104 protein-coding genes, 2 tRNA genes, 1 rRNA gene, 1 pseudogene and 1 riboswitch (1 of these 109 only partly in view) are annotated in these 108,959 nt (G+C 57.9%); of the genes and pseudogenes, 48 read left to right on the top strand and 60 right to left on the bottom strand.

Annotation, left to right across the window (positions count from 1 at the left end; translation table 11 throughout):
* Positions 1–227: 227 nt before the first annotated feature.
* The 21 genes from rrf (at position 228) to ABRP86_RS02270 (ending at position 20,244) form a co-directional block, all read left to right on the top strand.
* Positions 228–345: ribosomal RNA gene (gene rrf / locus ABRP86_RS02370) — 5S ribosomal RNA — on the top strand.
* 419 nt (positions 346–764) lie between these two features.
* Positions 765–1,586 (top strand): tetratricopeptide repeat protein, encoded by an 822-nt coding sequence (locus ABRP86_RS02365; protein WP_349853012.1) that lies wholly within the window; start codon positions 765–767, stop codon positions 1,584–1,586.
* The gene (locus ABRP86_RS02360) at positions 1,586–2,569 is read left to right on the top strand and encodes an HAD-IIA family hydrolase (RefSeq protein ID WP_349862274.1); all 984 of its coding nucleotides are present in this window, start codon (positions 1,586–1,588) and stop codon (positions 2,567–2,569) included. The genes ABRP86_RS02365 and ABRP86_RS02360 overlap by 1 nt, the downstream gene beginning before the upstream one ends.
* The gene (locus ABRP86_RS02355; protein WP_005282788.1) at positions 2,560–2,721 is read left to right on the top strand and encodes a hypothetical protein; all 162 of its coding nucleotides are present in this window, start codon (positions 2,560–2,562) and stop codon (positions 2,719–2,721) included. Before ABRP86_RS02360 ends, ABRP86_RS02355 begins: the two co-directional genes overlap by 10 nt.
* Positions 2,721–3,527, top strand: a complete 807-nt coding sequence (locus ABRP86_RS02350) for a TlyA family RNA methyltransferase (protein WP_349853014.1) — start codon at positions 2,721–2,723, stop codon at positions 3,525–3,527. The genes ABRP86_RS02355 and ABRP86_RS02350 overlap by 1 nt, the downstream gene beginning before the upstream one ends.
* Positions 3,527–4,408, top strand: coding sequence for an NAD kinase (locus ABRP86_RS02345; RefSeq protein ID WP_349862272.1), 882 nt, complete (start codon positions 3,527–3,529; stop codon positions 4,406–4,408). Before ABRP86_RS02350 ends, ABRP86_RS02345 begins: the two co-directional genes overlap by 1 nt.
* Positions 4,408–6,078, top strand: a complete 1,671-nt coding sequence (gene recN, locus ABRP86_RS02340; protein WP_349853016.1) for a DNA repair protein RecN — start codon at positions 4,408–4,410, stop codon at positions 6,076–6,078. Before ABRP86_RS02345 ends, recN begins: the two co-directional genes overlap by 1 nt.
* Before the next feature lie 10 nt (positions 6,079–6,088).
* Entirely contained in the window at positions 6,089–7,249 is a 1,161-nt protein-coding gene (steA, locus tag ABRP86_RS02335; RefSeq protein WP_349853017.1) for a putative cytokinetic ring protein SteA, read from the top strand.
* 15 nt (positions 7,250–7,264) lie between these two features.
* On the top strand, positions 7,265–8,173 hold the full coding sequence (locus ABRP86_RS02330) for a copper transporter (RefSeq protein WP_349853018.1): 909 nt from the start codon (positions 7,265–7,267) through the stop codon (positions 8,171–8,173).
* 2 nt (positions 8,174–8,175) lie between these two features.
* A complete protein-coding gene (locus ABRP86_RS02325) occupies positions 8,176–8,814 on the top strand; it encodes an NUDIX domain-containing protein (RefSeq protein ID WP_349853019.1) in 639 nt (212 codons plus the stop codon).
* On the top strand, positions 8,811–9,701 hold the full coding sequence (gene xerD / locus ABRP86_RS02320; RefSeq protein WP_284782885.1) for a site-specific tyrosine recombinase XerD: 891 nt from the start codon (positions 8,811–8,813) through the stop codon (positions 9,699–9,701). Before ABRP86_RS02325 ends, xerD begins: the two co-directional genes overlap by 4 nt.
* A 164-nt stretch (positions 9,702–9,865) precedes the next feature.
* Positions 9,866–10,738, top strand: coding sequence for a ParA family protein (locus ABRP86_RS02315; protein WP_023022236.1), 873 nt, complete (start codon positions 9,866–9,868; stop codon positions 10,736–10,738).
* 6 nt (positions 10,739–10,744) lie between these two features.
* Positions 10,745–11,542, top strand: a complete 798-nt coding sequence (locus ABRP86_RS02310; RefSeq protein ID WP_023017549.1) for a segregation and condensation protein A — start codon at positions 10,745–10,747, stop codon at positions 11,540–11,542.
* A 37-nt stretch (positions 11,543–11,579) separates the two neighbouring features.
* Positions 11,580–12,134 carry an SMC-Scp complex subunit ScpB gene (gene scpB / locus ABRP86_RS02305; RefSeq protein ID WP_023017548.1) on the top strand — a complete coding sequence of 185 codons (555 nt, stop codon included), beginning with the start codon at positions 11,580–11,582 and terminating at the stop codon, positions 12,132–12,134.
* A gap of 55 nt (positions 12,135–12,189) precedes the next feature.
* Positions 12,190–13,101: a pseudouridine synthase gene (locus ABRP86_RS02300; RefSeq protein ID WP_005279286.1), complete on the top strand. Its 912-nt coding sequence runs from the start codon at positions 12,190–12,192 to the stop codon at positions 13,099–13,101.
* Positions 13,101–13,793: a (d)CMP kinase gene (gene cmk, locus ABRP86_RS02295; protein WP_284628883.1), complete on the top strand. Its 693-nt coding sequence runs from the start codon at positions 13,101–13,103 to the stop codon at positions 13,791–13,793. The genes ABRP86_RS02300 and cmk overlap by 1 nt, the downstream gene beginning before the upstream one ends.
* Entirely contained in the window at positions 13,790–15,373 is a 1,584-nt protein-coding gene (gene der / locus ABRP86_RS02290) for a ribosome biogenesis GTPase Der (protein ID WP_349862269.1), read from the top strand. Before cmk ends, der begins: the two co-directional genes overlap by 4 nt.
* 182 nt (positions 15,374–15,555) lie before the next feature.
* Positions 15,556–17,004: an FAD/NAD(P)-binding protein gene (locus ABRP86_RS02285; RefSeq protein ID WP_349862268.1), complete on the top strand. Its 1,449-nt coding sequence runs from the start codon at positions 15,556–15,558 to the stop codon at positions 17,002–17,004.
* Positions 17,005–17,010: 6 nt separating this feature from the next.
* Positions 17,011–17,625, top strand: coding sequence for a GNAT family N-acetyltransferase (locus tag ABRP86_RS02280; RefSeq protein WP_239268035.1), 615 nt, complete (start codon positions 17,011–17,013; stop codon positions 17,623–17,625).
* Positions 17,618–19,066: a lyase family protein gene (locus ABRP86_RS02275; RefSeq protein ID WP_239268037.1), complete on the top strand. Its 1,449-nt coding sequence runs from the start codon at positions 17,618–17,620 to the stop codon at positions 19,064–19,066. The genes ABRP86_RS02280 and ABRP86_RS02275 overlap by 8 nt, the downstream gene beginning before the upstream one ends.
* A 23-nt stretch (positions 19,067–19,089) precedes the next feature.
* On the top strand, positions 19,090–20,244 hold the full coding sequence (locus ABRP86_RS02270; RefSeq protein ID WP_349862265.1) for an MFS transporter: 1,155 nt from the start codon (positions 19,090–19,092) through the stop codon (positions 20,242–20,244).
* Here the strand turns inward: ABRP86_RS02270 and ABRP86_RS02265 are convergent.
* A complete protein-coding gene (locus ABRP86_RS02265; protein WP_239268040.1) occupies positions 20,237–21,055 on the bottom strand; it encodes a class I SAM-dependent methyltransferase in 819 nt (272 codons plus the stop codon). The genes ABRP86_RS02270 and ABRP86_RS02265 overlap by 8 nt on opposite strands.
* A 37-nt stretch (positions 21,056–21,092) precedes the next feature.
* On the opposite strand from ABRP86_RS02265, the gene ABRP86_RS02260 reads away from it, so the two are divergent.
* The 3 genes from ABRP86_RS02260 to ABRP86_RS02250 are packed head-to-tail and all read left to right on the top strand — an operon-like array spanning position 21,093 to position 25,245.
* Positions 21,093–22,526: an ABC transporter transmembrane domain-containing protein gene (locus ABRP86_RS02260; protein WP_349862262.1), complete on the top strand. Its 1,434-nt coding sequence runs from the start codon at positions 21,093–21,095 to the stop codon at positions 22,524–22,526.
* Complete coding sequence (locus ABRP86_RS02255) at positions 22,526–24,268, top strand: ABC transporter ATP-binding protein (RefSeq protein ID WP_239268043.1); 1,743 nt, start codon at positions 22,526–22,528, stop codon at positions 24,266–24,268. Before ABRP86_RS02260 ends, ABRP86_RS02255 begins: the two co-directional genes overlap by 1 nt.
* A gap of 20 nt (positions 24,269–24,288) precedes the next feature.
* Entirely contained in the window at positions 24,289–25,245 is a 957-nt protein-coding gene (locus tag ABRP86_RS02250; protein WP_239268045.1) for a CE1 family esterase, read from the top strand.
* Here the strand turns inward: ABRP86_RS02250 and ABRP86_RS02245 are convergent.
* Positions 25,242–26,492, bottom strand: a complete 1,251-nt coding sequence (locus ABRP86_RS02245) for a site-specific DNA-methyltransferase (RefSeq protein ID WP_239268047.1) — start codon at positions 26,490–26,492, stop codon at positions 25,242–25,244. The two genes, ABRP86_RS02250 and ABRP86_RS02245, sit on opposite strands and share 4 nt — an antisense overlap.
* 161 nt (positions 26,493–26,653) lie before the next feature.
* Between ABRP86_RS02245 and ABRP86_RS02240 the strand changes: the two genes are divergently transcribed.
* Positions 26,654–26,851 (top strand): antitoxin, encoded by a 198-nt coding sequence (locus ABRP86_RS02240; protein WP_239268049.1) that lies wholly within the window; start codon positions 26,654–26,656, stop codon positions 26,849–26,851.
* Between the two features lie 88 nt (positions 26,852–26,939).
* Here the strand turns inward: ABRP86_RS02240 and ABRP86_RS02235 are convergent, their stop codons facing one another.
* The 4 genes from ABRP86_RS02235 to ABRP86_RS02220 all read right to left on the bottom strand — a co-directional run bounded on the left by ABRP86_RS02235 (position 26,940) and on the right by ABRP86_RS02220 (position 30,451).
* The gene (locus ABRP86_RS02235; RefSeq protein ID WP_239268051.1) at positions 26,940–27,557 is read right to left on the bottom strand and encodes a response regulator; all 618 of its coding nucleotides are present in this window, start codon (positions 27,555–27,557) and stop codon (positions 26,940–26,942) included.
* Positions 27,550–28,686, bottom strand: coding sequence for a sensor histidine kinase (locus ABRP86_RS02230; RefSeq protein ID WP_349862283.1), 1,137 nt, complete (start codon positions 28,684–28,686; stop codon positions 27,550–27,552). The genes ABRP86_RS02235 and ABRP86_RS02230 overlap by 8 nt, the downstream gene beginning before the upstream one ends.
* The gene (locus ABRP86_RS02225; protein WP_239275251.1) at positions 28,686–29,441 is read right to left on the bottom strand and encodes an ABC transporter permease; all 756 of its coding nucleotides are present in this window, start codon (positions 29,439–29,441) and stop codon (positions 28,686–28,688) included. Before ABRP86_RS02225 ends, ABRP86_RS02230 begins: the two co-directional genes overlap by 1 nt.
* Before the next feature lie 83 nt (positions 29,442–29,524).
* Positions 29,525–30,451 (bottom strand): ABC transporter ATP-binding protein, encoded by a 927-nt coding sequence (locus tag ABRP86_RS02220; RefSeq protein WP_035108509.1) that lies wholly within the window; start codon positions 30,449–30,451, stop codon positions 29,525–29,527.
* Positions 30,452–30,547: 96 nt separating this feature from the next.
* On the opposite strand from ABRP86_RS02220, the gene ABRP86_RS02215 reads away from it, so the two are divergent.
* Positions 30,548–31,117: a cadmium resistance transporter gene (locus tag ABRP86_RS02215; protein ID WP_005279264.1), complete on the top strand. Its 570-nt coding sequence runs from the start codon at positions 30,548–30,550 to the stop codon at positions 31,115–31,117.
* 59 nt (positions 31,118–31,176) lie between these two features.
* Here ABRP86_RS02215 and ABRP86_RS02210 read toward each other — a convergent pair.
* The 3 genes from ABRP86_RS02210 to ABRP86_RS02200 form a co-directional block, all read right to left on the bottom strand.
* Positions 31,177–31,250 (bottom strand) — tRNA-Pro (locus ABRP86_RS02210).
* Positions 31,251–31,326: 76 nt separating this feature from the next.
* The gene (locus ABRP86_RS02205) at positions 31,327–31,725 is read right to left on the bottom strand and encodes a YchJ family protein (RefSeq protein ID WP_239268056.1); all 399 of its coding nucleotides are present in this window, start codon (positions 31,723–31,725) and stop codon (positions 31,327–31,329) included.
* Complete coding sequence (locus ABRP86_RS02200; protein WP_005279261.1) at positions 31,725–32,885, bottom strand: bifunctional alpha/beta hydrolase/OsmC family protein; 1,161 nt, start codon at positions 32,883–32,885, stop codon at positions 31,725–31,727. Before ABRP86_RS02200 ends, ABRP86_RS02205 begins: the two co-directional genes overlap by 1 nt.
* 87 nt (positions 32,886–32,972) lie before the next feature.
* Between ABRP86_RS02200 and secA2 the strand changes: the two genes are divergently transcribed.
* From secA2 to ABRP86_RS02175, 5 genes are all read left to right on the top strand, one after another.
* Positions 32,973–35,264 carry an accessory Sec system translocase SecA2 gene (secA2, locus tag ABRP86_RS02195; RefSeq protein WP_239268060.1) on the top strand — a complete coding sequence of 764 codons (2,292 nt, stop codon included), beginning with the start codon at positions 32,973–32,975 and terminating at the stop codon, positions 35,262–35,264.
* 85 nt (positions 35,265–35,349) lie between these two features.
* Positions 35,350–35,784: an oxoglutarate dehydrogenase inhibitor Odhl gene (gene odhI, locus ABRP86_RS02190; protein WP_005279257.1), complete on the top strand. Its 435-nt coding sequence runs from the start codon at positions 35,350–35,352 to the stop codon at positions 35,782–35,784.
* 100 nt (positions 35,785–35,884) lie between these two features.
* Positions 35,885–36,631, top strand: a complete 747-nt coding sequence (ftsR, locus tag ABRP86_RS02185) for a transcriptional regulator FtsR (protein WP_023030770.1) — start codon at positions 35,885–35,887, stop codon at positions 36,629–36,631.
* A gap of 38 nt (positions 36,632–36,669) precedes the next feature.
* Positions 36,670–37,263 (top strand): bifunctional nuclease family protein, encoded by a 594-nt coding sequence (locus tag ABRP86_RS02180; RefSeq protein WP_239268062.1) that lies wholly within the window; start codon positions 36,670–36,672, stop codon positions 37,261–37,263.
* Positions 37,264–37,409: 146 nt separating this feature from the next.
* Positions 37,410–37,973 carry a MerR family transcriptional regulator gene (locus ABRP86_RS02175; protein ID WP_005282882.1) on the top strand — a complete coding sequence of 188 codons (564 nt, stop codon included), beginning with the start codon at positions 37,410–37,412 and terminating at the stop codon, positions 37,971–37,973.
* A 61-nt stretch (positions 37,974–38,034) separates the two neighbouring features.
* Here ABRP86_RS02175 and ABRP86_RS02170 read toward each other — a convergent pair whose 3' ends face one another.
* The 3 genes from ABRP86_RS02170 to ABRP86_RS02160 all read right to left on the bottom strand — a co-directional run bounded on the left by ABRP86_RS02170 (position 38,035) and on the right by ABRP86_RS02160 (position 41,068).
* Positions 38,035–38,832, bottom strand: coding sequence for a vWA domain-containing protein (locus tag ABRP86_RS02170; protein ID WP_239268064.1), 798 nt, complete (start codon positions 38,830–38,832; stop codon positions 38,035–38,037).
* Positions 38,833–38,880: 48 nt separating this feature from the next.
* Positions 38,881–39,693 (bottom strand): 3-methyladenine DNA glycosylase, encoded by an 813-nt coding sequence (locus tag ABRP86_RS02165; protein ID WP_255716742.1) that lies wholly within the window; start codon positions 39,691–39,693, stop codon positions 38,881–38,883.
* Positions 39,694–39,760: 67 nt separating this feature from the next.
* Positions 39,761–41,068 carry a DEAD/DEAH box helicase gene (locus tag ABRP86_RS02160; RefSeq protein WP_349862256.1) on the bottom strand — a complete coding sequence of 436 codons (1,308 nt, stop codon included), beginning with the start codon at positions 41,066–41,068 and terminating at the stop codon, positions 39,761–39,763.
* 225 nt (positions 41,069–41,293) lie between these two features.
* Here ABRP86_RS02160 and ABRP86_RS02155 point away from each other — a divergent pair, with 225 nt between their 5' ends.
* Positions 41,294–42,823, top strand: coding sequence for an SLC13 family permease (locus tag ABRP86_RS02155; RefSeq protein ID WP_023022292.1), 1,530 nt, complete (start codon positions 41,294–41,296; stop codon positions 42,821–42,823).
* A gap of 63 nt (positions 42,824–42,886) precedes the next feature.
* On the opposite strand, the gene gnd is transcribed toward ABRP86_RS02155, so the two are convergent.
* A complete protein-coding gene (gene gnd, locus ABRP86_RS02150) occupies positions 42,887–44,338 on the bottom strand; it encodes an NADP-dependent phosphogluconate dehydrogenase (RefSeq protein WP_349862254.1) in 1,452 nt (483 codons plus the stop codon).
* A 59-nt stretch (positions 44,339–44,397) separates the two neighbouring features.
* Here gnd and ABRP86_RS02145 point away from each other — a divergent pair, with 59 nt between their 5' ends.
* Entirely contained in the window at positions 44,398–44,853 is a 456-nt protein-coding gene (locus ABRP86_RS02145; RefSeq protein WP_239268073.1) for a PaaI family thioesterase, read from the top strand.
* 2 nt (positions 44,854–44,855) lie between these two features.
* On the opposite strand, the gene corA is transcribed toward ABRP86_RS02145, so the two are convergent.
* The gene (gene corA / locus ABRP86_RS02140) at positions 44,856–45,929 is read right to left on the bottom strand and encodes a magnesium/cobalt transporter CorA (protein WP_349862252.1); all 1,074 of its coding nucleotides are present in this window, start codon (positions 45,927–45,929) and stop codon (positions 44,856–44,858) included.
* A 116-nt stretch (positions 45,930–46,045) separates the two neighbouring features.
* Between corA and ABRP86_RS02135 the strand changes: the two genes are divergently transcribed.
* Positions 46,046–46,648: a class I SAM-dependent methyltransferase gene (locus ABRP86_RS02135; RefSeq protein WP_239268077.1), complete on the top strand. Its 603-nt coding sequence runs from the start codon at positions 46,046–46,048 to the stop codon at positions 46,646–46,648.
* A 4-nt stretch (positions 46,649–46,652) separates the two neighbouring features.
* Here ABRP86_RS02135 and ABRP86_RS02130 read toward each other — a convergent pair whose 3' ends face one another.
* The 4 genes from ABRP86_RS02130 to ABRP86_RS02115 all read right to left on the bottom strand — a co-directional run bounded on the left by ABRP86_RS02130 (position 46,653) and on the right by ABRP86_RS02115 (position 51,172).
* Complete coding sequence (locus ABRP86_RS02130) at positions 46,653–48,188, bottom strand: bifunctional hydroxymethylpyrimidine kinase/phosphomethylpyrimidine kinase (protein WP_239268079.1); 1,536 nt, start codon at positions 48,186–48,188, stop codon at positions 46,653–46,655.
* Positions 48,181–48,810 (bottom strand): thiamine phosphate synthase, encoded by a 630-nt coding sequence (gene thiE / locus ABRP86_RS02125; protein ID WP_349853039.1) that lies wholly within the window; start codon positions 48,808–48,810, stop codon positions 48,181–48,183. The genes ABRP86_RS02130 and thiE overlap by 8 nt, the downstream gene beginning before the upstream one ends.
* Positions 48,807–49,631: a hydroxyethylthiazole kinase gene (thiM, locus tag ABRP86_RS02120; RefSeq protein ID WP_239268083.1), complete on the bottom strand. Its 825-nt coding sequence runs from the start codon at positions 49,629–49,631 to the stop codon at positions 48,807–48,809. The genes thiE and thiM overlap by 4 nt, the downstream gene beginning before the upstream one ends.
* Positions 49,619–49,714: riboswitch (TPP riboswitch) on the bottom strand. It overlaps the preceding gene by 13 nt.
* A 102-nt stretch (positions 49,715–49,816) precedes the next feature.
* A complete protein-coding gene (locus ABRP86_RS02115) occupies positions 49,817–51,172 on the bottom strand; it encodes an NAD(P)/FAD-dependent oxidoreductase (RefSeq protein WP_239268085.1) in 1,356 nt (451 codons plus the stop codon).
* 204 nt (positions 51,173–51,376) lie between these two features.
* Between ABRP86_RS02115 and ABRP86_RS02110 the strand changes: the two genes are divergently transcribed.
* On the top strand, positions 51,377–52,690 hold the full coding sequence (locus ABRP86_RS02110) for a class I SAM-dependent methyltransferase (RefSeq protein WP_349862249.1): 1,314 nt from the start codon (positions 51,377–51,379) through the stop codon (positions 52,688–52,690).
* A gap of 5 nt (positions 52,691–52,695) precedes the next feature.
* Here the strand turns inward: ABRP86_RS02110 and ABRP86_RS02105 are convergent, their stop codons facing one another.
* The 4 genes from ABRP86_RS02105 to ABRP86_RS02090 form a co-directional block, all read right to left on the bottom strand.
* The gene (locus tag ABRP86_RS02105; RefSeq protein WP_349862247.1) at positions 52,696–53,601 is read right to left on the bottom strand and encodes a Dyp-type peroxidase; all 906 of its coding nucleotides are present in this window, start codon (positions 53,599–53,601) and stop codon (positions 52,696–52,698) included.
* Positions 53,602–54,260: 659 nt separating this feature from the next.
* Entirely contained in the window at positions 54,261–54,425 is a 165-nt protein-coding gene (locus ABRP86_RS02100) for a hypothetical protein (RefSeq protein ID WP_284853931.1), read from the bottom strand.
* Positions 54,426–54,428: 3 nt separating this feature from the next.
* Positions 54,429–55,130: a YceI family protein gene (locus ABRP86_RS02095; protein WP_349862245.1), complete on the bottom strand. Its 702-nt coding sequence runs from the start codon at positions 55,128–55,130 to the stop codon at positions 54,429–54,431.
* Between the two features lie 3 nt (positions 55,131–55,133).
* A complete protein-coding gene (locus ABRP86_RS02090) occupies positions 55,134–55,475 on the bottom strand; it encodes a hypothetical protein (RefSeq protein ID WP_284853929.1) in 342 nt (113 codons plus the stop codon).
* Between the two features lie 127 nt (positions 55,476–55,602).
* On the opposite strand from ABRP86_RS02090, the gene ABRP86_RS02085 reads away from it, so the two are divergent.
* Positions 55,603–55,980 (top strand): RNA polymerase-binding protein RbpA, encoded by a 378-nt coding sequence (locus ABRP86_RS02085; protein ID WP_005279221.1) that lies wholly within the window; start codon positions 55,603–55,605, stop codon positions 55,978–55,980.
* Between the two features lie 78 nt (positions 55,981–56,058).
* Here ABRP86_RS02085 and ABRP86_RS02080 read toward each other — a convergent pair whose 3' ends face one another.
* Genes ABRP86_RS02080 through ABRP86_RS02070 form a run of 3 tightly spaced genes read right to left on the bottom strand, consistent with a single transcriptional unit; the run spans position 56,059 to position 59,090 of the window.
* The gene (locus tag ABRP86_RS02080) at positions 56,059–56,958 is read right to left on the bottom strand and encodes a polyprenol monophosphomannose synthase (protein WP_284771869.1); all 900 of its coding nucleotides are present in this window, start codon (positions 56,956–56,958) and stop codon (positions 56,059–56,061) included.
* 14 nt (positions 56,959–56,972) lie between these two features.
* Positions 56,973–58,490, bottom strand: coding sequence for an apolipoprotein N-acyltransferase (gene lnt, locus ABRP86_RS02075; protein WP_349862243.1), 1,518 nt, complete (start codon positions 58,488–58,490; stop codon positions 56,973–56,975).
* A complete protein-coding gene (locus tag ABRP86_RS02070; protein ID WP_023022319.1) occupies positions 58,491–59,090 on the bottom strand; it encodes an FxsA family protein in 600 nt (199 codons plus the stop codon).
* Between the two features lie 87 nt (positions 59,091–59,177).
* Between ABRP86_RS02070 and ABRP86_RS02065 the strand changes: the two genes are divergently transcribed.
* A complete protein-coding gene (locus tag ABRP86_RS02065; protein WP_349862240.1) occupies positions 59,178–59,987 on the top strand; it encodes a precorrin-3B synthase in 810 nt (269 codons plus the stop codon).
* Here the strand turns inward: ABRP86_RS02065 and ABRP86_RS02060 are convergent.
* From ABRP86_RS02060 to ABRP86_RS02000, 13 genes are all read right to left on the bottom strand, one after another.
* The gene (locus ABRP86_RS02060; protein ID WP_349862238.1) at positions 59,984–60,730 is read right to left on the bottom strand and encodes an SDR family oxidoreductase; all 747 of its coding nucleotides are present in this window, start codon (positions 60,728–60,730) and stop codon (positions 59,984–59,986) included. The genes ABRP86_RS02065 and ABRP86_RS02060 overlap by 4 nt on opposite strands.
* The gene (locus ABRP86_RS02055; RefSeq protein ID WP_349862236.1) at positions 60,731–61,852 is read right to left on the bottom strand and encodes a M24 family metallopeptidase; all 1,122 of its coding nucleotides are present in this window, start codon (positions 61,850–61,852) and stop codon (positions 60,731–60,733) included.
* 35 nt (positions 61,853–61,887) lie between these two features.
* Positions 61,888–64,704: a DEAD/DEAH box helicase gene (locus tag ABRP86_RS02050; RefSeq protein ID WP_349862234.1), complete on the bottom strand. Its 2,817-nt coding sequence runs from the start codon at positions 64,702–64,704 to the stop codon at positions 61,888–61,890.
* Between the two features lie 21 nt (positions 64,705–64,725).
* Positions 64,726–65,835 (bottom strand): twin-arginine translocase subunit TatC, encoded by a 1,110-nt coding sequence (gene tatC / locus ABRP86_RS02045; protein ID WP_232208515.1) that lies wholly within the window; start codon positions 65,833–65,835, stop codon positions 64,726–64,728.
* A 127-nt stretch (positions 65,836–65,962) separates the two neighbouring features.
* Positions 65,963–66,232 carry a Sec-independent protein translocase subunit TatA gene (gene tatA, locus ABRP86_RS02040; RefSeq protein WP_023022332.1) on the bottom strand — a complete coding sequence of 90 codons (270 nt, stop codon included), beginning with the start codon at positions 66,230–66,232 and terminating at the stop codon, positions 65,963–65,965.
* A 114-nt stretch (positions 66,233–66,346) separates the two neighbouring features.
* Positions 66,347–67,300 carry a helix-turn-helix transcriptional regulator gene (locus ABRP86_RS02035; RefSeq protein ID WP_239268111.1) on the bottom strand — a complete coding sequence of 318 codons (954 nt, stop codon included), beginning with the start codon at positions 67,298–67,300 and terminating at the stop codon, positions 66,347–66,349.
* A 4-nt stretch (positions 67,301–67,304) separates the two neighbouring features.
* Positions 67,305–68,291 carry a helix-turn-helix transcriptional regulator gene (locus ABRP86_RS02030; protein WP_239268113.1) on the bottom strand — a complete coding sequence of 329 codons (987 nt, stop codon included), beginning with the start codon at positions 68,289–68,291 and terminating at the stop codon, positions 67,305–67,307.
* Positions 68,292–68,326: 35 nt separating this feature from the next.
* Positions 68,327–69,706 (bottom strand): Pup--protein ligase, encoded by a 1,380-nt coding sequence (gene pafA, locus ABRP86_RS02025; RefSeq protein WP_349862280.1) that lies wholly within the window; start codon positions 69,704–69,706, stop codon positions 68,327–68,329.
* 38 nt (positions 69,707–69,744) lie between these two features.
* Positions 69,745–69,936, bottom strand: a complete 192-nt coding sequence (locus ABRP86_RS02020) for a ubiquitin-like protein Pup (RefSeq protein ID WP_005279201.1) — start codon at positions 69,934–69,936, stop codon at positions 69,745–69,747.
* A 31-nt stretch (positions 69,937–69,967) separates the two neighbouring features.
* The gene (gene dop / locus ABRP86_RS02015) at positions 69,968–71,512 is read right to left on the bottom strand and encodes a depupylase/deamidase Dop (protein WP_239268116.1); all 1,545 of its coding nucleotides are present in this window, start codon (positions 71,510–71,512) and stop codon (positions 69,968–69,970) included.
* Complete coding sequence (arc, locus tag ABRP86_RS02010; protein WP_349862230.1) at positions 71,497–73,077, bottom strand: proteasome ATPase; 1,581 nt, start codon at positions 73,075–73,077, stop codon at positions 71,497–71,499. The genes dop and arc overlap by 16 nt, the downstream gene beginning before the upstream one ends.
* Positions 73,078–73,159: 82 nt before the next feature.
* On the bottom strand, positions 73,160–73,996 hold the full coding sequence (locus ABRP86_RS02005) for a tRNA (adenine-N1)-methyltransferase (RefSeq protein WP_239268120.1): 837 nt from the start codon (positions 73,994–73,996) through the stop codon (positions 73,160–73,162).
* A gap of 28 nt (positions 73,997–74,024) precedes the next feature.
* Positions 74,025–75,278: a M18 family aminopeptidase gene (locus ABRP86_RS02000; protein WP_239268122.1), complete on the bottom strand. Its 1,254-nt coding sequence runs from the start codon at positions 75,276–75,278 to the stop codon at positions 74,025–74,027.
* 46 nt (positions 75,279–75,324) lie between these two features.
* Between ABRP86_RS02000 and ABRP86_RS01995 the strand changes: the two genes are divergently transcribed.
* On the top strand, positions 75,325–76,152 hold the full coding sequence (locus ABRP86_RS01995) for a RecB family exonuclease (RefSeq protein ID WP_023022351.1): 828 nt from the start codon (positions 75,325–75,327) through the stop codon (positions 76,150–76,152).
* A 6-nt stretch (positions 76,153–76,158) separates the two neighbouring features.
* Here the strand turns inward: ABRP86_RS01995 and ABRP86_RS01990 are convergent.
* The 9 genes and pseudogenes from ABRP86_RS01990 to ABRP86_RS01950 all read right to left on the bottom strand — a co-directional run bounded on the left by ABRP86_RS01990 (position 76,159) and on the right by ABRP86_RS01950 (position 85,893).
* Positions 76,159–77,827, bottom strand: a pseudogene (locus ABRP86_RS01990) (formate--tetrahydrofolate ligase).
* 149 nt (positions 77,828–77,976) lie between these two features.
* Positions 77,977–79,284 (bottom strand): anaerobic C4-dicarboxylate transporter, encoded by a 1,308-nt coding sequence (locus tag ABRP86_RS01985; protein ID WP_239268126.1) that lies wholly within the window; start codon positions 79,282–79,284, stop codon positions 77,977–77,979.
* A 360-nt stretch (positions 79,285–79,644) separates the two neighbouring features.
* The gene (gene aspA, locus ABRP86_RS01980) at positions 79,645–81,204 is read right to left on the bottom strand and encodes an aspartate ammonia-lyase (RefSeq protein ID WP_023022356.1); all 1,560 of its coding nucleotides are present in this window, start codon (positions 81,202–81,204) and stop codon (positions 79,645–79,647) included.
* A gap of 111 nt (positions 81,205–81,315) precedes the next feature.
* Positions 81,316–82,161: an ATP phosphoribosyltransferase gene (hisG, locus tag ABRP86_RS01975; RefSeq protein ID WP_023022358.1), complete on the bottom strand. Its 846-nt coding sequence runs from the start codon at positions 82,159–82,161 to the stop codon at positions 81,316–81,318.
* 43 nt (positions 82,162–82,204) lie between these two features.
* Positions 82,205–82,468, bottom strand: coding sequence for a phosphoribosyl-ATP diphosphatase (locus ABRP86_RS01970; protein ID WP_023022360.1), 264 nt, complete (start codon positions 82,466–82,468; stop codon positions 82,205–82,207).
* 43 nt (positions 82,469–82,511) lie between these two features.
* Positions 82,512–83,234, bottom strand: coding sequence for an HAD family hydrolase (locus ABRP86_RS01965; protein WP_349862228.1), 723 nt, complete (start codon positions 83,232–83,234; stop codon positions 82,512–82,514).
* 124 nt (positions 83,235–83,358) lie between these two features.
* The gene (locus ABRP86_RS01960; protein WP_023022364.1) at positions 83,359–83,742 is read right to left on the bottom strand and encodes a hypothetical protein; all 384 of its coding nucleotides are present in this window, start codon (positions 83,740–83,742) and stop codon (positions 83,359–83,361) included.
* A 24-nt stretch (positions 83,743–83,766) separates the two neighbouring features.
* Positions 83,767–85,005 carry a cysteine--1-D-myo-inosityl 2-amino-2-deoxy-alpha-D-glucopyranoside ligase gene (gene mshC / locus ABRP86_RS01955; RefSeq protein WP_349862227.1) on the bottom strand — a complete coding sequence of 413 codons (1,239 nt, stop codon included), beginning with the start codon at positions 85,003–85,005 and terminating at the stop codon, positions 83,767–83,769.
* Positions 85,006–85,038: 33 nt separating this feature from the next.
* Entirely contained in the window at positions 85,039–85,893 is an 855-nt protein-coding gene (locus ABRP86_RS01950; RefSeq protein ID WP_349862225.1) for an undecaprenyl-diphosphate phosphatase, read from the bottom strand.
* Positions 85,894–85,959: 66 nt separating this feature from the next.
* Between ABRP86_RS01950 and ABRP86_RS01945 the strand changes: the two genes are divergently transcribed.
* Positions 85,960–87,006, top strand: coding sequence for an NHL repeat-containing protein (locus ABRP86_RS01945; RefSeq protein WP_349862224.1), 1,047 nt, complete (start codon positions 85,960–85,962; stop codon positions 87,004–87,006).
* Between the two features lie 3 nt (positions 87,007–87,009).
* On the top strand, positions 87,010–88,125 hold the full coding sequence (locus ABRP86_RS01940) for a quinone-dependent dihydroorotate dehydrogenase (RefSeq protein ID WP_349862223.1): 1,116 nt from the start codon (positions 87,010–87,012) through the stop codon (positions 88,123–88,125).
* Between the two features lie 65 nt (positions 88,126–88,190).
* Here the strand turns inward: ABRP86_RS01940 and ABRP86_RS01935 are convergent, their stop codons facing one another.
* Both ABRP86_RS01935 and ABRP86_RS01930 read right to left on the bottom strand, forming a co-directional pair.
* Entirely contained in the window at positions 88,191–88,583 is a 393-nt protein-coding gene (locus ABRP86_RS01935; protein WP_023022374.1) for a hypothetical protein, read from the bottom strand.
* Positions 88,583–89,122, bottom strand: coding sequence for a YbhB/YbcL family Raf kinase inhibitor-like protein (locus ABRP86_RS01930; RefSeq protein WP_023022376.1), 540 nt, complete (start codon positions 89,120–89,122; stop codon positions 88,583–88,585). The genes ABRP86_RS01935 and ABRP86_RS01930 overlap by 1 nt, the downstream gene beginning before the upstream one ends.
* A gap of 239 nt (positions 89,123–89,361) precedes the next feature.
* Here ABRP86_RS01930 and ABRP86_RS01925 point away from each other — a divergent pair.
* From ABRP86_RS01925 to ABRP86_RS01915, 3 genes are all read left to right on the top strand, one after another.
* Positions 89,362–89,447 (top strand) — tRNA-Leu (locus ABRP86_RS01925).
* 102 nt (positions 89,448–89,549) lie between these two features.
* Positions 89,550–90,290 (top strand): TVP38/TMEM64 family protein, encoded by a 741-nt coding sequence (locus ABRP86_RS01920; protein ID WP_349862222.1) that lies wholly within the window; start codon positions 89,550–89,552, stop codon positions 90,288–90,290.
* A gap of 29 nt (positions 90,291–90,319) precedes the next feature.
* Positions 90,320–90,892 carry a hypothetical protein gene (locus ABRP86_RS01915; RefSeq protein ID WP_005282991.1) on the top strand — a complete coding sequence of 191 codons (573 nt, stop codon included), beginning with the start codon at positions 90,320–90,322 and terminating at the stop codon, positions 90,890–90,892.
* Positions 90,893–90,918: 26 nt separating this feature from the next.
* On the opposite strand, the gene ABRP86_RS01910 is transcribed toward ABRP86_RS01915, so the two are convergent.
* Positions 90,919–91,758, bottom strand: a complete 840-nt coding sequence (locus ABRP86_RS01910) for a DUF3097 domain-containing protein (protein WP_023017483.1) — start codon at positions 91,756–91,758, stop codon at positions 90,919–90,921.
* 33 nt (positions 91,759–91,791) lie between these two features.
* Between ABRP86_RS01910 and ABRP86_RS01905 the strand changes: the two genes are divergently transcribed.
* Positions 91,792–92,565, top strand: a complete 774-nt coding sequence (locus tag ABRP86_RS01905) for an Rv1486c family protein (protein WP_349862221.1) — start codon at positions 91,792–91,794, stop codon at positions 92,563–92,565.
* 22 nt (positions 92,566–92,587) lie between these two features.
* Here the strand turns inward: ABRP86_RS01905 and ABRP86_RS01900 are convergent, their stop codons facing one another.
* From ABRP86_RS01900 to ABRP86_RS01890, 3 genes are all read right to left on the bottom strand, one after another.
* Positions 92,588–93,661 carry a ferrochelatase gene (locus tag ABRP86_RS01900; RefSeq protein WP_349862220.1) on the bottom strand — a complete coding sequence of 358 codons (1,074 nt, stop codon included), beginning with the start codon at positions 93,659–93,661 and terminating at the stop codon, positions 92,588–92,590.
* Positions 93,662–93,693: 32 nt separating this feature from the next.
* Positions 93,694–95,076, bottom strand: coding sequence for an NlpC/P60 family protein (locus ABRP86_RS01895; protein WP_349862219.1), 1,383 nt, complete (start codon positions 95,074–95,076; stop codon positions 93,694–93,696).
* A 1,711-nt stretch (positions 95,077–96,787) separates the two neighbouring features.
* Complete coding sequence (locus ABRP86_RS01890) at positions 96,788–97,261, bottom strand: Rv1476 family membrane protein (RefSeq protein WP_349862218.1); 474 nt, start codon at positions 97,259–97,261, stop codon at positions 96,788–96,790.
* Between the two features lie 374 nt (positions 97,262–97,635).
* On the opposite strand from ABRP86_RS01890, the gene can reads away from it, so the two are divergent.
* Together can and ABRP86_RS01880 are read left to right on the top strand one after the other, a co-directional pair.
* Complete coding sequence (gene can / locus ABRP86_RS01885) at positions 97,636–100,452, top strand: aconitate hydratase (protein WP_349862217.1); 2,817 nt, start codon at positions 97,636–97,638, stop codon at positions 100,450–100,452.
* A gap of 194 nt (positions 100,453–100,646) precedes the next feature.
* Positions 100,647–101,222, top strand: a complete 576-nt coding sequence (locus tag ABRP86_RS01880) for a TetR/AcrR family transcriptional regulator (protein WP_284796119.1) — start codon at positions 100,647–100,649, stop codon at positions 101,220–101,222.
* Between the two features lie 69 nt (positions 101,223–101,291).
* Here the strand turns inward: ABRP86_RS01880 and ABRP86_RS01875 are convergent, their stop codons facing one another.
* The 5 genes from ABRP86_RS01875 to ABRP86_RS01855 form a co-directional block, all read right to left on the bottom strand.
* On the bottom strand, positions 101,292–102,446 hold the full coding sequence (locus tag ABRP86_RS01875) for an ATP-binding cassette domain-containing protein (protein WP_349862216.1): 1,155 nt from the start codon (positions 102,444–102,446) through the stop codon (positions 101,292–101,294).
* Complete coding sequence (locus ABRP86_RS01870; RefSeq protein ID WP_023022398.1) at positions 102,437–103,129, bottom strand: energy-coupling factor transporter transmembrane component T family protein; 693 nt, start codon at positions 103,127–103,129, stop codon at positions 102,437–102,439. Before ABRP86_RS01870 ends, ABRP86_RS01875 begins: the two co-directional genes overlap by 10 nt.
* Positions 103,129–103,875 carry an ECF transporter S component gene (locus ABRP86_RS01865; RefSeq protein WP_349862215.1) on the bottom strand — a complete coding sequence of 249 codons (747 nt, stop codon included), beginning with the start codon at positions 103,873–103,875 and terminating at the stop codon, positions 103,129–103,131. The genes ABRP86_RS01870 and ABRP86_RS01865 overlap by 1 nt, the downstream gene beginning before the upstream one ends.
* A 123-nt stretch (positions 103,876–103,998) precedes the next feature.
* A complete protein-coding gene (locus ABRP86_RS01860) occupies positions 103,999–104,976 on the bottom strand; it encodes a nucleoside hydrolase (RefSeq protein ID WP_349862214.1) in 978 nt (325 codons plus the stop codon).
* A gap of 13 nt (positions 104,977–104,989) precedes the next feature.
* On the bottom strand, positions 104,990–105,658 hold the full coding sequence (locus ABRP86_RS01855; protein WP_023022405.1) for an NAD(P)H-binding protein: 669 nt from the start codon (positions 105,656–105,658) through the stop codon (positions 104,990–104,992).
* A 116-nt stretch (positions 105,659–105,774) separates the two neighbouring features.
* On the opposite strand from ABRP86_RS01855, the gene ABRP86_RS01850 reads away from it, so the two are divergent.
* Both ABRP86_RS01850 and ABRP86_RS01845 read left to right on the top strand, forming a co-directional pair.
* Positions 105,775–106,044, top strand: coding sequence for an ACT domain-containing protein (locus ABRP86_RS01850; protein WP_023022407.1), 270 nt, complete (start codon positions 105,775–105,777; stop codon positions 106,042–106,044).
* A 1-nt stretch (position 106,045) separates the two neighbouring features.
* Positions 106,046–107,410 carry a PFL family protein gene (locus ABRP86_RS01845; RefSeq protein WP_349862213.1) on the top strand — a complete coding sequence of 455 codons (1,365 nt, stop codon included), beginning with the start codon at positions 106,046–106,048 and terminating at the stop codon, positions 107,408–107,410.
* A 58-nt stretch (positions 107,411–107,468) separates the two neighbouring features.
* Here the strand turns inward: ABRP86_RS01845 and ABRP86_RS01840 are convergent, their stop codons facing one another.
* Both ABRP86_RS01840 and ABRP86_RS01835 read right to left on the bottom strand, forming a co-directional pair.
* Positions 107,469–108,797 carry a DUF2254 domain-containing protein gene (locus ABRP86_RS01840; RefSeq protein ID WP_349862212.1) on the bottom strand — a complete coding sequence of 443 codons (1,329 nt, stop codon included), beginning with the start codon at positions 108,795–108,797 and terminating at the stop codon, positions 107,469–107,471.
* Positions 108,798–108,802: 5 nt separating this feature from the next.
* On the bottom strand, positions 108,803–108,959 hold the end of the coding sequence (locus ABRP86_RS01835) for an ABC-F family ATP-binding cassette domain-containing protein (RefSeq protein ID WP_034659222.1). 1,475 nt of this gene lie beyond the right edge of the window; only the last 157 of its 1,632 coding nucleotides appear in the window; the start codon falls outside the window, past its right edge; the stop codon is at positions 108,803–108,805.

The following is a 108,959-nucleotide window of genomic DNA, read 5'->3' as shown; positions in this document are numbered from 1 at the left end:
CCCTAAAGACTATGGGGTAGATAGGCCAGACTTGGAAGCATTGTAAGGTGTGAAGGCTACTGGTACTAATTGACCAAAACAAACACACCACAAACACCCACACGGGTGATAAGAAGGGTGTACTTGTTGAGCGAGTAAACAAACAACAAACACATCGTGTGTGTCGCGTCCACTATGCAGTATCTGACACAACACCCACACACAGTGGGTAGTGTTCTTTTAGGTTTGTCGGTGGTTCATAGCTGCAGGGAAACGCCCGGTCCCATTCCGAACCCGGAAGCTAAGCCTGTACACGCTGATGGTACTGCAACCGGGAGGTTGTGGGAGAGTAAGTCACCGCCGACACCAAACAACAAAACAATAATTACATACAGTGTTGATGACGGTCCCCAACAGAGACCACCACCCAGGATAGACTTCGGGCTGGTGTGGCCTTGTTGGGGACCACCGTCGTTTTCACACCCCAACGGGATATGTGGCAATTGAGACCACAGTACGTTCAATTATTAGGGTAGGCATGTGCATGCCAGCATGGCTTCTACCGCGGCCGATACCCGCCGGTTAATCCACGACTTCATTGATGGCGAAGCCGTGACCAACAACGCTACCTCATAGAACATAGCTAGCTGCCTCGGCGTGTCTACCTTCCGCGCTCAGGCCTATGCGTTGGTAGCGAATTTTCCAGATTCTTTGATCGTCGTTGAGCACTGTAGAATGGGTGCGGTATTTCTGTGCGAGTTCCAACCAAGAAAGGGTAGGACTGAATGTCGGAGCGCAACCAGCACGGCCGTAATGGCCGTGCACAGGACCGTCGGGGTCGAAAGCCACGCAATTCGGGGGACCGCGATTCTCGGGGAGGGGGAAAGAAGAAGTCTTTTTCTCCACAGCGCTCTGGTTATAGGGAAGAGCGACTCAACCGACGTATGACGGATCCGGATATTCCTGAAGAGGTTGATATCAATGACTTGGACCCATTGGTGCTCCAAGACCTGAAATCTCTTTCCAAAGAGAACTCTGAGAACGTCGCCAAGCACATGATCATGGCGGCGACATGGATGGACGATGATCCAAAATTGGCGCTGCGGCATGCGCGTGCGGCTAAGGATCGGGCAGGCCGCGTGGCTATCGCCAGAGAAGTTAATGGCATCGCTGCATACCGTGCCGGCGAGTGGAAAGAGGCGCTGGCTGAGCTGCGTGCCGCCCGCCGTATTTCTGGCGGTCCAGGAATGCTCGCGGTTATGGCCGATTGTGAACGTGGTTTGGGTCGGCCGGAAAAGGCATTGGAACTGGGGCGCAGCCAGGAGGCCAAGGAACTGGACCCAGAATCCGCTATTGAATTAGCGATCGTCCTGGCAGGTGCCCGCCTTGACCTGGATCAGCCCGAATCAGCGGTGGTTACCATCCAGAGGGCGCAACCTGACCGCAGCGACCGGGGAGTAAGCGCATGTAGGTTGTCGTATGCCTATGCAAATGCATTGCTTGCCGCGGGTCGCACGGATGAAGCCCGCGAATGGTTTGAACACACCATCGCCATTGATGAGGGTGATTGGACCGATGCCGCTGACCGATTGGCGGAATGTAACTAATGAGTGTTTTAAGCAAACATGACGCTTTACTATTGGATTTGGATGGAACTGTCTGGGAAGGCGGCCGTCCTTTAAGCAACGTGGTAGACGTCATTAATACGTGCGGCGTTCCCGCAGTGTATGTAACAAATAATGCGTCGCGCAGCCCAGAATCGGTTGCAACGATGCTAACGGATATCGGTTTGAAGGCGGATTCTGGTGATATCATCACGTCCGCCCAAGCGGTATTGCAGTTAGCCAGCGAGGAAATTCCCTCGGGTGCGAAGGTGCTAATCATTGGCGCGGATTCTTTTCGGGACTTGGCCAAGGACATGGGTTTTTCCGTGGTCTCGAGCGCCGATGATAAACCAGCAGCTGTCCTCCAAGGCTTTGATAAGTCCGTGGGCTGGGAACAGCTAACGGAAGGTGCGCTGGCTATTCGGGCAGGGGCGAAGTTTTTCGCTTCGAACTTGGATACATCCCTTCCAATTGAGAGGGGACTAGGTGTTGGCAATGGCTCCTTGGTCGCCGCAGTCCAAAAGGCAACGGGAGTAGAGCCTGTTTCTGCCGGCAAACCCGAACCAGCGATGTTCTTCCTCGCGGCCAAAAAGGTCGGGTCAAAAAAGCCCTTGGCAGTAGGCGACAGGTTAGACACCGATATCGTCGGCGGTAATGCCGCAGCGATGAATACCTTCCATGTTTTGACCGGCGTATCGGGCGAGCTGGAGCTTATCGAGGCCCCCGTGGAGGCACGGCCCAACTTCATTGGTGCGGGCATGCACGAGCTTTCGCTGCCTATTTCGCAGGTGCGACCGGGGCCGCAAGGGGACTTTACTGCGCGGTGCGATGGGTACGACGTTCTTTTGCAGGGTGGAAATGAATCTTCTACCTCGGTACAAGCGCTTCGCACAGTCTTGGAAGTGGCGTGGTCGATGCCGTCACCGCCTCGGTATATTCAACCTCGCAGTGAGTTTGCGGAAAAGGTTGTGTCGAAATGGCGGTAAAGCCGCATGATTTTCGGGCCGTAAAGGAGCCTGAAGAAGTAGATTCAGAGATTTCGACGATCCTTGGCGAAGATGCGCCAACGCTTGCAGAAGAAGTCGACCAACTGGACAGGGCGCATTCCGTGTTGCGGAATGCTTTGCAGGAGAACTAATGCCACCACAACGCCGCAGGCTGGATGCAGAACTCGTGCGCCGAAAGATCGCGCGATCTCGTGAACAAGCCCGCGAGATGATCAAGTCCGGCCGTGTGACAGTCGGCGGGTTTAAGGCAGAAAAACCCGCAACTGTCGTGGATCCTGAAGTTTCCATCAAGGTCGAGGAGTCTGAGGAGGACAAGTGGGCCTCCCGCGGAGCGCATAAGCTTCTGGGTGCGCTTGCCGCATTCGACGTCGACATGGATGGTCGCATCTTGGATGCAGGGGCATCGACCGGAGGATTTACGGATGTGTGCTTGGCTTCTGGCGCACGAGAGGTGCTCTCCGTTGACGTAGGGTATGGGCAATTATTGTGGCGACTGCAAAATGACGACCGCGTGACGGTTTTGGATAGGACCAATATCCGCACTATTGATCCGGAGCTGACCAATGGCCTGTGCGACGGCATGGTCGGGGATCTATCTTTCATTTCCTTGAAACTGGTGCTGCCAGCAATTGTGGAGTGCATGAAGGACGGCGCGTGGTTGCTGCCGATGGTCAAGCCGCAGTTTGAGGTGGGCAAGGAGCGTATCGGCAGTGGCGGAGTGGTCAGGTCGCCGGAGATGCGGAAAGAAGTTACGCAAGACGTGGCCGAATTTGCGCTGTCTTTAGGCCTTAGCCTGCACGGTGTCGTTGCTTCCCCATTGCCAGGCCCGAGTGGAAATGTGGAGTATTTCTTGTGGCTGAAAAAGGACGGTATGTCCACGGACATGGCTACAATGAAACAGATGATTGATACTGCCGTTGAAGAAGGTCCGCAATAATGCGAGAGATATTGTTGGTTCCGCATGCCAATCGTGCAGAGAACCTGCAGGCTACCTCCCGTGCAGCCGAATTATTGCACGAAGCGGGGATAACGGTGCGCGTGTGCGCGGACGAAACCGTCTTGCCGGGGCTCCAACACGTGCCGCATTCTGATGCTGCTGCGGCAGGATGCGAACTGGTCCTTGTTTTAGGCGGTGATGGCACCTTCCTGCGCGCCGCCGATATGGCGCGGGCGGTAGATATCCCGGTCCTCGGAGTGAATCTGGGCCACGTAGGCTTCCTCGCGGAATGGGAGGTGGAGTCATTAGACGGAGCCGTCGCCCGCGTGATCGAGAAAAGCTACCGGGTAGAGGACAGGTTGACGGTGGATGTCTCTATTTCGGATGCCAACGGTCACCAACTGGCTAGCAGTTGGGCTTTGAATGAGGCCTCGGTAGAAAACCAGAACAGGTCAGGCGTGCTGGATGCAATTTTGGAGATCGACCGGCGCCCCGTTTCGTCGTTCGGTTGTGATGGCGTACTGATTTCTACCCCAACGGGTTCTACGGCGTATGCGTTTTCAGCTGGAGGTCCAGTGCTGTGGCCATCCCTGGATGCAATCTTGGTCGTGCCGAATAATGCACATGCGCTGTTTACCAAACCGCTAGTAGTTTCCCCGAACTCACTCGTTGCAGTGGAATCAACCATGCAAACTACACCGGCCGTGGTTATCTTGGATGGGTGCAGGGAACTTATTATGCCGCCGGGTGCCCGCGTCGAGGTGGTGCGCGGCAAGCGCCCCGTACGCTGGGTGCGGTTGGATGATCAACCTTTTACGGATCGATTGGTCTCTAAGCTGCGGTTGCCCGTGGAAGGCTGGCGCGGACCGAAGGAGAAATAGTGCTTGTCGATATTTCTATCAATGATTTAGGAGTCATTCGCCATAGCTCTGCGGAATTGTCGGAGGGCTTGACCGTATTGACCGGTGAAACCGGTGCAGGAAAAACCATGGTGGTCACGGGGCTTCGACTGTTGGCAGGCGGGCGTGCCGATGCTTCTCGGGTGCGCGATGGCGCTAAAAAAGCAGCCGTAGAAGGTCATTTTAGTTCCGCGAAGGAGAGCATTAGCCAGCTGGTGGACTCGGTGGGCGGCGAGCCAGATGAAAATGGTGAATTTATTGTCTCGCGCACCGTTTCAGCAGCGGGGCGATCGCGGGCATATTTGGGAGGGCGAGCCGTACCGGCCGCCACGTTGGGAGATTTCGCGCGGGAGCTAATTACCGTGCATGGTCAGAACGATCAATTGCGCCTCTTGGCCCCAGAAGAGCAGCTCGCGGCGGTAGATCGTGCGGACCCGCAATTGGCGGGCATCCGGGAAGACTATGCGGAGGCCTTTAAAAAATGGCGCAGCTTGGCCAAGGATTATCGTCGGCGCACGGAGTCTCGTAGGGAACTTGCCCAGGAAGCTGACCGCCTGCAATATGCCTTAGAGGAAATCAACGGTGTGGCGCCCGAGCCAGGGGAAGACGCGGAGCTGGTGCAGTTGGTGCAGCGCTTGCAAGACGTCGACGGTCTGCGCGAATCGGCGCATACTGCCTTGGCAGCGATTGATGGAACGGAAGAGATTGATGAGGCTGCTTCTTCGCTGCTCGGGCGCGCGGGATCGGCGTTAGTGGGATCCTCGGATAAGCAGCTGGCGGATTTGGGCGAGCGCATTTCTGAAATCACCTCGCAGCTAGGCGATATTTCAGCTGAGCTCGGTGGATACCTCGCGGGGCTGCCGGCAGATCCGAATCTGCTGGAAAAGTCTCTGCAACGCCAACAGGATCTCCGAGCCTTGACCCGTAAATACGCCAGCGATATCGATGGTGTTTTGGCGTGGCGCGATGAGGCGGAGTCCAAATTGCAGTCGATGGATACCTCCACTGAAGTCCTCGAGGAACTTAAGGCGCAGGTCAAAGAGACCGAGCAGGAGATGAAGCGGAAGGCGGCGAAGCTTACGAAGAGCCGCCGGAAAGCGGCGGAGGCGCTGGGCAAGTTGGTGACTGAAGAGCTGCATGGATTGGCCATGCCCAATTCCACTATGTCGGTTGAGCTTTCCGCGGCAAAGTATTCCAAGACAGGCGCCGATGCTGCGGAGCTGCAGCTCAACGGGAAGCCTTTGGCCACTGCGGCCTCCGGTGGCGAGTTGTCTCGAGTCATGCTTGCCCTTGAGGTTGTGCTCGCCAGCGAGGACGGTGCGACATTGGTCTTCGACGAGGTCGATGCTGGCGTGGGCGGGCGTGCGGCGGTAGAAATTGGGCGTCGGCTAGCACGGCTGGCTGCGCACAATCAGGTTATCGTCGTGACCCACCTGCCGCAGGTAGCGGCGTATGCGGATGCGCATTTGCATGTCTCGAAAGATAAATTTACCTCTGGGGTAGCCGAGCTAACGGAACAGGAGCGCGTGGAAGAATTGGCGCGCATGCTGGCCGGTTTGGATGACACCGAGACGGGGCGCGCGCATGCCCAAGAGCTTTTTGATCGCGCACAAAAAGAAGCTTCCGCGCGCCTTACCCAGCTGGCGGACTAAGCAAGGAACAATGGAGCCCATGGCTCTGTTTTCCCGTACCCCTGATCATCCTGGTGAGCATGCTGCATTGCGCGATTGCACCCCGGGCGCGAAAGGTCTTAAGAAGTTTTCTGAAGGTGATATCGCCGTTATTGATGCGGCGAATATTTCTCGGCCCGAGGCACAAACCCTCGTGGAATTGCAGCCCTCAGCGGTGGTCAACGTCGCCAGGTTTTCTACTGGCTCCATTCCTAATTGCGGTCCGCACATGCTTCTCGATGCCGACATTGACCTCCTCGAAGGCCTCGGCGAGGAATTTATCTCGGAGTTTAAGGATGGCAAGAAGGCACATATTGGGGACGATGGAAAGGTCTACGTCGCGGATAAAGTAGTCGGGACGGGGCAGAAGGTTTCCCGGGAGCGCGCAGACAAGAACTTCAAGGCGGCACAAAGCGCACTCATTGACCACATGGAGTCCTATTTCGCGAGCTCCATCGACTTCATTAATTCTGAAGGCCCGCTGCTTATCGATGGCCTCGGGGTCCCCGCATCCGGTTCCGAGATAGCTGGCCGGAAGGTCATCGTTTTATCTCCCACTGAAGACCACCGCTCCCAGCTGAAAGAATTGCGCAATTTCATCCGGGAGTATGAACCGCTGCTCATTGCGGTTGATGAAGCCGCGGATTCTCTGCTGGAGCAGGGATATAAGCCTGACTTCATCATTGGCGATCCTGCCAAGGTAAGCGATGAGGCGCTGCGTTGCGGCGCGCGCATTGTGGTGCCTGCGGATCCAGAAGGCAGCGTGGAGAGCATTGACCGCATCCAAGAATTGGGCATCGGGGCCATGACGTTTCCGGCGGCTTCGGAATCGGCCACGGATTTAGCGCTGCTCTTTGCGGATTACCACGGTGCGGGCCTTATCGTGCAGTCAGGTGGCGGCTTTGACCTCGATGATGTTTTTGCCAACCGCGTGGCTCCGTCTGCTGTAATGTCTCGGCTGAAGGCCGGAACCAAGGTGGTCGATGCTGAGGCAGTAATCAACCTGTATTCCGCTCCGTCCTCACACCTTGGCTGGCTATGGGCCCTTCTAAGCATCTTGGTGGCGATTGCAGCGATCATCTTGATCGTGGGCTTCGGCGGGAGCCAGGATTTCTTGAGTAATTTAAGCCAGACCTGGTCGAGCCTATTCTAAGCGGGGGGTAAAAATATGGCGAAAGCGCAACTAATTACGGGCCTCGGACTAGGGGCGGCGGTTGGTGTGACCCTCGGTGCCTTGGTGATCGCGCCCAACCTGACCACCAGCGTGGCTGACGATGACCCGATCCGTGCGGAACACCGCAAGGTGGTGCAAGAAAATAAGATCTTGCAAAACCAAAATGAGGCGAGCGATGACATCGTCAGTGATGTAGCTCCAGATCTGGTCTCCGGTACATTATCGCAGCGGCCGGTGCTGGTCATTTCCACCGATGACGCAAATAGCAGCGATCTTTCTGATATCACGAAGCTCTTAGAAGCCTCCGGGGCCACCGCTGCCGGGGAAATCAAGCTAAGTAAAGACTTCCTGCGCGGGGAAAGCAAAGACGATATCGTAAAAATCCTTAAAGATAAGGCCCCGAAAAAGGCAGATCTTAAGGGACTCGATAAAACCGTGGGAAGCTATGGCGGCGAGGTTTTGGGCGCGGCCTTATCCATGGACCCAGAAAGCACAGAGCCGCTCGCTAGCGTAAAGGAGCGATCTGAGCTACTGCGTGCCCTGCGCGATAAGGATTTTATTGATTATAAGGACGGTACTATCCTTCCTGCCCAGTCCATCCTCATTGTTTCTGGCAGCGGGGTGCGCGGATATTATTCCGACACCTTGGCTGAGTTTGCCACCGCCTTGGATGAGGTCAATGGCAGCGTGGTGATGAGCGCGCGGAGCAAGCAGACCCAGGACAATAAGACAGTAGAGCAATTGCGCACCAATGACGTGGATCTTTCTACCGTAGACGGCATTGAGCGCGCGGTAGAGCGCATTGCTGTGATTTCCGCCGCCGAAGAACAGCTTAATGGGGGCAGGGGAGACTACGGATCGGCAGAAAGCGCAGATTCCGCCCTACCGGAAGAGGAGAAATAACAGTGGCCCACGATTTTCAGGTCTTGGATTCAGAGTTAATTTTTGATGCGCCTATCGTCGCCGTACGCCGCGATACCTTGTCCATGCCAGGAGGCAACACGGCGGATAGGGAGATCATCGAGCACCTAGGAGCCGTCGCGGTGGTCGCCTTAGATGAGGATCGGCGGATCGCGATGGTGCATCAGTACCGGCATAGCGTCGGCAAGCGGCTGTGGGAGCTGCCCGCAGGACTGCTCGATGTGAAGGGCGAGGACGAGCTTTCAGGCGCGCAGCGCGAGTTGCAGGAGGAAGCGGGCCTTGCCGCGAAGGACTGGGAAGTTCTCACGGATATGGTGACCTCACCGGGGTTTTGTGAGGAAGCCGTGCGGATTTTCCTTGCGCGTGATCTAAGCGAGGTTCCGGCGCTGCAGGATACCGGGGATGAAGAAGCCGATATGGACTTGGCCTGGGTGGATTTAGATAGGGCAGTCGACAAGGTGCTGGCCGGCGAGATCGTTAACTCCGTTGCCTGCGCGGGGATTTTATCCGCGTATGCCACGGTCATTGGCGGGAAGCCGACTCGTCCGGTGGATGCCCCGTTCGATCTGCGCCCGACCCATATGGCTGCCCGCCGCAGCGGACCGGACTTGAAAAAGCAGTGACTGCTGCGGAGGACATCGCTCAGACTTGGTTGAATCACCTCGCCGTCGAACGCGGCGTTTCAGCAAATACCCTGAGCAATTACCGGCGGGATATTCGCAGGTATGTGGACTGGCTGGCAGCAAATGGGGTCCAGGACCTACGGCAGGTAACTCGACCTATGGTGGAGGCCTATTTAAAGGATCTGCGTGAAAATATGGCGGTATCTTCTGCCAACCGTGCCCTCATTGTTGCGCGCGGGTTGCATAAATTCGCCGTTGCGGAAGGCGAGGTCGATAGCGATGTTGCCGTCGAGGTAAGCCCACCTTCCACGGGGCAACACTTGCCGGAAACCTTGAGCGTGGATGAGGTGTCACGGCTCATCGAATCGACGCCTACGGAAACGCCGGTTGACCTTCGCGATAGGGCGCTACTAGAAGTGCTTTATGGCACTGGGGCGCGCATCTCTGAGGTAATCTCGCTCAACGTCGATGACGTAGCTACTGCCGATGACGTCTTAATGCTGCATGGCAAAGGCAATAAGGAGCGGCTTGTACCCCTTGGCTCGCACGCCAGGCAGGCCATCGATGCCTATTTGGTGCGCGCCCGGCCGGTGCTGGGAAAGGGGAAGACCGCCGCGCTGTTTTTGAATACGCGCGGCGGCGCGCTCTCGCGGCAAAGCGCGTGGTCCATTATTAAGACGGCCGCGCAGCGTAGCCAGTTGGATAAATCTATTTCCCCGCACACGCTGCGCCATTCTTTTGCCACGCACCTTCTCGAAGGCGGTGCCGATGTGCGCACCGTGCAGGAGCTTTTAGGGCATTCCTCAGTGACTACGACGCAGATCTATACGCACGTCACTGCTGATTCCTTGCGGGAAGTGTGGCGGACAGCGCATCCGCGGGCGTAGCTTCCACTCGTGCAGCAAGTGCTTAAGTCAAAGTTAGAGACTTGATATTTGCAAAGTCTCGGTAGTCATAAAGGGGAGCGGGTACGCTATAGTTACAACGTTGTAAGCAACCCTATGCCAAATGTCATGGTCCATGACTTGGCGTCAAGGAAGAAGGTTTGACTGTGAGCGAAGAGGGTCTCTTTTCAGCCTCTGATGTAGAGACGGGGCTAACTGGCCGCCCTGTCCGCGAGCTGCCGGAACCCGCCCCCTTGGAAAAACATGGGCCCGCCACCATCATCTCGATGTGTAACCAAAAGGGCGGCGTGGGCAAGACCACGTCCACCATCAATATGGGGGCCTGCCTCGCAGAGTATGGACGCAAGGTCCTACTGGTTGATTTGGACCCGCAAGGCGCCCTTTCGGCTGGGCTGGGATTAAACCATGACGACATCGAGGACTCGATTTATGACGTGATGTTGGATAGCCATACCTCTATCCACTCCGCCATTCACCACACCAGCGTGTCCGGCATGGACCTCGTTCCGGCCAATATTGACCTTTCCGCAGCAGAGATCCAGATGGTCAATGAAGTAGGCCGCGAGCATACCTTGGCGCGAGCCCTGCGTCCGGTGCGCCGCGACTATGACTTCATCATTATTGACTGTCAGCCTTCCTTGGGTCTGCTTACGGTCAACGCCTTGGCCTGTTCCCAGGGCGTCATCATCCCCATGGAATGCGAGTTCTTCTCGCTGCGCGGGCTTGCCTTGCTGACGGATACGGTGGAAAAGGTCTCTGACCGCATCAACTTCGATCTGGAAGTCATGGGCATTCTGGTCACCATGTTTGATCGGCGCACCAAGCATGCCCGCGAGGTAATGTCCCGCGTGGTGGAATACTTTGGGGATCAAGTATTCGATACCGTCATTACCCGTACCGTCCGCTTCCCAGAAACCTCCGTGGCCGGCGAGCCCATCACCTCGTGGGCGCCCAATTCACAGGCCGCGCAGCAATACCGCGATCTGGCGAAGGAAGTCATCGAGCGCTCGACCGTTTAAGCTACCGTGACGCAACCAGAGATTACGGGGTTTCGCATTGCCCTGCGGAATTTCGAGGGCCCATTTGATCTGCTTTTGCAGCTCATCCAGGCCAAGAAGATGGATATCACGGATGTGGCCTTGTCTGAGGTGACCGATGAATTTGTGGGCTACACGCGGCAGTTGGGCGAGAACGCGGATTTGGATGAGACGACTGATTTCTTGGTCGTGGCGGCAACGCTGTTGGACTTAAAGGCCGCACGGCTATTGCCGCGGGGCGAGGTCGATGACCTAGAGGACCTGGAGCTGCTGGAATCGCGTGACCTGCTTTTTGCCCGCCTGTTGCAGTACAAGGCCTATAAACAGGCGGCGGACCAATTTGCCCGCTGGCAGCGGGAGGCGCAGCGCAGTTATCCGCGCGCGGTGAGCATCGAGGAGCAATTTGCGGAGCTTTTACCTCCCGTAACCCTGGGGCATACTCCAGCGAGCTTTGCGGAAATGGCGGCGGGTGTCTTTCGCCCCAAGCCGCCGGAAGAAGTGGCAACGGGCCATATTCATGGCGTTGCCGTCTCCGTACCCGAACAGGCTGGAAAGATCCTCGAAACGCTCAAACTCATGGGCGCTGGGCAGTGGACAAGTTTTTCCTCGCTTACCCGGGATTGCACCACAACCATGCATATCGTCGGCAGGTTCTTGGCGCTCTTGGAACTGTTTAAGGCCAAGGCGGTCGATGCCCAGCAGGAGGAAGCGCTGGGCCAGCTGGACCTTTCCTGGACCGGCTTGGACGTAGATCCCGCGGTCGTTGCAGCAGCAAATTGGGACTAGTGCTAGCACCGCCGTCCGTGGTTGTACTCTAAGGGGCATGGATCTTCCGCTCATTTCGCAATTGCGGTCCCGCCTCGAGTCGATTTTGCTGGTTCTTGATTCGCCGGCATCCGTAGAGTCCTTGGCGCGGGCGCTTAGCGTGGAACCGGCGGTCATTAGTGACTGCTTGCGGGCCATCCAACGCGAATTCGATAGCCGCGGATCTGGAATTGAGCTGCGCGAAACGCCAGAGGGTTGGCGGTTTTATACGCGCCAGGAAAACGCCAGCGCGGTGGAGGAGTTCTTATTGGATGGGGCACAAACAAAGCTCTCGCGCGCGGCCTTGGAAACCCTCGCCGTCGTGGCCTATCGCCAACCGGTCACGCGCCAGCAGGTCTCTGCGGTCCGCGGTGTCAACGTGGACGGCGTGATGCGCACCCTTAACCTGCGTGGGCTCATCCGGGAGCTCCCGCAGGACGAGTTCGAAGGGGCGTCGCACCGGTATGAAACCACCGAACTTTTCCTTGAACTCCTAGGCATAGACTCGTTGGAACGCCTTCCGGATCTGGCGCCGCTTCTCCCAGATGTCGATGCAATCGACGAAGAGTACTGAGGTGGGGTAGACTCACGCAGGTAATTTCATATCTTCGAGAGAAAAGGACACTTCAGTGACTCCTCCCGCTCGCCGTGACGGCACACCGGATAAGAAGCAGCGAGACAGCGATATCGTTGTCTCCAATGCCAAGCCGGCTCGTAATCAACACGTTTCCAAGAAAAAGCAGAAGGCCACCGCTGAATCGGTGGCGCGCGATTTGGGCGCTGACTGGCTAGTCGATGACGACAAGCCCAAAGGTGAGCGCCTGCAGAAGGTCTTGGCCAAGGCGGGCGTCGCATCGCGCCGCCACGCGGAGATCCTCATTGATGCCGGCCGTGTCGAAGTAAATGGCAATGTCATTCTCAAGCAGGGCGTGAAGGTCAATCCCGCCGTGGACGTCATCCGCGTCGACGGTGTTCGCGTTAACGTCAACGAAGACCAAGAATATTTCATCCTCAATAAACCCCGCGGAATGCAGTCAACGATGTCAGATGACCTCGGCCGCCCCTGCGTGGGTGACGTGGTGTCTGAAAAGGTTGCCTCGGGCCAGCGCCTATTCCATGTGGGCCGCTTGGATGCGGATACGGAAGGCCTGCTCATCCTCACCAACGATGGGGAATTGGCCAACCGCCTGATGCACCCCAAGTATGAGGTGAAGAAAACCTACCTAGCCACGGTATTGGGCGAGGCCGATAATAAGTTGGTGCGCCAGCTTAAAGAGGGCATCGAGCTAGAAGATGGCCTAGCCAAGGCCGATTTCGTGCAGGTAGTGGACAAGAATCAGGGGTTCTCTCTGGTCCGAGTCGAGTTGCACGAAGGCCGCAAGCACATCGTGCGCCGCCTGCTGAAGGAAGCCGGCTATCCCGTACAGCGCCTGGTGCGCACCAAGCTGCACACGGTCCAATTGGGCGATATGAAGCCCGGCGGGCTGCGCGCACTGAATTCCAACGAGTTGACGAGCTTGTACAAGGCGGTGGGGATGTAATGATTTCGAATATGCCTGATGAAGGCCTGATCCTCGCGGTCGATGGCCCTTCCGGAACGGGAAAGTCCACGACATGCCGGGCCCTAGCTAAGCAATTGGATGCAAAATACATCGATACCGGCGCCATGTACCGCGTGGCAACCTTGGCGGTATTGCGCCAAGGCGTGGATCCCGCGGACAAGGAAGCGGTCATTTCCGCGACGGCTAACCTGCCCTTGGAGGTTTCCGATGATCCGGATTCCACGCAGGTGCTTTTCGATGGCGCCGATGTCTCCCGCGTCATCCGGGAAGATGAGGTCACCCAGAACGTCTCCGCAGTATCTGCCATCCCAGAGGTGCGGGAGAACTTGGTGGCATTGCAGCGCACGCTGGCACAGCGCGCCCACCGCGCCATTGTAGAGGGCCGCGATATCGGCACCGTGGTGCTGGCCGATGCCCCTGCGAAGGCCTTTATGACGGCTTCTGCGGAAGTCCGTGCGCAGCGCCGGCACGATCAAAACGAAAAGGCCGGCATTGCCTCCGATTTTGAATCGGTACTGGCGGATGTGCAGCGCCGCGATGCCGCGGATTCTTCCCGCGCCACCTCGCCGCTTCGCCCAGCCGACGATGCCACTATCGTCGATACCTCTGACATGAGCCCGGAGGACGTCGTGCAGGCTCTTATCAACGTGGTTAAGGAGTCCCGCTCATGAGCAATAAAGATTTTGAGTCCCCAGAGGAAGAAGTCACGCAGTTCCATTACCCTGCGGGTAGGTTCGACGAGGAAACGGTCGAGACCTCGTCGGGGTGGGCTACGGACGATTTCGATGCTGAAGAATTTGACTACGACTTTGATGAGTCGGAGTTCGGCGAGGCCGATTACGGGGATGAGGAAGGCCTAGAGCAGCCTTTAAGCGAGGACGAGTGGGAGCAGCTCTCGCAATCGCTAGACTTTGCTGACGCCACCGAAGAAGCCCTGTGCACCGTCGCTATTGTGGGCCGGCCGAATGTGGGCAAGTCTTCGCTGGTTAATCGCTTCCTCGGCCGCCGCGAGGCCGTCGTAGAAGACCACCCTGGCGTTACCCGTGACCGCGTGTCCTACGTGGCGGACTGGAATGGGCAGCGCTTTATCGTGCAGGATACCGGCGGCTGGGATCCCAACGTCAAAGGCATGCACGCCGATATCGCCCGCCAGGCAGAAATGGCGATGGATACCGCCGATGTCATCGTAATGGTGGTAGACACCAAAGTAGGCATTACCGAAACCGATGAGGTTATGGCGCGCCGCCTGCAAAAGTCTCCGGTTCCGGTGATCGTGGTATCGAATAAGTTCGATTCCGATAACCAGTATGCGGATATGGCGCAGTTCTACGCCTTGGGCCTCGGGGACCCGTGGCCGGTGTCCGCACAACACGGACGCGGTGGCGCGGACGTGCTGGATGAGATCCTGCGCAGCTTCCCCGAAGAACCGCGCGAGACCTCGATTACGTCGGGCCCTCGCCGCGTCGCGCTCGTCGGCAGGCCTAATGTGGGCAAGTCTTCGTTGCTCAATAAGCTCACCAGTGAGGAGCGCTCGGTGGTAGATAATGTCGCCGGCACCACGGTGGATCCCGTGGACTCGCTGGTGCAGCTAGATGAGCAGTTGTGGAAGTTCATCGATACCGCGGGCCTGCGCAAGAAGGTCAAGAACGCGCAGGGCCACGAGTATTATGCGTCCTTGCGCACCCGCGGCGTCATCGATGCGGCCGAGGTATGCATCATGCTTATCGATGCCTCCGAGGAGATCTCCGAGCAGGACCAGCGCGTGCTCAATATGGTGCTCGAATCCGGTAAGGCCTTGGTCATTGCGTTCAATAAGTGGGACCTGATGGACGAGGATCGCCGCTATTACCTCGACCGTGAGATTGACGAGCAGCTGCGGCACTTGCCGTGGGTGACCCGCGTTAATATTTCGGCTGAGACCGGCCGCGCCTTGCAAAAGCTGGAGCCGGCCATGATCGAGGCCCTAGAAAGCTGGGATCAGCGCGTGTCTACCGGTCAGCTCAATAACTGGATGCGTGAGGCGATTGCTGCCAACCCGCCGCCGATGAAGAATAATCGTTTGCCGCGAGTGCTGTTTGCTACGCAGGCATCGACCCAGCCGCCGACGATTGTTCTATTTACCACTGGATTCCTCGACGCGTCCTACCGGCGCTATCTTGAACGCAAGTTCCGCGAGCGCTTTGGTTTCCACGGCACCCCCATCCGCATCGCCGTGCGCGTGCGCGAACGCCGAGGCAAAAAGCGGAAATAAGAGTTCACTGTGAAAGCGAGCGAAGCACTCACACATGTGGGGCTTCGCTCGTGTCTTTTCTTTTGATAGAACCTATAAATAAGAGTATTAAGGTAACCTAAGCTAGGCAGATTTAGGTTAATTCCTTATGAATCTTATTTATAAACCTTGTGCGTCGCGCTCGTAGAGTATTTACTCAAGTTGTGACCATTCATCAGCATTTTCGCGTCGGTGTAGTCGGCTGTGGCATTGGCGGCTCCCTTTTCTTCGAACATTTGGCAGCCATGCTCGAAGAGATCGATGAACAACCCGTGACAGAAATCGAAATATTGATATTCAATCCTGAGCACTCAATAGGTACCGGCATACCTTTTGGTCCAGACCTGCCCTGTGCAACTATCAATACAAGCTATCGTCGTTTAAACTCCCTTGGAAAATCATCAACTTTATTTACGGACTGGCTTGCTGAGACAAACCGGTTGGCGAGCCAATTGAATTCCTTCCCAATACCTCGAAGTTTTTATGGTGCATATTCTCGCTCTAAACTAAGAAATGCTGTGCAATTGATCGAGAAGAGTATCCGTGTGCGATGGGTTAAGGAGCGAGTTCACGCTATGTGGTCTATTGCTCCAGACAAAATTCAAATAGCTACAGAATCTGGCGAGCAATTCTTGGTCAATGCATCAATACTGGCCGTAGGAAACTGGTCCCCGCCTAAAATTCCTGGTGCCAGAACATGTTATCCATTAGAGAGGCAGATCCAAAGTATATCTCCGGCATCGGGGCCCGAGACTCTAATTGTTGGTACCGGCCTATCAGCGGTGGATGCTGCCGTAACTTTAGCTGAGCAAGGGATTGCGTGCACTATGGCATCGCCCAGCGGCAGGTTGCCGTGGGTACAGATCGTGGAGGAAGCTGAAAGTCCATTCCCAAAGCATTTGACGATTTCAGCGGTCAAGGAATTAGATGCGGAAGGAGGGCTTACTGCCGATGCTGCATTGGGACTAATGGTACGAGAATCCGAGGAATATGGCGTTGACTTAAATGCTGTGCTGGCCGGCCAACATTACGATCAACACTGGAGCGATCCTCGAGAAGATCGACGCCATAATGCTGCGTACACGGTATTGAGCACTGCAAATGCAGCTTTAAATCTGATTTTTCAACGTCTCTCAAATGAGCAACGACAAGTATTCGAGCTGGCATTAAATGGAAACTGGCGCAGATTTAGGTTCAGGATACCGCTTAGCAGGTGGAAGCAATTAAAAAACTTTATATTAGTTGGGTTGGTGCAACTAGACACTCTTCCTCCAGTCGAACGCAACCCATCTGCACTTGCATCTTATTCATCGGTGATTGATGCTAGGGGCCAGAGCGCTTTGATCCAGAATTCAACGTTTCTAACAAACGTTTTTCGAGAAAATGGACTCAAATGCGACTACAAAGGACGTGGTTTATGGGATCCAAGTACCGGATTACTTATCTCTAGCCGTAAGAATAGTAGTCCGAAAATTTACGGAATCGGGTGCGTAACGGCAGGATCCAACCTCATTACCTCCGCCCTCGATGTTATTGATATTCAAGCTAATCTAGTAGCGCGATCAATCTTCGGGCAGCTAACTTGCACAGTCCCAAAATTCAAGAAAAGGTAGGACACGATGCTAAATAGCAACATTCCGAAAGTCCCTCTACTTCGCGGAAAAAATATTACTTTAGAAGCATTGAGTGTAGACCATGCACCTGGCTTAGCGGAGGCAGTTAAAGACGGAGAAATATGGAGGCGGTGGTATACCAAGGTCCCCGCTCCCAGTGCGATGCAACAAGCAGTAGAAGAACGTATCTCTTGGTACGAGTTGTACGGGACGCAGCTTTTTACGGTGTTTGACCAAGCCCATACTCCATTGGGGATGACTGGTTTTCAGTCATTAGACAAGGGAAATAGACGCGCACAAATAGGATACACCTGGTATAGGGAATCAGCTCAAAATACTGCGGTTAATAGTGATTGCAAGCTCACCCTAATAAGCTATGCGTTTGAGCAATTAGATTTCTTATCCGTCTTCTTCACGACCAATTCTTTCAACCGTGCCAGTCGGCGCGCTTTGGAATCAATGGGCGCACATCTAGATGGAATTCTGCGGAGCCACCAGGTACTCGATAACGGGATCATTAGAGATACCTGCGTTTATAGCGTATTGAGGCATGAATGGCCTGCTGTTAAAAATCACCTGCAATATAAGCTTGCCATCAAGACCGAGGAAAACAATGGCTGAGAACAATGAAGTAGCCAATTATGTCGCTATCGACCGAGCATCAGCTTTGGTTTTAATAAGGCAGAGATTGATTACATCGTCTGATTTTAACCATATTATTAACGCTGTCGCCTTAATTGAGCGAGAATCAGAGTCCTCACGATCCAATGGCTTTTCTGACTATCTCTATTATCAGAAGCGCGCTATAGAGATTGCAGGTCCGACGTATGGAAATGTTCATGTTGGCCGTTCGAGACAGGACATTCTTATTACATGCCAGAGGATGAACCTTCGCCGCGCAATAGTGCAGCTATTTGGCGAGGTGGTGGGTCTTCGTGACGATTTGTTAAACTTTGCAGCTACAAAGTGCGACCTAATTGTCCCAAGCTTTACCAATGGAGTTCAGGCCCAGGTGACTACGCCAGCGCATACTTTTCTTGGTTATGAAAGAAGTTTTCAACGGATAACCCAACGGTTATGCGAAGCATTAGAACGGGTCAATACTTGCCCGCTTGGGTCTGCTGCATTGGCTGGAACAAGCATTCCGGTTGATCGAAGGGTACTTGCGCGGTTACTTGGATTTTCTAAAGAAACAGCAAATACCTTTGATGGGGCCCAAGTCTCCTCGATAGACGTGGACCTCGAACTCATGGGAATATTTGAGACGGTAGCCATGGTTATCGGGATGATCACCCAAGATATTCATTCCCAATACCAGAATCCGCATCCCTGGTATATTCTCGATGCTCCAGATCTAACCCAACCAAGCACGTTGATGCCGCAAAAGCGCAACCCTGTGGCTCTTAACCATGTCAGAATGAAATCAAGTCGTACTATCGGACACTGCCAAGTCGTTCGAAGCCTGCACCATAATGTGCAAACTGGATTAACTGATCATAAGCGCGGTGATTCTTGGATCGCGGCAATACAAACGCTGGACTTGGTTGAGCATTTCCGAAAAGTAGTTCAAAATTTGAACTTTGTTCCCGGGGCCGCAATGGATATGGTTAATTCAGAATACTCCGCGGCATCAGAGATAGCGAACACACTTTATATCGTATCCGGGATTCCGTTCCGCAAAGGGCACGATTTTACTAGTAAATTAGTGGATTACTGTCGACGCGAATCGGTACTGTTTCATGAACTCACATTGGAAGAAATCGACAATATTTATCGAGGCGCAGAATCCAATTCAGCACGATCTACGTTTCCGCTGACTATCGAACAATTTCGGGAAACTGTTGATCCGCGCCATTTAATTAATAATTACGCTGTAATCGGTGGTGCTGCACCACAAGAGACGAATCGCCAGTTACGCGCCGCGCGTCGTGAGTTATCTAACGATCATTCCACTGTTTCCACATTTCTGCATATGGAGGAGAAATGGCCTGATCAATTGCTCCGGGAAGTCGACACCGAGCTTTCCATCGCAGCAACTCAGATTCCAGGTGATCAAGTCTAGGGTGTGTAGAGGACTATGCCGATATGCTAAAGAAAAGCTATATTCCCCTGTTCCTTTTAGGCATGTGTGCACTCATTAACCTGTACTCAACTCAGCCGATTTTGGGGCAGTTAGGGGCATGGGCGCACATTGCGCCCGAAAGAGCTGCTTGGACAGTGAGCGCCACGACCCTAGGTGTGGCGATTTGTGCGCCGTTTTCAGGAGCTATTTCGGACGTATATGGCAGAAAGAAAGTGATGCTGTGTGCTTTGGGAATTATGGTCATTTCAACCATTGCTTGTTGTTTTTCTCCCAATTTTCTTATGCTGCTGGTGCTTAGACTCTCTCAGGGGCTCGCAACCCCCTTTGTATTTACCGTCGCGGTAGCTTATATCTCTGAAGAGGAAGAGGATGGTGCCCAAGCTAAAAGTTTATACGTGGCAGGAACAGCGTTTGGTGGCTTTGCGGGAAGATTGCTTTCTGGTCTGGTTACGGACTGGACAGGTGTTTGGCGGCTTTCTTTCGCTGCCAATGCGGTGATTCTTCTGTTTACTATCGTTGCCGTAGTTTTCTTTTTGCCCCCTGAAGATAACTTCCAACCGGCTTCTTCAGTGATGGAGTCGGTGTCGGGTATTCGAGCTCAGATGAAAGAGCCCGGCCTTTTAGCTTCTTGTTTCATTGCAAGCTGTCTTCTATTCCAACAAGTCTCCTCTTTTACCTTTGGTTCTCTAAGGCTGATGGACCCGCCTTACGATTTATCTACCTCGTTAGTCAGCTTCATTTTTGTTATCTTCCTTTTACCAACAGTGCTGACGCCTTTCAGCGGGGAGCTCATTTCCAAAAAGGGGAGGGTCTTTACATTTGGAGTCGTCGCTAGCATAACTATCTTGGGCTTAATGCTGACCTTATTGCCGTTTCTCTGGGCGATGGTGCTGGGGTTAGCTTTCTCATGTGTTGCCGTTTTCATGGGCCAATCATGTGGAACTGGATTCGTAAGTACCCATTCGAAAACAAACAAATCTACTGCAGTCGGGCTATACACATCGTTTTATTACCTAGGCGGCACCTTGGGAGCAATAGTTCCAGAGCCTGCCTATCAAACCTGGGGCTGGATATCAATAGTGCTTATCATTATAGTATTGGCAGTTTGTAGTTTCGGTGTGGCGCGACGCTTTTGGACAGATAAAAGTTCTATTTAATTGCGTTTGAAGTGTCCCGTACCAGCACGAAAGCATCCGTGCGGTACGGGATGTGTAGTTTTTGGCCGGCAGAAAAGCCCATGTGCTCGTAGAGGTACCAGTTCAGGTTGTGGGTCATGCGCTCGTGGATGGCCTCGTTATTTCTGAGCCAGTATGAACGAGTGTGCATGAGTTGGTGGAGCTGCTCTGGGGTAAGTTCGTGGGTCCAGCTCAGCCGGAGTTCGCGCTCTAAGGTCCAGGGTGCTTTATATTCGGGATAGAAGCCGGGCTTATGCACGTCGCCGGAGTGCATGATGCGGCTGAGACGGAGGATCCAGGGATCCGCGTGTACGTCGAGGGTATTCCACACTAAAAGCACGCGCCCGCCCGGCGCGAGGATGCGGTCCAGCTCGGCAGAGGCGGCGGCAACGTCGACCCAATGCCAGGTTTGGGCGAGGCAGGCGGCGTTGAGGGAGGCATCGGCAAGCGCGGTGTGCTCGGCCGTGGCGCGGATGATGGGGATATCCAAGCGGCGTTGGAGCACGCGGGCCATGTCTGGAGATGGTTCAACCGCGAGCACGTTGGGGTTGGTGAGGGACTCGGTAAGTTTGCCGGTGCCGGCGCCGATATCGGCAACGCGGTGGGCGCCGGCGATGAGCTCAGCAACCTCGGCCGGGTAATGGGGGCGGACATCCTGATAGGTGTGCGCGCCGTGATGGAAGGCGCGCGCTGCCTGGGTGCGCTGGGGATCGGTGCTGAAGGTAGGCTTCTGCTTCGCAGAGGGATTTCGGTAGCTGGGGAAGTGCTGGGGGTTGGGATGGCGAGTCGACATAGGCTATCTAACCTACCGGGAATTAGAATGGCTTGTTATGGCAACACTTCCAGAACCATCAGATCCGCGGTGGTTGCTGAAGACTGTCTTCTCTCGGCCTGGGATGACCATCCCCGCGGCCGTGTGCATGGCTATCTCTTTCGTGCTCAACGGCACAACGTCGGTCATCGTGGGCTATGCCATCGATGAAGCGGTGGTGGAAGGATCGATAGGGCGACTGTGGTGGTGGCTTGCACTTCTGGCCCTAGCCTTCGCCGTTAATGCCGTCACTGGGTGGTGTGGCCGCGGGCTCAACGCGCGCAGCATGCTGGTCATCGGCCACGACGTGCGCATGGCCATCACGGATCGGATTATGGATCCCAAAGGGATGGGCGGGCCGAAACGCACGCCAGGGGAGTTATTGGCCATTGCCTCAACCGATGCGACCCGTGTGCAGAATGCCGTGATGATGACGGTGTTCCCGGTGGCGGAGATTACGTCGATCATTTATGTCGCGGTGATGACCAGCCGGGTGAATGTGCCGCTAGGTGTGGCCATTTTATGCGGCGGTCCCATCGTGGTGTGGGGATCGCTGCGCTCGGCTGGTCCCTTGCGCAAGCGCTCTGGTATCCGGCAAGAAGCATTGGGCCGGGCTAGCGCGACGGCGACGGATATTGTCCATGGCCTGCGCATTATTAAGGGGATCGGGGCGATTGGTACGGTGCGCAAGCGGTATGCGGGCGATTCCGATGCCGCCTACGAGCGAACCGTTGAGGCCAATGCAGCGCAGGCAGGATTGAATGCTTCTACCGAGGCGCTCGGGTCCATTTATGTCATCGCCGTCGCCGTTGCCGCCGGCTACCTGGCGCTGGATGGGCAGATGAGCATTGGTGAGCTCATTATGGTAATTGGCCTTACCCAATTCATCATTACCCCGATGACCATGCTGGGAAGAAATATTGCCTCCCGGTGGGCCGCGGCGCAGGCGAGTGCGCAGCGAATCGTGGGCCTGCTGAGGGCTCCCGGGCTTCCCGGGGACGCCGCACCACAGGTGCCGGCGCTACGGCCGGGTATCACCGCCATCGATGGACATGCTCCGGAAGAACTGCGGGAGCTGGCCCGGGAAAAATTCATCGTCGTACCACACGAGGTCATGCTGTTTACCGGAACCGTGCAGGATAATATTCATCCGGATGCAGATACGGCCGCACGGGCCCTAGAGGTGGCCGCGGGTGAGGATATTCCCGGTGGGCTGGACCGCGCCGTGGGTGAGCGCGGAAACAACCTGTCCGGCGGCCAGCAGCAACGAGTCGCCCTTGCCCGCGCTATTGCAGCGGATCCGGAGGTGCTTATTCTCTCTGATCCCACCACCGCGGTCGATTCCGTTACCGAGCAAGAGGTAGCCCACCGCGTTGCGGACTACCGGAAGGATAAACCCACCATCGTCTATACCTCGGCGCCTGCGTGGCATGCAGTGGGGGTGGAGTCCTAATGCGTTTTCCCACCACCACGTGGCCACAGGTGCGAAAGGTTGTGGCGCAGCAGTTATCGGCGATTCCGCATGCGCGCCGGCGCGCCCTTATCGCCGTGGTGTTCTTGATAGCCGGGGCAGCAGCCAATGTCACCATCCCGATCCTGCTCGGCAAGATTGTCGATGCCGTGACGACGGGCGCCAGCATCGCCCTCCTCGGAGTCCTGCTCATCGGGGTCGCGGGCGCGTCTGCCGCTTTATCGGCGGCGGGATTCTATGTTCTGTCCCAGCTGACCGAGCGCGTCATCGCGTCCCTGCGCGAGGATATAGTCTCTACGGCACTCGGCCTTCCCACACACCGCGTCGAGGATGCCGGAACCGGGGACTTGGTATCGCGTTCTACTGATGACGTGGCGGAGCTTTCCGCCGCGGTTACTGAGACGGTCCCCGTGCTGGCAAAGTCCATTTTTGCCATTGCCTCGACGGCAGTAGCGCTGCTTACGGTGGATTGGCAATACCTCGTGGTTATTGTTGCCGTGACCCCGCTGTATTTCTTAGCCGGCCGGTATTACCTGCGGCTCGCCCCTGACCGGTATGCCGCTGAGCGCGCCGCCATGGCGGACCGCGCCCGCAGGCTTTTGGAAGCGATTCACGGCAGGGACACGGTGCGCGCGTTCCGCATGGAAAATACGATGCACGATCGGATCGGCGCGGCTTCAAGGCGTGTGGTGGAAGAAGGATATAACGCGCGCCGGACGATGATGGTGCTCCAGGCCCACCTCACCGGCATTGAACTGGTCTTATTAGCCAGCGGTTTGGCGGTAAGCTTTTGGGTGGTGCAGGCTAATGCGCTTACTGTTGGAGCGGTCACCGCGGCGATGTTATTGCTCATTCGCCTGCGCGGGCCGCTGATGGGGCTGATGCGCGTGCTAGATACGGTGCAATCCGGGTATGCCTCGTTGGCGCGCATCGTGGGCGTGGTCATCGATCCGCCCGCGCCGGTACCGGATAGCGGTGCACCGAGGGGCGATGGCAGCGTGGACATGCGGGATATTTCCTTCCGCTATAGCGATAACTCATGGGCCGTCGAGGGCCTCAACCTTGCGATTAAGCCGGGTGAAACGGTTGCCCTCGTCGGGGCGTCTGGCGCCGGGAAATCCACCGTGGCTGCGTTGCTCGCGGGCTTGCGCGTTCCGGATAAGGGCACCGTGCTTGTCGATGGCGTCGAGGTCGCGCTGCTTTCCGATGCCGAGCGTATCCAGCGCCTCGCCCTCGTCTCCCAGGAAGTGCACGTCTTTTCTGGGAGTCTGCGCGAGGATCTAGCGCTCGCGGCGCCGCAGGCTACCGATGCGGAAATGGTGCAGGCGCTGCGCCAAGTGCAGGCTGACTGGTTCTTCGAACTAGAAGCGGGCCTCGATACCATCGTGGGCGCGCAAGGCATGCCGTTGGACCCGGTGGCGGCACAGCAATTGGCGCTTGCCCGAATCGTGCTGCTGGATCCCCGCATCATCATCTTGGATGAAGCCACGGCGGAAGCAGGCTCGGTGGGTGCTGAATCCTTAGAGGACGCCGCAGAGTCAGTGATGGAGGGGCGAACCGCCTTGGTTGTTGCGCATCGCCTGGATCAAGCCTCGCGTGCCGATGCCATCGTGGTCATGGATAATGGCCGGGTAGTAGAACAGGGTAGCCATGCAGAGCTGCTAAATTATGGGGGCCGTTATAAACAGTTATGGGCCGCTTGGCAGAAGGGACGAAAATCATGAGACGGAGGCCGGTGCGTGCGATGCTGAGCACCGCAGTCTTGTGCTGCGTGGCGGCGCTGGGGGTGTCATGCGCAAATAACGAGGAAGAATCGGGCTCGGCGGCACGCAGCGAAAGCACGCAATCGCACGGTTCAGCTGCCTCGCAGCTCGGGATTCCTACCTCTGCGCCGCTCAGTGGCCCAGAACCCGGATCCTATACGACGATTAACTTGCCGTCCGGGCGCTCCTTCATTCTTAGCGTGCCGGAAAATTATACGGCGCAAAAAGAATGGCCCGTAGTATTGGCTTTCCATGGCTGGGGGCAGTCAGCGGAAAACCTGCGCGGCTATTCCCGCCTCGATGCGGCACAAGCCATTACTGTATTTCCCGCAGGAAAGGAAAAAGCGTGGAGCCCGGCCCCGTACGCGGAAACCAGCGGGAGCGAGGACAAGAAATTCGTGCTCGATATCCTCGATTCCCTGCGCGCGACCTATAACGTCGATGATTCCCGGCTTTATGCCACCGGCATGTCCAATGGCGGCGGTTTTGCTGCCTACCTGGCCTGCCAGATGCCCGGCATCTTCCACTCGGTCGCCACCATTTCCGCTGCTTATTATGAAGATATCCTGAAAGACTGCGCCCATGAACCGGTAGGGCGCCTAGATATGCACGGTACCGATGACCCCGTCGTGGGCTATTACGGCGGGACCCGGCATAAGACCAAGTACTTCTCCGTCGAATCCGTCCTGGAGCAAGACCGCAAGCGCAATAAATGCTCGGAGAAGGTAGACACCAACCGCTTGGTCAATAATGCCCTCGATATGCATTGGAGGGGCTGCTCCGCACCGCTGGAGCATATCCGCATCGGTGGCGGATCCCACGTGTGGCCGGGTGGCCTTGGAGATAAAAATAATGAAGTAGGAAAGTTCTTCGCCACTGACCGCGTCTTGGACTTCTTCGGCATTCCGGGTAGGCCCGACGGCACCCGCGAAACTTAGGGCGCGCGGTAGGCTCGGAAAGAGGACTCAGGCACCGATCGCACGCGCTCTACGCAAATATCCGCCACGCTGAGAAAGCCTGCTCGGTGCGCCGAACTGTCCGGGGCGGTGGGCTCTGGAATTTGCACCAAATGAAAACTGCGCCCGCCCTTATCTTCTCGGTTGAGTTCGATGACCGCCTGCGCCGTGGTGCCTGAGCCTGCGAAAAAGTCGAGCACACGGGCATCGGGCCCGCCGCCAATGGCGATGAGGTGCTTGATAAGGCGCACTGGCTTAGGAAACTCAAAGATTCCCTCTACGCCCATCACGTCCTCTGCGTCGCGGCGTCCGGCGCGCGTTACGCCAAACCTTTGCCCATCGAGGATGGAACGCGGCCGCGCCCCTGTTTTTTGATAGTTCTTGGTGTAGACGAATCCGCGCCGAAAGACCAGCTCATCGTAGCGCTTTTCCACCATGTCCTTGCCCCAGCGCCAGCGCGCTACCCGGCTGTGGCCTGCCGGTTGGTCCGGCCAGTGTTGCGTGCCATCGGGTGAGGAAATGGGAAAATCGAGCGATGGCAGGTACCCCAGGGTCTTAGAGTCAAGGCGCACCAAGGAGTATTTGCCACGTTCATCCTCGTGGTTATATTTGGTGCTCGTATAGCCCTCAGCATCTACGTTGAATCCGGGGTTATCCGGGGTCTTGGCATAGCAGAGGATGTATTCGTGTTCTACCACCGCATACTTGGAATCGTTTTTCCCAGTGCCGGCTTTTTTCCAAATGAATTGCCCGGCATAGCAGCCCTCGCCAAAAACCTCGTCTAAAACCTTGCGGGCATTAGCGGCCTCGTCCTCTCCAATGGAGACGAATATAAAGCCGTTCTCCGCCAATACGCGCCGCGCCAGGATGAGCCGCGGGAGCATCATGGACAGCCACTCGGCGTGCCATTGGGCATAGCTGCCGGAATTTACTTCGCGCCGAGCGCGGTAATTATCGCGGTAGACAAAGTCCCGGCCGGTGTTATATGGCGGGTCAATGTAAATGACATCAAAGGTCTCGCCCGTGGAAACCCAGTGCTGTAGCACAGGCAGGTTATCGGCCAAGTGGATGCTATTGGGCGTGGTAGTAGAGCTGCTTAGCTCAGCATCGAGCTCGAACTCGGCGGCTAGGGGAGCCTCTGCCACACTGCGCGCGGCTTGCTTGCCAGGCCATACCAGACCAAAGAATTCCGCGGAGTTGCAGTTTGCACCAGGGCTGGTGTGCGTCATTAGTTGCCTTTTTCGTGCGAGCTGGTCATTGGTCTCATTAACGCTATCACTTTAAAACTTCTGGCCCCCTTTGGTGGCGAAGTCCCGGCAGTGTCATTATCGTGGGCGGTGTTGCCGCGCACGGCAATGGTTAGATGAAGTAAACAACGAAAGGATTAGCAATGGGTATCTTTGACAAGGCAAAGGAAGCACTGAACTCCGAAAAGGGCGAGGAAGTTACCAAGGAAGGCTTGGACAAGGCCGAGGACTTTGCCAAGGACAAGCTGGGCGAGGACAAGGCAGACCAGGTAGACAAGGCCCGCGACGTCATTGATGACAAGCTCGGCACCAATAATGACGGTGACGACGAGAACAAGTAGTTCTCGCCCTAATTTCTAATTAGAAAAACGAATATCACTGAGCCCCGTTCGTATGCCGAACGGGGCTCAGTCTTTTCCTACACCTGATTTAAATCCAGCCTTGAGTTTGGGCTTTCGTAGCAGCCTCGTAGCGGTTGTTCGCAGCGGTTTTTGTCATGATACTTGACACGACGTTGCGTACACTGCCTGGGCTAAGATGCACTTTGCGCGCCAGTTCTGAGGAAGTCACCCCAGATAATAAAAGCCGCGCGATTTCTCGTTCCCGGGGTGTGAGCGGGTTGTCCGGGGTAAAAAGACTCTCTCGTGCCAGGGCAGGATCGATCACCCGCAGCCCAGCCTTTACTCGGCGAATTGCCTCCGCGAGTTGTTCTGGTGGAGTGTCTTTGACTATGAACCCAGCGATGTTGGCATCAATAGCACGTTTTACATAGCCGCCGCGGCCAAAAGTAGTAACGATGAGACATTTGCATGGGCTGCTGGAGAGTTCTTCAGCTACGTCTAGACCGCTCTTTCCAGGCATTTCAATATCGAGAAGAGCTACCTCCACGTTGTGCTTGGCGACGAGCCCCGCAACCTCGTTGCCCGTTGCGCATTGAGCAACTACCTCGATATCTGGTTCGGCAGCTAGGAGAGCAGCAAGGGCTCCGCGAACCAATGATTGATCCTCTGCGATAAGGATACGGATGGGTGGAGATGTATCAGCCATCGGACTCCACTTCACTGTCTAAGGGTAGTAACTCAGTATCACCATTCATAGTAATCAGCGCTACGGTGCGATCGTCCTTCCTCATAAAAATCAACTTTCCGCCGCTGTCCTCTATTCGCTTGTGAAGCCCGTGTAGCCCGCCACTTTGGTACTGCTTTTTCGGATCGAAGCCGCAACCATCATCTACGACTTGGAGCTTATTCTGGGATATGCTTACCCAACAGTGCTCTGCTCCTGAGTGGCGAATAACGTTAGTGGTGAGCTCACGTAATGCCCAGGAAAAGGCGGCGTCATAAAGACCTACGGCTCGGACGTTGGCAGGAAGATGCGCTTGAATCCCTGTAGTATCGAACGCTCGCCGTGCTGCCTGAACTTCTCCCTCGAAGGTCGGCATGCGCATCCGGGTAACTGTGGAGCGGACTTCTGCCAAACTCTTACGGGAAAGGTCACTTATTTCTTGAAGCTCGTTTCGAGCTCGAGTTGGATCTACGTCTACTAGCCGCTGTGCCAACTCAGATTTTAAATTGATGACGGTAAGCGAGTGACCGAGCAAATCGTGAACGTCGGTGGCAATGTCTTCGCGTTGGCGAGCGAGATCGAGTTGATGCTCCAAATCCGTGCGCGAGTCTTCTCTTTGAGACATTGTGCCTAGCATCACCAGCAAGATTGGCCAGCCGAATATCACAATGAATGTCCCTAAGAGGTCTTGCGAATCGACGCTCCATAAGGCACCTGTAACTACGAGTCCGGTAAGAAGTACCCATAATAATGCCCGGCGCAGCGGTAATTGAAACCCGAGGAAAGCAGCTAGATAGGGCACAAATGTCGTAGCATAAACTCCGAAGAAGGGTATGGAGATAAGTGCTATGAGCGCTAAGGCAGACCACCGAGCGGCCAAGCGATAACGTAAGTTCCAGCCCCGCGGGTAGTAATTCACCGAACCAAAGCTGAAGAAATATACGGCGCTGAAAGCGATAACACAGGCAGTGGATCCTAGGCGCTGCGTAGCGTCCACACCAGGCTGAGCGAAATTCAGAATTAAGCTGAAGAACAGAAATATAAGCCAAACGCTGGCAAACACCGCATTATTTGTAGCGAATCCCGTAAAGGGCGAGTGGAATGAATTCATTATATTCGTGATTTGTCGCGGTGGAGCAGCGCTGCGCAGGCTCCGACGAAAATTGCGGTCCATACGGCGAAGTTTAGTCCCGCGCTCCACAGGGAATGGTTAACCGTGCCATCGGCATCATTGAGCAGTTGCATCCCTTCTGCCAATGGCCATTGAGCCAACACGACTGGGCCAAAAAGGGGTGTAAAGCGGCCAAACGCCATAAGTGAGGAAGATAGAGGGATAAAGACATTGGCGGCGAACAGCAGGAGGACAATAGAGGAAGAAGCAATGGCCACGGAGTTATCCGTCGGTAAAGCAAGTGCCCAGATCATCCCATATAAGCCAAAGGGAATAGAGACAACAGCGCACGCAAGAAAGGACAGAACCCATTGGTGGGGCTCCATGTCAGCCTTAGTTAATGCACCAGTGAGAAACACTGCTGCAATGGGGAGCAGAGCTTGCAATGCTATGGATGTGATATTCGCCCAGAGGATCTGGTGAGGGCGCAGCGGAGTAAGCGCTAGTTGGCGTCTCCAACCGGACCGAGCATCAGTGACTGAAGAAGCAGCGGCTCCCACCGCACCGGCGACGCCACCGTACAGGGCCATGCTGATCATTTGGAGAGCTGCAAAGTTACCGTTGTGAATAGGAAGGCTGCCAAAGTCCATTAGTGTGCTGAAAAGTAAATAGAAAAATACCGGCAAAATGGTGGTGAAAAATAGCGGGGCGAGGTTGCGGCGCAGCCGGAGGAAATTGTACCCAGCAAAACGCATTGTGTTACTCAACGCAGGCGCGGTGGAACTATTAGACATGGTTGGAATCTTTCGTTTGGGGGGCTGGCGGGAGGAGAATTGGATTAGTTGTGCTCATCGGTGAGAGCGAGGAAAGTATTTTCCAGACTATGAGCGCTAATGGTGAGGTCATAGGCGCCTGTGTGGTTAAGAAGATGACGGGCCAGTGAATCCGAATCTGAGGTAGTCATTTGAATGTGATCTCCAGTGCGGGTGACTTCGGTAACGCCTGGTAGCGCACTCATTGGAGGGATACTGCCGTCAAATTGGGCCGTAATTCTTCGGACCTCGCCGCGGCTACGTATGTCAATTACCTTGTCATCGGCCACAACTTCCCCTTTGTGCAGAAGCACTATCCTTTCAGCAAAGTTGTCCGCTTCTTCGAGATAGTGTGTCGCGAAGAAGATGGTGCGCCCGAGCTCAGCCTGGTGCTGCATGGACGCCCAAAAATCCCGGCGAGCGCCTGGATCCATACCGGCAGTCGGCTCGTCAAGGATGAGTATCTGTGGGTCACCCAGGAGCGCAAGCGCGAAACGAAGACGTTGTTGCTCGCCGCCGGAGCACTTGCCCACTCGTCGAGACAATATCGGTTCTAAGTTGGTGTGATGTGCGACCTCGCCAATGTCTAGGGGCTGGGCAAAGGTAGCGGAAATCATCTTTAAGGTATCGCTTACGGTGAGCTCGGGGAGAAGACCTCCGGATTGGAGCACCGCTGCTAGCTGTGTGTTGTTGATCGCTTCCTGGGGGCTTTTGCCTTGGACTGTAATAGCGCCGGAAGAAGGTTCGGTAAGGCCCAAGATAAGGTCAATGAGTGTGGACTTTCCAGCGCCGTTGGAACCTAACAACGCTACGATTTCTCCGGTGGCGATGGAGACTGATACGTCATTCAGTGCTCGCACTGAATGCGAGGAGTTCGCTGCGAAGACTTTTTCTACGTCGCGTACCTCAATCGCTGTTGAGGAACCTGAGTTAGGGATACGTGTAGTTTTCATGTCTTGCACTTAACTACGTTTGCGCTTTTAATAGCAGGGGTCGTGTCACGAAGTTTCCATGACAATTGTCATCGGTGGATACGTTAAGCTGATTATGTGATTACTACTCTCGCATCCGCAATCGTCTTATTTATCGTCACCAATATCGACGATATCGTTGTTCTCTCGCTGTTCTTTGCCCGTGGCGCGGGCAGGAAGGGCACGACCAAAGCCATTCTTTTGGGGCAATATCTGGGATTTTTAGGGATCCTCGCGGTCTCTGTAGCACTTGGCCTGGGACTTAGCGCTATTCTTCCGGAAGACTGGATACGCTTTTTCGGGCTTATTCCCTTGGCCATTGGCCTCTGGGCAGCCTGGGAGGCCTTTCGCGGGGAAGAGGACGATGACGTTTCCGGAAAGAAGCTCAGCGTCGCTGCGGTAGCCGGGGTCACCTTTGCCAATGGCGGCGATAATATCGGAGTGTACCTGCCGGTATTTACCACGTCTTCGCCCTCAGACATCGCGGTGTACTGCATCGTATTCCTCGTTTTGGTCGCCGGCCTTGTAGCGGTAGCGAAGTTCGTGGCCACACGGCCAGCCGTAGCAGAAGCGCTAGAGAAGTGGGAGAGCGTGTTATTTCCCACGGTGCTTATCCTATTAGGCCTTGCCATCCTTTTTGCGGTGTAGACGAGGCATACAGAAAATCCCACGGCCGAAGAGTTACTCCATAGCCGTGGGATAATTTGTCGGGCTAACAGGATTTGAACCTGCGACCCCTACACCCCCAGTGTAGTGCGCTACCAAACTGCGCCATAGCCCGGCGTCGCATTATTTCTTGCGACTGCCCTAGATTACATCAGGATAATTCCACAGTGAAATCTAGGCCGTGACCTGCATTAAAGCTCGCCGGTGGAATAGACCCATGCGCCATTAAGGCGCCGGAAAGACGATCGCTCCCGCTGGGAGCCCACTGCCTCGCCCTTGTAGAAGGCCTCAAATTCCACGATGCCTTCATCGTCTACTAGGCCACCGCGCTCGGTATCGAGGATATCGAGGCGGTAGAACCGGATGGGGGAGTCGGCCAAGTCCAATGAGCTCGGCCGAGTCACCGGATCCCAGGTGCGCAGGAGGTAGTCCTCATCGCCGCTGACGAAGGCGCTAAAGCGTGACCGCATGAGGGCCTCCGCCGTGGGAGCTTTGGCACCAGCGTGGTACTTGCCGCAGCATTCGCCAAAGCTCAGCCCGCTCGTGCAGGGGCAGCGGCGGGAATCGGCGATGGGGTTGAGGGCCACCATTAGTTGGCGTCCACGATATCGGTGATGGTGGCGCCGGCGGCCATGCGCTCGATGTCGGTATCGCGCGCGGCTACGCGCAGTGCATCGACCTCGGAATCGTCCAAGGAGCCTTTTAGTTCGATGCGGCGCTCGAAAGAGGTGGAACCGGTCTGGGTGATGGTCACGTGGACATCGTCAAGCGCAAGCTTCTTGCCGGCTTCCTTGATGGCCTGGGTGGAGGCAGCTGCCAAGGCCGACATGAGCAGGCCGGTTGCGGTAAAGCCCTTGCCCTTGCCGCCTTCCTTTTTGGTCCGGTCCGCGGTAACGGAATGATCATTGTGGCGCACCACGACACCGAATTTGGTGCCGATAGCAGGGCTGGCAACGGCGGCATCCGTACCCACTTCCTCGGGTTCATAGTCGGGGACGATAAACTGCCGCGACCATGCACCGATGAGATCAGCGGCGCGGGCCGCCGTACCCTGTTTCGTCAGCAGGTGATCGGCCTTATCCAACGAGACGAGGGACTTGGGATAGCGGGTCATGCGGAAAATATTTTGCGCATTGTCGATGCCCACCGTTTGGTCGATGGGAGAATGCAGGGACAAGAGTGGCTTGCGCAACCGCGGCAGGTATTCCTCTGGGTTGGTTTCTGCCAAATCCTCTAGGAATTTACGCGAAATGGTCAGCGCCCTGCCGCCTAGGACGACCTCGACCTCGCCATTAGCGTCTACCTCGCCGATCTTATCCGCGTAGTGCAGCACGGAGTGCGCCGGATCGAAGGGGGCGCCGATGGTGGCAACGGCCCGAATCTTTTTCATTGCCGTGGCGGCCTTGAGCACCGCCGCACCGCCCAGGGAGTGGCCAATGAGCATCTGCGGTGCGGAATAATGTTCTTCTAGCCAGTCCGCTGCGGCGCGGATATCGTCGACATTCTGGTTAAACGTAGTGTCCGCAAACTCGCCTTCTGATTGCCCCAAACCGGGGAAATCAAAGCGCAGCGTGGCGATGCCGAATTCCGTTAATTGCTTCGAGGTGCGGGCCGCGCCAGGGGTATGGCGCGAGCCGGCAAAGCAATGCGCGAAGACGGCGAAGGCGAGAGGTGGAGCATCAGGAAAGTCGATGGTTCCTGCCATCTCGGTTCCTCGGCTGGACGGCAGCTTAACATTGACGGATTGCATGGCACCTACAATAACGGCCCCATAAGTTCCAAGCCAGATGAGGTTGACTAGAGTCGTAGGCAGCCAGCCCCTAAAGGAGGAATTGTCGTGGGAGCATTCGATTGGTTCTGGAAAGCGATGGGCTCGCAAAGCGAGCGAAACGATAAGAAATCCAAGGCCATCGTGGATGAAGCTCGCTCCGCCGCGGAGAAACTCGCACAGAGCGACGATGCTGCCGTAGCTCAAGCCGCCCGCGATGCGGTGCGCGGCGGCGAGGTCGCTGACAAGGCCCAATTCCTGGGTGCCCTTGCCGTAGCGTGTGAACGCACCCTGGGCCTGCACCCATTCACCGTGCAATCGCAGGCGGTACTGCGACTGCTTACCGGCGATGTCATTCAAATGGCTACCGGTGAGGGCAAGACGCTCGTCGGCGCGATGGCCGCTACGGGTTTCGCGCTGACTGGGAAGCGCGTCCACGTCGTGACGGTCAATGACTATCTGGCCAGCCGCGATGCCGAATGGATGCGGCCTGTCGTGGAATTTTTTGGGCTGCAGGTAGCCTCCGTGACGGAGGGCATGAGTGCGGATGAGCGCCGCGCGGCCTATGCACAGAATATTATTTACGCCCCCGTTAATGAATTGGGCTTTGACCTTTTGCGCGATAATCAGATCACCGAACGCGCACAGGCGGTGCAGGCTCCTGGCGATGTCGCCTTGGTGGACGAAGCCGATTCCGTCTTAGTTGACGAGGCTCTTGTACCGCTGGTGCTGGCCGGAAACCGCCCGGGTGAGGCTCCCACGGGGCAAATTACCAATGTGGTCTCTCGGCTGCGGGAGAACCACGAGTACGTCATCTCAGATGATGGGCGCACGGTGCAGCTTACCGATGTCGGCGCAGCCCGCGTAGAGCGAGAGCTCGGCATCGATTCCCTTTATTCCGAAGACAATATCGGCACCGTCCTGGTCAAGGTCAATTTAGCGCTGCACGCAAAGGCGCTGTTGATCCGCGATATTCACTACATCGTGGTGGACGGCAAGCTGCAGCTTATCGATGCCTCCCGTGGTCGCGTCGCCGACCTGCAGCGCTGGCCCGACGGGCTGCAGGCTGCGGTAGAGGCTAAAGAGGGCTTAGAGGTCTCTGAGGGCGGGCGCATCCTCGATACGATTACACTGCAAGAACTCATGCGCAGGTACCCGTTGGTCTGCGGGATGACGGGCACTGCGGTAGAGGCCACCGACCAGCTGCGGCAGTTTTATGACCTGCACGTTTCCGTTATCGATCGGAATAAGCCACTGCAGCGCTTCGATGAACAAGATCGCATTTTTGCCACCATAGGGGAGAAGTCGACGGCAATCGTTGAAGAAATTGCCCGCTTGCACGATGCTGGTCAACCAGTACTTGTGGGAACCCAAGACGTTGCGGAATCGGAAAATCTGGCGGCGGCGCTGCGCGATCGCGATATCGAAGTCAACGTGCTTAACGCCAAAAATGACCGCGAAGAGGCACAGATTGTTGCCGAAGCCGGCGATGTGGGGCGGGTAACCGTCTCCACACAAATGGCCGGCCGCGGTACGGACATCAAGCTCGGTGGCGCCGATGAGGCCGACCACGATGAGGTGGCTGAGCGCGGCGGGCTCGCCGTGATCGGAACCTCTCGGCACCGCACGGCGCGGCTCGATAACCAGCTGCGCGGGCGTGCAGGGCGCCAAGGAGACCCAGGCTTGGCGCTATTTTTCGTCTCCCTGGAGGATGATGTGGTGCAACAAGGCGGGGCTGGGGAAAAGGTCAGTGCGCAACCTGGCCCTGGCGGGCTCATCGAATCCAAGCGGGTGCAGGGCTTTGTCGCCCATTGCCAGCGGGTGACAGAGGGCCAGTTGCTAGAAATTCACGCCCAGACCTGGAAGTATAACCAGCTCTTGGCGGATCAGCGCATCATCATTGATAAGCGCCGTGCAGCGCTATTGGATACGGACCAGGCATGGCAGGAACTAGCTGAGCGCGCCCCAGAGCGGGCGAGCGAGCTTGCGGATATCCCGGAGGCAGTGCGCATCCAGGCGGCGCGCGAAATTATGCTGTATCACCTAGACATGGGCTGGGCCGATCACCTCGAGCTGCTCGATGATGTACGTGAATCCATTCACCTGCGCGCCATCGCGCGCGAGACCCCAATTGACGAGTATCACCGCATTGCGGTGCGCGAGTTTAAGGACTTGGCGCAGCGGGCGGTGGATCAGTCAGTAGAGACCTTCAGACAGGTGCCTATTGACTCTGAGGGGGCACACCTTGCAGACTCTGGGTTGAACCGTCCAAGCGCAACGTGGACCTATATGGTCTCTGATAACCCCCTTGCGGGGCAGGGAAATTCCGTGTTGAGCGGCATCGGAAACATTTTCCGGTGAAATAATTGCCCACTGAGAGATCACAGACTCGGAAGAGTCGCTATTATTGGTATAAGTAACTCAAAACTAGTCCCCGGAGGTAACAATGAGCGAGAACACCGGAACCCCGGAACCACAGGTGGAGACCACCTCTGTATTCCGCGCTGACCTGCTCAAGGAAATGGAAAATGGCACCAAGGGAACCGATACCTCTGCGGTAGGTACGGAAAACCTGGAAGATGGCCAGGCGTTGCTCGTCGTCAAGCGCGGCTCCAACGCCGGTGCCCGCTTCTTGCTTGATCAGGACACCACCACGGCAGGGCGCCACCCGGAGGCAGATATCTTCCTGGATGATGTCACCGTTTCCCGCCGCCACGCTGAATTCCGCAAGAATGATGACGGCCAATTCGAGGTAGTAGACGTGGGATCCCTGAACGGTACCTACGTCAACCGCGAGCCACGCAATTCGCAGGCGCTCGAGGTTGGAGATGAGATTCAGATCGGTAAATTCCGCCTCGTCTTCATCACCAAGCAGGACTAAAACTGCAGCAGACAAACCGTTTTGCCGGACTCGGTTAAAGCGGTTTAGTCTCATTTTTATATCCAACGACTACTGAGACACCTGTAAAGAGATAGACACAGTGAGCGCAGCAGAATCCGCGGCGGCATCAGCTCGCCGCAAGAGCCCGAACACGAAGAAGGCTAAGACCATGTCCATTGGCGTGGTCTTAGAAACGCTGAATCAGCAATTTCCTGATGTCACTGTGTCCAAAATCCGCTTCCTCGAATCAGAGGGGCTGATTTCTCCCCAGCGCACCGCCTCCGGCTACCGCCGGTTCACGCAGGAAGACGTGGATAGGCTGCGCTACATCTTGACCACCCAGCGGGATAACTATACCCCGCTCAAGGTCATTCGCGAGCAGCTGGAAGCAATGGATTCCGGCCAGGTTACCGCCATTGTTTCTGCTGGCAATGCAGAGACCTTGCTTTCCCCGCAACAGTTCAAGGCTCCCGCGGTAACGCGCCTGACCGATGCCGAGGTAGCAGAGCAAGCCGGCGCATCCGAGGCGGATATTGCCACCTTTATCAAAGATAAACTGATTAAGCCGGATGCCGCGGGCTTTTTCAATACCGACGACGTGGCCATTGCCTCCGCCGCAGTGGCGTTGCAGGCTTTCGGGTTTAGCGCTAGCCAGCTGAAGTCCCTGCGCAATAGCGCCCGCCGCCAGGCGGATTTAATCTCCCAGGTCGCAGCCCCCGTGGCGCACTCGAATTCCGATACCGCGCACCAGCAGGCAGAAGAACTATCCCAGCAGATGACGGCGCTAGTGGTTTCTTTGCATGCCACCTTGGTTAAGACGGATTTGCGCCACGAATTTAACGCCTAACTCACCATGGCCGCCTCCCGTGTGGGAGAGTAATAGCTATGAGTGATGTAACCCTTGAATTTCACGGCATTCACCAGCTTGGGCCAGAAGATGATGTCTGCGCACTGCTGCGTTGGCCCGAAGAAAATCGCCTCATTCCCATCTGGCTCTCCGCCGTAGACGGAATCCAATTGGCAGCAGTTTTTGCTGACCAGCGCCCGAACCGCCCCACGACTCACGATCTTCTCTGTGAGGTCTTGGAGGCTGCAGGTGGCGTCGAGGCCATCGAGATTGTTAACCACCATCAAGGCACATTCATGGTGGATATTCAGACCGCGCAAGGCGAGGTTTTTGATGCTCGTGTAAGTGATGCCTTGGCGGTAGCTGACCACTTTAAGGTACCCATTCTTGCAGAGTCTGCGCTTTTGGCGCAGGTATCCGTTTTCGCCAGCGAGGAGGACATCAAGGAATACTTCGACCTTGAACTTCCTACCCCCACCCAGGACGGGCGAGATAGCGATGCTTCCTCTGCTGAGGAAAGCACCTCTGCATCTGGAAACGCGCAGGCCGATGCCGATTTTGAAGAGATGATGCGCAGCCTTGGCATGGATGAATCCGATTTCCACACGGGGGAAGAAGACGGAAAAAATTAATGACACGCGTGTGACTAATGGTGACAATGTGGTTTTTAAAGTCTAAAGTTGTACTCGAAGGTTAAGCAAGCACCGCTTGACGGGGGTGTGCGCTTGGCATTTAATTGATCTTTAGAGCTTCCAACAAACCCCATTGGAGTAATTACGTGAGCATCACCGAGGACACTCAGTCCGAGTCCCAGTACGTCCAAGAATCCCTCTTTGATGTGGGACCGGACGAAGAAGTGGGGTACCGCGTGCCCATCGCCTGCCAAGTTGCTGGCATCACCTACCGCCAGTTGGACTACTGGGCACGCACCAACTTGGTCAACCCCTCCATTCGCACCGCCCGCGGCTCGGGTTCGCAGCGCCTCTATTCTTTCAAGGACGTCTTGGTCCTCAAGATTGTCAAGCGCTTGCTCGATACCGGTATTTCCCTGCAGAATATCCGCTTAGCCGTGGAATCTTTGCATGACCGCGGCGTTAACGATCTGGCTGAACTCACCCTCGTCTCTGATGGCACCACCGTGTACGAGTGCCGCTCCAATGATGAGGTCATTGACCTTCTCGCCGGCGGTCAGGGTGTCTTCGGCATCGCCGTACCGGGAATCTTGAAGGAACTGTCCGGCACGATCACGTCCTTCCCCGCAGAGCGCATCGAGGAATTGCCCGATGACAATGTGGTTGGCCTCGATGAGCTTGCCGCCCGCCGCAATCGCAAGAGCTCCTAAGCCTGCTTAAAAGTTCTCCCTCCAGACCCCAGCTCACGGGGGTGGAGGGAGAACTTTTTGGTTAAACCCCAGCGGCCTTATCCATCGCAGCGTTGAGGTCCTTTTGCGTACCCGCATCGACACTAGTGAAGTTGTCAGCAGCGTCCTTTAGCTGTTCATCGACTTCCCCTGGGCCCACGTGGACAACGGATAGCTCTACGTTGTCTGACTTGGCACCGTCAAGGGAGGCTGCAAACTGGGCATCGTCTATGTCGAGCTCAGTACCGGTCGTAACGAGGACGACCCGTGTCTTTCGGTTGGTGTCAGCGGCTTGATCCGCTGCGGTATTCAGTGCGGCGATTGTAGCGCTGCGCGATTGCGGCACACCACCGGTGCCGAGTGCCGCGAGCGTATCCGGAACCGCAGAGCCATCGCCGAATCCGAGGTTATCGCGGTAGCCTACCGCCGCGGCCTCCGAAATGGGAGAAGAATAGTTCCACAAGGCTACCTGACTATTGTTGTCACTCAATTTTTCCGCAGTGCCAGATAGCGCCTGTTGCGTTGCATCAAACATCGCGGTCATATTCGCAGAAGTATCAACGAGGAGGAGAGTATTGGGTGCCATGTCCACGGTGGAGGAGGAAGCCTCTTTGCCCTCTTCGCCGTCGTCCGACTCCCCAGGAGCGGACGAGGAGTTTCCTGGGCTGCTTTCCACGGGGGATTGGGACGCGGTTTCTGCGGCTGTAGGCTCTCCAGAGTCATCCCCAGCGCGCAACAGGAAAATCAATGGTGTGATGACGGCAATGATTGCGATGATGGTGACCGCGATAACCCAGCCGGCTAGTGCGAATCTGTTTTCCCCGTTTGAGTGCCGTGCCATATAGTGCCTTTCTCCAAAACTCCCGAGCCAGCGCATGATGCGTTTAATCTAGTGTAACTGGCAATAAGCCCTTTCCATTACTGCGACAAGCCGCTCACGCAGCGGTTGCGCCCGCTGCGCTAGGCCTCGTTGACGATTGACATACGTCGCCTTACCCTCTGGTGTTTCAATAGGAACTACCCCAAGGCCCCAATTACGGCAATCGTACGGAGAGGCCTCCATGTCAAGGATGCGGGCATCGATAGCCAGGTCCAGGCAATCGAGGAAGAGATCTCCTGGGACCAAGGGACCGAGCTTCCACGCCCATTTATAAAGATCCATGGTCACGTGCACGCAGGCTGCCTGGTCGTTGGCCGGTTGATCCTCACGATTGAGCACCGTCAAGTTGAGCGGACGCGCTGGCGGGGTAAAGAAACGGAACGCATCATAATGCGAGCACTTAAGGGAGTGAGTATCAACGACGCGGTTGGTTCCTTCTGCGCCCAAGCGCAGCGGGAGATCGTGGCGCGGGGAATCGGTGTGGTAAACCATCGCCCATTCATGCAGGCCAAAGCAATCAAAGTGCACCGGGTTGGTGGAAGAGCGCCGCAGCAGATCCAAAATATAGTCAACGGAACTGCCGCGGCGTTGCATGTAGGACTCCACGTCCACGGTGATGCCGTCCGCAGTCTCGTGGTAATCGCGCCAGCTAGCCTGCGGCGCGTCACCCTCGAGCGCCGTGTCGATGCCCGGATGCCAGCGCTTTAGATGCGACGGGCGGACAGGGTAGTACTCAAAGAGGAAATCAAACACGGGGTGATAGCTGCCCGGATGGCGAAACCTTTCCAAGCGGTCAGCCGCCCGCCGCTCGTGCTCATTCATGCGGGCTGTCCAATCAGCGGTAGATAAAACCTGCACGCGCGAATCCTCCTTTCTGTTGCGCTAGCGCTTAGCGACGCCGCCCCTTACCCCTCCTGGCTCCACCAACCTGCCGCTTCTGTTGGCGTGGGGGTTGTTTCTTTTGTTGCTGGTCCGAGCCATGAGAACCGTCTTGACCCGGTGGTGGAAGGGCCGGTCCGTGCGGCTTGCGGGCGCCGGTGACCGTGCGCAGCTCGGGCGCGCCGGCGGGGTTATCGCGGTGGGAAATATCGTGTTCGGTAGCGCTCACACCGGCCTTTTTGATGAGTGCAGCTACTTCTGAGCGCTGTTCGTCGGTGACCAGGGTAACCACCGTGCCTGTTGCGCCGCCGCGCGCCGTTCGTCCGGCGCGGTGCAGGTAGGCCTTGTGTTCTGCCGGAGGATCCACGTGGACGACGAGAGAAACGTCTGCAATATCGATGCCGCGGGCCGCAATATCGGTGGCAACGAGGACTGGAATGGAGCCATCGGCAAAGCCAGAAATGGCGCGGGTGCGCGCGCCCTGACCCTTATCTCCGTGCAGTGGATAGGCGTTGATGCCGACGCGCCTTAGCTTTTTCACCTGCCTATCCACGCCGTGCTTGGTACGCATAAACATGATGGTCTTGCCCGCGCGCGCGGCGATGCGCATTACCACCTCGTTGCGCGCAGGGCGATCGCCCACGAAAAACAGGTGGTGCGACATCGATTCCACCGCTGCTGCGACTGGAGCGGTGGAGTGGACCACTGGATCGTGCAGGAATTGCTCGACGAGCTTATTAACGTCCCCATCAAGGGTCGCAGAGAAAAGCAGCCGCTGACCGGTGGGCGGGGTGTAGTTTAAAAGCTTGCGCACCTGGGGAAGAAACCCCATATCGGCCATCTGGTCCGCCTCGTCCAAAGTGGTGATCTGTACCTTGTCGAAGGACAACTTCCCTTGGGCGATGAGATCTTGGGCGCGACCAGGTGTGGCGACCAAGAGGTCTACTGGGCGTGCCAGAGAGCGGATGTGATGGTTGATATTAACGCCGCCGACCACGGCGAGGACGCGTAGCCCTAATGCGGCGGCGGGCTCATCGAGGCGTTGTTGGATCTGCGTCGCTAACTCGCGGGTGGGGGCGAGCACGACCGCGCGGGGCTGGCCCGGGGTAGAGGCGCCCGAGCCAGCCAATCGGGCCAATGTAGGAAGCCCAAAGGTAAAGGTCTTACCGGAACCGGTAGGCCCGCGGCCAAGTACGTCCTTGCCTGCGAGTACATCGGGGATGGCTGCGGCTTGGATGGGGAAAGCTTCCGTGATTCCTTGGTTGTGTAAAACGTGAACCACGCGCTGAGGTAAGCCGAGTTCGGCAAAAGTAGTCATCGTTGGGCAATTCTAACTGGTGGGCGCGCAAAATCCCGCATCGCCCGACGCACGATTGGTGGGCTAAGCTACAAGTGAGAAATCCCATAGCAAAAATAAGCCCCTGCTTTAGGTATTTCACTGGTTATTACCTAACGTGGAAGGTGGTGCTGGGAAGCACGCAAATCTTTTCCTCCACTCACCGGCCCCTTCCAAGGCCACACCGAACTGTTAAGGAGTCGTCACATGGCTCAAGCACAAGCATCCGCAGCCAGTACTTCTTCCCACTCCTCACCGCAGGAATCAACAGAGCCCACGAAGAAGGAGAGGTTTCACCTTGATGCCGTGTGGTTCGCGCTGGCCTTCGTGGCTCTAGCGGTCGTCTTACTTATCCCGATTCCAGGACTCGACTGGCCCGCCAAAGTGGCTCTGGGCATGCTGGCCTTCGCGGTGATCATGTGGGTGACCGAGGCCGTGAGCTATCCGGTAAGCGCCCTGCTCATCGTTGGCCTTATTTCCCTGCTGTTGGGACTCGGGCCGGATCCAGAATCCGATGGCATCTACGGCACCTCCAACGCTCTCAAGGTCGCGATGGCAGGATTTTCCTCCTCCGCGGTAGCACTCGTGGCCGCAGCGCTGATTCTGGCCGGGGCGATGCAAGCTACGGGCCTGCATAAGCGGATTGCCCTGTACGTGCTGAAGGTCGCGGGGGAGAAGACCTCCCACATCGTTATCGGCGCCATTGCGATTGCCATCATCTTGGCCTTCTTCGTTCCTTCTGCCACCGCGCGTGCGGGCGCCGTAGTACCCATCTTGCTCGGTATGGTAGCCGCCTTCGGCCTTTCCTATGAGTCGAAGCTGGGTGCTCTACTCGTCATTACCGCAGCGCAAGCCGTATCGATCTGGAACGTGGGCATTAAGACCGCCGCCGCACAAAACCTCGTGGCGGTGGGGTTTATCGAGGATCAAATGGGGCAGTCGGTCTCTTGGGGCCAATGGTTCATTTGGGCCGCACCGTGGTCCATCCTGATGTCCATTGCGCTGTATTTCATCATGCGCGCCGTCATCAAACCGGAAACGGAGCGCATTGAGGGAGGAAAGGAGCTCATCGCCAAGCAGCTAGAAGACCTCGGGCCCACCTCACCGGAAGAGAAGAGGCTCATCGGATTTTCCCTCCTCCTGCTCTTCTTCTGGGCCACGGAGGGACTGCTGCACCCGATTAGTTCGGCCGTCATTACCGCGGTGGCCGTTGCCCTGATGCTGTTACCGAAGATCGGCGTGTTTACCTGGCCAGAGGCCCAAAAATCAGTGAGCTGGGGTACCCTCATCGTCTTTGCCATCGGCATTTCGCTCGGCTCATTCCTGTTGGATACGGGCGCTGCCACGTGGCTATCAGAAAAGACCTTCGGGCTGATGGGGCTGGATTCGCTGCCGATTCTGGCAACGATTGCGCTGGTATCGCTGTTTAATATCCTCATCCACTTGGGCTTTGCCTCTGCTACGTCGCTTGCCTCCGCGCTCATCCCGGTCTTTATTGCTTTGGCCTCCACGCTGGATGTGCCTAACGGCGGCATCGGCTTCGTGGTCATTCAGCAGTTCGTCATCTGCTTCGGATTCTTGCTTCCCGTCTCGGCGCCGCAGAATATGCTGGCCTATGGCACCGGTGCCTTTAGCACCAAACAATTCCTTCGCTCTGGTATCCCGCTGACCATCGTCGGATACCTGCTCATCCTGCTGCTCTCTGCCACCTACTGGTCGTGGCTCGGCTTGGTCTAAGGCCAGGTACTAAAAAGGGGAGGGCCTGCACCGAGCAGGTCCTCCCTCTATGTGTACGGCAGTTTAGTCCGTTTGCGTCAGGCTGCGGTCACCGGACCACTCGACGTGGAAGGTGCCGGGCTTATCGGTGCGCTTGAAGGTGTGTGCACCAAAGAAATCGCGCTGACCCTGGATTAGGGCGGCGGGCAGGCGCGTGGCGCGCAGGCTGTCATAGTAGGACAGCGAAGAGGCAAAGACCGGAGCGGGCAGGCCCATCTGGGTTGCCGCGACGACGACGCGGCGCCACGGTTCGATGAGGTCTTCCAGCTCGCCCTTGAAGTAGGGATCCAGGATGAGGGCGGGAAGCTCTGGGTTGTTATCAAATGCCTCGCGGATGCGGTCTAAGAACTTGGCGCGGATGATGCAGCCGCCGCGCCAGATGGTGGCCAGATCGCGCGGATCGACATCCCAGCCGAATTCGGCTGAACCGGCCTTGATCTCATCGAAGCCCTGGGAGTAGGCGATGAGCTTGGCGGCATAGAGGGCGCGGCGAACGTCTTCGATGAAGGCATCCTTGTCGATGTCGAAGTCCGCGTTCGTGCCTGCCGGAAGCTGGCCCTCCTGCGCGGCGGCGCGCTGCTGGCTAGAAGAAGACAGTGCGCGGGCAAAGACGGACTCGGCAATGCCGGTAATCGGCACGCCCAATTCGAGGCCGTTGATGGCGGTCCAGCGGCCGGTGCCTTTCTGGCCGGCGGCGTCCAAGATGACATCGACAAGCGGGACGCCCGTGTCCGGATCCTTCTGGGCGAGTACCTCGGCGGTGATTTCAATGAGATAAGAATCCAAGTCGCCGGAGTTCCACTTTTTGAAGATCTCCGCGATTTCGGCTGGCTCCATGCCCGCGCCGTAGCGCAGCAGCTGGTAGGCCTCGCCGATGACCTGCATATCGGCGTACTCGATGCCATTGTGGACCATTTTGACAAAGTGGCCGGCGCCATCCGGGCCGATGTGGGTCACGCACGGGGTGCCATCTACCTCGGCGGCGATGGACTCCAGGATGGGGCCTAAGGTCTCCCAGGACTCAGCAGGCCCACCGGGCATGATGGACGGGCCGTTCAAGGCGCCTTCCTCGCCGCCGGAAATGCCCGCGCCTACGAAGTGCTTGCCGCGCTCGCCCACTTCCTTTTCGCGGCGAATGGTATCCGTAAACAGCGCGTTGCCGCCATCGATGATGATATCGCCGTCATCCATGGCATCGGCAAGCTGATCAATCACCGTATCGGTGGCCTTGCCCGCCTGCACCATGATGATGGCCTTGCGGGGGCGCTCCAAGGAAGCCACGAAATCCGCGATGGATTCGGAAGGGATAAAGTTTCCTTCGTCGCCGTGGGCTTCAATGAGGGCGTGGGTCTTTTCCGGGCTGCGATTATAGACGGCGACGGTATTGCCATTGCGGGCAAAGTTGCGGGCGAGGTTAGAGCCCATTACCGCCAGGCCGACAACACCAATGTGCGCGAGTTCGTTCTTTTCAGTCATGGTGCCTATCCTACGTCACCGCCGCGCTTTCGCCGCGCTGGCGGCTAAGCTTAAAGACTATGTCAGATACCCAGATACTCAATGACTTACTTCATACCGCGCACACGCGCCTGCTCAACGAGGAAGAGCTGGAGGAACTAAATTCGGTCAACGGCGGGCTTGCTGAGTTCATCGGCCTTACCTTCGACCGCGTGGGCCCATCCGAGGCCCGCGCGCGCCTTACCGTGACTCCACAGCATCACCAGCCGTGGGGCGTGGCGAATGGCGGGCTATATTGCACCATCGCGGAAACGGTGGCCTCCCTTGCCAGCGTCGCGGCTGCCGATGCCCCAGCGATGGGGGTCAATAATTCCACGGACTTCATCAGGGCGACGGGGGAGGGCGAGCTAGAAGCCGTGGCCACCCCCATTCAATTGGGCACGCGCACCCACGTGTGGAGCGTAGAAATGCGCCAAGGAGACACACTCATTGCACGCACCACGCTGCGCACCATGATTCTGGCTGAACGAAGCTAGGGCTAGAGCCAGTGGTTTTTCCGGAACCACGCCCACAGGCCGCCGACGCCAGCCACCATGATGATTATTGCCATGGGATAGCCAAAGGCCCAGTGCAGCTCCGGCATGATATCGAAGTTCATGCCGTAAATTCCGGCGACTAGCGTCGGCGCTGCCCACATACCGACGACGGCGGAGATCGTGCGCATATCGGAGTTTTGCTGCATAGTGACCTTGGCCACAGAGGCATCAATAAGCGAGGTCAAGCGTTCATCGAAGCTGGCCACCAAGTCATTGACCACGAGCTCGTGGTCGTAGACATCGCGCAGGTATGACCGGATCTGCTTAGAGATGAGATCCTTGTGATCCGAGACCATCGCCTTTAATGCCGCAGAGAGCGGGTAAATGGCGTGCTTCATCTCCAAGACTTCGCGCTTGAACATATAAATGCGGTCGACGTCGAATTTGAGGTTAGGGGTAAAGATTTCCTCTTCGAGTTCATCGACTTCATCGCTAATCAGGCGGGCGACCTCGGAGTAGCGGTCCACCATCATGTCCAGGATCTTCCAGGCCATGGCGACGGGGCCGAGCTCCACCAGGTCCTGCTCGTCTTCGACCGTGTAGGCCAGATTGGGCAGCTTCGCACCGTGGCGAACGGTGATGATGAAGTTAGAGCCCATAATCATCTGGATTTCGCCCGTAGAAATGATCTGGCGCTTATCTTGCACCTCATCGTGGTCGCGGTAATTCACCGAGCGGGCCACCACAAAGAGCTGGTCATCGTAGCGCTCTAGCTTAGGGCGCTGGTGGGCCATAACGGCGTCTTCCACGATGAGCTCGTGGATGCCAAATTGCGAGGCGATCTTCGTCATCTGAGATTCATAAGGCTCATGCAGGCCCACCCAGACAAACCCGCGGCCATATTCCGCCACGGTTTCCAGGGCGGAATGTGCGGAATACTCGCCGGGTAGGGCCTCACCATCGACGAAGACGCGGCAGTGCTCAATGGCGCGCTCCGCGGGAACCGGCGGGAAGGAGGGCTGACTAGGAGGCGTGGATTTCTTTCGGCCCCTAAAGGGCGTGGGTACGGACGGCATCGTTTCAGCCTCCTTTGCACGGTAGTGCGGATAGTAACGCAATCAAGTAGTAAAACGGGCCACGTTTTACGCAGCGGGTAAAGCTTACACCGACGGTGGGTAATATAATCGAATCTATGCCAACGTGGAAAGAAGTTACCGAAGCCAATCCCGCCCACTCCCATAATTTCGCCCGCAAATGGAAGATGCTGGAGGCGCAGGGCAAAGACATTCATGGGGAGGCCCGGCTTGTCGATGCCATGGTGGAGCGCAATTCCACCATCCTCGACGCCGGCTGTGGAACCGGCCGCGTCGGCGGGGAATTGCTGCGCCGCGGTCACAGCGTGGTGGGCATTGACGTGGACCCCATTTTGATCGAACACGCCGAACATGACTTCCCCGACGGCGAGTGGTTCGTCGGGGACCTGTGCACGGAAGAGGTTCCTGAAGGCCCCTTTGACTTGGCTGTTTCCGCAGGAAACGTCATGGGCTTTTTGGCCGTGGACGGCCGCGAGCAAGCACTGCGAAATATTTTTAACTCGCTGACCCCCGGAGGGCGCTTCGTCACCGGCTTTGGGGAAGGCCGCGGATGGGACTTCCAGGACTTCCTCGATATGGCGCAGAAGGTGGGCTACCGCGTTGACTTCACGTTTTCTTCCTGGGACATGAAGCTATTTTCGGAGCATTCCACCTTCTTGGTCGCCGTGCTATCTAGGCCTGGCGCGGACCTCTTGGCCTAAGGCCTTAAAAGCGCCGGTCCGCTTGGTCGAAGAAATCGACCTCGTGGATGCTGGCGCTGATAAAGGCGCGCTCGGCGCGGGTCCGAGTGGCCTCATCCGCCTTCTCCAGGTTTTCCTCCACAATCTTGATGCTCTCGCGCACCCCGGCGAGGAAATCTTCGCCGCCGTAGACCTCCAACCAAGCATGGTAGGGGTGATCGGGCGAGTCGAATTCCGCCAAATGCAGGCCTACCTCTGCATACAGCCAGTAGCAGGGCAGCACCGCCGCGATGCCAACGGCATAATCGTCCGTATGCGTGCTGCGGATGAGGAAATCCGTGTAGGCGCTGGTCACCCGCGAGGGCGCCGTGGTGGCCGAATCCTTCAACCACCCGCGGTGCAGTTCAGCCTCCTCCGCGAGGCACTCATAAGCGCCCTGCGCCCAGTGCAATTGCTGTGCGGTATCGGGTGCCTGGCTGGCGAGGCGAGCCAGGGCCTTCGAGTAGGACGCCAGGTACTGCGAATCCTGATCGAGGTAGAAGCTGAAAGCATCGTTGGCAAGTGCACCGGAACCCAGCTTCTGAATAAAGGGGAGTGCCTTTACCTGCTCCCAGTGATCCGCAGCGATATTCCACAGGCGCTGCGTGTACGGGCCTGCGGCCGCAACCCGCGGCTGTTCCGGGTTTTCCACCTCTTCCAAAGGCCCAGCCAGGTGAGGAAGCGGGACCGAGGATGCAGCCCGCATCAAGCGCTGCGAGCGGTGCAGGTGGTCCACCGGGCCGCTGCCCTTGCCGACGGCCAGCGCATCCGCATTGGCAATCGCCTCGTGCAGCCAGTCCGTGGACCATTCGAGGGCGCTTGCGGCATCATCGCCTGCGCCGAGCCGCGTTGCGAGGGCAGAGGAGAGGGAGCAGCCAGTGCCGTGGGTATTCTTCGTCTGCACCCGGGCCGATTCCACGCGGTGAACCGTGCCATCGCCGGTGACCACGGCGTTATCGGCAATCGCCGAATCAAGGTGTCCGCCCTTGACGATGACCGCCGTATCCGCCTCAGCGGCCCATGCCTTAGCCACCTCGATGGCACGATCCAGGTCCGCGGCTTCTTCCGTCTGCGTCAGTACGGCCAGCTCCTTGAGATTGGGCGTGATGACATCAGCGCGGGAGCACAGTTCGCGCACCGCCTTTTCCGCCTCGGGGGCCAAGAGGCGATCGCCGCTGGTGGCAACCATGACTGGGTCCAAGACCACGGGGACGGATGGGTCGATGCGGTCGAGGAAGGTGGCCACAAGGTCGGTGATGTTGGCATCGGCAAGCATGCCGATCTTAATGGCATCGATGTCTACGTCCTCGCGGACCGAATCCAGCTGCTCCTGGAGGAAATCCAGCGGCGGGACGTGGACGCTGCGCACGCCCTGGGTATTTTGGGCGACCAGCGCAGTGACCACGCTCATTCCGTACCCGCCCGCGGCGGCGATGGACTTCAGATCGGCCTGGATGCCGGCTCCGCCTGTGGGATCGGTTCCAGCAATCGAGAGAATTCGGGGATAAGTTCCTTTAGCCACGGTAGGCCTCCTTTAGGTTGTGTGCTGCGGCTGCCGGGTCATCGGCAGCCATGATGTCGCTGACCACGCAGATCCCTGCGAAGTCGCTTCCGGAAAGTTCATGGGCATTGTGTGCTTTGATGCCGCCGATGGCGACGGACTCGATGCCGCGTTCGCGCGCCGCGGTGGCAAGCCGGCCGGCGGCCTCTACGCCTATTCCCGCTGGCGCATTCTTCTTGGTCGCCGTCGAGTAAACCGGGCCAATGCCAATGACGTCGGGGGATTGCTGCGGATCGATGGCGTCCAACTCCTGCTGCGTTCCCACCGAAAGCCCGATGAGCTTATCGGGACTTAGCAGCGCGCGAGCCTGGGATAAGTCCATATCGTCTTGGCCAATGTGCAGGTGGCAGCCCACCCTGGCTGCTACCTCGGCGCGGTCGTTGATAAAGAGCGGGACATCGCCCAAGACCTTCATGAGTTCGCGGGCGGTAGCTTCCACCTCCTCGTCGCTGGCCTCCTTATCGCGCAATTGCACGACGGTCGCCCCGCCGCGCACCGCCTCTTGCACGATGGGAACTACGTTGTCCCGCCCGCCGGCGAGCTTAGGATCGGTGATGAGATACAGCGTCCAATCGATGCTCATGCTAGCCCCGCAACGTCCGCGACCTCGGAGGCAGAGGTGTGCTCTTCGATGGCGTCAGTGGTGAGCTCATGCAGCGCATCGAGCCAGGCAACCGCAAAGGAGCCAGGCGCAGTAGATTTCTCAGCGGCAACGCTGCCCGCGGCCCCGACATGCGCATGCGCGGCGATCATAGCCGCGAATGGATCATCCCACGCTGCCAGGTAGGCCGCGCAGATGGCACCTAGCGAACACCCCGTTCCGATGACGTTTTGCAGCATCGGGTGCCCAGACTCGAGGCTTACCGCACGCGGCCTTTCGCCTGCCTGCACGATGAGATCCGTGGGGCCAGATACGCCGATGACGGCCCCAGTTTCGCGGGAAAGTTTGAGTGCTGGTTCCAGCGCGGCCTCCACGCCATCGGTGGATTCCACGCCGCGCCCGCCGGCTCCGGTTCCAGCCAAGGCGATGATTTCGGAGGCGTTGCCGCGAATCGCAGTCGGACCCTGCGGCAAGACTTCATGCATGAACTCGGTGCGCTTTTTTAGCCCGCCCGCACCGACGGGGTCAAGGACCCACGGGTTTCCAGCCGCGGTCGCACCGGCGATTGCCTCACGCATGCCGGCGTATTGCTCGGAATTCGGCGTGCCGCAATTGATGAGCACGCCGCTGGCGATCCTCGCAAACTCTTGCGACTCTTCCAGAGTATCTACCATTGCCGGGCTGGCGCCGATGGCCAATAGCGCATTGGCAGAAATATTGCTGACGACCTTATTGGTCAAGCACTGAATAAGTGGAGCGGTATCGCGCACCGCATCGTGGGCACGCAGAAATGATAAGTCCACAACAATCCCTTCGCTAGTTCTAACTGAGAGCAGGTTCGATGGGTTTATCTCAGCCACGGTGCGTGGCACCCCATGTTGTAATGTCCAAGCCTAACAAAAATGGGAAAATAGGAACGAAAACAACAAAACCGCCGCCCACAGCCCCGCAGGCGGGGAGTGAGACGGCGGCTGGTGCCGAGGAGAATTTAGTTCTTCTTTTCTTCTTCTGCCTCATCGATGAGGTTGCGGGCGATGCGCTGCTGGGTAGTAATCTCCAGGTTGCCGCGGTTGCGGGAGAGGATATTAGCTGCCCAGTTGACCAATACGGCCAAGCGGCTGCGCAGGCCAACGACGTAGGTCAAGTGCAGGCCCAACCATGCCAACCAGCCTGGGAAGCCGGAGAATTCGGTCTTGCCCAGCTTCACAACGGCATTGAAACGGGTCACGATGGCCATCGAGCCCTTGTCGAAGTACTCGAAAGGTTCCTTTTCATCGGCCGTGGACTCCTCGTCCACCTTAGTCTCGATGAGCTTGGCGACGTGCTCGCCACCCTGAATTGCCACCTGCGCCAAGCCCGGCAGGCGGTTCAGGGACATCATGTCACCGATGATGTAGACGTTGTTGAAGTCACCAACGGTCATGTCATCGTTCACGGAGACGCGGCCCGCACGGTCAGCCTCGACGCCGGCTTGGTCAGCGACCATCTTGCCCAGCGGGGAAGCGGAAACACCAGCGGACCAGATCTTGGTCGCGCCCTCGAGGGTGACCTCTTCATCGGTCTTCATGTTCTTGTAGGTTACGGAGTCTTCGTTGACATCGGTCACCATGGCGTTCAGGCGCACGTTGACGCCTTCCTTCTCCAGGGTGCGCTGGGCACGGCGGCCGAGGCGCTTGCCAAACGGCGGGAGTACCTGTGGCGCGCCGTCAAGCAGGTAAATCTTAGCGGCGGAGGTGCCGTAGGTGGAGTAGACATCGCTAAGCGTGCGGTTAGCCAACTCAGCGATCTGGCCGGTGAGCTCCACACCGGTCGGGCCGGCGCCAACGATGATGAAGGTGAGGAGGCGCTCGCGCTCAGCGGGGTCATCGGTAAGCTCAGCTTTTTCGAAGGCGGAAATGATGCGGGAACGCAGCTCCAAGGCATCATCCAAGGTCTTCATGCCAGGTGCAAACTCCGCAAAGTGGTCATTGCCAAAGTACGACTGGCTGGAGCCAGCGGCGACCACAAGGGAGTCATAGGAGTAGGTGCGCGAAAAGTCATCGAGCTCGGCGGTAACCGTCTGGTCTTCCAGGTTAATGTCGGTCACGTTGCCGTTGACAAAGTCCACATTATCCTGGTTGCGCAGCAGCTGGCGGGTCGAGGGCGCAACCTCACCTGCGGAAATCATGCCGGTTGCCACCTGGTAGAGCATCGGCTGGAACAGGTGGTGGTTCTTCTTATCGATGAGGGTGATCTCAACATCGGCGTTCTTTAACTTCTTCACAGTGTTAAGACCGCCGAATCCACCGCCAACCACGACAACGTGGTGACGGCTTCCGTTTGGACGATAAGGGGTATCAGTCATGGAATTAATGCGACCTTCCTCGAGAAAGCTTAATTTAAGTACCCGTATAGTGTAAACGCTCGTCACATAACGTGCATACTTGATGCCCATTTACATGCGTTTCGGGTTTCCTTTCCTGCGGAGCGTCTTGACCGAAACCGCTCAGAAACTGGCTAAAATAAGCCCACACCGTGACCCCTTGCACCCAGGAGCGCTCCCCAAACCATGAGTTTTTCCACCCCCGAGCATCTACGCTCCATCGACGCGGAGGCATGGCCCAATATCGCGACCGTGCCATCGCAGCGCTGGGCGACGCTAAAATCCCGCCGGGCCGAAGCAGAATTTGCCAAGGCCTGCGATAGCGCCGGCTTGGAGCTCGAACTCGATGCTGCTGGCGGCCCCGATTTGAAGGTGGGTCACGATGCGCTCTTTGAGCGGATCGCCGCTACCGGATGGTTAGGCTTTGCCGAAAGCTATATGGCAGGCGAGTGGACCGTCGAATTCTCCGCCCAATTGGTAAAAGTTTTGGGCAAGCTCCTGCAGGTGGGGTACCTTCCCAAACCGCAAGGGGTAAGCGTGTGTGATTCTGAGCCAGGGGAGCTGCCGCTCGACTTGGTGCGCCTCTATGCCGGCGATGGCCTCAGCCACGTTGGCGGGATTTTCTCCAGCGGCGTGCCGACGACGATCCGGGAAACGGTCGAGAGCTTTAGCCCGAAAGCCGGCGGCAGGGAGCCGAAGAGCCACTTTGTCGATGTCACCACGGTGAGCGAGCCCACCAACGTGGACCGGGATGACTTGGGAGAGGCGCAGCGCAGGGCGGCAGACTGGCTTCTCGATGCCACCCGCACCGGCGCCGGTACCCACCTTCTTGTCTATCCCGCGGCCGGGATGCAGGCCGCGATACGCGCTACCAAGCGCCGCGCCACAGTCGACGTCCTGACCAGCGATGTCGAACAAATCACCCAGATGCGCGAGGCGCTTGTCTTTGCCGGAACGGAAGATTCTATCCACGTAGAGCGGATTCCGGATTCCGTTCCGAGCCCGAAGCAGTGGCGCGGGCACTACGACGCGATTATCAGCGTGGAAAAATTCGAGCAATTAAGCCCGCGCGAACGCAAGGCGTATATCCGGGTCCTCGATCGCTTCCTTACCGCAAACGGGCGGGCGGCTTTTCAATCCATCGTGGCCACCGAATCCATGTCGGACGCGGCCCGAGCATCGTTGCAGGCCATGCGGGCCTATATTTGGCCAGGCCTCGACTACCCGCTGACTATGGATCTCCACCGGCTCGTGGATAAGAACTCTCACCTGCGCATTGTGTCCGAAACGCACGTGGGCAGCCACTATATTGAGTCTCTGCGCCAGCAGCGATCCTTTTTCGATGGGCACCTGCGCGAGGCCGCCGCTGCAGGCTTTGATCCGGTTTTCCGCAGGTTATGGACCTTCCAATTCGCACTTCGCGAGGCGCTCATGACGCTCGGGATGATCGATTCCGTGCAATTTGGCCTAACCCACCGCAATCGCGGCGGGCGCCGCTAGGCTCTTTAGTGCGGAAGCTCGTCGAATTCGTCTAGCAGGTCAACGCTCGGGACGAAAAAGTTCGTACCGGTCAGGGCCGTGGAGAAGTCCAGGATCCGGTCATAATTGCCTTCGGGATCGCCGATGAACATATTGCGCAAACGCTCATTAATATCCTCTGGGTCCTTGGCATATCCGATAAAGTAAGTACCCATCTCACCTGCGGCAAAGGAACCGAAGACCATGTTTTCTCGGTAGATATCCTCCTCGAGGTCATTGAGAGCCACGTGGGAATTTGATGGCTGCGCATCCTCATCGAGCTCCACGTCATCGGCCTTGGTACGCCCGATAACGCGTTCCTGCTCTTCGGTGCTGATACCGCTCCACTTATCTAGGTCATGGGTGTATTTTTGCACTGTGACGTAGGAGCCGCGGGGATAATCGGCGTCATCGGCAAGCAGCACTGTCTCTAGAGCTTCCTCGGGGAGGGGATTGGCGGTGCCATCCACAAAGCCTAGGAGGTCGCGCTGGTCCAAGTACTTGAAACCCTGGGTCTCATCGATGACGGTGGCGGCATCGCCCAGCTGGCGCAAGACCTGGCGCGCCATTTCGTGGCAGAGGTCATAAGTATTCGCGCGGAAATGCAGCAGGATATCACCGGGCGTGGAAGGCGCCTTGTACGTGCCCTCGAGCGGCTCGAACTCCTTGAGCTTGTCCGGGCGGGGAGCGCTGGTAAGGCGCGGCCACATGGACGCGCCGATGCCGACGACCGTATACAGCTCGCCCTCATTGTGGCGGAAATTGACGGACTTGAAGGTATCGCTAAAAGCGGAGAGCATGTCCCGAGTGGCTTGCTCGCCGCCTTCCGCAATGTCCAAGACTAGGAACAGGGCGGCGCGGGAAGGCTTAGTGACAACGCGTTGAATAGTCATGAGTTCCAGCATATGTGTCCGCTTTGGGCGTTGCACGTTTGGTGTATGTGGCGCTGTGGTGTGATGTGGATGCTTTGGTGGGTGGGCTTTGATGCGTGATGTGCAGGGTTTGATGCGTTTTGACAAATAGTGGGCCGATTTAGGTGTTTTGGAGGGCACTATTTGTCAATTTGGAACATACTGCGCTGTGAATGGCTTGAACATTCTAAACTGACGGGCCTCGGTCCCGGTGGGAGGGACTTCCACGGATCTAAAATGACATAATGTACATTATCGGACAATTATGGAGTTCTGCAGGTTAAGCTGCGGGCGGCTTGAGCGTGTATGAATTGCGTGCGATGCTGACTGCCTTGTTCGCGGTTCGGTCCGGAGCGTTGACCGCCCTGCTTGTTTTGGATGCGGCGTGCTAAGGTTTGAAGGTTCCGCGGATAAGTTGGCCCAGACTTTGCCGAGACGCCTTTGAATACCTGAAGCGAGCCAGCCTTTCGAATCCGCTTGGGCTTACCTAGGGTGCCTAGCGAACAGCCCCAACAGCCTAAACGCCCAATTGTGTGGACGGGCGCCGATAGCGGGACTTTCCCGCTGCTGCGTTAAGGCGCTTGCTATACCCCGGTATTTAGTCACAGTGACGTTAATTAAAGGGGGGAAGCCTTGGTTCTCTATTGGTTTTTATAGGCACTCCATAGCTGCCAGATGGTTAATACCGCCAGCAATGCTGCAATCGCTGTGACTAGCCACATTTGCTGGACCGCGACGAAAATCGAGAAAGCTATGACGACTATAAGGCGGAACCACAGGGCGGAAATTAAGCGGCGAGAATTCACGGTTTAATCCTTGTTCAAGGAGATGCGCAGGTTGATCTCGCCGTCCTCGGCGACCTTAGCCGCCAGCATGTCTGGGGTTTCCACGTTGTAGTCCAGGCGGTTAATCGGAACGTCGCCGCCAATGATGATATCGTCACCGTCACGCAGGACATCGAACTCCTGGGTGATTTCCTGCGTCTTGTCCTTGATCGTAAGGTCACCGGTGAGCTTGACGGAGCCGATGGTGCCGTCTTCGGGGATATCGGCAAGCGAGGCGGGCTTGGTAAGCGTGAAGGAAGATTCTGGGAAGTCTGAGGTCTTAAAGAGCTTGGACTTCATGTTTTGGTCGCGGACTTTCTTGTCCGTGGTAAGAGCATCCATATTCACCGTGATGGTGGCGGATTCCAGCGTGGAATCGGAAATCTTCGCCTGACCGGTGACCTCCGTGGTCGATCCGGAGGTGGACGTCCTCTCCGCAGGCAGAACCTCGTCGAAGGTAAAGCCCACCGAAGTGTGGTTATCGGCGCGACCCTTGGCCACTGACCAGGAACCGTCGAGCGGAGTCGAGGCTTCCTTGGCGCCATCGGCAGTCACGGGCTCCGTCTTGACGCCGCCACTTTTGAAAAGCGAGTACACAATCGGGCCGATCGCTACGGCGGTAAGTACGAGGATTAAAACCACGAAGATGGAAACGACGAGTTTCCGGTTATAAAAAAGCTTTTTCATCTACTATCGAAGTCCTTCTAAACGCCGAGCCAGCGAAACAAGCTCCTCACACAGACTGGAAAGCTCTTCCGCGCTCGCGCCTTCTTCCGCGGCGGTATGAATGTCTTCTGCGGAACACCGCAATTCAAAAAGGCCGTCGCGCAAACCTTGCACTTTATCTGGGCTTAAGATTACTGCATCGGCAGGAATATCCGTGCCACTAACATTGTTTCTTTGTTCATAGGCACGCTGTTTGCACGAGGCGCTGCAAAACTTACGTGGTCGTCCCCTACCGCCTTGGTCAATATCCTTTCCACACCATTGGCAGGAACCGACATTGCTTTCACGACTAGCTGTACGGATCACTCGATACACTTTAGTCCATTAAACGGCGGGCTGGGAACAATACCGCGTGGGTGTTCGTTATAATAAATAGCTCTTAGGCGAAACTATCGCCGTCAATCAGGGATCTCTTTGAAAAGGATGATGTTGCATGGCAGATCGCGTACTCCGTGGCAGCCGTATGGGTGCAGTCAGCTACGAAACTGACCGCGACCACGACCTCGCACCGCGTCAGATGGTGAAATACCGCACGGACGATGGTGAGATTTATGAGGTGCCCTTTGCACATGAGGCAGAAATCCCTGAAGAATGGATGTGCAAGAATGGCAAACTGGGCCACCTCGTAGAGGGCGAAGGCGTGGAAGCTAAGCCCATCAAGCCACCGCGCACACACTGGGATATGCTGCGGGAGCGTCGCTCCATCGAGGAGCTCGATGAGCTTTTGGAAGAGCGCATTAACCACCTGCGCTCCCGCCGTCGGACCGCTGCGCGCCTCCTCAAGGAGCAGGAACAGCAGAAGAAGTCTTAAAGGCTCAAGCGGAATTAATTAAAGCCCGTACCCTGACCGCCACGGTGGCGTTGGGGTACGGGCTTTCTGCTGCTTAGATTACTTCTTCTTAGTCAGCTGGCCCACCTGGTGCTTGACCAAGTATCCCAGCTCATTGGCCAAGTTAGTGGCCCAGCCCACACCGTTGCGGGCCTTCTGGCCGGCATTGTGAACAGAGCCGTATTTGACCTCGTGGTCCGCCAGCTTGGACATCTCGCCGGCAAAATCCTTCACCTGCTCCGCGCGGTGGGCCACGCCCCACTTGGTTACCTCGAAGAGGGAATCCTTGACAAAGGAACCATCCAGCTTGGATTCGCCGTACTCGCGCTCGGTGAAGGTGATGGGCACCTCGCGGATATCGTATCCAGCCTTGACCGCGCGGAAGGCCAAGTCCACTTGGAAGATGTAGCCGGCCTTGGACAGCTCGTCAAAGTCGATGTCTTCCAACAGCTCGCGGCGGAAAGCGCGGTAGCCTGCGGTCATATCGGACAGGTCGGTGCCGAGCGCGAAGGAGATATAGAGGTTGCCCAAGCGGGACAGGTACTCGCGGGATGCCGGCCAGTTGACGGTCTCGCCGCCTGGCACATAGCGGGAGCCGATGACGAGGTCGGCGCCCTTGTCAATCTCCTCCAGCAGCAGGTGCAGCTGCTCTGGGGCGTGGGAGCCATCAGCATCCATCTCACAAAGGACCTGGTAGTCGCGCTCCAAGCCCCACTCGAAGCCGGCGATATAAGCGCCCAAGAGGCCGCCCTTGCCCTCGCGGTGCAGCACGTGAATGTGGTCATCTTCTGCAGCGAAAGCATCGGCCTTCTCGCCGGTGCCGTCAGGGGAATTATCATCCACAACGAGGATGTGAACCTCTGGCAGCGCCTCGCGGACGCGGCCGGTAATCAAGGGAAGGTTTTCAATCTCGTTATACGTTGGGATGATAACCAGCGTCGCAGAATCAAGAGTGCTCACAGAAATTAATGCTCCTACTTTTCTTTAGCGCCGACACCGCGAGGTGTACGACCCAATCGGTTGATACGCACGGCAATGAGTGCGCAGACGGTACCAATAATAACCATCAGCCACTGCATGAGCGAACCGTAGCGCACCGAAAATGTTTCACCGGTTTTCAGTGGCAGGATTTCTACCAGTGCCGCGGGCTCAAAGAGCTCCGAGGATTGGCTCACGCTGCCGTCTGGGTGCACGAGTGCGGACACCCCAGAGGTGGCTGCGACCACGACGGCGCGGTCGGTTTCGAGCGCCCGCAGCCTGCTCATGGCCAGCTGCTGGTAGGTCATATCGGAAAAGCCGAACGTAGCGTTATTGGTAGGCGTCGTGAGAATCTGCGCGCCGTTGTTGACGGATTCGTGGAAGGCGTTATCGAAGGAGACCTCATAACAGGTCGCCACACCTACCGCGACGGAATTCATGGAGACCACACCGGGCCCGTCCCCTGCCTTGAAATCCCCGGCGAGGTCGACGTAGTCCGAGAAATGCGCGAAGAAGTCCCGCATGGGCATGGTTTCACCGAACGGCTGTAGGTACTTCTTATAGTGATGGTCGCCTGCCCCGTGGCCGGGAGTAAAGACTTGCATGGTATTGCGCGCACCCACTTCATCGCGGGTGGCGGTGCCAACCAGCACTGGCGCGTCAATGGCATCGACGGCCCCGCTAATGGCTTGGGCCGCCTCGCCGTCACGGAAAGGGTCGATATCAGAAGAGTTTTCCGGCCAGATCACCAGATCTATATCGTCTTCGTGGCGGGCGAGCTTCTCCGTTTCCTGGACGTGGTTATTCAGCACCGCCCGCCGTTGCCCGGCGAAATCCAAACCACTGCGCGGCACGTTGCCTTGGATGGCGGCTACCTTGGTCTCGCCAACCTTGGTATCTGCGGGATCGATGCCGCGCCCAGCCGCGAGTCCTGCAACTAGCGGGAGGATGAGCGCGGCGCCAGCGGCTACCTTTAGCCGCCCGCCGCGCAGCAACAAGCCAGCCAGGCCGCAGGCGCACAGCGCCGTTGCCACTGTAATCAGGGAGGTCCCGCCCCACGGGGCGAGATTGGCTAAGGGCCCTTCGATTTGTCCCCACGCCAGTTTGACCCAAGGGAAACCACCAAAAGGCACCGAGGAACGCAGGACCTCCACGGCGAGGTACACGAAGGGAAAGACCAGAAATCCATATCGCCACCGCGCCACAGAGGCCCCGAATATCCCTAAAAGGATGGCATATACCGAAAGCCAGATGGCAAGCGCCGCATAGGGCACGGTCCCTACCAACTCGCCAATCCAGGGCAGGCTCAGCAAGTACAGAATCAGCCCGTGCGCCACCGCCAAAAGCGCGCCTGTGGCCCCGCGCACCTGTCGCCCACGCCAAGGCATGAGGCTCACATACAGCAGGGCGATGCCAATGATCGCGCCCCACCACCAGCCGCGCGGCTCAAGGGCGGTAAAGGTCAGCGCACCAGATATGCCCGCTATGACGAGGCGGGCGAAAAATATCGCCACTTATTTTCCGTCCTGCGAATTGCCATCGCCGCGGGGACCGAAGTCATCAGGATCCAGGTTTTCGGACCAGTTGCGCAGCTCTTCTTCGTCGATAACTTCGTGGGAATCGCTCTGACCAGACGATTGCCCAAAAGATTGGCCCGAGGCCTGCCCAAAGGAACCAAAATTGCCATAGCTATCGTGCTGCTGTGCCATGGGCGATGCCTCGTAAATGCGCACACCCATCTTCTCCACCTTGCGGTAGATGGATACGGCCATAAACTTTCGAAACAGCGACCGCGTTGGGGCGAAGATGAGCAAGATACCAATAAAACTGGTCAAAAACCCAGGCAGGGACAGCAACATGCCACCGGCCAAGGTTAGGCCCACATTCCCGGCGGTTTTACCCATGTCGTTATCGCGGACGTAGTAGGTCCCGTCACCAGCCTGTTCTACCTGTTTACCCATCAACCGGCGCACCTCAATACCGGCGATGGACATTCCAAAGAACATGGTGATGAACAGAGCAATGAACGCCCAAAAGAGGCCAATCCACTCGGCGACGGCCCAAAACGCTAGGGTTTCCGCCAGCATATAGAGGACGAGATATAAAAACGGCATAGTTTCCAGTTTAACGAGCAAAGCTGACGATATGCTGGCAACACTCGATCCCAGCGCAGGGCTTCTCACCGGCTACACTGGCAAGCTATGCATTACCCCAAATTTTTCCAGCATCCCGAGTCCGGCACTTCCCTGCGCCTGCACGTTGTGGGCGGTTTTACCAGCCCTAATGATTGGATCCATTTGGGTTATTGCGCGGCGCACTGGGCCGATGGCAGCGTCTACATTAGCCCTAATTCCGCCATCGAGTTGCGGGGCGTCACGGACAAGGCGCAGCTGGCGGCTGAGCTGGATAAATTGGAGTTGCAGAGCTTCCACATTCCTGTGCTGGCCTCTCCCCTTTCTGCCGCGGCGAAGCAGGCCGCGCGCGAGCTGGCCACGCACCTGAATACCGAACAGCCCGGCGTGGAGTCGCTCGCGATTACCGCTACCGACGATCTCCCGGCTTCTGCCACGCAGGTCAGCATGCGTCTGCTTGACGATGCCACCTTGAATATCACCCAGTCCCCCGCCGCCGACATCCCTACCGCAGGCCTCTCGCTTGCCGATGCCGCAGCCCACCTCCAACGCCTCGGTGCACAAAGCACCGAGACGAAGGGCGGTGTGACAAGTGACGCGGAGCTTAACGCAGAACCTGGGCCCATTGGCTGGTTGGACGAGCACCAGGCAGAAGGCGTGGTCGACCTTGGCGCGGGGGTCTACCAAGGCGCCATCCCGGCGCAGTTCGCGCAGCTTATCGGCCAGCTCGAGGTAAACATCACGGTCACCCCGTGGGGTGGCTTAGTCTTTCACGACATCGCAGAGGGCGATGCTGAGGTCGTCCTCCGCGTGCTCGCCCCGCGCGGTTTCATCTTCGACATCAACTCGCCCCTGCTGCGGGAGGGCGAGGCCGACTAACGCGGCATGTGCCGCCACACGGGCCGGGGCACGAGCCGCATGACCCAGGCCAAAGCCTGCAGGGCCTTCGGGATCCACAGGGTGTGGCTGCGTGCCTGACCGCGGCGGTCGTCGTTGTCTATGCAAGCAACGACGGCATCGGCGACATCGCCTGGCCGCACCGATAGCGGGGCCGGTTTCATTCCTTGGGTCATGGACCCGATGACGAACCCGGGGCGCGCGGTAATCAACCCAAGCCCACTGCCGTGCAACCTATCCGCAAGGCCCTGACAAAATGCATCCAGGCCAGCCTTGGTGGAACCGTAGACATAATTGGCGCGGCGGGCCCGCCAGCCAGCGATGGAGGAAAAGGCCACGATATGGCCGCGCAGCATCGACTGCGCCGCCACCGTCAGCACGGAGACCTGGGCGGTGTAGTCGATAGTGGCGATTTGTGCTGCCTGGGACGGATCGAGTTCCGCTTTATCTTGATCCCCTAGGATGCCGAAGGCGACCACAGTCAGCTCAATGGCGCCGACGCGTTCCTTGGCCTCGGCAAAGATCTGGCGGTGCTGGGAGAAATCCTCCGCATCGAAGGACAGCTGGTAGACGCTGCGTGCACCTGCGGCCTCTAGCTGAGAGGTTACCCCCTCAAGCCCGTGCGTCCCGCGCGCGGCGAGGACGATGTCGTTGCCGCAGGCCACGCGACGGGCGATTTCACCGCCGATATCGCTGCGCCCGCCTAGGATCAGTACGCCAGCCACTTAGCGCACTTCGCGTTCAACGACGTTGAGGGACTCGTAGCCATCCTTGGTAAGGACCACGATGTCTTCTAGGCGCATGCCCCACTGGCCTTCCAGGTAAATGCCTGGCTCGATGGAAAAGGCCATGCCCTCTTCCAGCGCTAGGTCATTTCCCTCCATGATGAAGGGCTCTTCGTGGGTCGAGAGACCAATTCCGTGGCCGGTGCGGTGGACGAATTTATTGCCCCAGCCGGCATCGGCAATAGCCTTCCTAGCAACCGCATCGATTTCCTCGGCAGTGCTGCCGGGTTTGGCGGCGGCGCGGGCGGCCGCTTGGGCATCGTAAAGCACTGCATAAGCGTCCTGGAAGTCCTGCGGTGCCTGGCTAAGATCGCCGCCTACGACGTAGGTGCGGGTGCAATCGGAATGGTAGCCGGAGGGCAAGGTGCCTCCGAGATCCACGACGACGGGCTCGCCCGCAGCCAGCTTCCGGTCAGAGAAGCTGTGGTGCGGATTGGCGCCATTCGGGCCAGAGCCCACGATGACAAAGTCAATGATGGAATGTTCTTCGAGGATGAGCTTTTCCAGTTCGTGCGCCACCTCGGCCTCGGTGCGGCCGGGCTGCAGGAGCCCAGGAACCTGGGCGTGCACGGCGTCGATGGCCTGGCCGGCCCTGCGCAGCTCTGCGATTTCCGCCTCATCCTTGCGGGTAAACAGCTCTGCGAGCGCGTAGGTGGCAAGGACATAATCCGTCTCGGGCACGAGCGCCTGGAACTGCAGGATGTGGTCCGCAGTCAGGGATTGGCCCAGAGCGACCTTCTTGATCGGCGCAGCGCCCTTGAGGGCGAGCTCGTAGGGATTATCGCCGTCATTCCACCCGCGCAGCTCCACATCGAGCTTGCCGACGGGCGCCGATTTAATATCCGTAATATCCGTATTCGGCGAGACAATCCACGGGGTACCGCTCTGCGGAACCGCCAGCACCGTCAGGCGTTCGTGGGACGATACCCACGAACCGGTCAGGTAGGCGAAATCGGGGCCGGTGCCAATCAGCAAAAGGTCAATGCCCTGCTGGGTGGCCGCTTCTTGCGCGGCCGCGAGCCGGCGCGAATACACTTCGGGAGAAAAAGCCTGAGTAGTCATACACCTCAGTCTACTAGCCAGCAGGCCGGGCTAGCTTAAGCCCCGATCGCGACGACCCCGCGCTGGATGGCATCGATTGCGCGGCGCGCGTTGCGCTGAATCTGGCCATCGTAGCCAGTCTTGGCGATTTGCTGCAGGAGGTCCACAACTTGGCGGCACCACCGCACGAAGTCACCGGGGGTAAGCTCCGCGCCCGCCTCATTGGCCGCCGCCATGCAATAGCCCAACGGCGCACCCGCTGACCATTGGTGAATGGCCAGCGCAAAACCGGCTTCCGGCTCGCGCGTTGGGGGCAGGCGGTGGCGCCGCTCATCCGCGCTGAGTTCGGTATAGATACGCCACGTCGCATTCATGGCATCGGCCATGCGATCCGTTGCGGCCTCCGGCTGGCCCCCAGTGGCCTTCCTATTTTCAAAGCAGCACAGAGATGCAACGCCGGCCAACTCCGCCGGATCCAGCTCATCCCAAATTCCTCGTTTCAGGCATTGGGCAACGAGCAGATCGGATTCGCTATGAATCTTGGCTAGGCGTTCGCCTTCCTCAGTGATGACCGGCGTGCGATCGCTGCCGGCACCAGAGAACTCGACATAGTCCATCTCCGCGAGAAGATCCACGATGCGTTCAAAGGTGCGGCCCAAAGTATCGGTTGCCTTATTCACCTTGGTCTGCAGCTTTTCGAGGTCGCGCTCGCGGCGCGCCAACTTCTGTGCCACGCCGGCCAGTTGCTCCCTGTCGGTGGCGGGCCAGTCGTGCGCAGGGTGCTCGCGAATGGCATCGCGCAACTCGCCTACCCGCTTATTTGGTCGCAGGCGCGGCTTCGACTTCATCCGCTTCGGGCGGTCAAACTTTTCGCGGTGGAAGACGTCCTGGATGTACTTGGTATTGCGCCGCGGGTTCTTCCGCACCGGCTTCGGGATCTTAATCCGCCCCAGTTGAATCGGCGGATTGCTAATCCCGGTGGCATCGATGCGCCCTGACCAGCCAGATTCCGTGGTCACCCACGGGCGTGGATCCGCGGTCTGGTTGGCCGGGGTGACCACCGCGGCAAGAGTGGGCCGCTTCTTTCCGGCAATCGCGATGACATCGCCCAATTGCAGGCGCGCTAGCACCGCGACTACTTCCTGGGTGCGTTGGTGTTCCTTATCAACCTTGGATTGCTGTTCTTCCACCGTCAGCTCGCGGCGCAGCCGGATATAATCCATGAGCACCTCGGCGGGATCCTCGCCGTCCTTGGCTGGTGGTGCGAGGGCATCTACGGCATCGTCAAGCTGCTCGCGCAATTCGCGCACGCGATGCTCTGCGCGCTCTAATTCGCGGGTTTCTTCGACCACGGAACCATCGGCTTGGAACTGCGCAAAGGACTTTTCTAGGAGCCGCAGCGAGTCCTCAAAGCCGAGCATGCCCAGCAGGTTGATGGCCATGTTATAGCCTGGCGCAAACGTAGAAATCAGCGGATACGTGCGCGTCGATGCCAAACCCGCGACAAATCGCGGATCCATCGCCGGGGCCCACTGCACGACCGCATTGCCCAGGGTATCGATTCCGCGCCGGCCCGCGCGCCCAGTCAGCTGCGTGTATTGGCCCGGCGTGAGATCCACGTGCGCTTCGCCATTGAACTTAATCAACTTCTCGAGCACAACCGTGCGCGCTGGCATATTAATGCCCAAGGCAAGGGTTTCGGTAGCAAATACCGCGCGTACCAAACCGCGGACGAAGAGATCTTCTACGATGTGGCGAAAAGCCGGCAACATTCCTGCGTGGTGGGCGGCAAAACCGCGCGAGAGCGCTTCGCGCCACCGCCGGAAATCCAAGACCTGCAGGTCTTCTTCCGGAATGCCCTCGACGCCGGCATCGACGATGGCCTTGATCTCTTCTGCCTCTTCCTGCGTCGTCAGCACCATCCTGCTGCGCAGGCATTGATAGAGCGCGCCATCGCAACCGGCGCGGGAAAAGATGAAGGTAATCGCGGGCAGCATATCTTGCGATTGCAGCACCTTTAGCACCTCTGGGCGCCCTAAGGGGCGGTAGCGATCTTGCGGACGGGAGGAACCGGAACGCCCGCTCGCTTTACCATGAAATTCGCTGCGCCCGCCGCCCTTGTGGCGCGCCCTCGCACGGAACCCCTTGCCGGATTTATAGTCCGCGCGCCCATCGTCGCTATCGCCTGCCTCCAAGCGCTGAATGCGGCGCTCTAGTTCGGAATTGACCTGGCCGCCGGATTCCGGCTCAAAGAGCGGGTAAATCTTGCGGCCCAACATCATCCATTGATCGAGCGGGACCGGCCGGTGTTCAGTCACGATGACAGAGGTATCGCCGCGGACCGTGGCGAGCCATTCACCGAATTCCTCGGAATTGGACACAGTGGCAGACAGCCCAATGATGGATACGTGGTCCGGCAAATTCAGGATGACTTCTTCCCAGACCGCGCCGCGGGAGGCATCTGCAAGGAAGTGGATTTCATCCATGACCACGTGTGTAAGCCTATCCAGCGCCGGAGAATCCGCGTAGATCATATTGCGCAGCACCTCGGTGGTCATCACCACGATTTCGGCATCGGCGTTGATGGAGACATCGCCAGTAAGCAGACCCACGGCATCCTCGCCGTGCTCAGCAACGAGGTCGTGGTATTTCTGGTTGCTCAGCGCCTTAATCGGGGTGGTATAAAAGCACTTCGTGCCGCGGCTTAAAGCCAAAGACACGGCGAACTCGCCAACGACGGTTTTACCTGCGCCAGTAGGGGCGCAGACGAGCACCCCTTGGCCATTTTCTACCGCCTCACACCCCTGCACCTGGAACTCATCCAAGGGGTATGGGAGGCCGGCAGCGAAGGTATCCAGGTGAGTTTCAGTCATATCTCACAAGGCTACCCGTGCTTAAAGCACATCGTCGAAAAAGCCGCCTTCATCGGTAGGCCGTGGCGGCCCCTTGCGATCCCCAGCCTGCTGCGAAGTGCTATCCGCCGCCCGCTTTTCCGCGCGGACAGTCTGCGATGACGCGCTAGGTGCCGTGGGCTTTGGGGAGGCATACACGCCCGATGGGGCATCGACAGGCGCGGGTCCACCCACGCCCGTGGGGCCCTCATCAAGCGCGGACGCGGATTCATCATCAAGATCCATCCACTCAGGGCGCTGCCGGTTCTGGCGTTTATCGTGAATGCGGCAGAACTGGAAGGCAATCTCGATAAGCAGCAAGAGGCAGGCGGATAAGACCAGCATGCTAAACGGTTCTTGGCCTGGCGTCACCAAAGCAGCGAAGATCATAACCACGACGATGATAATGCGGCGCTTGTCCTTGACGTGGTTGTATTCCAAGATACCAATGAGATTGAGCGAGACCACCAAAAGTGGAACCTCGAAGCTGATGCCGAAGATGAGCAACATCGCCAAAAGATAATAAAAATATCGCTCACCGGTTAATGCTGCGGTTTGATACTCAGCGCCGATACCAATGAGGAATTCCAAGCCCACGGACAAGATGAAGTAGGCCAAGACGGCGCCCGCCAGGAAGAGTGAGACGGCCACAACGACGAAGCTCAAGGTATAGCGGCGCTCGTTCTTATGCAGGCCTGGGACGATGAATGCCCACACCTGGTAGAGCCAGACAGGGGACGAAATCACCGTACCGGCCAAAGCACCGACCTTCAGACGCAAAATGAGCATCTCGAAGGGGCTGGTGGCAAGCAAGCGGCATTCGCCATCGTTATTGAAATTGGCCCGCTTATCTTCCGGCAATGAGCAATAAGGCTCGCGCAGAATTTCTCCCAGCGGCGGAATCCGGAAGGGCGCCTGCTGGTACCAAATGAAACCGATGATCGCACCGATAACCAAGGCCAACAAGGAAATAATGATCCTTCGCCGCAGCTCTTGCAGGTGCTGCACTAAGGTCATCTCGCCCGTTGGATTCTTGGGCTTGCGTGAAAAACCTCGCCGCTTGCGGCGCACGCGGGATCCTTGTTCACCGACAGGGTGGGACTGTGAGGACATCAATTTGGCTCTTTCAACGCACAAGAGCGAACACTACCCTGCTCACTCGGTATCTGGATGCCGCGCGCCGGCACGGCTGGCGAGTACATAAGCAAAGCGTGTTCGCGTTTCTAGCAGGCAGAAGGCGTTAATTCTGAGAAGAAGTGTTTCCCTGCTGGTGGCCAGGTTGCATATCTGGGCGGTTCCAGAACTCCTCATCGGACTGCTGGCGCTTCTGGCTCAATTGAGCTTGAGCCTCAGAGCGCTTGGTGTCCTCCGATTGCATTTCATTGACCTCAGATTTGAAAATGCGCATCGAGCGGCCCATGGAACGAGCAAGATCGGGCAGTTTCTTCGCGCCAAATAGCAAGATGATGACGAGAACAATCAGGCCGATTTCCAATGGTCCTAAGGTCATAAGATCCTCTTTCGGTTCTTCTTTGCCTGCGCCAGATGGCCGCCGCGCTCTCTCCCTTCGCGGGGAGAATTCGCGAGGCAATTTTAAGACGCATGTGCGTGCAGTAACTGAATTTTAAGTATAGCCCTTCAACGCGGCATTTCCGCGTTCCGCAATGAGATTCACAATAGATTGAGGGGCTATAACGCGTAACCTATCGGCCTGCCCGAGGGCGAAACGAACCAGCCAATCCACCGATCCTACCTGCATCGTTGCAGCTACAGTGCCGTTTTTTAGGCGTTTGCTTAGTTGCATATCGTAGTATTCTGCAAGCCAAGTGAATTCTTCATGAATGATTAATTCCACGGAATCCGCCGTACCTAAATTAAAGGGTGCTGCAGCGTCGAAATCCAGCTCCTTGAGGCGCGGATGAGCAGTTTCCTCGGTCAACTCGGCATGCTTGATGCGGTCGATGCGGAAGGTCCTATGCCCCTGCTTATCTTCTTCCCATGCCGCGAGATAAGGCTCGGCATCCACGATGAAGATCCGGGCCGGATCAACTAGGCGCTCGGTTTCCTTATTAGATGAAGCACTCCAATAGCGCATCCGGATGCGCCGTTTTTCATTGAGCCCGCGGTTTAAGGTTGCCTGGATATCGGATTCTTGCGGGTCCACCGTCGATAACGTGTCATAGATACTCAGCGTGCGCTCATCCATAATGGAGCGCAATTTCTCCGCGGCCGACTTAATCGCCCTGGCATCCAGCAGCCCGGGCATGGCCTCGAGGGATTCTAGGGTAAGCAAGAGGGCGCCTGCCTCGGTTGGGGTAAGCCGCAATGCTTGTCCCAGACCTTGGTCATTGTAGATGGTGACACCATCGCGGTAGCTGAAAGAGAGATCGATGAGCTCTTCGGTATTGCGGCCAGTCCCAGAGCAAAATAGCCGGTCCACGGCATCTTTTAGCTCTCCTGGGTCCATCCCCAAATCCGCGGCCGCCTCCATCGGGGTTTTATCCGGATGGTTTTGAAAATACGGGATGAGGTTGAGCGACCGGACGAGCGCTTGCAGTTTATGAGATCCATCGGCCATAGGTTTACTCAGCTCCATTGTGGTTGGCGGCTGCGCGCAATAGATTAATGATGTCATTGCGCACCTCGGGGGGATCGAGCACTTTTACTTCTGGGGCATAGCCCGCTGCGCTGCGCACCAACCAATCCTTCTGGACCCCGGTAAGCACTACGGTGCCATCGGCGGTGCGCGTGCCCACGCTTTCTAGCTCTTGGGCTTGACCCTCTGGAATATACAGGGTCGCATCCACCTTTTCGCCGCGTTGTAGCGCCTCTTTGACGAGCTTGTCGATGTCCACCGTCGGCTCGATGTGCTCAGCCGGCTGGTGGGACCGCTTGATATCGGAAAGCCTTAAGGCCCGGAAGACGCGCGGGGCTGCGCGGTCAACATCGAAGCCAACAATATAAATGCGACTTTGGTGGTTGACCACTCCCCAGGGATCCATGGTCCGGCGCACTGTCTCAGCCGCCGGATGGGGGCGGTAGGAAAAGGTGATGCGCACTTTATTTCGCACGGCGGCGAGGACGAAGGTGATGACTTCGGGGGCGAGCCGGGTGATGTCATTGACCGCGGTATATACGGGGGCACCCTCCAGGTTGCGGGAGGCCCCCGAAGCGGCAATCTTGGTCCACCCGGACAGGGAGAAATCGCTCAATCCACCAGGGGTTCCCACTCCCCCTGCGATGCCAAGCACCATCGCTTCTTCCGGTGAAAATTCCACCGGCGGGAGCTGGTAATTGCTTTGGTCGAGGCGGTACGAGACACCGTCTTCCCCACCGGTGTGCACGATGGGGACTCCGGCGCGTTGCAAGGTGGCGATATCGCGGCCCAGTGCCTTGGTGAAAGCCTCGTCGGACTTATCGCTATAACCTGCGACGTGGCTGCGGATCCAGGCCGCGGAGCGGTCAGGTGAACCACCCGAATTCGCCGCTCCTTGCAGCGCAAAGGATAGGTTGGTGAGCCTTTCTACCGCCGCATCCTGCCGGCTCGGCGTGGATCGTGATGCCACCACGTTGTCTACTCTCCCCAGTGCTCAATGTGCACGCCCTAGGCGTGATTATCGTGCATATAGTCTAGCAATGCCTCAACGCGCGGATCGGTGGACGCGAAGGGATCCAGCAGTTCCTCGGTGCGCGGTTCTGGGCGGTTAACCTTCAGCCGCGTCCAATCCACGGTCACGTGCGCGCCGCATTCTTCGGCCGCAGCTAGGAACTTTCCGCGCAAAGCCGCGCGCGTAGTCGGCGGCGCGGCCGATACCGCGCGCTCGATGGACTCATCATCAATCCAGCGCTCGATCATCCCACGGCGCAGCAGCACGTCATATAAGCCTCTCCCAGGCCGGATATCGTGATAGGTCATATCGACCTGCGTCAGCTTCGGATGCGCCCAGTCACCGCCCGAGCGGGAGCGGTAGCGCTCGAGCAGCTCGAGCTTGATCACCCAATCAATCTCGCGGTTCACTCCGGAAAAGTTTCCGGTCTCGATGGCGCGCAGGATGCGCTCCCACAGGTCAACGACGCGCTCTAATTCCGCCGTGGGCGTGCCGGCGTCTTCGCGGTGAGCGAGCCAATCGCGCGCCCGCGCGCAAAGCTGCTGCTGGACCTCCAAGGCGGTAATGGTTCCCCCGCTAACAAGCGGCAGCGGCGTAGAGCCGGTCACATCGCGTGCGATGGAGCGGATGTGGTGGATTGGATCTGCGATCTCGAGTTCGGGCAGCTCGAAGCCCGCCTCCAGCATCTCTAACATGAGCAGGGTGGAGCCGACCTTCAATGCGATGGTGGGCTCTGCCATATTGGAATCGCCCACGATGATGTGCATGCGGCGGAAGCGCTTGGAATCCCCATGCGGCTCATCGCGGGTATTGATAATGGGCCGGGAGCGGGTGGTCGCGGACGATACGCCCTCCCATACCTGATCGGCGCGCTGGGATAAGAGGAATTGCGCGGGTTGGTCGCCCTTGGCAGGCTGCACCATTCCCGCCCCGCAGATAAGTTGGCGGGTAATCAAGAACGGCAAGAGCGCTACGCCCAGGTCTTTGAGCACCATGTGCCTGCTAATGAGGTAATTCTCGTGGCAGCCAAAGGAGTGCCCGGCGGAATCGACGTTATTTTTAAAAAGGTAGACCGCGCGCTCGTTTCCTTCTTCGGCCAAAGCGTCTTCCGCCTGCAGGACCAGGCGGTTCATCACGCGGTCACCGGCGCATTCATGGGCGATGAGCTGGCTGAGGCTATCGCACTCGGCGGTGGCTACCTCAGGGTGCGAGCCGACGTCGAGGTACAGGCGGCTGGCATTGGTGGCAAAGATATTGGACGAGGCGTATTTTTCCACGATCGGCCGGAAGAGCACGCGCGCAACCTCATCGGGGCTTAATGCCCGCTGGCTCTTCGGCGTCGCCGTGGACAGGCCGTACTCGGTTTCGATGCCCATGATCCGCCGAGCAAAAACGGGACGGGTGGATTCCACGCCTACTGTCCGCCCTTTTGGACGTACGAGCGGACGAATTCTTCCGCGTTATTTTCTAGCAGGCCATCGATCTCATCCAAGAGATCATCGGTGCCGGAGGTGTTGATATTGAGCTGGGTAGCGGTAAATTCTTCCTCTGACTCGGGGCCATTTCCCCCATTATTGCTACTGACCTGGCGATTCGAAGTGGACACGGTGTCATCCTTTCCTCATATTAGGTGATCATTACTTACGATACTCGGGCTGGATGCCGATGGCAGCAAGCCCTTCAAGTAACTCCTCTACGCTGCTGGCGCCCTCGATGATGCCTTCGCAGTCCGCACGGGTGAGGCCACGGGTATCATCCATGGCCACGGTAGCCCAGACGCCATTGCGGGAGCGCCCGTCCGTAGCACCACGGCGCAGGGTGAGGCTTTGCCAACTGGCGGCGATGATATCTTCGCCGAATTTCTGCGTTATGCGCCCGCGGAAATATGCACGGGTGTCGGTAGGCGGCTCGGCCGCGGCCCGTCGCAGGTCCTCGGCGCTAAAGAGCTGGCGCATCTGGCCCTTGCGCACCAGCGCATAGTGCAGCGACTTCGCCGGATCGATTTCGGCATATTGCAGGTCGATAAGGCGCAGCTTGGGGTCATCTGGGGCGATGCCGCGGTCGAGGTAGCTCTTGATCAACCGGTACTTGGCCACCCAATCTAGGAGGTGGGAGGCCTTGAGGGGGTCATCGGCAAGTAGCCCTACCGCCTCGTTCCAGGCCGCCAGCACCTTGTGGTCGGCGGAAGTCTCCGGCTGCAGGCGGCGGCGGTATTCGGCGAGCAGCTCGAGGGCGGTGAGCTCGCGGCCATCGGCAAGCGTGAGCCGGTGGCGCAATTCGAGGTCGCGGCTTACCAGGGGCACCTCCGCGACGGCATCGGCAAGGCGCAAATCGCTAAAGTCCGTGCCGGCCTCAATGGCATCGAGCACCAGCGAGGTCATGCCCAATTTCAGCAGCGTCGAGGTCTGCGACATATTCGCATCGCCGATAATGACGTGCAGGCGGCCGAAGTCATCGTGGATGGCATGGGGCTCGTCGCGGGTATTGATAATGCCGCGGTTGAGGGTGGTTTCCAGGGAAATTTCCTGCTCGATATAGTCCGCGCGCTGGGAAATCTGGAACCCCGGTTCCTCCCCAAACTCCCCGCGGCCCATGCGCCCAGCACCGATGACGACCTGCCGGGCAACGAAGAAGGGAATCAGCGCCTGGGCCATGACCGAAAAATCGGTGCTCCGTGCGTACTGATAATTTTCATGCGAACCGTAGCTGGCACCCTTGCCATCGACATTGTTTTTATAAAACCGCAGCGGCGGGCACGGTTGACGATCCACGAGGACGGACTTTCCCTGCTCCGTCAGCTCCGCGACGGCATCCCTGGCCTGCAGCAGCGTGTGATCGCCGGCGGCGTCATAGAGCGTCGCGTCCCAAGCATTTGTGCATTCCGGCGCCGAGTACTCGGGGTGGGCATGGTCCACATAGAACCGCGCCCCGCTCGGGGTGACAACATTGGCCACACCAACCGCATTGGGGTCTACCACGGGAACCGTATCGTAGCGCTTGAGGTCAAAACCGCGGGAATCTCGCAAGGGATGTTCTTCCGCAAAATCCCAGCGCGAACGCGCGCCCGTGTACAGCGCTGCATAGGCCACCACCGCGTGGGTCGAGGTGATGATTGGGGATTCCTCCGGCGAATCCGGCGTAGAAATGCCGTATTCCGTTTCCGTTCCTAGCACGCGGGCCACGTACAGCTCCTTCCGCTTAAAAGTTCCACACTGGTCACACGCGATCCGCCGTGATCCGCGGAAACAATCTTGCTCCATTCCTCGGGGTTGGTTGAGGTGGGCATGTATTCCGATTCCGCCTGCTCGGCGGCGATGGCGGCACGCAGGTGCTGCTTGCCGATGCCCCCTTTAACGCCCCCATCGCCTTCCTCCGCGGCGCGCTGCGCACCGTGGTCCGATAAAGCCTCCTTGATGGCTAGCTTCTTAGCCCGGGCCAAGATATTGGCAATCATCGCGCCAGAGACGAAATCGCGGTAGTGCAGGACCTGGCGCTGCCCATTGCTAAAGTGCAGCTGGGCAAAAGGCCTATCGCTATAGAGCTCATCTACGGCATCGCCGATGAGCTCGTCAATATCGCCCTCGTGTGGAATGGATGGATCGAAGTGGCGGGCGAAAATCTCGCGCGCGCCGCGCTTGGTAGGCCGATTGATGCGCACCTTCATATCCAGCCGGCCCGGGCGCATGATGGCGGGGTCAATGAGCTCTTCCCGGTTGGTGGCGCCGATGATGACCACATTGCTGAGGCCCTCCACGCCATCGAGTTCCGTCAGCAGCTGGGGAACGACGGTGGTTTCCATATCGGATGAGACCCCAGATCCACGGGTGCGGAAAATGGATTCCATCTCATCAAAGAAGATGACCACGGGGCGATCCGCGCTGGCCTGGGCGAGCTCGCGGGCGCGCTCAAAAATTAGCCGGATGCGGCGCTCGGTTTCGCCGACGTACTTATTCAGCAGCTCTGGGCCCTTAACATTGAGGAAGTAGGTGGATCCGTCTCCCCCCATTTGGGTAGACAGGGAATTAGCCACGGCCTTAGCAATGAGCGTCTTTCCGCAGCCGGGTGGGCCATAAAGCAATACGCCCTTGGGCGGTTGCAGGCCATATTGCCGGTAGAGCTCGGGATGGATAAAGGGCAGCTCGACGGAATCGCGGATCTGCGAAATCTGCTCATCCAATCCGCCGATGTCCTCGTAGCGCACATCGGGCACTTCTTCCAGCGAGAGCTGGGATACCTCTGCTTGATCCACCTTTTCCACGGCCACGGAAGCCTTGGTATCTAACAGCACCACCTCGCCCGCGCGTACGCTTTCTTGCAGCGCCTGTGCGAGCAGGACGACGCGGTTATCCCCCGCGGAATTAGCCACGACGGCCCGGCGCTGGTCCAAGCGCTCGACCACGGTGGCAAGCTCGCCGGTGCTCGTAGGAGCGCAGCCTTCGACGACCACGAAGCCATCGCCCAACCGGACCTGTTGGCCCACCTGCAGGCTGCCCGGCTCCACGTTGGGGGAGACCTTGAGCTGCATGACGCGGCCGTTGGTATAGACCTCCGCGGTGGTGCCTACCTCGCTTTGGTGCGGGGAGTAGGCCAAAAAGACGCCATAGGTAGAGGCTGGCTCTGCAAGCGCATTGACCTCAGCAAATAACTGCTCGAGCTCGGCGCGCGATTTCTGTAGTAGCTCCACCAGCTTTTGATTGCGCGCAGCAAGCTGGCTGAGTTGCCGCTTATTATCCGTGGCTTCATCCATGCACACCACTTTAACGCGCGACAAGGTATGAGCGAGGCCACTTTAGTATTTAATTACACCCGTGTACTTAAAATTGTGCACCTTATTTGCGGGCGCGGCGCTGGGGGCGCGGCGGGGTGACGCCATCGGCAAGCCGCCTGGTCCAAATTAGGAATGCGGTGTGCGCATTCATGCGGTGCTCCGGGCGGGTGGCTAGGCCTTCTACCTTCCACTCGCGCACGAGGGATTCCCACGCCTTCGGTTCGGTAAAGCATTGTAGCTCGCGGATGCCCTCCATGACCTTCATCAGCTGCGGGACCGTTGCCACATAGGTCATGAACACGCCGCCAGGGATCAGCAGATCGCGCACGGTCTCCAGGTTCTCCCAAGGCTCCAGCATGTCCAAGATGATGCGGTCGACGGGGCCACCGAGGTCCTCAGCGGTGACATCACCGAGATCGCCTAGGCGCGGCGACCACCACTCGGGGCGAGCGCCAAAGTATTCCTCGACGTTATCGACCGCGTACTCCAGGTGATCATCGCGGATTTCATAGGAATAGACGTGGCCTTCGGGGCCCACGGCGCGCAGGAGGGACATCGACAAGGCGCCGGAGCCCGCACCGGCCTCAAGCACGCGGGCGCCCATGAAGATATCGCCCTCGACCAAGATTTGTGCGGCGTCCTTGGGGTAAATGACGGCGGCACCGCGCGGCATCGATAAGACGTGATCCACCATGAGGTGGCGGAAGAGCAGGAAGGACGAGCCCAAGGTGGACTCGATGACGGAACCTTCATCCATCCCCATGATGTCATCGTGGTTGATTATGCCTTTATGGGAATGGAACTGGCCTCCTTCTTTCAAAATGACCGTGTAGTGGCGACGCTTAGCGTCCGTCAGCTGCACGCGGTCGCCATAGGAAAAGGGGCCAGAATAAGCCATGCCGCAAAACTCCTCGAGGTTGTGGGTACTAACCCTTCAAGTATGCCTCAAGAGCCCGCGAGAGCCATATTTGGTCCTGCTCGCCCACCATCTCGCGCGCGGAGTGCATCGACAGCATCGGCACGCCCACATCGACGGTGTCGATACCCAGCCGCGTTGCGGTAATCGGGCCGATGGTCGAGCCGCACGGCACATCGTTATTGCCCACGAAACGCTGCACCGGAACCCCACCCTTGGCACACGCGGTCTCCCACAGAGCAATCGTCTGTGCATCTGAGGCGTAGCGCTGGTTGCCGTTGATCTTGGTCACTGGGCCCTGCCCAATGATCGGCTGGTGGGTGGGGTCGTGCTTATCCGCGTAATTGGGGTGCACCGAGTGCGCGGCATCGGCAGACACGCAGCTGGAGCGAGCGAACATCTGGAATCGCTCTTCCTCATTAGCCCCCAGCGCGCGGGCGGTGCGGGTTAGCACGTCCTGCAGGATCGGTCCGGCGGCACCATAGCGGGAACTCGAGCCCACTTCCTCGTGGTCAAAGGCCATCATGACCAAAATATCGGAGCCGTCATAGTCCTGCGCAGCGCTTTGCATGGCCTCCAGCGAGGCGTGCACCGAAGATAGGTTATCCATGCGGCCAGCCGCGATAAACTTTTCGCCCGCGCCAAAGACGGCACCCCGGGCGGCATCGGCGGTAATCAGGTTGAAGGAAGCAATATCCTGCTTGGCGATGCCCGCCTGCTCCCCCACCACCTGCAGGATCGACGCCTCTTCATCGCCGACCGTCAGCACCGGCTGCATGTGCTTTTGGCGGTCCGGCTTGAACTCATCCTTGCGGTACAAGTGAATGGCCAGCGAAGGAAGGCGCAGGACTGGACCCGTATTCACGAGGTGCTGGCGCCCATCCGTGGTCACCACCTGGCCGGCGACGGTAAGTTCACGATCAAACCACGTGTGCAGCAAGGCACCGCCGTAGATTTCCACCGCGACCTGTTGCCAACCTACAGCCGAAAAATCGGGCGTGGGCTTGAGCGCCAGCCCCGGCGAATCAGTATGCGAGCCAACGATGCGGAAACCGGAGTTCTTATCGGCGCCTTCCGGCACGTACCACGCGGCAACCGCACCGCCGCGGACCATGACGTGCCCGCCTGGTGCGGCCGACCAGTCCTCGCGCTCATCCTGAACCTGGAAGCCAGATTCTTGCAGCTGGCGCGCTACCTCATGCGCGGCGTGGTACGACGACGGCGAGGCCGCCAAGAAATCAAGGAACTTATCGGTATAACTCATGCCTTCTAGCTTGCCACGAAACGATCAGCGATAGGCTAGATACACCATGGCTACTACATCAACTCCCCGCCCCCGTCCCCTTGCCCTGTCGCCCTCGCGCGCCTCCGACTACCAGCAGTGCCCGCTGCTCTACCGTTTCCGGGCCATCGACAAGATTCCCGAGCCCAAGACCATCGCCCAAGTTAAGGGAACCCTGGTCCACGCGGTCCTAGAAGAAACGCATAAGCTCCCGCGTGAAGAGCGCACCTACCCAGCAGCGGTAAAGATGATCAAACCGAGCTGGGCCGCGATGACAGAAGAGGACGCTGAACTGCTCGAGCTCGTGCCCGAAGAAGAAACGTATGACTTCTTCGTCGCCGCCCGCGAGCTGCTCAAGGGCTATTTTCAGATGGAAAACCCGCAGGGCTTCGACTGCCAAGAAACCGAGATGTATGTCAATACAGTCTTGCCCAATGGCGTGCCCGTGCGCGGGTTTATTGACCGCGTGGACCGCGCCCCCACCGGCGAGGTGCGCGTCGTGGATTATAAGACGGGAAAGAAACCAGCACCCCGGTTTTCCCAGAGCGCCCAATTCCAGATGCGCTTTTACGCCCTGGTGTACTGGCGCCTGCTGGGCATCATCCCCCACCAACTGCGGCTGATGTATCTCAAGGTGCTGGACTCGATGTTTTTAGCTCCTACCCAGGAAGAACTCGAATACTTCGAGCGCGATCTAGGCCAACTGTGGGCCAAGATTGAGGCCGATGGGCGCGCCGGGGACTTTCGCCCGAAACGCTCCAAGCTCTGTAATTGGTGCGCGCATCAGGCGATCTGCCCCGAATTTGGCGGCACGCCGCCGGAGTACCCGGGGTGGCCGGGCTCCGCGGCGGATTAGCTCCTTTTAGAACAGTCCGGATACCGTGCCATCGGCGGCGACGTCGATATTATTGGCCGCCGGCTTCTTAGGCAGGCCCGGCATGGTCATCACGTTGCCGGTCAGCACCACAATGAACCCGGAACCGGTGCGCGGCAGCAGCTCGCGCACGTGCAGCGTGTGTCCTTCCGGGGCACCCAATGCCGTTGCTTCATCGGAGAAGGAATACTGCGTCTTGGAAATGACTACGGGCAGTTTATCCCAGCCATTGTCCTTGATGTACTGCAAGTCTTTCACGGCCTTGGAGCCGTATTCCACGCGGTCCGCGCGGTAGATCTCGCGGGCGATGGTCTCGATGGAGGCCTCGATGCCTTCTTCTGGATCGTAGAGTTGCTGCGCGCCGCCCTCGAGGTTCTCCAACAGGGCCTCGGCCAGCTTCGTTGCTCCCGCGCCGCCTTCAGCCCAGACATTGGCCTCTTCTAGGGCCACGCCGAAGTCCTTAGCCCAATCGCGCATGAACTGGCGCTCCGCCTCGGTATCGGACCAGAAGAGGTTCAGCGCGACGACGGGCTTGATCCCAAACTTGCGCAGGTTTTCTACGTGGCGCTCAAGATTGACGATGCCCTTCTGCAGCGCCTCGAGGTTTTCCTCGGTGAGCTTATCCTTGGCAGCGCCCCCCGTTGTACTTCTGCGAGCGAATCGTCGCCACAACCACCGCGCCGGCCACGTCCAGGTCACCAAACCGGGACTTGATATCCATAAACTTCTCGCCGCCAAGATCTGCGCCGAAGCCGGCTTCAGACAGCACGATATCGCCGAACTGCAGCGCGGTCTGCGTCGCCAGCAAGGAGTTGCAGCCGTGCGCGATATTGGCGAAAGGACCACCGTGCACGAGTGCGGGAACCCCGCCGAGGGTTTGAACGAGGTTTGGGTTCAAAGCATCGCGCATCAGCGCGGTCAGCGCGCCTTCCGCATCGAGCTCGCGCGCGGTCACTGGGCGTTGGTCATAGGTAAAGCCGACGGTGATATCGCCTAGGCGCTGCTTGAGGTCTTCGAGGCTCGTCGCCAAGCACAAAATGGCCATGATTTCGGAGGCGGCCGTAATGGTAAAGCCAGTTTCTGCCGGTACGCCGTGCGCAGAGCCGCCGAGCCCGGTGACCACATTGCGCAGTGCGCGGTCGTTCACGTCGACGCAGCGCTGCCAAGTGACGCGGCGCGGGTCGATGCCCAGCTGATTGCCCTGGTGGATGTGATTGTCGATGATGGCCGCCAGCGTATTCGTTGCCGCGGCAATGGCGTGGAAGTCACCGGTGAAGTGCAGGTTGATATCCTCCATCGGCACAATCTGGGCGTAACCGCCACCCGCGGCGCCGCCCTTGATGCCCATGACCGGGCCCTGGGATGGCTCGCGCAGGGCCACGATAGCCTTCTTCCCGATCTGATCCAGCGCATCGGTCAAGCCGATAAGCACCGTGGATTTACCTTCGCCAGCAGGTGTTGGGGAGACTCCTGTCACCAGCACGAGCTTGCCGCGCTTGTCTTTGGCGTAGTCCACCTTGGTGATATCCACCTTGGCTTTCGTGGAACCAAAGGGAATTACTGCATCTTCGGGGATGCCTGCTTTGGCTGCGATCTCCCCAATCGGCTGCAGGTTATGGGCTTGTGCGATTTCAACATCGGATGGCTGCGTAGTCATGGCACCTACCCTACCGATTTCTGGCATAAGCCAAGTCGCATGGGGGTATGAAGTGTGAGACGGAACATTTCTTATGGTGGAGCTTCCACATAAAAGTGGCGCCCTCTCCGCGGAGAAGACGCCACTGGGAGTGCAAGCTAGAGGACTCGCTAAATGATTACCGCGCCGAGTGCGTAGCCAAGGAGCACGGAACCGGCGATGCTGACCACGCCAGGGATGAGGAATGGGTGGTTGAATACGGCCTTGCCGATCTTGGTCGTGCCCGTATCATCCATTTCGACTGCTGCCAGCAACGTGGGGTACGTAGGCAGGATGAACAGAGCAGAAACTGCCGGGAATGCGGCCACAGCGGTAACCGGGCTTACTCCCAACGCCAACGCGGCGGGCATGAGCGCCTTGGTGGTAGCAGCCTGCGAGTACAGCAGGGCTGCGGCGAAGAAGAGCACCACTGCCAGCAACCATGGCGAAGCTTCAATGACGTCACCAGCCAAGGCTTGAATATCGTCCAAGTAGTGGTTGATAAGGGTGGTTCCCAACCACGCGACACCCAGCACACAGATGCAGGCGGACATGCCCGATTTAAATACCGGGGTATTGAGGACGTCAGCGGCCGGGATCTTGGTCTTGAGCACGATGATCGTCGCGGCCGAAAGCATGACCGTCATAATCGCCTCATTGCGCGGCAGCGTTGGATCCGTGATGAGCCCAACTTGTTCGGAAGAAATGGTAGCCCATGCCATGACGATAACGATGGCGATAAGGAAGATAACGACGGAAGACTTAGCGCCTTCCTTGGGCTCATATTTGCTAGCACCAATCGGCTCTTTGACCAGGCCCTGCGCCTTGCGCTCTTGGTACACAGGGTCATCTTCCAGCTCCTTACCAAACTTATTGGCCAGCCAAGCTGCGGGGAAGATGGACAAAAAGGTAGCTGGAATCAACACGCCGAGCACTTGGAGGTACCCCACCCCCATAGGTTCAAGCAGACCAGCCAGGATGACAACTGCAGCAGAAATCGGCGAGGCACAAATACCCATCTGCGCGGCGACGACCGCGATAGATAGCGGGCGCGACGGGCGAACCTTGCCTTCCTTGGCCACCTCAACGATGACCGGCAGCGTGGAAAAGGAGGTGTGCCCGGTACCAGCTAAGACCGTCATCAACCAGGTCACGATGGGTGCGTAAAACGTAATCTTCTTGGGGTTTTTGCGCAGGAACTTCTCGGCCACGTGAACCAAATAGTCCATGCCGCCGGCCTTTTGCATCGCGGCGATGGCCGCGATCACCGTCATAATGATGGCGATGACGTCGAACGGAATGTCTTCCCTAGTTACGGGAACTCCCGCAACGCCCAAAAGGAGAACGCCTAGGCCACCGGCCATGCCGATGCCTATGGACCCAATTCTCGCACCTAAGATAATGGCCGCGAGAACGATGACAATATGAATAATAACCATGGATACACTCCACACGTTCTCAACTACACGTGGTGGACACACATCAGCATGCCGGTCGTGGACCACCCTTACATTTCTATTTTGCCTTGAATATGTTGTTTTATTTACGCATTCTGCCCGTTTGTGTTGCTTCCCACATGTGTTCTACCTCGCGTTATAAACCGTTCGGTATATTTCCATGCCGCTGCACTATGGAAACGGGAGACGTTAGCTCAGGCATTCACGAAAGAGACCGCACACACCATGGAGTACTTTTCCGCTTTCCACGGAAAAAACAGCACGGTGTGTGCGGAATGGTGGGCACCACCATGAGGATGGGCATCGCCCACCTCATGCAGCACTCCGGCTCGCGAACTTTACTTAGTTGTCATCGAGGAAAAGCTGACCGCGAAACTCTGGGTGCATCAGGTTTTCTACCGACAGAACCTTGTTCAGCGTTGCCTCATCCAGAAGGCCCTTCTCCAGGACGAGTTCCTTGACACCCTTGCCGGTCTTGAGGGATTCCTTGGCAATCTCGTCACCGTTGTGGTGGCCAATGAATGGGTTCAAGTAGGTGACGATACCAATGGAGTTCTCCACGTACTGGCGGCACACGTCGGCGTTAGCGGTAATGCCGGTAACACACTTCTCACGCAGGGCATCAACCGCGTTGCCCATGATGCGGATGGACTGGAACAGCGCCTCACCGATGACCGGCTCCATCACGTTGAGCTGCAACTGGCCTGCCTCTGCAGCCATGGTCACGACGTGGTCGTTGCCGAAGATCTTGAAGCAGGTCTGGTTGACAACCTCTGGGATGACTGGGTTGACCTTACCCGGCATGATGGAGGAACCTGCCTGGCGGGCTGGCAGGTTGATCTCGCCAAGGCCAGCGCGCGGACCAGAGGACAGCAGGCGCAGGTCGTTACAGATCTTGGACAGCTTCATGGCAGCGCGCTTGATGGCGGAGTGCAAGAATACGTAGGCACCGCAGTCAGAGGTAGCCTCGATAAGGTCGCTCGCAGTCTTCATCTCCAGGCCAGTGACCTCCGACAATGCGGCGGTTACCTGGTGGCGGTAGCCGGCTGGAGTGTTAACACCGGTACCGATGGCGGTTGCGCCGAGGTTGATCTGCAGCAAGCGGCTCTGTGCATCGCGCAGAACGGCCTGTTCCTCGTTCAGATTATTAGCAAAGCCCTTGAATTCGTCGCCCAAGGTCATGGGGACGGCATCCTGCAGCTGGGTACGGCCCATCTTCAGGATGTCTTGGAACTCATTACCCTTGTCCTGGAATGCGGAACGCAGGCTGTCGATGCGCACGATGAGGTCATCGATGGCAGCGTACAGGCCCAACCGGAAGCCGGTTGGGTAAGCATCGTTGGTGGACTGGGACATGTTGACATCGTCGTTGGGGTTGATGATGTCGTAGGAGCCCTTCTCCTCCCCCAAGTGCTCAAGGGCCAAGTTGGCAACGACCTCATTGGTGTTCATGTTCAACGAGGTGCCGGCACCACCCTGGAATACATCGAGCGGGAACTGGTCCATGCAGCGACCCTCATCCAGGATCTGGTCACAGGCCCACATGATGGCCTCTGCCTTCTTCTTTGGCAGCACGTGCAAGCGACGGTTGGCCATCGCGGCAGCCTTTTTGACCTTCACCATGCCGCGGATGAAGTGCGGAATGGTGTTAATGGTCACGTAGGAAATCTGGAAGTTATCCATCGCGCGGACGGTGTGGACACCAAAGTAAGCATCAGCGGGAATTTCCAAGTCACCGATCAGATCGGTTTCCGTACGAGTGTTTTTGCTCGACGTCTTTGGCTGCTTCTGCTCAGCTACCTTTTTCTGTGCAGAATGAGTGGTCTTATCCTCCTGCTTATTCTCCGCTTGCTTTGCGGCAGACTTAGTGTCTTTTTCTTCTTTCTTAGACGACTTTGCCATGATGGCGCGGCTCCTTTGCCTGTCGAGAATGATGTCCGAGTGAATAATCTCCAGCGCCAATGGTAGCCACGTTTCGCCCCAGTTGGGACGACCAAGAATTTAATAATCCCCCTAAAAGCGGGCAATGCGCAGATCGGAAGCCAAAATAGCCTCTGCACCGAGTTGGGAAAGTCGATCCATAATCTGGTTGGCTTCTTTTTGCGGAACCATCGCGCGCACCGCCACCCAGTCTTGTCGCGCCAATGGTGAAACCGTCGGCCCAGTCAGGCCCGGAGTAACACCAGCTGCTTTATCGAGATTTTCTTCCGCGATGTTGTAGTCGATCATGAGGTAAGTGCGGGCGTGCAAAATACCTTGGATGCGACCCAAGACAACCTGCTCTTCCGGAGTTACTTCTGCATCGTGGCGCTTGATGACTACGGCTTCCGAGCTGACGATGGGCTCACCAAAGGGCGCCAAACCCTGCTGCCGCAGCGTAGTACCAGTTGACACGACATCAGCAATGACATCGGCCACGCCTAGGTGAATGGAAATTTCTACCGCCCCGTCGAGGCGGATCACATCGGCGGAAATCCCCTTCTCCGCCAAGTCCTGGCGGACCAAATTCGGGTACGACGTTGCCACGCGCTTGCCCTCTAGATGAGAGATATCCCACCCCTCTCCTTGGGGGGCGGCGTAGCGAAATGTTGAGTCACCGAAGCCGAGCGAGAGGACTTCTTTGAATTGGGCATTGGAATCGAGCGCCAAATCGCGTCCCGTAATCCCTAGATCAAGCACACCGCGTGCGACATAGATCGCGATGTCTTTCGGGCGGAGGAAGAAAAACTCCACCCCATTGTCAAGATCCACCACGTTTAGGGTTTTGGAGTGGCCGCGTCCCTTGTATCCGGCCTCACCAAGGATTTCTAAAGCCGCTTCTGATAAGGAACCTTTATTTGGTACTGCAATTTTGATCATGCTGTTCTCCAGGAAGTCTGCTCCACCGCAGGTGGGCAACAAGTTATAGGTATTTATAAATATCTTCAGGCCGCAGGCCGCGCTTGATCATCATGACCTGCGTCCAATAGATAAGCTGCGACATTTCTTCCGCCAGTTCCTCATCGGACTGGTATTCGGCGGCAATCCATACTTCGCCCGCCTCTTCGATGATCTTTTTGCCAATATGATGGGCGCCTTCTTCCAGCGCCTGGACGGTCCCAGAGCCCTCTGGCTTCTGGTCTGCTTTGTGTAGTAGCTCAGCAAAAAGTGTCTCAAAATCCTTCACAACTACCTATTGTTCCACAGGTAAGCAGTCAATGCGAAGGGTTTTAGTTCATTTCCTGGATAGCTCGGAACCACTCGTAGACATCTACATGGCGCGCGCCTGCGAGGTGGCGAGAATCGCGCAGCCAGGAAATCTCCACTACCCCCTCCGGCACTTCCACGCCTTCATCCTCGGGCAAACCGATAACGGTGCATCCCGCGGCCACGGCAGCGCGCATACCTGCCGGGGAATCCTCAAACACAAGGCACTGAGCTGGATCAAGCTGCAGGCGCCGGGCTGCTTCCAAGTACATGTCCGGGGCGGGCTTGCCAGTGGGAACTTCATCGCCGCAAATAGTGTCTACAAAATACTCGCGGCCGATGACCGCAATGGCGGCGTCTGCAACGTCGCGGTCCGTATTCGTCGTAACCATCATCGGCATGCCGTCGTGGTGCAGCGAAGTTAGAAGCTCAGGGATCCCGGGAAAGATTTCTAGGCGGCCAGCAAAAAGAGTCTTCACATAATCAAACATCTTGTGCCGATAGGCTTCGACGTCGCCTTCGCCCAAGGAAACTCCCGCATTATCAGCGCAAATGCGCAGCGTCGTAGGAAAGGTAGCCCCCACCGTATCCATGCGTTGTCTGGCTGTCAGGCGCTTGCCCAGCACTTCCGAAAGATAGTACGTCGCCTCACCCCACAAGGGCTCCGAGTTGGTCAAGGTGCCATCCATATCCCAGAAAATCGCCGCGGGACGGGACAAAGACTGGGAATCACTCACTGTGGTCATACACACTTCACCGGCTATTCCGGCATAGAACTAAGGCTCAGCGAGGGGGATATTCGCGCTGCGCGGTGATCAATCAACTTCACCTTAGGAATCTACCCACGGCGGTCTGGCGCCGTAAAGGGGCCTAGAAGTCCAACTCTGGGATCTGTGACAGCGCCTCATCATCGGCGCCGGTAGCCGCGGAGGCGTTGTACATCAGCTCGGCGATTTCTTCCTTTTCCTCCGGCTCCACCACCGCATCGTGTTGCTTGCGATTGAAGGTGGCGAGTTTTTGCACGGTCTTATTCAGCACCGCAGCGAGCTGGCCGCCATCAGGATCGTCCGGCAGCCCGTCCAACCCATCCAACATCTGCTCGAGGTGGCCTTTGAGTTCTGGTAAGACCGCCGCGTTAAACGGTGCCTCCCAGAATTCTTTTTCCTCGTCCTTGAGGTAATCGCCGGTGGCGAAGGACTTAAGATCAGCAATGAACTCATCAACGGTGGGTTGGAAATCTGCGCGAATGCTCATGCTGTCGATATTGCCCTAAGTTGGCTAGGCCTGCACGCCGAGCAGCGAATTAAGTGCTGTACGCACTAACTCCGCAGCACCTTCCTCGTCTTCACCCCGGTTACTGCCTGCCCAATCGTCGATGACGCGCAGCGCGGTGGGGGTATCGAGGTCATCGGCAAGCGCTTGGCGAAGCCCCGCTACCGCACCTTCCGCAGCCGACAGGGACCCAGGGGTCTCCAAGGCGGTCCGCCAGGTGGACAAGCGGGCCTTGGCCTGGTCGAGCACCTCATCGGACCAATCCCGCTCGGCGCGGTAGTGGCCGGAGAATACGCCGAGGCGGATGGCGGAGGGATCCTCGCCCTGCTCCACGAGCTTGTGGACGAAGACCAGGTTGCCCAGGGACTTGGACATTTTCACGCCGTCGAGGCCGATCATTCCGGTGTGGACATAGAACTGCGCCATGCGGTCTACACCCAAGGCGGCCTCTGCATGCGCGGCGGAAAATTCGTGGTGCGGGAACTTCAGATCGCTACCGCCGCCTTGGATATCAAAGGTGCTGCCCAAGTAGTTGGTGGCGATGGCTGAGCACTCGATGTGCCAACCGGGGCGGCCTGGACCGAAGGGGGACTCCCACGCCGGTTCGCCTTCGCGGTGGGCGCGCCAAATCAGGGCGTCCATGGGGTGCTTCTTGCCTGGGCGGTTGGGGTCGCCGCCGCGCTCGGCAAAAAATTCCTGCATCTGTTCCATCGAGTAATTGGATTCGTAGCCAAATTCCTCGGTGGCATCGATGGAGGCATACACATCGGGGTACTCCGGGTCATCGACCACGTAAGCGGCGCCGTTATCCAATAGTTTTTGCACCATCTCCACGATCTCATCGACTGCTTCCATGGCGCCGATGAAGTGCTGCGGCGGGATGACCGATAAAAGCTCCATATCCGAGCGGAAAAGGTCGATCTGGGAGGTGCCGAGTTCGCGCCAATCAACGCCGTCGCGCTCCGCGCGCTCAAAGAGTGGGTCATCGACGTCGGTGATATTTTGCGCGTAATTGACCTTCTTGCCTGCATCCAAGAACTGCCGGTAAATCAGGTCGAAGGTGAGGTAGGTGACTGCATGGCCCAAGTGGGTCGAATCATACGGGGTAATACCGCACACGTACATGGTGGCGGTATCCCCCTTTACCTGCACGGGGGCCTTGGTTTGATTCGCGGAGTCGTAGAGATAGAGCTGCGCCGCATCGCCTGGGACGCGACTATAAGTAGGTTTTGGCCAAGAATGCATGGCACCCATCCTAACGCTTCTTTATGGGTGGATTTAAATGGGCTGTAGAGCCCCCAAGGCCAGCAGAATCATCACGATGATGCCCACTGGGATGCGGTAGGCCGCGAACCACGCGAAGGAGTGGTTGCCCACGAAGTTCAGCAACCACGCGATCGAGGCATAGCCCAAGGCAAAGGCGATCCCTGTGCCAACGAGCAGCTGCATACCGGAAGCGGCTTGGCCGGACTCGGGTGCGAAGGCATCGGGAAGCGAAAAAAGCCCCGAAGCCAGCACTGCCGGAATGGCCAAAAGGAAGCTAAAGCGCGTGGCCACCTCGCGGTCGAGGCCCAAGAAAAGACCACCGGAAATGGTGCCGCCCGAACGCGAAACGCCAGGAATGAGCGCCAAGCACTGGCACAGGCCCATGATGATGGCATCCTTCATCGTCAGCTCCTCAAAACCGCGCTTTTTGGAGCCGACGCGTTCAGCGGCAATGAAGACGAAGGAAAAGAGGATCAGCATCGCTGCGGTGATCCACAGGTTGCGCAGCGCCCCGCGGATGGCATCTTCAAAGACGAAGCCGATGACGCCGATGGGAATGGATCCGGCGATGACCATCCAGCCCATGCGCCAGTCCTGCCCGCGCGAAGCGGGATTGGTCCACCCGCGCAGCCACCCAGAGAGGATTTGCCAGATCATCGGGGCGAAATAGACCAGCACGGCAAGCTCGGTGCCGAGCTGGATAACGGCGGTAAAGGAAGCGCCGGCATCGTTGCCCCAAAAAAGCTCAGAAACGATGCGCAGGTGCCCCGAGGAGCTTACCGGGAGAAACTCCGTAAGCCCCTGCACAATGGATAAAACGATAACTTGTGCCCAAGAAACTGCTTCAGTCGCGGTATCAGAAATCACCCGCCATACACTACCGTCGCGCACGGCTTCGGGAAATCGCAACGCGCGCTGTTAGGATAAGTATCCGTGAAATCACGATCCCGCTCCACACTCGTACTATCCAGCCTGCTAGCGCTCTCCACTGCTGCGCTGGCCGCCTGCGATTCCACCGTGGGCGTAGGCGGTGATCCCGAAACCGCAGTGAAGGGCAACGCCACCCCGGCCGCTTCTCCCAGTGACACCGATCCTGCCGGCACGGTCATCGACCTCGATGAGGACATTACGGATCTGGCTGCGGTGAAAGATACGATTGCCGTTCGCACCGCGGACCAGGTGCGCATTGGCAGCCAGGACGATTTTGCCGCCAAGAAGGCGAAGACCATCGATATCGATTCCACCTGCGGCGATTTAAGCTCGTCTGAGTCTGGATTCGTCCTGGCCTGCCCGGACAAGGTCCTGCTCATCGATCCTGCTGCGCCGGAGTCACCGGGGGAAATCAAGATGGACGAGGACTTCCAGGTCAGCGCCGCAACCCAGATTTCGACCGGCGAGGTATTTGTCACCGCTGACGACTCCGCTGTGGTCGGCCGGTACAAGGATGGCAAGCGGGACGGCGAAATCTCCGTCGAGGCCGGCTCGGACCAGATGCTCGCCGTTCCCAATGCGGATGGCGATGACGGTATCGTGCGCATTCAGCGGTCGGATTCCACCATCCAGAATATCGATTGGCCCAATGACCGCGCCGGCGGCCGGTTGCGCGCTGGCCAGGGTGTCGGCCAAATCGCAGTGGGTGACAACGGCGTTGTGCTCGCCTCCGATACCGAGGGCGGCCGGATCGCGGTCTATACCTCCGATGACGTCGTCCGCCTGCACCAATACGGCGTGGTGCACGGCACCCCGTGGGCGGTGGCCTGGGATGACTCGCGCGAGCTCGCGTGGGTTACCACCACCGATAACAACATCGCGCACGCCTATTCTATTGACAAGGGCGTTCCCGAATCCCGCGGCGACTTTGCCACGCTTGCCGATGCCCAGAATATTTCCGTTCTTTCCAATGGCACCATCGTGGTTGCCTCCGCATCCGGCCAGGGGCTGCAGTTCGTGGCGGATCCGCACCTGAAAAAGGAGTCTTAATCCATGGTTTCGACCTTCGATTCGCTGCGCAAAGGCGCCTATCAGCTAGCGCTGCGCGGAATGTTTCGCTTAAGCCCCGAGCGCATCCACGGTATTATCAATTCTGGCCTGCACGGTCTGCACGCGGCAGGACCCGCCAATCGCGCGCTTGGCCGCGTCCTGCCGGTCAACGATCCAGTCTTGAAACAAGACGTTTGTGGGATCACCTTCCCGCGCCCGCTTGGCCTGGCGGCCGGTTTTGATAAAAACGCCGCGGCTGCCGATGCCTGGTCCCCCCTTGGTTTCGGCTACGCCGAACTGGGCACCGTCACGGCGCAGGCGCAGCCGGGTAACCCGACTCCCCGCCTCTTCCGCCTCAAAGAAGATGCCGCCATCTTTAACCGGATGGGCTTTAATAATGAGGGTGCGGCCGCCGTGGCAGAGAACCTGCGCAAGCGCCGGTACAACGACGTCATCGGTATTAATATTGGCAAGACCAAGGTCACCCCGGCAGAACGCGCCGTGGATGATTACCGCCGCTCCGCTTCCGTTTTAGGCGGCCTGGCGGACTACCTGGTGGTCAATGTCTCCTCCCCCAATACTCCCGGGTTGCGGGACCTGCAGGCGGTCGAATCGCTTCGCCCCATCCTGCGCGCCGTGCAAGAATCCACCGATGTACCCGTCATGGTCAAGATCGCGCCGGATCTTTCGGATGCCGATGTCGATGCCGTCGCCGATCTCGCCGTGGAACTGGGCCTTGCCGGCATCGTCGCCACCAATACCACCATCTCCCGTGAGGGACTTAACACTCCCCGCGCGGAGGTAGAGGCCCTTGGCGCCGGTGGAATTTCCGGTCCACCCGTAGCCGATCGCTCCTTAGAGGTGCTCCGCCGCCTTAACGAGCGCGTGGGCTCGCAGCTCGTCCTGATTTCCGTCGGCGGGATTACCACCCCGGAGCAAGCGTGGGAGCGGATTGCCGCAGGTGCCAACCTTCTCCAGGGCTATACTGGGCTCATCTACGGTGGTCCGGACTGGATTCGGGATATTCACAGGGGCATCGCCAAGCAAATTCGCGCCCATGGCCTGAACAATATTTCTGAGGCTGTAGGCTCCAATCTGCCGTGGAAGGCAATAAACTAGCAGCCCACCAGATAGCACAAATGCCACGTGTAGAAACACGTGGCATTGCTTGTTTTAGGGACCGCTTAAGAGGTCGCCATGACGCTGCGCCGCAAAATCAAGGCGCAGATGGCAGACATGCCGGCATAAAAGAGCAACCAATACTGCTGCTGAATCAGCAAATCGTGCTGCGGCAGAAAGCGGCTAGCAATGATCAACGCCACCGCCACTGCCAGGGCGATGATCTGCGCGCGGCTGCCGGCATGCTCCTTGCTCATCGTGCTGAATGCACCCACCATCACCGCAGCGATGATGATCGCGAGGTTGCTGTAGGTCCAGACAAAGGGTGCGCCCCATCCATCGCTAAAAACGGAGATGAGGGCGAAAAGCACCAGCACAAAAGCGACGACCAAAAAAGCGCCGCCCACCCGCAGCGCTGCGGGTGGGGTCACTGGATTTTTAGGAGCGGAACTCGCCATTACTTGGCCTCGTACCAACCCCAAAGGATTGCCCGGCCCAGCGCGTGGAAGTGCAGGTTGAAGCCGAGGACGGTCGGGGAAGAATCTGGATCAATGTCAAGGGTTTCTACGTCTACGGCGTGGACCGCGTAGAGGTAGCGGTGCGGCGCGTGGCCGGCCGGCGGATTAGCACCAAAGTGGGTACGGTTGCCGGAATCATTGCGCAGGCTGATAACACCGTCGATGCCAAGGTCCTCTGCCGCACCGGCATTGGTGGGCAGCTCGGAGACATCGGTGGGGATATTAAAGGCGGCCCAGTGCCAGAAACCGGAGGCAGTCGGTGCATCCGGGTCAAAGCAGGTGACGGCCAAAGACTTGGTTCCCTCCGGCAGCCCGGACCATGCCAGCTGCGGGGACACGCTTTCCGGCGCGCGGTGCTTTTCTGGGATCTCATCGCCTTCTACCAAGTCGGTAGAAGACAGCCCGAAGCTGGGGAGATCGCGCAGCGGGGCGTATGGGTCAGGTCCGGGGAATCGAGTGTCATCTGCATAAGAAGTCATGTACCCCTTTGTACCGCAGATCACACGCGCTTGTCGATGTCCCTCCCCACTAACCCTCCACTAGGCGGCTGGTTTCGTACCGCGTTCCTGCTTTCGCGCTACGGCTACCCAAGTTACAAGGATGTATTTTCACCGCCTTGAGATCGTCCGTTTTATGAGGATTTACCTGGCGATTTGTATTCCAATAGCGGAACACGATAAAGTTTCGGGGTGCCCAACCGAGAGGTTGCAAACACCCTGCCCGGGTGGCGGAATGGCAGACGCGCTAGCTTGAGGTGCTAGTGTCCTATTAACGGACGTGGGGGTTCAAGTCCCCCTCCGGGCACATCGTGAAGTCTCGAGACATCGTTCCTATGGTGTCTCGAGATTTTTCTATGAGTACAGCTCTTTTCTATCAGCCCGGCCCAGCCGACTACGATACAAACGCATGACCACTTTCCGGGATTGGATACGCAGCTTTGGTAGCTTCTGCGTTCAACTCATCCACTCTGCTTGGGGCTCAATCCGCGCGTGGTCACCGCGACGCTGGAGCCTCATCATCGCGCTCGCACTTGCTGGAGTTGCGCTTTTTATCTGGCTCGATATTCCCGATCTCTCCCAGATGCGGGCCGCCGCTGCCCGCCTTGGCGCGTGGTTTCCGGTTGCCTTCACGCTAGGTTATGTCATATTTACGCAATTTCCCCTACCCCGGACCATCTGGACGATTGCAGCTGGCATCCTTTTCGGCCCTTGGCGGGGTCTTGCTATCTCGCTATTCGCGCTCACCATCTCGGCCGTATTATCGCTGCTGATTGTGCGCAGCCTGCTCGGAGACTGGATTAGGCCGCACCTTGCTCATCCTGCGGTTTATACCATCAATGCCCACCTCGAGCGGCGCGGTTGGCTGGCCATCGCTTCCCTGCGCATGGTCGCGGGAGTGCCCTTCAGCCTTCTCAACTATGTCGCCGCACTTACCCCCATCAGCGTTTCTCACTTTACGGTCGCTACGTTGGTCGGCTCGATTCCCACCACGGTCATTGGAGTCTTTTTCGGCGATGCCCTTACTGGCACGGCCAGTCCCGGGATCATCGTTGCCTTTATCGTCTTTGCCCTCGCCGGTATCGGCGGACTTGTGCTCGATTCGCGCCTGCCAACTCCCGTCCAGTCAAGGTTAAGCGGTAGACTGTAACGAACTGCTCGCAATAAAGGAGGATCCTCGTGCTCGCTGTCCATGCCCGCTACCGTGGGCGTTCCGTGCGCCGCGCTGAGCTCGTACAGCGCTCGGCCGCCGCGCTATCCACCCTCGAGGGCGTCGGCGAGTTTCACGTCCTTGGCGTGGAGGATATTTGCGCCGTTGTCGATTCCGCCACCGCAGTCTGTGAGGTCGTCATGGCCTTGCTTGCCGATGGCGACTGGGCCATCGGCATCGGCATCAGCCCCGGCAACCAGGCAGACGAGGACAGCGCGCGCCACGTGGCTACCGCGGCGCTGAAAAACTCCGCCCGCATGGGACAGGTCTATACCAAGCTCAATAAGCGCGGCCGGTCCGCCGAGGCAAGCGATATCGCCGCCGCCTTCGCGCTCATTGGATACGTGCTGAATAAGCGCACCATCGAGGGCCGCGAGGCGACCTCGCTCGTAAGGGCGGGGCTCAATCAAAATGAGGCCGCGGAAGAATTGGGCATTTCCAAACAGGCGATGTCCCAAAGGCTGCAGGCTGCGGGCTGGAGCGCCGAGATGGCCGGGTGGCAATTGGCGGTCAACCTCATTGAACGGGCCAATCTAGCCTAGGGCCAGAAAGATCGGCCCGCGGCGGCTTAGACAAGGTCTGATTTGTGCAGCTCCGGCGTGGTCACAAAATCCACCAGCCGCTCGACCGCCCCGATAAGGCTCGAGTCCAAATCCCGGAACGAATGCACCGCGTTATAAACGTGGCGCCACCCATCGGAGGGATCAGACCAACCCACGCGGCGACAAATCCCGGTCTTCCAATCTTCGCCCCGCGGCACCTCCGGCCATGCTTGCAGGCCTACCCGTTGCGGTTTTACTGCCGCCCAAATATCAACAAAAGGATGGCCGGTGACTAGAACGTGCTCCCCCACTGACTCGGTCATTCGTGTTTCTTTCGACCCTTTGACCAGGTGATCCGCGAGCACGCCTACCCGGCGGCCGGGGCCAGGCTGAAATTCGGCGAGCCTTTCTTCGAGGTTGTCCAAGCCCTCCAGGTATTCCACGACCACGCCTTCTACGCGCAGGTCATGCCCCCACACCTTTTCCACGATGGCGGCATCGTGGACGCCTTCGACCCAAATGCGCGATGGCGCTGCCACCTTGGCTTCTACGTTTTCTACCCGCCTAGATCCCGAGTTGGATTTGCGGGGTGCTTGCTTGGGCACGTACCTCGTAAGCGTCACCGGCTGACCTTCTACTAAGAACCCGCCTTTAATAAGGTTAAATACTCGCTCGACGCCGTGGCGGTCTTCTAGCCGCACGACCTCACCAAAGACGGTCTTATCCACGCCTAATACGGCGCCCACAAAGTCATCACCGCGCACTTCTACCACCATGCCCGGCTCTGCCGGCACCTCTGGGTACTGGGTGGGCTTGCTGCGTCGGTGCCCAGCAAAAATATCTCCGCCATAAGGATCTAAACTCATGACCCGATAGTCTATCTACTACACTTGCTCGCCATGGATATGCGCGCCGAAGTGTGGTCCCCTCTCCAAAACTCCGCCATCTGGCTCGCTGCGTGGTTATGGGGACATGAGACAACAGATGAGCTGCTCGATGCCCTGACGGAGCTGGGCGGGCGCCCCGAATGCGTCGATGAATCCCCTTTTATCGATTTGCTTGCCCTCCTGCGGGCCGAAACGAATGAGCTCACCTCTCAGCCAGGCGCGGGCGGGGAGCCTCTCCTCCGGCTTATTTTATCTGGCCCGGGTGAAGCGCCCGCACTTCCCGCAGGATCGGAATCTGCCCGTGCGGCCGCGCAAAGTTCAGCGGGCGCCATCGTTGTGCGCACCAACGACCCGGAAGTCACGCTGGTCCTTGTCCCCCATCCCCATCAAGCTCACACGGCATGGCAAGTGATCCGCGAGGATCAGCCGCTGCCCTCACCGGCATGGCTGAGCCCCGGCGAAGCGGACGCCTTGTTAACGAAAGCGACGGATGAATCCGCCGATCTCATTACGGCCACCGGCTACCAATCCACCGCGCTAACTAATCCCCGGCTCACGGTAGGTACCCTGAGCGATTTTTATGACACGCCCGGCCTGCCACCTGCCACCCCGCCCCGGGCTGCAAAGCTCTTTGCACGCGCGGACCGCGTTGCCGCGATTATCGAAACCGTCACGGATAGGATTAACGATCACAGCCTCGATCCGCAGCTCCTCCGCCTATGGCGCCATATCCGGCAGGCGCGGATGACGGGAGTGGCTTATTCAGCAGCGGAATTCGCTCGCTAGAGCAGGCCCGCCCAGAGTACTTTTAGTGGGCGCGGATATCGCAGCAGCCTGCAGCGCAGGGCGCGCCGTTGGTGGTGCACCCTTGTACGGTGACATTCCCGCTAGTCTCCCACGGCTTCCCCTGTTCGAGTTCTTCCACCAGATCCACGACCATGCCCGCAAACCGCTGGGAGGGGCCAGCGGTACGCGCGCGTTCGACCTGGACTCCCATCTCCTCGGCAGCGGCTTGCAGCTCAGAATCTAGGTCCCAGATGACCTCCATATGATCGGAGATAAAACCAATCGGGCACACCACTACGGCGCCGACCCCGTCTGTTTCATGGATCGCGGTGGTGTGGTCAACGATGTCTGGTTCCAGCCACGGCGTCTTCGGGTTACCGGAGCGCGATTGCCAGACCAAGTCATAATCCGAGATTCCGGCACGCTCGGCCACCAAGCGGGAGGCTTCGGCTACTTGCCGGGAGTAAAGGTTCTTGTCTCCTTCTGCACCGCCGACATTATCGTGTGCATTTGGCACCGAGTGGGCCGTAAACAGCATGCGCGCGCTGTCCATCTTCTCAGCGGGGATACGCTGCCAAGCCTCGGCGACAGCATCGGCCATCTCCACGATGAACTTAGGGTGATCATAAAACTGCCGAATCTTGGTGAACTCGATTTCAGGCAGACCCTTATCTGCAAGGTGCTGGCGCATTGCAGCAATGTCTTCATCGTATTGCCGGCACGCCGAGTAGCCACCCCAAGCGGAGGTGGCAAAGACGGCCACCGTGCGGATCCCCTCTTCCGCCATTTTCTCTGCGGTAGCTGTGGCAAAGGGGTGCCAGTTCCGATTGCCAAAATAAACCGGTAGATTATGTCCGCGATTTTTCAGTTCGGCTTCGACGTTGCTGATGATCTCTCGGTTCAGGCCGTTGATCGGGCTCACTCCGTCAAAGTGGTAATAATGCTCGCCCACTACTTCTAAACGCTCGCGCGGAATCCCTCGGCCCCGCGTAACGTTCTCTAAAAATGGAACGACCTCCTCGTTTCCTTCCGGGCCACCGAAAGAAAGAACGAGGAGGGCGTCGAATTTTTGGGCAGGATGCTGTGCGTCAGTCATGCCCTAAATAGTAGCAACCACAAGACTAAGAATTAGAGAAGGCGTACGACATCCGGGGTCGCACCAGCCCAGCGCACAGGGGAGACCTGTACATTTTGCCCAGACTGCGGGGCCTCAATCATTTGGTCATTGCCCAAGTAGATCGCAACGTGCTGACTGCCACCGGCGCCATAGAAGATGAGGTCACCGCGTTGCAGATTGTCGCGCGAGACCTTATTGCCCATTTGGTACTGCGCACCGGTGTAGTGCGGAAGGTCTAGGCCGGCTGCGGCGAACGCATACTTAGTTAATCCGGAGCAATCAAAACCGCTTTGACCATAGTCACCAAAGCTATCGGCTACGCCGCCGTCCCGGATGCCACCAGTTGGGCCATTGTTGTCGCCGCCGCCCCACACGTATGGGGTTCCGATGACAGATTCTGCGCGAGCGATTACCGCCTCAATCTGGCCGCTATTGCCCGGAGCAGACTTGGATGGCACTCCTGGCCCCTGACCGGTAGCGGAAGGATCGGTGCTTGCCGATGGCGCCGTATTCGGGCTGCCAATCCCCAACAGGCCTGAAGAGCCCTCCAACAGCCCCCGTACATCATCTTCGTCGACGGCTGCGGCGAGCTCGCCTGCAATGTCCATTACGTCTGATGCCGATGAGCCAGTGGCGTAGTCGACCGTGTTAAAAGACGGCGTGGCTCCCTGATTAAGTGCGGTGCCGAACTCCACCTTCGGGGCAGCCGCGTCCTTCTGCCCCTCGACGACGGCGTCATCATTTGTCACCTCAGGGAGTGTAGCTTCATCCGGAATAATCTCGTCGGTAAAGTTTTGAGCCTTGTCTTCATTCAAGTCTTGGGGCTTGACGGGATCATCGGCAAGCGCATCCGCTCCTACCTTAAAGTCAAGGTTTTTATCTTGATTTTGCACCTTTGGAAGGTCACCCTGCTGGGACACTTCCGCCGTCTCCTGCTGGTGGGCAAAAGAGGCCTCAGCGAAGTTGCGGGTGGCGCTCATCTGAGCCTCTCGTTGGGCCAAATTGCGGCGATGTTCAACCATTGCCGATTCGGCTGCGCGCTTATCGGCATAAGCTTGGTCAAGCTCTGCCGCATCGTCCGCAACCTCAGGATCGGCCGAAAGCTGGGAGATGCGCTCCGTTGCGGCCGCCGCTTGCTCCCCCGCTTGGTCGAGCAGCTGCCGCAGATGATCTACTTCCCGCTGCTGAGCATCAACGTTGGTTACAGCACGGGCGATCGAGTCACCGGCATCGGCGCTAGGACCTTCTGCAACCGTACCGGCTTGGGTGGGATCGGGGTGCTCATCTGCTCCCGCGGGAGCGATGGACGTCAGGGACGATAGCGCTGCGGCGCCCGCGACTGTAGCGATAATTGCGCGAACATGTCGGATGCGCGGTAGACGAATGGTGGCCACTGGAATTCTCCTTGTTTGGACCACCTTCCTTTTAAAGATTGGGACACCATGAACCGCACTTAGGCATAGGAATGCCCGAGACACTTAAAGCTTGCGCATTTCCGCACAGCAGCAAGCTCAGAGTCCTCTTTGCGATATTCCGAATCCGATAGCTACATACCTAAAAGCTTATGGGTATGCGTTATCGCCCTGGCAGCTCGCGGCTCCAGGATGTATACGGCACATGAGCCCGAAAGTTGAAGAGACTTCACCTAGGGAGTGCGCACATCTATGAAAGCTCTATGTGCTGATGCTTAACTCAGTAACCCCACGACTCAATGCCCATCAATCGCTACTATTTCCCCATACCAGCGACATGTATGGTGCAATTTCTCCACGTGTCCTACGCGGTTTACTGTGAGTGTGAGCGCTCTGGCGCTGCAGGGAGCAACTTCTTCTCCCATTGCGTTGCCAATCTAAGATTGGCGCATCTTCATTAAGCTTCACTTGTGGTGCGCGGTTCATACAGGTAACTGGCAGAGTCCTGTCCCCTCGCACGCTGCGCTTGGCACAGTGAGAACTGCCCTATGATCCTTGGCGCAACTCGCCGCGGCGCAGTGGAGGTACAGCTTCACGATGGGACCGTAGATCCCCGGTTGCCTGAAATTATCCCTGCGAGGGCAAGCGGCCACAAACCATGAACAGGCCACACAATGCTGGCCCTAGTGTGATTCTGGTTCCCTCATTCTCCCATTCTGCACGTACCCGACTGCGCTCCTCGGCGAACCTTGTGCATGGATCCCCGCTTCACCAGGAATCCAATCTTGAAGGGCTCGACAAAGAACCACACCCGCATACCCACACGATGGAGCTCTAGCGAACTCGTCTCACCACTTTTAAGGAAGGTGGGTTGATGTTTATTTTTCGAACATTGACATCGCTCAAGTGAAAAGTTTTTCTACTCTCCCGTTCGAGAGTTCCCTCGTGGTTCATTGACTCCCAAGTACCGCCAATTCCTCGATTCCCGCGAGGCGTGCTTCCCCACATACCCGTGTGAATCTTCAATTGACCGTCAAGGCTAAGCCCATGAACTCAAGGAGATATTCATGTCCCTTGAGTCGACACTCGAACCATACGTCACGACACGCCCTTTTCGCACACATTCCACTTAATTACGTGGAGTCAAGTTAAACCACATGACGCAACAGGTGTACCTAACCTGCAATAATTTTGTTACCATCCCGTTATTGTGATGTTCATCACTTTGGTTTTTATAATTTCAAGGTTTTTGCGCCCTGAACCGCGACCAAACCGGGGCTATTTAACCGCCACAGAACCACTCCCCCGGCGCAAGTCAACCACTAAGCCTTTATTTCGACCCCTCCCCCACTTCCCTGGCGCTTTGAGGTAATGAGAGTTTTCTTCGTTCGCGGCGACCCGGAGTCGCCCGAGGAGTGCCCGTAAGGAGCCGATGGATCACACCAATGCCTGAACATCATTTTCCATAAATCTCAGGGCAGGCACCGCGAGTTACTTCAGTGCGATGCCCCACGACGCTCACGTGGCCGCAAAATTTAGCTCGCTTCAGCGGATGGTTTTGGGGCGCTCCGAGCGCTGAAAAATGGAAACTTTTCTTCTACTTTTTCGAACAAACATAGCTAGAAGTCGGATACGCTTGGGCGTCTTGATACGTCTGCCCTCCCCGGATCGCGGCCTCCTGAATGGCCGCTACTTATCCCCGATTTTCGCGATGGCGGGAGGCGCGCCAATAGCTCAAGCCGCCGAAAAGTAGGGCGAGTATGGCGACGACGGCGACGATCGCGAGCATCGGAAAGCTGCTTTGCTCAATCCCCGCATAGTATTGCTGCACAAGATCGACTTGGTTGAGTCCCGGCTTCAATTGCGCTTGGGTGGATTCAATATCCGCACGGCTATAGTTCTCGCTAACCGAAGAGACATGGTGCGGGGTCTGCACGATGACGGTGTGCAGATTGGTAGCATCATGGAGCTCCTGTGCAATGTCGCGCGCGTCGGCGGCCTTGGAGACAAAGACATCGACCACGGCGAGCCCGTCGCCTTCACGCAGTTGCTCGGCGACGTGTGCATTCAGCTGAGTATCCGATTCCAGGGAGGGTGCGGAATAAGCTACGCCATCCTGCTTGAGCTGCTGAGCCAGCTGCGGGACGTCCACTTCACCCGGAACCATTCAATCCTCTTCCCTCTTCTTCTCTATTATGGGGGCTCGTGCACCCGAGATCGGGGGTCATGCACTGCGCTTATCCCGAAGTCCTTCTTCATTAAAGATAATGGTTACCGCCGCCGCCCACACAGTAAACGCGCCGAGTGTGACCAAAAGCTTTAAACAGAACGCCTGTCCCGTTACAATCGAAGCAACGGAAGGTTTTTACCTCTACAATAAATAGGTGAACCATCGCGTTCTTTGCCGCCTTTGGCACTGCGGGCCCCATGGCTTTGTCTCGACTACTATGTGGTCGCGCACCTTTTGCTTATCCCGCAACCCCAGTAGGCGGCGAGCACAAAACAGAACAGACTGTTTATCAACAAGGAATGGAGCTCCCTGTGACTGAAAGCTTGAACTCCTTCGACGCCAAGAAGACCCTTGATGTCAACGGTAAGTCTTACGACTACTTTGACATCAACACGGTTCCTGGCATGGAGAAGTTGCCGTACTCTCTCAAGGTGCTGGCAGAAAACCTGCTGCGCAATGAGGACGGCAAGAATGTAAACGAGGACCACATCAAGGCCCTCGCCAATTGGGATCCAAAGTCCGAGCCGGATACCGAAATCCAGTTCACCCCAGCCCGCGTCCTCATGCAGGACTTCACCGGCGTTCCCTGTGTCGTCGACCTCGCAACCATGCGTGAGGCCGTTTCCGCTCTTGGCGGTACGCCAGACCAGGTTAACCCGCTGAACCCGGCCGAGATGGTTATTGACCACTCCGTCATCGTCGAGGCTTTTGGTTCCACCGACGCTCTTGAGAAGAACGTTGAAATCGAGTACCAGCGCAACGAAGAGCGCTACCAGTTCCTGCGTTGGGGTGCTGAGAACTTCTCCAACTTCCGCGTTGTTCCTCCGGGAACCGGTATTGTCCACCAGGTCAACATTGAGTACCTGTCCCGCGTTGTCTTTGACAACGAGGGCTTGGCATACCCGGATACCTGTATCGGTACCGACTCCCACACCACCATGGAAAACGGCCTGGGCATCCTGGGCTGGGGTGTTGGCGGCATCGAGGCAGAGGCTGCCATGCTTGGCCAGCCGGTATCGATGCTCATCCCGAAGGTCGTCGGCTTCAAGCTCACCGGCGAAATCCCGACCGGCGTTACCGCAACCGACGTCGTCTTGACCATTACGGAGATGCTGCGTGAGCACGGCGTTGTCCAGAAGTTCGTAGAGTTCTACGGCAACGGCGTCAAGTCCGTCCCGCTGGCTAACCGCGCCACCATCGGCAACATGTCGCCAGAGTTCGGTTCCACCGCGGCCATCTTCCCCATCGACGAAGAGACCACCAAGTACCTCGAGCTCACCGGTCGCCCGCAAGAGCAGATCGACCGCGTCGAGCAGTACGCCAAGGCCCAGGGCATGTGGCTGGCAGAGGACACTCCGGAGCCGGAGTACTCCGAGTACATCGAACTCGATCTGTCCACCGTTGAGCCATCCATCGCCGGCCCGAAGCGCCCGCAGGACCGCATCCTCCTTTCGGAGGCCAAGGAACAGTTCCGTAAGGATCTGTCCAACTACACCACCGACGAGGTATGCGTGGATGACTCCTCCGTTGAGGCAAAGCGCATGTCCGCTGAGGGCGGCGCGCCTGGCGATGAGGACGTCACTGGTGGCTTGAACAAGTCGCGCGAGGGCCACGGCGAGTCCGCCGCCGTTGGCGCTAAGGGACGTCACTCCAACTCGATCACCGTTGAACCTGATAACGGTGGCGAGTACACCCTTGACCACGGCATGGTGGCAATTGCCTCCATCACCTCTTGCACCAACACCTCCAATCCATCCGTCATGGTGGGTGCAGGTTTGATTGCACGTAAGGCCGCCGAAAAGGGCCTGCGCTCCAAGCCATGGGTTAAGACCATTTGTGCACCTGGTTCCCAGGTTGTCGATGGCTACTTCCAGCGCGCAGACCTCTGGAAGGACCTCGAGGCCATGGGCTTCTACCTGTCCGGCTTCGGTTGCACCACCTGTATTGGTAACTCCGGCCCACTGCCAGAGGAAGTCTCTGCAGCCATCAACGAGAACGACTTGGCAGCTACCGCAGTTCTGTCCGGTAACCGCAACTTCGAGGGCCGTATCTCCCCGGACGTCAAGATGAATTACTTGGCATCCCCAATCATGGTCATCGCCTACGCTATTGCCGGCACCATGGACTTCGACTTCGACAACCAGCCGCTGGGTCAGGACGAAGACGGCAACGATGTCTTCTTGAAGGACATCTGGCCTACCCCGCAGGAGATCGAGGACACCATCCAGTCCGCTATCTCCCGCGAGATGTACGAGGCTGACTACGCCGACGTCTTCAAGGGTGACGACGCATGGCGCAACCTGGATGTCCCAGAGGGCGAGACCTTCGAGTGGGATGAGGACTCCACCTACATCCGCAAGGCTCCGTACTTCGAGGGCATGCCGACCGAACCGGACCCAGTTGAGGACATCAAGGGCGCTCGCGTTCTTGCGAAGCTGGGCGATTCCGTCACCACCGACCACATCTCCCCTGCTTCTGCCATCAAGCCGGGCACCCCGGCCGCGCAGTACCTGGATGAGAACGGCGTTTCCCGCTCTGACTACAACTCCTTGGGTTCCCGCCGCGGTAACCACGAGGTCATGATGCGCGGTACCTTCGCCAACATCCGCTTGGCCAACCAGCTGGTGGATGAGACCGGTGGTTACACCCGCGACTTCACCCAAGAGGGCGCACCGCAGGCATACATCTACGATGCATGCGAGAACTACAAGGAAGCCGGCATCCCACTGGTCGTTATTGCTGGTAAGGAATACGGCACCGGTTCTTCCCGTGACTGGGCTGCAAAGGGCACCAACCTTCTGGGCGTAAAGGCAGTCATCACCGAGTCCTTCGAGCGCATCCACCGCTCGAACCTCATCGGTATGGGCGTTATCCCACTGCAGTTCCCTGACGGCGAGTCCCACGAGTCCCTGGGGCTGGACGGTACGGAGACCTTCGACATCGAAGGCATCACCGAGTTCAACGACGGTTCCATCCCGAAGACCGTTCACGTCACCGCTACCAAGCAAGACTCTGATGACACCGTCGAGTTCGACGCTAACGTACGTATCGACACCCCGGGTGAGGCAGAGTACTTCCGCCACGGCGGTATCCTGCAGTACGTGCTGCGCCAGATGGTGACGAACTAAGCCACTTAATGCGACGGAAAAGTACTAAGCTTTTTGGGCTTAGTGCTCGTCGCTGAGCTTGAAGACGCGGGGTCGCACCGCTCTCTCCCGTAGAGGGCTCTGCGGCCCCGCGTTTCTTTATTGTCGTACTATGTTCGTTTCAGAACATACTTAACTTGAAGTATTAATTATTCCTAAAAGGAGACGACCTCACTATGCCAATCGTGAGTGAATCTGAGTTAAATCGGCGGCGGCACGAAATTCTCGTTGGGGCGCGACGTTGCTTTGCCGAGCATGGCTATGAGGGTGCGACGGTTCGCCTCTTAGAACAAGCCACCGGGAAATCACGTGGCGCCATTTTTCACCACTTTGGGGACAAGGAATCTCTATTTCTTTCCTTAGCCCGCGAAGATGCCGCGCGCCAGGCGGAAGTAGTGGCTAATAATGGCCTCGTCGAAGTCATGCGTGAAATGTTGCGTCACCCAGAACGCCACGATTGGCTTGCCACGCGTCTAGAGATCACTTCTCTATTGCGCACGGACCCATCATTTGCTGCGCGCTGGAAAGAGCACCAGTCCATTCGTGACGAGGCTATCCGCGCCCGCCTCGCCTCCAACGCAGAGCAAGGCCGCCTGCGAGACGACGTCGATATAGATACCCTGGTGTGCTATTTGGAAACCTTCATGGATGGGTTTATTAATAGGCTCGCCTTGGGAGATACGGATGGCCTGGAGCGCGTCCTCGATCTGGTAGAGCAATCAATCCGGAGTTCTAGTTCGCCTCAGCGCTAACCGCGCATCAGCCTTCGTCTTTCTGATTTCTTAGCAGGAGGCGAAGGCAGCGGCTCAACGCCGCCACGCTTAGTTGGTGTCTTCTTGGATGCCGTCAGTGCTGGACAGTTCCACTTCTTGGATACTGACATACTGCGCGATCTCTTCGACGAACCCTGGATCGTGGCACGTAAGGATTATTGCCGTTCCTGATTCCAGCGTCCTATGAATCAGTTGATGCATCAGCGCTCGATCCGTTAGCGAAAGCAAGCTATCCGACTCATCCATGAGCACGATGGCGTGGCCCATCCCCACCACATGTGCCGTTTGGGCCAGCCTGAGCCGGGAAGCGGGCAGATCCAATGGGTGCTCATCGGCATCAAGTTCCAGCAGCTCCCGTAACACGGTATCGGGAACAAAATCCCCCAAAGTGGAATATATTACCTGGTCATAAGGAGATTGGAGGACCAATCCCCGGGGTTCAGCTGGGCGCTGTGCCCCATCAAGGCCTGCGGCGGAGCGAAGAAGCGATGTCTTTCCAGTGCCATTTGCCCCGCGCAACCAGGTCACACCGCCGCTGCGGATGGGAATGGTCACTGGCCCGACGCTAAAGGTAGTGCCGGAAGGCTTCGCCGACTGCCACCACCGCTTCTTTTCTTGTCCGCGGCGCGCCGTAAGCGGGCCGAGATTTTCCCGCGGTCCATGGGACGAAATCGCCTCCAAGCTAAGTGGGACCGGTTGCGGGATCTCTCCTACGACGTGACCGCCCAATTCGGGCCAATGCATCGATGACACAGCAAGAACGCAAGTATTGCGCAGCGAATGCAATAATTGCACCATCATCGCCAGTGATGTGGGATCCAGCCCTGCGCTTGGCTCGCAAATAATCAGCACCTCGGGTTCGCGAATCGCCACACACGCAGCTGCGAGCCTCCGGGTCTGACCACCAGAGAGCTGGGTGGGGTTCTTCTCCGCGTAATCGCTCAGGCCCACAGCCGCGAGCATTTCCTCTCCCCGCACCTGCATGCGCGCTGGGTCCTCACCTTGGTTTTCTAGGCCTAGGACTACTTCTTCGATACAGGTATCGCGCAAATAGCTCATCTGGGCGGACGAGTCTGTACCGATGATGGCGGACGTCGAGAATTTTTCTCCTAGCTTTTGCGCTACGTTTTCCGCGATCGCATCCGAAGGAACAAGTACTTGAACGACGGTTCCTTTACTCGGCTGAATATCGTCTATATCCATACAAAGACCATGACTCCTATGGTTCCTAAGGGAACGATGCAGCGCAGCACGCGGGACACGGCAGAATCCGGTACCGGCCGCAAAAGGGTCCTAGTTCCCTCTTCATCAAAGCCCGCGGCGGCTAGGGCGTGGCCGCGCTCGGTGCCTTGAATCAATAGGCGCGAAATCACCGGGATGACCACCCGAGAAATAGTATTGCGCCACGTCACTTTGATTCCGGCCAGCTGGTTAGCATCGCGGACGGTCCGCCATGCCTGCGCGCCTTGAGGCAAAGATTGCAGTGAAGCACCAACGATGTAGGCAATTTTGTGCCCCGCGCGCGAGACTTGTAGCCATTTCGCAATATCGGAAATTCGCAGCACGGACATCGCCACGATGAAGCACACCATTAATGCGAAAAAGCGCAGGGCTAGTGTGGCTGCAATGAGCAGGCCATCGCTTGTGACTAGCGGAATCAGTTGGTTATCACCATAGGGGGCGTGGATCACTAACATCGATAGGACCACTGGGACACAGAGCGCCCCGGATGCCAAGACGATCGCGATGGATCTCGTGGCCCACACGCCATAGGCAAGCATCGCACTTGCCACGAGCGCGGAGACTAGTGGGCTATTGAGCCCAAGGATAAGTATCCAGCCGCACGCAGCAATGGTGAGGACCGTCGACGGGTGAAGGCGATACATTAGCGAGGCTGCAAGGATTCCCGGGTTCGCTTGGGCAAGGATTTCACGGCAGCCCGCACGATGAGGAATACAACGACCTTATCCAGTGGGTCAGAGATGAGGGACTGCATGGTGACGGATGCAATCAAAGAGTTGCCCAGTTCGCGGAAGAGGGACGTGAGCGCGCCGGTACCGACACCAGCCGTACCGCCGTAGACGAAGGCGGCTACGGGTGCGGCGAGCATGCCGCAGATGATGCCGATAATCGCGCCGCTGACGATGACCTTCCAGATCTTGGTGAACGCGCCCTTTTGAATGGCCCAGCCAGAAAGGAATCCGGTCGCAGCGGAAACGGCAGCGAATGGGAGCGCCATCGGGTTGAGCAATCCCCAGACCACCGATGACAACGTACCGGTAGCGAGCCCGGCGATGGGGCCCGCGAGGGCCGCTACCAAGATGGTTCCTACGGAGTCGATATACAGCGGAATGCCGCTCGATCCGATGATTTGGCCCACTACGATATTAAGAACCAAGGCGATGGGAATAATGGCGATGGTACGAGCCGGGAGGGACGGCACGGTGCCGGCAAGCAAAAGAGCCGCACCAATGAGGTAGCCGGCCAAGGTGATCAAGGCTTCGGCGGAGCCCGCTACGGACTCCCAATCGGTCGGGCGAAAAAGCACCAAGTAGATCCACGTGGCGACGACTAGCGCGGCGCCCGCGATGACCATCCCCCGGCGAGCAGGGGTAAGAGCAAGCTGAGGCATAGAGGTATTCCTAATCCATCAATGTGTAAAGGAGAATGGGGGCACACTGCTCTTTTGGTCCCAGCCTATGTCACCTCAGCGTAGGAAAATGTGGCGTATGCGCTGCGGATTAGGGTAAAAGATTTATTCGCCTTGAGCAACACGCGCGCCCAAGCTGCGCAGCGCCCTGTCGAATTCGCGGTGGGAGGCTGGAATGTCTGCGCTGGTCACCAGCGAGGCATTAGCCGGCCGATCCCAGTGATTGCGGAGGTCTGCGACGCTGGTCCCGCGCATCAGCGCAGAGTCCGCTTCCACGTCAATAGTCGTTTCTACCGCCTCGAACGATACCTTCTTTAGGGCGATGATGCAGGTCAGAAGGTCATGGATCTGGGCTTGGTAGCCTTCTTCTTGCGCTTGATGGAACTCGAAGTAGAACCGCAGTATCTCCGGCAGTTTATCAGCCATTGGGTGGGTGCCGAGCAGCCCCACAATTTCTGCTAACCGTTCTGGGGTGATGAGAAATTGCTCGGTAACCTCGAGCGAGCAGAGAGTACTGGGTGGTGCCGCTGAGGTTCGAAAATGGTGAGCTGCTGCGTGCGGATCTACCCAGAAATTCCATTCCGCGGTCGGCGTCGTATTGCCGCGGTAATTAACGGCACCGCCCATGATGATAATCGAGCCGCACCGCGCAACGGCATCGCCATGCGCCCGCTCGAAGTCCGCCAAATTAGTTACCGGGCCAGTAATGATGAGGTGCAGACCTGGGTTGCGGGCAATCGCGGTCGACCACAACTCCTGCCAGTGAATATCGCCGAAATCGTGGTCGGGCGCGGAAAGATAGCCCAAGCCGGACTTCCCGTGGGTTTCAGGTGTCGTGATCAGCTCGACCTCGAGTGGAGCCGGCCGCCCTGGGGCGACGGGGACTTCCGGCAATCCACAGAGATCTAAAATCCACCGTGCATTGGCGGCAGTCTGCTGGACCTCGACGTTTCCAGCAGTCGTGCTCACGCCCACCAATTCGATCTCGCCTGCGTGATGCAGCCCCGCCAAATACATTAGGGCGAGGCAGTCATCAATCCCTGGATCGCAGTCGAGCAATACGGTTGGGCGCGAGAGACTCATAGATGGCTGACTATTACTTAATGGAGCTTACTGGCTTGTCGCCGTCGACGAATACGACTGGAGACGTTGGAAGCTCTTCGCGGCCCAGTACCTCTACGATGACGTCTGCCACCAAGTCACGAGACGAGGTCTGGCCCTCCTGTAGCATCTTGTCCTCAGCGAATTCCAGCCCCTGCGCAGGCTCCTCCGTCAGGCCAGCGGGCTTCAGGATGATGTGCGGAATGGAGCTGTCTGCCAAGCGGTTGTCTACTTCCTTCTTGGACTCCACGTAGGCGTACCACTTCTCATCGGCTGGGTCCGTCGTCGCGACCTGGGAGCCGACATAAGAAATCATGACGAATTGCGGGACATCCTTGCCCAGCTTTTCTAGGGCCTCGATGGCGGCCAAGGCACCGTCGCGGTCAACCGCCCACGTCAGCTCGGCACCGCCACGGCCACCGTTTCCGGCACCCCACACAACCGCGTCATAATCTGCGAAAAGCTCCGCCCACTGATCAACGGACTGCTCAGTAATATCTGCAATAACCGGCGTAGCGTTGGCCTGCTCGATATCGGCCTTCTGTTCTGGGTTACGGATAAGCGAGTGAACCTCATGGCCGGCAGCCGCTAATTTTGGAGCCGCCAGCAGTCCTACCTTGCCGTGTCCGCCAATGTACAAAATCTTTTTCTTAGTATCAGTCATAGCGCACCATCGTAACAGCGCATTTTTTATGCTGCAGCGACACTTCCGCAGCGAAGTCACTACATGCCGCTACCGTGGTGTAAGCATTGCCCACCGAACCAGATAGAATACTGACTATGTATGCCATTATGACCGTTACAGGTGCCGATAGCACCGGAATCATCGCAGCAGTAACCACGACCCTTGCTGATCTCAGCATCAACGTCGTTGACGTATCGCAAACCCTGATGGGTGACTACTTCACCATGATCCTCCGCGTCGAATTCGACGCGGATGCCGTGTCCATCCAGACCATTAAGGAGCGGATGCGCCCGGTGGCGGAGGAAAAACAGCAATCCATCCGCATTCAGTCCGAAGACCTCTTTACCGCCATGAACGAGATTTAACATGAGCACGCGTTTTAATACCACCAATATCTTGGACACCATCGAGATGATCGAAAATTATCGTCTCGATATCCGCACCGTAACGATGGGCATTTCCCTGCTGGGATGCACGCGCTCGACCATGGAGGCAACCTGCCACGCCATCTATGACCGCGTAACGCAGCAAGCGGGCCGCTTGGTTGAGGTATGCGAGGGCATCGAAGGTGAGCTCGGCATCCCGATCGTCAACAAGCGCATCTCCGTCACCCCCATTTCCCTCGTTGTCGCAGGCTTGGACGGCAACCCCGTCGATGCCGCACGGGCGCTGGACAAGGCCGCCAAGGAAGTAGGCGTTAACTTCGTCGGCGGCTACTCCGCGCTGGTGGAAAAGGGTGCGACGAGCGCAGAACAAAAACTCATTGCCTCGATCCCAGAAGCCTTGGCTGATACGGACGTGGTGTGTTCCTCGGTCAATATCGCCAGCTCTCGCGCCGGCATCAATATGGATGCAACGAAGCAGATGGGCGAGGTCATCAAGGAAGCCGCAAAGCTCACCAAAGATAATTCCGCAATCGCCTGCGCCAAGCTCGTCGTCTTTGCCAATTCCGTGGGCGATAATCCGTTTATGGCCGGTGCTTTCCACGGCATCGAGGAGCCCGACTGCGTTGTTTCCGTCGGTGTCTCGGGCCCCGGCGTGGTGGACCGCGCTCTCGGCTCTTTGGAAGGTGCAACCCTGGATCAGGTTGCAGAGGAAGTGAAAAAGGCCGCCTTCAAGATCACCCGTGCCGGCCAACTCGTGGGCAATATGGCTTCCGAGCGCCTCGGCGTTCCCTTCGGCATCATTGACCTCTCTTTGGCTCCCACGGCAGAACTTGGAGATTCCGTGGCGCACATCCTCGAGCACATGGGCCTGGATCAGGTGGGCACGCACGGCACGACGGCGGCTCTGGCGCTGCTTAACGATGCCGTGAAGAAAGGCGGCATGATGGCATGCTCCCGCGTGGGCGGCTTGTCCGGTTCATTCATCCCCGTCTCTGAGGACAGGGGCATGATCGATGCCGTAAAGTCCGGTTCCATTTCCATGGACAAGCTGGAAGCCATGACCGCGATCTGCTCAGTCGGCTTTGACATGATTGCACTCCCCGGCGATACCTCGGCGGCCACGATTTCCGGCATGATTGCAGATGAAGCCGCAATCGGCGTGATGAATCATAAGACCACGGCCGTGCGCGTCATTCCGGTACCTGGCGCCAAGGTGGGCGACGAGGTCAGCTTCGGTGGTCTTTTGGGCTATGCCCCTATCATCCCGGTTAATACGGTGGGCAACTCGCAGTTCATTAACCGCGGCGGCTTTATCCCCGCACCTGTGCACGGTTTCCGTAACTAGGTGTGGAGTACCCCACACCTAGGGCAAGCGTGCCCAGGGAAAGTGCGCCAAGGCTCCGCTAGGACTCGGAGTCTTCATTCTCCTCGCCCGGTTTCTCGGATTCTTCCCACCGGGCGAGGTTCGCTTTAAAGTGCTGAAAGGAATCCTCTAGCTGGTGCAGCTCCACCTCGCCGCCGACTTGGCGGCCCGCATCGGAGTAGATAGCCTCCGCGGCTTCATCTAGAACGTTGCGGCGCTCCACGGTGCGCAGCAGTGCCACCACCTTGGCCAGGTTATTGAGCAGGCTGAGATAGATTTCAGCATTATCGGCCGCATCGCGGCGGATTTGGGTGAACATCGCCTCAATAATCTGCTCGTAGCTAAAGGTTTGATAATCCAGGCGGAACTCGCCATCGATATGCATAATCCCCTGCGGCAGGCGCTTGTCCCCTATGACCACCAAGATTTGTGTGAAGCGGTCAATGATGTCGATGACTGTATAGGGGTCATTGACTCCGGTGCTTAAAGCACGGGCGGCAATCTCTGCCAGGTGCCGGGCTGTGAACCGCGGGTCGTGCGCGGAGGCATCCTCGCGGTGCTGCGTGACCACGATGTGCTTTTCAATGTTTTCCGGCATGTGCGGCACGCCGTGGGCAATGACTTCGCCTTCTAACACGAGATCGCCGGGGGCTACGCCCAGGTGAACCGCACAATCTTCTACGGCGGCTGCTTGGGCAATGGACTTGTAGTCCACGAATTTTAGGTAGCCCGTTTGGGAGCTGCGGGTTGCGTCGGCGGATTCGTAGAAATCCGAACCCGGGGCCTTTGATACTTTCTCTTCCTCACCGCGCTCGATAAGGCGCCGCATGTGCTCTTCCACATCCTGGGCCACCACGTGCACCACGTGAGACATGCTAATAGACTGCGCGATGTGGACGATGAAATAAATCAAAAAGACCACGCATATCAGCGCCAAGGCAATATCGACTGCGACGTTCAGCGAGGGGACGTGTTCTTGCTTGCCTTCACCACCAGCACGCACGGCACGTAGAGATAGCAGCGAATAGGTAAAGGTTGCCAGGTAGATCCCCAGTGTGGACTGGATGGAACGGTCCTTTAAAAACTCGTGCAATAGGCGCGGACCCATCACCGTCACCACGCCGGAAAGCGCGGTCAGCGTAATGAAAAACAGGGTGCCGGCCAGAGACAGCGTGGCGGTGGCCACGGCGGTGAGCAGGCCCTGGGCGCTTTCCGCGCTGCCGTCATAGAGTCGAGAGAGCGCCAGATCGAAGTTGCGGTCGATCGCCAGCATGCCTTCGGCCGCCACGACGGCCACTGCTACCGCTACAGCGGGAATGACCCAAAACTTATCCCGCCAGGCGGGCATCCTCTCGATTAGCGTCTTCATGTAGCTTAAGCCAGCTCGACGATTTCCATGTACTCATCGGACCACAGATCTTCATCGCCGTCCGGCATAATAATCACGCGCTCAGGGTCGAGTGCCTTTACCGCACCCGGATCGTGGGTTACCAAGACCACCGCGCCCGTGTACGTATTGAGCGCGTCGAGC

Origin of the sequence: Corynebacterium sp. KPL3927, from assembly GCF_040225835.1 — a bacterium.
Classification (GTDB): domain Bacteria; phylum Actinomycetota; class Actinomycetes; order Mycobacteriales; family Mycobacteriaceae; genus Corynebacterium.
The sequence above is the reverse complement of the archived record's forward strand: the minus strand, read 5'-3'. Positions and strand labels throughout refer to the sequence as shown.

What these genes read in the sequence shown, in the direction of transcription:
- ABRP86_RS02365 (WP_349853012.1), top strand. Translation starts at nt 765, where the DNA reads ATGTCGGAGCGCAACCAGCACGGCCGTAATGGCCGTGCACAGGACCGT.
- ABRP86_RS02360 (WP_349862274.1), top strand. Translation starts at nt 1,586, where the DNA reads ATGAGTGTTTTAAGCAAACATGACGCTTTACTATTGGATTTGGATGGA.
- ABRP86_RS02355 (WP_005282788.1), top strand. Translation starts at nt 2,560, where the DNA reads ATGGCGGTAAAGCCGCATGATTTTCGGGCCGTAAAGGAGCCTGAAGAA.
- ABRP86_RS02350 (WP_349853014.1), top strand. Translation starts at nt 2,721, where the DNA reads ATGCCACCACAACGCCGCAGGCTGGATGCAGAACTCGTGCGCCGAAAG.
- ABRP86_RS02345 (WP_349862272.1), top strand. Translation starts at nt 3,527, where the DNA reads ATGCGAGAGATATTGTTGGTTCCGCATGCCAATCGTGCAGAGAACCTG.
- steA (WP_349853017.1), top strand. Translation starts at nt 6,089, where the DNA reads ATGGAGCCCATGGCTCTGTTTTCCCGTACCCCTGATCATCCTGGTGAG.
- ABRP86_RS02330 (WP_349853018.1), top strand. Translation starts at nt 7,265, where the DNA reads ATGGCGAAAGCGCAACTAATTACGGGCCTCGGACTAGGGGCGGCGGTT.
- scpB (WP_023017548.1), top strand. Translation starts at nt 11,580, where the DNA reads ATGGATCTTCCGCTCATTTCGCAATTGCGGTCCCGCCTCGAGTCGATT.
- cmk (WP_284628883.1), top strand. Translation starts at nt 13,101, where the DNA reads ATGATTTCGAATATGCCTGATGAAGGCCTGATCCTCGCGGTCGATGGC.
- der (WP_349862269.1), top strand. Translation starts at nt 13,790, where the DNA reads ATGAGCAATAAAGATTTTGAGTCCCCAGAGGAAGAAGTCACGCAGTTC.
- ABRP86_RS02280 (WP_239268035.1), top strand. Translation starts at nt 17,011, where the DNA reads ATGCTAAATAGCAACATTCCGAAAGTCCCTCTACTTCGCGGAAAAAAT.
- ABRP86_RS02275 (WP_239268037.1), top strand. Translation starts at nt 17,618, where the DNA reads ATGGCTGAGAACAATGAAGTAGCCAATTATGTCGCTATCGACCGAGCA.
- ABRP86_RS02270 (WP_349862265.1), top strand. Translation starts at nt 19,090, where the DNA reads ATGCTAAAGAAAAGCTATATTCCCCTGTTCCTTTTAGGCATGTGTGCA.
- ABRP86_RS02265 (WP_239268040.1), bottom strand. Translation starts at nt 21,055, where the DNA reads ATGTCGACTCGCCATCCCAACCCCCAGCACTTCCCCAGCTACCGAAAT.
- ABRP86_RS02260 (WP_349862262.1), top strand. Translation starts at nt 21,093, where the DNA reads ATGGCAACACTTCCAGAACCATCAGATCCGCGGTGGTTGCTGAAGACT.
- ABRP86_RS02255 (WP_239268043.1), top strand. Translation starts at nt 22,526, where the DNA reads ATGCGTTTTCCCACCACCACGTGGCCACAGGTGCGAAAGGTTGTGGCG.
- ABRP86_RS02250 (WP_239268045.1), top strand. Translation starts at nt 24,289, where the DNA reads ATGCTGAGCACCGCAGTCTTGTGCTGCGTGGCGGCGCTGGGGGTGTCA.
- ABRP86_RS02245 (WP_239268047.1), bottom strand. Translation starts at nt 26,492, where the DNA reads ATGACGCACACCAGCCCTGGTGCAAACTGCAACTCCGCGGAATTCTTT.
- ABRP86_RS02240 (WP_239268049.1), top strand. Translation starts at nt 26,654, where the DNA reads ATGGGTATCTTTGACAAGGCAAAGGAAGCACTGAACTCCGAAAAGGGC.
- ABRP86_RS02235 (WP_239268051.1), bottom strand. Translation starts at nt 27,557, where the DNA reads ATGGCTGATACATCTCCACCCATCCGTATCCTTATCGCAGAGGATCAA.
- ABRP86_RS02230 (WP_349862283.1), bottom strand. Translation starts at nt 28,686, where the DNA reads ATGAATTCATTCCACTCGCCCTTTACGGGATTCGCTACAAATAATGCG.
- ABRP86_RS02225 (WP_239275251.1), bottom strand. Translation starts at nt 29,441, where the DNA reads ATGCGTTTTGCTGGGTACAATTTCCTCCGGCTGCGCCGCAACCTCGCC.
- ABRP86_RS02220 (WP_035108509.1), bottom strand. Translation starts at nt 30,451, where the DNA reads ATGAAAACTACACGTATCCCTAACTCAGGTTCCTCAACAGCGATTGAG.
- ABRP86_RS02205 (WP_239268056.1), bottom strand. Translation starts at nt 31,725, where the DNA reads ATGGTGGCCCTCAACCCCATCGCCGATTCCCGCCGCTGCCCCTGCACG.
- ABRP86_RS02200 (WP_005279261.1), bottom strand. Translation starts at nt 32,885, where the DNA reads ATGCAATCCGTCAATGTTAAGCTGCCGTCCAGCCGAGGAACCGAGATG.
- odhI (WP_005279257.1), top strand. Translation starts at nt 35,350, where the DNA reads ATGAGCGAGAACACCGGAACCCCGGAACCACAGGTGGAGACCACCTCT.
- ABRP86_RS02180 (WP_239268062.1), top strand. Translation starts at nt 36,670, where the DNA reads ATGAGTGATGTAACCCTTGAATTTCACGGCATTCACCAGCTTGGGCCA.
- ABRP86_RS02170 (WP_239268064.1), bottom strand. Translation starts at nt 38,832, where the DNA reads ATGGCACGGCACTCAAACGGGGAAAACAGATTCGCACTAGCCGGCTGG.
- ABRP86_RS02165 (WP_255716742.1), bottom strand. Translation starts at nt 39,693, where the DNA reads ATGAATGAGCACGAGCGGCGGGCGGCTGACCGCTTGGAAAGGTTTCGC.
- ABRP86_RS02160 (WP_349862256.1), bottom strand. Translation starts at nt 41,068, where the DNA reads ATGACTACTTTTGCCGAACTCGGCTTACCTCAGCGCGTGGTTCACGTT.
- ABRP86_RS02155 (WP_023022292.1), top strand. Translation starts at nt 41,294, where the DNA reads ATGGCTCAAGCACAAGCATCCGCAGCCAGTACTTCTTCCCACTCCTCA.
- gnd (WP_349862254.1), bottom strand. Translation starts at nt 44,338, where the DNA reads ATGACTGAAAAGAACGAACTCGCGCACATTGGTGTTGTCGGCCTGGCG.
- ABRP86_RS02145 (WP_239268073.1), top strand. Translation starts at nt 44,398, where the DNA reads ATGTCAGATACCCAGATACTCAATGACTTACTTCATACCGCGCACACG.
- corA (WP_349862252.1), bottom strand. Translation starts at nt 45,929, where the DNA reads ATGCCGTCCGTACCCACGCCCTTTAGGGGCCGAAAGAAATCCACGCCT.
- ABRP86_RS02135 (WP_239268077.1), top strand. Translation starts at nt 46,046, where the DNA reads ATGCCAACGTGGAAAGAAGTTACCGAAGCCAATCCCGCCCACTCCCAT.
- thiE (WP_349853039.1), bottom strand. Translation starts at nt 48,810, where the DNA reads ATGAGCATCGATTGGACGCTGTATCTCATCACCGATCCTAAGCTCGCC.
- ABRP86_RS02115 (WP_239268085.1), bottom strand. Translation starts at nt 51,172, where the DNA reads ATGACTGATACCCCTTATCGTCCAAACGGAAGCCGTCACCACGTTGTC.
- ABRP86_RS02110 (WP_349862249.1), top strand. Translation starts at nt 51,377, where the DNA reads ATGAGTTTTTCCACCCCCGAGCATCTACGCTCCATCGACGCGGAGGCA.
- ABRP86_RS02105 (WP_349862247.1), bottom strand. Translation starts at nt 53,601, where the DNA reads ATGACTATTCAACGCGTTGTCACTAAGCCTTCCCGCGCCGCCCTGTTC.
- ABRP86_RS02095 (WP_349862245.1), bottom strand. Translation starts at nt 55,130, where the DNA reads ATGAAAAAGCTTTTTTATAACCGGAAACTCGTCGTTTCCATCTTCGTG.
- ABRP86_RS02085 (WP_005279221.1), top strand. Translation starts at nt 55,603, where the DNA reads ATGGCAGATCGCGTACTCCGTGGCAGCCGTATGGGTGCAGTCAGCTAC.
- ABRP86_RS02070 (WP_023022319.1), bottom strand. Translation starts at nt 59,090, where the DNA reads ATGCCGTTTTTATATCTCGTCCTCTATATGCTGGCGGAAACCCTAGCG.
- ABRP86_RS02065 (WP_349862240.1), top strand. Translation starts at nt 59,178, where the DNA reads ATGCATTACCCCAAATTTTTCCAGCATCCCGAGTCCGGCACTTCCCTG.
- ABRP86_RS02055 (WP_349862236.1), bottom strand. Translation starts at nt 61,852, where the DNA reads ATGACTACTCAGGCTTTTTCTCCCGAAGTGTATTCGCGCCGGCTCGCG.
- ABRP86_RS02050 (WP_349862234.1), bottom strand. Translation starts at nt 64,704, where the DNA reads ATGACTGAAACTCACCTGGATACCTTCGCTGCCGGCCTCCCATACCCC.
- tatC (WP_232208515.1), bottom strand. Translation starts at nt 65,835, where the DNA reads ATGTCCTCACAGTCCCACCCTGTCGGTGAACAAGGATCCCGCGTGCGC.
- tatA (WP_023022332.1), bottom strand. Translation starts at nt 66,232, where the DNA reads ATGACCTTAGGACCATTGGAAATCGGCCTGATTGTTCTCGTCATCATC.
- ABRP86_RS02035 (WP_239268111.1), bottom strand. Translation starts at nt 67,300, where the DNA reads ATGGCCGATGGATCTCATAAACTGCAAGCGCTCGTCCGGTCGCTCAAC.
- pafA (WP_349862280.1), bottom strand. Translation starts at nt 69,706, where the DNA reads ATGGGCATCGAAACCGAGTACGGCCTGTCCACGGCGACGCCGAAGAGC.
- arc (WP_349862230.1), bottom strand. Translation starts at nt 73,077, where the DNA reads ATGGATGAAGCCACGGATAATAAGCGGCAACTCAGCCAGCTTGCTGCG.
- ABRP86_RS02005 (WP_239268120.1), bottom strand. Translation starts at nt 73,996, where the DNA reads ATGGCTTATTCTGGCCCCTTTTCCTATGGCGACCGCGTGCAGCTGACG.
- ABRP86_RS02000 (WP_239268122.1), bottom strand. Translation starts at nt 75,278, where the DNA reads ATGAGTTATACCGATAAGTTCCTTGATTTCTTGGCGGCCTCGCCGTCG.
- ABRP86_RS01995 (WP_023022351.1), top strand. Translation starts at nt 75,325, where the DNA reads ATGGCTACTACATCAACTCCCCGCCCCCGTCCCCTTGCCCTGTCGCCC.
- ABRP86_RS01985 (WP_239268126.1), bottom strand. Translation starts at nt 79,284, where the DNA reads ATGGTTATTATTCATATTGTCATCGTTCTCGCGGCCATTATCTTAGGT.
- aspA (WP_023022356.1), bottom strand. Translation starts at nt 81,204, where the DNA reads ATGGCAAAGTCGTCTAAGAAAGAAGAAAAAGACACTAAGTCTGCCGCA.
- hisG (WP_023022358.1), bottom strand. Translation starts at nt 82,161, where the DNA reads ATGATCAAAATTGCAGTACCAAATAAAGGTTCCTTATCAGAAGCGGCT.
- ABRP86_RS01965 (WP_349862228.1), bottom strand. Translation starts at nt 83,234, where the DNA reads ATGACCACAGTGAGTGATTCCCAGTCTTTGTCCCGTCCCGCGGCGATT.
- ABRP86_RS01960 (WP_023022364.1), bottom strand. Translation starts at nt 83,742, where the DNA reads ATGAGCATTCGCGCAGATTTCCAACCCACCGTTGATGAGTTCATTGCT.
- mshC (WP_349862227.1), bottom strand. Translation starts at nt 85,005, where the DNA reads ATGCATTCTTGGCCAAAACCTACTTATAGTCGCGTCCCAGGCGATGCG.
- ABRP86_RS01940 (WP_349862223.1), top strand. Translation starts at nt 87,010, where the DNA reads ATGGTTTCGACCTTCGATTCGCTGCGCAAAGGCGCCTATCAGCTAGCG.
- ABRP86_RS01935 (WP_023022374.1), bottom strand. Translation starts at nt 88,583, where the DNA reads ATGGCGAGTTCCGCTCCTAAAAATCCAGTGACCCCACCCGCAGCGCTG.
- ABRP86_RS01930 (WP_023022376.1), bottom strand. Translation starts at nt 89,122, where the DNA reads ATGACTTCTTATGCAGATGACACTCGATTCCCCGGACCTGACCCATAC.
- ABRP86_RS01920 (WP_349862222.1), top strand. Translation starts at nt 89,550, where the DNA reads ATGACCACTTTCCGGGATTGGATACGCAGCTTTGGTAGCTTCTGCGTT.
- ABRP86_RS01910 (WP_023017483.1), bottom strand. Translation starts at nt 91,758, where the DNA reads ATGAGTTTAGATCCTTATGGCGGAGATATTTTTGCTGGGCACCGACGC.
- ABRP86_RS01905 (WP_349862221.1), top strand. Translation starts at nt 91,792, where the DNA reads ATGGATATGCGCGCCGAAGTGTGGTCCCCTCTCCAAAACTCCGCCATC.
- ABRP86_RS01900 (WP_349862220.1), bottom strand. Translation starts at nt 93,661, where the DNA reads ATGACTGACGCACAGCATCCTGCCCAAAAATTCGACGCCCTCCTCGTT.
- ABRP86_RS01890 (WP_349862218.1), bottom strand. Translation starts at nt 97,261, where the DNA reads ATGGTTCCGGGTGAAGTGGACGTCCCGCAGCTGGCTCAGCAGCTCAAG.
- ABRP86_RS01880 (WP_284796119.1), top strand. Translation starts at nt 100,647, where the DNA reads ATGCCAATCGTGAGTGAATCTGAGTTAAATCGGCGGCGGCACGAAATT.
- ABRP86_RS01875 (WP_349862216.1), bottom strand. Translation starts at nt 102,446, where the DNA reads ATGGATATAGACGATATTCAGCCGAGTAAAGGAACCGTCGTTCAAGTA.
- ABRP86_RS01870 (WP_023022398.1), bottom strand. Translation starts at nt 103,129, where the DNA reads ATGTATCGCCTTCACCCGTCGACGGTCCTCACCATTGCTGCGTGCGGC.
- ABRP86_RS01865 (WP_349862215.1), bottom strand. Translation starts at nt 103,875, where the DNA reads ATGCCTCAGCTTGCTCTTACCCCTGCTCGCCGGGGGATGGTCATCGCG.
- ABRP86_RS01860 (WP_349862214.1), bottom strand. Translation starts at nt 104,976, where the DNA reads ATGAGTCTCTCGCGCCCAACCGTATTGCTCGACTGCGATCCAGGGATT.
- ABRP86_RS01855 (WP_023022405.1), bottom strand. Translation starts at nt 105,658, where the DNA reads ATGACTGATACTAAGAAAAAGATTTTGTACATTGGCGGACACGGCAAG.
- ABRP86_RS01850 (WP_023022407.1), top strand. Translation starts at nt 105,775, where the DNA reads ATGTATGCCATTATGACCGTTACAGGTGCCGATAGCACCGGAATCATC.
- ABRP86_RS01845 (WP_349862213.1), top strand. Translation starts at nt 106,046, where the DNA reads ATGAGCACGCGTTTTAATACCACCAATATCTTGGACACCATCGAGATG.
- ABRP86_RS01840 (WP_349862212.1), bottom strand. Translation starts at nt 108,797, where the DNA reads ATGAAGACGCTAATCGAGAGGATGCCCGCCTGGCGGGATAAGTTTTGG.